We start from the raw sequence: 113,705 nt of genomic DNA, 5'->3' as shown, positions 1-113,705 counted from the left end.
GCACGTGGCCGAGACCCGGGAGCTGCTCGTCACCGTCGAGAAGCACCACGGCGGCGACGCCTTCGAGGACGAACCGTACGCGCCGTGGTCCGGCCCGCTGCGCGAGCAGACGCGGGCGGCGTACCTCAGCATGTTGCGCATGCTCGTCCAGGTCAGCGCCGCGGGCGTGGACGCGGCCGTCGGGTATCTGCTGCGGCTGCTGGAACGCGACCCGTACGACGAGGCGGCACACCGTCATCTCGTGCGTCGCCTGGTCGGGGCGGGCCGGCACGGCGAGGCGCGCCGGGCGTTCGACCGGTACGGCGAGGCCATGCGGGCCATCGGCGTACGGCCACCGGAGCGGAGCCTGCTCGCGCCCCGGGCCGTACCCGTCTCCCCCGCCACCGGCGGGACGCCCCGCGCCGTCGATGGAACGTCCCGCCCTGTCGGCGTCACCGTCAATGGAAGGTCCCGATGAGCGCCGCGTCCATGGTCACGGACCCGCCGTCACCGCCGCCGGCCCCGCGGAACCGTCCGGCCTGCCCGGCCGACGTGCCGGCCAGCGTGGCGCGCGCCCACGTCGACCCGCCGTCGGGGCCGGGCACGATCGCGTCGAGCGTGGCGGCCTCGGGACCGGTCACCGTGGCGCCGGTGGCGTACACGGAAAGGTCCGGATCGTCGTCCTGTCGCGTGACCGTCTTCGGCCAGCCGGCGGTGTCGGTCGCGGCACGCGGCCGGCGCATGTCCGCCGCCGGTGGGCGGCACAGCGCGATCGCGGTGACCGTGGCCGGGCCGCCGGCCGTGACCCGGACCCGGGTCAGGTCCGGGTCCAGTGCGATCTCCCGCACCTGACCGGCCCACGGCGCGCCCGAGATCTGGAACCCGAGGCCGAACAGCCGGGTCTCGCCCGGACATGCCGCGGTGGCGGTGCCGGTGCCGGACTCGGTGATCCGCCACGGCTGCACGGAGCCCGTGCAGATCGCGAACGCCGTGACGGACCAGGTTCCGCGGTGACCCGGGGACGCGGCGGCGGTCACGGTGACCGACTCGCCGTCGACGTCCGGGACGATTCCCGTCAGCGCTACCCCGCCGCCACCGGCCGGGCCGTAGTTGACGGCTCCGCCGCCGGCATAGCGCACCGTGCCGTCGGGGCAGGTCGCCGTGGCCGCCTTGACCGGCTGCGCGTTGACCGCGCTGGTCGCGGTCGCCCGGTCCGGTGCGCCGATCGCCCGTGCCGGACCGGCCGGGGCCAGCAGACCCGCGGCCAGGCCGGCGGCCGCCCACTTGATCAATGATGGTCGCGACATACAACGCTCCTTCTCGTGCCGTCTGCCGCCGGTCGGCGGCAGCTGCGGTCGATGCTCCGCAGCGGCGTCAGGGTGACGTCATGGTCCGGTGCCGTGAACCCGACAGTCGCGCGCTGATCCGACCCTGACGTCGCCATGACCACGCCCTGGCACGGTGTGCGGCACAGCGCCACCCCGGCGCCGGTCAGAGGAGGAACCATGCAATTCCCAACCAGACGTACGTGGTGGGTCGCGCCGCTCGCCCTGCTTGTCGGCGCCGCACTCACCGCCCCCGCGCTCGCCGCCACCTCGGCGCAGCGGCTCGCCGCAGCCGACGACCCGCAGATCCCGCACGAACGGGGCCCGGCCGGCTGCAACGGCGGTCCGCAGGAGGCCTCGCTCGCCCGGATGAACGACACGCCGGTCACGATCGGCGAGACCGGGGCCTTCGTGCCTCTCGCCACCTCCGGCGTGCCGGTCACCGTGCCCAACAACGACAACGACCAGTTCGTCGTACGTTTCACCGGTGAGGTCGTGCTCGCCGGTCAGCCGGTGCCCGTGACGGTGCCGGCGGACCTGGTCCAGCTGCAGATCGTGGTCATCGCGGGTGGCGTGGCGACGCCGATGGCACCGCTGAACGACCCGACCTTCACCACGGGTGTGGGCGGGTCGCATGCGCTGCAGTCCTGCACCCGCCTCGGGCCGGGCAACTACACGATCGCGGTTCGGTGGCGCGTGGTCGACCTGGCCGCGAACAACAACCTGACGGCCACGATGGACGACTGGCTCCTGTCCGTCGAGCAGAACGACTGAACGCCGCCGGAGCCGCACCCGGCGCCGAACCGGGGAGCCGGTAGCGGGGGCCGGGCCGCGCGACCGGCGCGGCCCGGCCCCCGCCCGTCACGGTGCGCCGCGATCGCGGTAGGCGCGGGTGCGCCGATCCGGCTCGCTGCCGGCCACGACGCGGTTGCGTCCGGCGTGTTTCGCCGCGTAGAGGTTGCGGTCCGCGGTGGACAGGGCGGAGGTCTGGCTACGCGGGTACGTTTCGCTGACTCCGGCGACGCCGATGCTGACGGTCACGGGCAGCCCGCGGGTGGTGTCGTGCCAGTCGTGCTCGCTGATGACCCGGCGGATCCGATCCAGTTGCTGGACCGCCAGCGCGATCGGGGTGGCGGGCAGCACGAGGAGGAATTCCTCACCGCCGAGCCGGGCGGTGAACCCGTCCGGGACAGCGGCGGCCAGTTCGGTGTCCAGGAGCTTCGCGACCTGGACGAGTACCTGATCGCCGGTGTCGTGGGAGAGCTGGTCGTTGATCCGTTTGAAGTGGTCGATGTCGACGATCGCCACGATCAGCTCCGGGTCGGCGGTGATGAGGGCGGACAGTTCCTCGTCGACGTAGCGCCGGTTGCGCAGCCCGGTGAGCGGGTCGCGGCGGGCCTGCTCGCGGAAGCGGTCGGCTTCCTCCCGGGCTTCGGCGGTCTCGAAGAGTGCGTGCCGGGCCAGTGCCTGTTCCTGCTCCTGCAGCGCGAGCGATTTCTCCCGCGCGGCGAAGGAGAGCTTCAGGGCCGCGAACGCCTCGGCGTGTTCCCCCCGGGCGGCGTGCAGTTCGGCCTGTTCCTGGTGCACCCGGACCAGGACCGCATGCAGGTCGGACTCGAGGCACAGCACGCGGGAGGCGGCCAGGCTCGCCTGGGCCTGGTCGATCGCGCCGAGACCGCGTTGGGCGCGGGCCAGGGTGAGCAGGTAGTCGGCCAGATCGTCGGCGACGTCGCTCTGCCCGGCCTCCCGGCGGGCGATGCACGCCAGCATCGTCTGCTCGGCCTCGGCGTACTCGCCGTTCTCGATCTGGATCACGCCGATCGTGTCCAGCTCCGTGGCGTGCAGATCGAAGCCGTGCGCCGCGGCGTGCTCCTGCATCCGGTGGGCGATCTCGCGGGCCCGCAGGAAGTCGGCGGCGTCGTACTCGGCATACGCCCAGTTGTTGAGCACCACGGTGAGCCGCTCCCACTGGTGCAGCTCCCGGGCCAGCACCTCGGCTTGGCGGTATCGCAGCCGGGCCGAATCCATCTCACCGTTGAGCGCGAGCGCATCGGCCAGCCTCGTGCGGTGCAGGATCTGCATGTACGGGGTGGCGGTCTCGTCGAGCAGTTCCACCGCGCTCAGCGCGTGCTCCAGGAACCGGGCCGCGTCACCGGACAACTGCTCGATGTTCGCCCACGCCAGGTGGACGCGGGCCTGCAGCCGGCGATCGCCGTGCCGGACGGCCCAGTCGTGGACGCCGTAGATCCGCCGCGCGGCCCCGGCGACGTCGCCGGTCCGCTGGAGCATGATGATCTGGCACAGGTGGGCACGGGCGAGCAGGTGCTCATCGCCCAGGGCGACCGCCTGGCGTTCGAACTCCAGGGCGGCGGCGTAACCACCCTCGGCGTCCCCGGCGAACTGGTCCTCCAACGCCAGCAGGGCGGCCGACAGTTCCTCGGCGCCGGTCGCGCTGCCGTCCAACGAAACCACCCCCAGCCCGGTTTCCCGTTGCCTCATCGGGGCCCGGGCGTCTCCGGATGAGCACTTCCGGGACGCACTGTGAGCCCGATTTTAGGGCACCGGGGAACCGGGGCTGGATCCGCTGCTCAGCTGGTCAAGCTGGTCGCACGCTCGGGCCTTCGCCGTTCGCCGCCGAGCGCGGTGGCGTGTAGTTCCGAAGGACGTACTGGCGCCCCGGAGCACCGTGGCTTGCCGGCTCCCCCGGCGCCGAACGCAGCGGGGCGATCTCCGTCCGGTCGAGTTCGCCGGTGACCTCGATCGTGCTGCCGGCGAGGGTGTCCCAGCGTGCCATGCGCGCGAGGTACACCGGCGTGCCTTCGCCGGCGAGTACCACCGCACCGCCGGCGGCGTCGCCCGCGACGCCGCGCACCGTCACGCGCTGGCCCACGAGGTGGTCGATGGTCATGGGTGAACTCGTCCGAACGTCACGGAGAAGACCTGACGGTCGAAGTCCAGCAACGGGCGGGAGTAATGCCTCAGGGTGCTCTGGTACACCTTCATCCCCGGCTCCGCGTGGTTTGCGTGCCACCAGTTTCCGGAGCCCTCATCCAACCACCCGTAGTCGAAGTTGACATATCCCGGCTTTGCCCGGTAGCGGTAGTCGGTCATGTCGACCTGGCCGGTCGCCGGATCCGGGCGGAACGCCTGGTCGGCCTGCTCATCCGTCCACGATGGGTCCTGCTTGGAGTAGAACCGCTTCGAGAAGATAACGGCGGTCCACTGCGAGGTCGGCCCGCCGGGCAACGAATCGGTGACGTTGTCTATCCGGCTCAGCAGCGGGTGTTGCGCCACGGCCGCGACGAACTGGGTACGGCTCGGGTTGGTGGCCAGAATGTCGTTGATCGCGTTCTGTACGTCGCGGGAAGTCGCGAACGTGCCGAAGGACATGCCGAGCGGCGGGTTGATGTTCCCGCGTTCGAGGTTGACGGTGGTGACACCGATGCAGCCGCGCGCCAGGGCGTTCCTTTCGTCCTGGGTCATCGGCCGGCCGTACTTGCGCTCGAAGAGTTCGACGAAGTCCTCTACCGACCAGGTTCTGGTGCTGACGCCAGGAGGCAGTGCCGGGGCCAGGGGTGTCAGTTCGGTGGCGGTGGCCGCGTTGGCGTTCGCCAGGGACCTTTCCGCGGGTCGCACCTCGGCGATCGGCGCCTGGGTCGCGGTCCTCGCGGGAGTCGGACTCCGCGGGTCGGACTCCGTGGCCAGCGCGGGAGCCGCCACCATCGTAGAAATACTTAATCCGGCTACAAAGATGACAAATAACCGGAGAAGCCGCTTCGGCATCGATACCTCCCTATCGAGACAGGGGGAACGTACACCGCAGGTCCGGTCACTGCACGAGGGTTCATAGCTTTGAGACGACAACGTCCCATACATGACCAACCCGACCCAGGCGAACGATTTCACGCACCACCTGAGCACGGACGAGGAGAAGCAGGTCGCTCCGCCGGCTCAACTCCGAGGTGGCGTGTCCCACTCGGCGAGCTCGTTGTCGATCTCCCGCTGACTCAAATCAGCCTCGCGCTGGTCGGCCGTCCGCTCGCGGTGGTCCGCGGCCCGCTCCCGTTCGTCGGCGGCCCGCTCCCGTTCGTCGGCGGCCCGCTCACGCCGGTCGGCGGCCCGCTCCCGTTCGCCGGCGGCATGGTCGCGCATGTCGGCGACCGAATCGCGCTGTTCCGCGTCGATGTCCCGCTGGTCGGCGTCGCGCTGCCGGATGTCGAACCCGGCCTCGCGCTGGGCCATGCGCTTCTCCCGCTGGTTCAGTTCGGCACGCCGGGCCTCGTCATCGGTCACGACCTGATCGTAGGCACGCCACCGGCCGAAACGGAACGTACCGGCCGCTCACCCGGTGAGTGTCGAGAAAGGCCGCCGTGCCTGGTCGCGGACGAGCCACAGGTGGCTCAGACGCGGAGCACGGCGCGCGCGTTCATGGTCAGCTGGTGGCCCATTGCCGGGCGCCGAGCACGATCAGGCGCAGCTGACGGCTGGCGGCGTCGATCACCCGTGCTTCCGCGTCGGCGGAGTCCGGCGCGGCGTCGAGCAGCGCCGCAGCGGTCCACACCATGTGGTTGACGATCAGGCTGGTGACCATCCGCAGGTCGGCGGCGATCCATCGGTCGAAGCGGGGGCCGCCGAGCAGCTTGTCGTCGGCGAAATCGGTGGCCAGTTCGACGGCGAACAGATCGAGCTGCTCCGCGATCGCGGCGCGAACGGCCGGCACACCGCCGTGGCGTTCCCGGGCGACGAAGCGGAAATGCTCCCGATGGTCGCGCACCTGCCGGGCCAGGACGTCCATCGACCGGTTGATCACCTCGTCGCTGGAGCTGAGTCCGTCGCGGACGGTGCGGATGGTGGCCCGCAGGGTGCCGAGGCATTCGTCGACGAGGGCCACGCCGAGGCTCCCGAGGTCGGGGAAGTGACGATAGAAGGCGGTCGGCGTGACGCCCGCCGCGCGAGTGATCTCGCGCAGACCGATGCTGCTCAGGCTCCGATGCTCCATCAGGGCCAGCGCCGCGTCGAGCAGCGCCTGCCTGGTGCGCGCCTTCTGCTCCGGTCGGCTGAGCCGGTCGGGGGGCGCCGGGTGGCGGTGGTTCATGTCACTCAGTAAACACCTGTCCACTGAGGCGCCGGAGGCCTAGGGTGTTTCAGTAAACAACTGTCAACTGAAGGGAGGCGGCGGATGGCGACACTGATGGTGACGATCGCGCTGATCGCCGTGGTCGTCGGCCCGTCCCTGCTCACCGGACAGCCCCTGCTCATCGCGGTCGGCGCAGTGCTGGCCGGCGCGATTCTCCTCGGCGCCCGGCGCGCCGCGACCCTCGCCCGGCGTCACTGATCCAGGAAGGACCGCCATGAACTTCGTCCGACGCGTCGGCAGCCTCGACGACCGCGCAGTGGGTTCCGTGGCACTGGGCGTGGCCGGCCTGTTCTTCTTCAACGTCATGTTCGGTCCGATCGCCATCGTCCTCGGCGCGATCACCGCCCGCCGGCACGGCAGTGGCACGCCCAGCCGCAACGCGGGCCTGATCGGAGTCGCGCTCGGGGTGGCCGACCTGGTCGTGCTGGCTGCCCTGATGGCCGCTCAACTCCAGCACGGCAGCCTCGTCTGGCACGTCTAGCCGGACCGCTCGCAACCGCCCCGGGATCGAAACCGGTTCCTGACCGTACGCCGCAAGCGTGACGGACCGCAGCAGGGCCGCCGCCCCGGAGCCGGCCGTGAGACCGTTCGGTGAGGCGGACCCTACGAGCGGGGAGATCCGATGATCACGGTCCCGGCGGGCAGCACGCTCCTGCTGCGGTGTCCGGGTGAGCAGCCGCTCGCGCTGATCGTGCTGGCCGAGGTCAGCGCGGCGTTCACGGCCGAGCTTCCGCCGATCCCGGTGCTCGGTCCGGACGGCCCGGGCAGCCGCCGCTTCGGCATCCTCGAACTGGTCAGCAGCGCCGGCGTCACCTGGGTGGAGGCGGAGTTCCGGGGCGGCACCGTGACCCTCACCGGCGACCCACCGACCGACGTCGTCCAGCGACGCGGTGCCCCCCGGCGCCCCGGCACGTACGCCGCGACGGGCACCGCCCAGCTCGACTCCGAACCGGGCCGTCGGCTCGTGGCGTTGTCCGGCCAGGTCGAGGACGTGTCCACCAGCGGCCTGCTGCTGCGGGCGGCGCCCGCTGACAGCATCCACCTGCCGCCCGGCATCGTGCGAACCCTGTTGCACATCAGCATGCCGTGGGGCGACATGACGGCGACGGTCACGACGGTCGACCAGCGGGCCGACCAGCTGCGCGGCACATACGAATGGATGGACCCGGCCGACGAGGCTGCCCTGCGCGCCTTTTGCGCGGCGCGCTGAGCAGGCCCGGGACCACCGTGATCGACCGCCGCCGGGGTCAGCGGGCCGGGGTGGGCACCGCCGGCTCCGTAACCTCCCGTGGTTTGCGGCTACGCGCCCAGCGCCGCATGGCGGGCCGTTCGACCAGGGCGTAGAGCAGCCATCCACCCGCGAGGGTGACGCCGAGGAACAGCACGATGACCGCGAGCGCCGCCGGTGTGCCGAAGCCGTCCTCATGCCCGAGCAGCCGCCGCACATAGAACACCGTGACGCCCTGGCAGAGGTAGAAGCCGAAGGAGACCTCGCCGAGCCACCGCATGGTGGGCCGGGCCAGCAGGCCCGAGGTGCCGCGCAGATCCGCGGCGGCGACGGCGCCGATCAGGGCGACGATCGGAACGATGGTGGCCACCGTGAAGCCGTAGAGGAACGGTACGTACAGCGCCGCCACGTAGCCGCCGACGGTGGCCAGCAGGGCCTGCGGAATGGTCACCGCGGGCCACTTTCCGGCCAGGAGGATGCGCGCCAGCAGGACTCCGATGATGAATTCGAACAGCCGCGACGGCGGGAAGATGTACCCGAACCAGAACTGCGTGGTGGAGACCGGCGTGATCGGCGAGCGCGGGGTGTCGGGGATCAGGAACTGGGTGACGAGCTCCACCGCCACCATGGCTGCGATCGCGCTGGCCACCCAGAACCACAGACTCCGGACCGGGATGCGGCGGATCGGCCGGATCAGGAACGGGAACGCCAGGTAGAACAGCAGCTCAGAGCAGAGCGTCCAGCTGGGTGGATTGACGCCGACGTAGATGTCGGCCTGCGGGAAGAACGAATGCACCAGGAAGATGTTGGGCAGCCAGGCGGACCAGGGCGTGATGGCGGCGGCGAACAGCAGCATCGAGGCGGCCCACATCACCAGGTGGTTGGGGAAGATCTTCAGCAGCCGCCGCCGCCAGAACGGCCCGACGCCCTCGCCCTCGCGCGACGACCAGGTCAGCACGAAACCGCTGAGCACGAAGAAGAACGACACACCGAGGTAGCCCGCCTTGCTGAACAACCACGCCGAGGCGTCGGCGAGAGCGGGATCCGCGAACGGGTTGATCGGCTTGTTCGGCGGGATGGGCGAGTTGGCCAGCGTGACGTGGAAGCAGAAGACGAGCAACGCCGCGAAGAAGCGCAAGCCGGTGAGCGAGGGCAGGCGCGAGCGGAGCTGCTCCGCTGGTCGGCGGTTTTCGGGCATGGGTGACTGCCTTTCCGAGTGTGGGAACCGGGCGGTGCGAGATGGCGGTCAGGCGGCGACCCTCGGCCGGGCGGCCGGGTCCGCCGCGGCGTTGCGTGCCCTTCGGCGCGCGCTGCGCCGAACGCCGACGGCGCACAGGATCAGGCCACCGGCGGCGAGTACGGCGCCGGCGAGGTTCGGGGCGGCGTAGCCGAGGCGGGCGTCGATGACCACACCGCCGAGGTAGGCGCCGACGGCGTTGCCGAGGTTGAAGGCCGCGATGTTGACGGCCGCCGCGAGGGTCGTCGTGCCGCCCGCCTCCTCGATCACCCGCATCTGCAGGCCCGGAACCGTCGCGAAGCCGGCCACGCCGACCAGGAACAGCGTGACGGCCGCGCCCGCCTGAGTGGCGACGGTGAACCGGTACGCGACCAGCACCCCGCAGAGCAGTGCGAGCAGCACGAGCAGCGACCGGGCGGGGAAACGGTCGGCGAGCCGGCCGCCGACCGCGTTGCCGATACACAGGCCCGCGCCGAACAGGACCAGCAGCCACGTCACCGTGCCCGGCGCGAAGCCCGCGACCTCGGTCATCATGGGCGCCACGTAGGTGAACGAGGCGAACAGCCCGCCGAACCCGAGCACCGTGGTGGCCAGGGCGAGCCAGACCTCGACGCGGCGCAGCGGCGCGAGCTGCGCGCGCAGGGTCTCCCGGCGCGACACCGTGTCACCCGGCACGAACAGGAGCAGGCCGACCAGGCTGACCAGCCCGATGGCGGTCACCGCCCAGAAGGTCGAGCGCCAGCCGAACCGCTGTCCGAGGGCGGTGCCGAGCGGCACGCCGAGCACGTTGGCCAGCGTCAGCCCGCTGAACATCAGGGCGATGGCGCTGGCCCGCCGGTGCGGCGCGACCAGGTCCGCCGCGAGTACCGAGCCGATGCCGAAGAACGCGCCGTGGCACAGCGCGGCCACCACCCGGCCGGTCATCAGCACCGGATAGTTCGACGCCACCGCGCACAGCAGGTTGCCGGCCACGAACAGCAGCATCAGCCCGGCCAGGGCGTGGCGCCGATTGACCCGGGCCGCCGCAAGCGCGAGCACGGGTGCCCCGGCGACCACGCCCAGCGCGTACCCGGACACCAGGCTGCCCGCCACCGGGATGCTGACGTGCAGATCGGTGGCCACCTCGGGCAGCAGCCCCATGATGACGAACTCGGTGGTACCGATGCCGAACGCGCTGATCGCCAACGCCAGCAGGGCCACGGGCATGGGTGCTTCTCCTCGGCGGGTTCTCGGCGTGCTCAGTCGGCAAGGTGGTACTCGACGGCGAGCCAGACGCAGTCGGTGTCCGCCTTGTACTGGTGCCACGGGTAGGTGAAGGTGGTGTCCGGCCCGATCCCGCAGAACGGCACGGGTGTCGCGTATCCGGGACTCATGAGCACGTCCTCGTAGAGGCTTGCGGGTTCCTGGTCGGCGAACTTCTGCATCCGCCCGTGGCCGACGACCTGTGCGTGGGTCTCGATGAAGTCGTGCCTGTTGTGGATGCCGCAGGCGGTGTCCGGCGGGCAGTACCAGAGCATGAGCCGCACGGTGAAGTCCCGGGGCCGGCTGCCGGGGTGGGTCGCGCCGAGCGCGGCGTGCGGGTCGAAGCGGACGGTGCCCACCTCGGCCCGCGCCGACCGGTACAGCGGTGTCGTGCGGGGGAAGGCGTCCGGTCCCGCGATGTCGGTGAAGTGCTGCCACCCGGGCTCGTCCGTGATGCCGGACACCGGCTGCTCGTCGAGCACCTGGAGCAGGACCACCGCTTTCGCCTGCGCGAGGGTGCTGTCGACCGCGATGGTCGACGAGAACGCCGGTATCGGCGTCCGGGGCAGGCGGGCGAGGTAGGCGGGCGTGGTGTCGAGGTTGACGACGATGACCCGGCCCGTGAGCGGGAAGTCCCGCACGTCGGTGACGACCCGTGCCTCGACGTGCCGGCCGGAGAACGGCAGGGGGGTGATCCGGTTGCGGGAGGACATGTCGATCCTTTCGCGCTGCGGTGGCGGTGCCCGCGGGCGGCCGCGGCACCGCAGTGGTTCCGGCTACCTCTGCGCCGGCTTGCCCAGCCCGTTGCGGTAGACCATGAGCTTCGCGTCGGGCGCCTCGTAGTAGTGCGGCACCTTGTAGGCGATCGTGGCGAAGTCGAGCGTTCCGTCGCCGTTGAAGTCCGCGGCGATGACCCGTGCCGCGGACTCGGTGGCGACCCGCCACTTCACGAAGACGCCGTTGCCGACGTCGATCGCCTTGTACAGGAAGACGCCTTGCCACGGTGCCGGACCGCGCAGTCCGATGAGGAACTCGTCGTCGCCGTCACCGTCGAAATCGGCACACAGCACCGAATGACCGGTGCCTTCACCGTTCTCGTTCGGTTCTCCGAAGACGTCGAGCAGGACCCGTCGCCAGCCGGGCGATGCGTCACCCCCGGCCCCGTCGCGTACGTACACCGCCACGCTGTTGCCGTGGTACGGCTCGATCGCGGCGACGTAGGCCATCGGATCGTCACCGATCCGCCCGGAGTCGACGTCACCGCTGCCCTTGAACCCGGTCCGCTCGAACACGCCGAGTTCGCCCGTACCGATCAGCTCACGCCGCCAGGCCTGCGTGGCCTGGTCGAAGTAGAGCCACGTCACGCCCTCGTCGGAGGCGAGCAGCAGCGAGTCCAGGTCGGAGTCCGGGATGAGTCCGGACTTGCGGGTCGCGCCGTGGATCATCCGGAAGTGCGTGTCGTCGACGACGGTCATCGGCCACGGCCCGGCCGACCGTGGATCCTCCGGCTGGGTGAACATCACCACGGGCAGCAGCGCGTGGACGCCCTCCATGGCGACGATGGGCAACCCGATGATCTCCCACCGGTCGGTCCGGGTGAAGTGGCCGACGCGCAGCCGGTGCATGCCGACGGTGTTGCCGATGTAGCGCCGCTGCCACGTCCTGCCCTCCCGCAGTCCGTCGGGGCCCGGATGCTCCAACCAGTCGATCTTGCCGCCTTCGGCGTTGGGGTGGTGGATCGTGCCGCCGGGTCCGTAGAGCTCGTAGCAGGCGATGATGTCGGGGGTGCCGGTGCCGGTGATGTCGGCGACGTCCAGCCCGACCGGCATGTGCACCTTGTTGACGGCGAGGTTGCGGGCCCAGTCTTCGTTGCGGTACCAGGCGATCTCGCCGAGGGTGAGACCGCATCCGATGAGGTCCGGCAGCCCGTCACCGTCGACGTCGGCGGCCTCGAGCCAGTACCCGTCGCGCAACTGGTCGGCGACGACTTCCGCGGTGAACTCCGGCTTCGGGAAGGGTCCTGCGACCGAAGCGGTCATGAGTGCGTTCTCCTGTCTGACGGTGTGCGGTGGGTCGCGGTCAGGCGACGTGGGCCAGGGAGCCGACCGGGCTCAGCGCGGTGCGGTGCAGGCCCGAGATGAAAGGGGCGGCGGCCGGCCCCATGCCGAAGAAGTGCCCCATGGCGTCCAGCACCCGCTCGGTGGCGTAGCCGTCGCCGTAGGGATTGACGGACTCCGCCATCGCGGCGTAGGCGACCGGGTCGTTGATCAGCCTGGTCACCTCGCGCACGATTCCGGCCCGGGTACGCCCCACCAGCCGGGCCGTGCCCGCCCGGACCGCCTCCGGGCGCTCGGTGACGTCCCGCAGCACGAGGGTGGGCTTGCCCAGGGCCGGCCCCTCCTCCTCCGCGCCGCTGCTGTCCGACACGATGATGTCGCTGCGTCGCATGAGACGGCAGAACTGCAGGTACGGCAACGGGTCGAGGACGGTGATGTGTGGGTGCTCGCCGATGATGGGCAGCATCACGTCGCGTACCGCCGGGTTGCGGTGCAGCGGCACCACCACCCGGACGTCCTCGAGGTCCGCCACGTCGCACAGGGCTTTGGCGATCTCGGGCAGTGGTTTGCCCCAGGATTCGCGCCGGTGCGCCGAGGCGAGCACCACCCAGCCCGGCTCACGGTCGAGGTCGAGGAGCGGCTCGTCCGCCCCCTCGGCCGGGGCGAGTTCGGCCGACCAGCGCAGGGCGTCGATGACGGTGTTGCCGGTGACCACGATCGTGGACTCGTCGATGCCCTCGCGGATCAGGTTGGCGGCGTTGCCGGGAGTCGGTGCCAGATGCAGCGCGGCGATCTGGCCGACGAGCCGCCGGTTGGCCTCCTCCGGAAAGGGCGACCGGGCGTCACCGCTGCGTAGTCCCGCCTCCACGTGGATGACGGGGATCCGGTGCTGGTGCCCGGAGATCGCCCCGGCGAGGGTGGTGGCGGTGTCCCCGTGCACCATGACGGCGTCCGGGGCGAGGTCGGGCAGCAGCCCCACCAGTCCCTGGATGACGCGGTAGGTCACCTCGGACAGCGACTGCCGCGGTGCCATGATGTCCAGGTCCACGTCCGGGGTGATTCCGAAGACCTGCAACGTCTCGTCGAGCATCTGCCGGTGCTGGCCGGTGGACACCACGACCGGACGGAACCGTGGGTCGTCGCGCATCGCGCGGATCACGGGGGCGACTTTGATGGCTTCGGGCCGCGTTCCGAAAACGACGGCGACCGTCTTCTGCATGATTTCTCCCGTACGGGCAAGCACGTGATTGGTGGACGGACGGGACGGCACTCATCAGGGCTGGATGGACAGCGCGTGGCGGAAGATGTTCCGTGGGTCCCACCGCCGCTTCGCCCGCTGCAGGCGCGGGTAGTTGCCGCGGTAGTAGAGCAGCGGCCACGGCACACCCGACGAGTTGTGCGCCGGGTCGGCGACGTCGTTGTCCGGGTAGTTGATGTAGCAGCCCTCGTAGGCGTCGCCCGGGACCGGAACCCCACCCGTGGTGGCGAAGAATTCCTGGTAGATGTCCCGTGCCCAGCCGACGTAGAAGGCGTCGTCGGCCGGATCCGGCCAGAACGTCTGGAAGCACATCTTGAAGATCGAGCCGCGCTGGGCGTTGGCGGTCGCGTGGGTGTCGACCGCGTTCACCTTCCCGCCGAACGAGAAGAGCACCAGCATCGTGTCGGGGTTGTGGAAATCGTCCCGGGTCATGTGCCGGAACAGCGTGCGGGCCTGCGCGTCGGTGAAGTTCTGCTTCATGTACGCCGACTTGTGCACGCCCCGCGAGGTCGGGTTGGTGATGGTCGGGTTGTTGGTGCCGACCAGTCGCGTGGCCTGCAGCCAGGGCAGCCGGCGCGGCTTGACGAAGTCCGGCAGCGCGGGCAGTTCGCCCATCGGCCGCACCGCCGGCTGGGGGGTCACGTCGACCCCGGCGGTGATGGCGCGCAGGTAGTCGTCCAGCAGTTCGGCGGCGCGCGGCACGGCGGCGTCGATCTGGGTGAACATCCCGAGGCTGCCGTGTGCCCGGTGACTCACGTTGAACAGGCTGCTCAGCGGCGCGTACGGCGAATCGGGAGCGCTGTTGCGGGCGTGCCACTCGCCGAAGTTGCGCACCAGGCGTACGAATTTGCTCTCGTCGAGCTGGTCCCAGGGGAACTCCACCGCGCTGACCAGCACTTCGGACGGTGCGGCCAGCAGCTGCGCCGACGGCTCGCTGCCCTTCGCGCCCGGGGAACGGAACCAGTACCGGGTGACCACGCCGAAGTTGCCGCCCCCGCCGCCGGTGTGCGCCCACCACAGGTCGCGGTTGGGGTCGTCGGCCTCGCGCGTGGCGCGGACCGCCCGGGCCCGCCCGGCACGATCGACGACGACGACCTCGACGGCGTAGAGATGGTCGACCACCAACCCGTGCGCACGCGAGAGCAGGCCGTATCCGCCGCCGGCGATGTGCCCTCCGGCGCCGACGCTGTAGCAGATGCCGCCGGGGACCGTCACTCCCCAACCCTTGTAGAGGGACTCGTAGACGTTCATCAGTCGAGCCCCGGGGTCGACGAAGAAGGCACGCAGGGCCGGGTCGTATCCCACGGCGACCAGCTCGGACAGGTCGAGGATGACCTCCACCTGATCGTTGCAGACGAAGTCGGAGAAGCAGTGGCCGCCGCTGCGGACCGAGACGCGCTTACCGCTGTCCACGGCGTCCTGCACGGCGCGCACGGCGTCCGGTGTCGACCGGATCATCTTGACGTAGTCGGGCCGGGCGACGAAGCGCTGGTTGTTGCCGGTGGTCAGGTCGGCGTAGCGGGGGTCCCGAGCGGTGATGACATCGCCCCGCGGCGCCGTCGCGCCCGCCGCGGTGGCGGGCGCCGGGGTGAGCAGTTCGCCGCCCAGCACGGTCGCACCGACCGCTGCGGTCCCGGCCAGAAACGCACGCCTATTCGATTCGATCACGATTTCTTCTCCCCCATCGATTGTGATTTCGAACCGCGTCGGCATCCGACTGCGAACGTCGAGGAATGCCGAATTCCTGCGGATGATTGACGGCCGAGCGAGCCGACAGCTGAAACCCTGACAGAGTCTGTCCACTGTGGTCAACTGATCTATCGGCGGAGATAGGTGAGGAAGGACACAAATGAAAAGATCGTATTACTATTTACACGATCGCGAGGATCGAATTCGGGCGAACGAAATCGTCACTGGCGGCTGAGGCCGCCGGTGACGAATGTTGAACCGATGTACTGGATGTCGTTACAACTGGCGCAGTGCGCCGCCGTCCACCGACCATTCCGCGCCGGTCACCTGCGCCGCCAGCGGCGACAGCAGGTAGCCGATGACCTGAGCGACCTCCCGCGCCGTGCCGAGCCTGCCGGTGGGCAGCTGGCGCACGTCGCGCACGAAGTGCTCGACGGCCTCCTCGGCAGGGAGCGCGAACCGCTCGGCGAGCTGATCGGCGAAACCGCCCGGAGCGTCCCACAGGCGGGTCCGGGTCGGTCCAGGAAGAACGACGTTCGAGCGGACCCCGAGGGGGCCGAACTCCGCCGCCAGCCCTTTGGACACCGCCAGCACGGCCGTTTTCGCCGCGGCATAGTCAAGAATCGACGGATCCGGGAAACGCGCCGCCTCGCTGGCGACGTGCACCAGGCTTCCAGCCGTCTTCAACAACGACGGCAGCGCCGCCCTGGACATCCTCACCAGGGCGTGGAAGTTCAGGTCGAATGTCGCCTGCCACTGCTTGTCGGACATGTCGAGGAAGCCGGTCGAAACATCGACACCGCCGACATTGTTGACCAGGCCGTCCAGCCGCCCATGACGCTCGACAACTGCGGAGACAATGAGATCAGGAGCCTCCGGATGGGTCACATCCATCGCGATGCTCGGCGACCCGGAAATGTGTTCCGGTATCGGCGAACGGGCAACCCCGACGGCTGTTGCTCCCTGCTGCACGAGGAATTCGACCGTCGCGGCGCCGATTCCGGCGGACGCTCCGGTGACGAGATAAACCTTGCCCTTGAACTGGAGATCCATGACACGTTCCCTGCCCGTACATGCGGATGAATAGGAGTCAGCCGACGGCGATCGCGGCGGGACTCAACTGCCGGCTGTGGCGCCCGAGCGCGCGGAGGCGGCGCCCTTCCCGGGGCGGGTGCCGCCCGGGGTGCCCGCTTGCGCCGACGCCTTCAGCAGCTCCAGCGCGGCGGCATGACTCGAACCGGGCACGGCGGTGTACGTCAGCAGCCGGTGCCCGTCATCCTCCGGCAGGTGCAGGACCTCGTAGTCCAACTCCAGATCACCGATCACCGGGTGGTGCAGGTACTTGGTGCCGGCGCCGCAGACCTGCACCGGGTGCTTCGCCCAGCAGGCGGCGAACTCCGGACTCTTGACGATGAGCTCACCGATGAGAGCGGTGAGGAAGGCGTCGTCGGAGTACCGCCCGGCGGCGACACGCAGGGACGCGACCGCCCGGCTGGCTTCCTCATCCCAGCGCCGGTAGAGCTCCCGCGTGTGCGGATCGAGGAAGAGCATGCGGGTCAGATTCGGCCGGTCCACCGCCCGGCGCGGCGCGGCGCGGTCATAGTGGCCGGCGAAGAGCAGGTGGCCGAGTTCGTTCCAGGCCAGCACCTCGCTGCGCCGTCCCAGCACGATGGCCGGTACGTCCTTCATGGCGGTGATCAGCTTCTCGATGCCCGGGCGCGCGGCCTCGGCCCGCTGCGCGCGGCGCCGCTTCGCCGGACGAGGCCGGGCCAGCTCATGGAGGTACGTGCGCTCATCCTCGGTGAGCGCGAGCGCACGGGCGATCGCCTCGATCACCGATTCCGACGCGTTGGTGCTCTGCCCCTGCTCCAGGCGCGTGTAGTAGATGGGGCTGACGCCGGCCAGCTGCGCGAGTTCCTCCCGCCGCAGCCCGGGCACCCGGCGTGCCCCGTACGAAACCAATCCGACGTCCTCTGGCCGCAACCGGGCACGACGACTTCGCAAGAAGTCTGCCAGCTCGCCCCGACCCCCGTGGTCACTGTGCATGGTCCCAGCATGCCCATCGATGTCGTCCGCTGCCTGTCCCTGCCAGTACCAGTCTGGCTCCGCGTAGTCCGCGCAGTGGCCTGGCTGTCCCGGTACGCCCAGGTCGACAGTGTTCTTCGGCGGAGGTCACCGCCACCCCCTTGACGAGTGGAGGTCATCACGTTGACACGCATGGACTCGGTCACCGAGGCCGGCGACCAGAGGCGGAACACCAGCATAAGCGGACGTGACCGCCTCATCCTGGCCGTCCTGCTGACGGCGAGCTTCACCCTGGCCGTGGACTTCTCCATTCTCAACGTCGCCCTACCCGTGATCGGCGCGGAGGTCGGCTTCTCCCTGCCGGACCTGCAGTGGATCGCCACCTCGTTCGCGCTCTGCGCGGCCGGATTCACCCTGCTGTTCGGCCGCGTCGCGGACATCTTCGGCCGGCGCAGGCTGTTCCTGGCCGGGATCGCCCTGCTCGGGATCTCCTCGCTGGTGGGCGGCCTGGCCACCGACCCGGCCGTACTGATCACCGCCCGGGTGGCGCAAGGGCTGGCCACCGCCGCGGTCACGCCGGCCGCGCTGTCGTTGCTGACCACGTCGTTCCCGGAAGGATCACTGCGGGAGCGGGCACTGGGCCTCAACGGCGCGCTGATGGCCGCCGGCTTCACCACCGGCGCCATCCTCGGTGGCGTCGTCACCGACCTGCTGAGCTGGCGCTGGGCGTTCTTCATCAACGTCGCCGTCGCCGTCGCCGTGCTGGTGGTCGCCCCGGCGGTGCTGCGCGAGAACCGCACCGAGCAGCGACCCCGCCTGGACGTGCCGGGCGCCGTGACCGTCTCCGCCGGCCTGCTGGCCGTCGTGTACGGCCTCACCAGCGCCGGCGAACACGGATGGACGGACATCCGCACCTGGGCCAGCCTCGTCGCCGGCGTCGTGCTCCTGCTGGCGTTCGTCGGCATCGAGCGCCGCGTCACCGAACCGCTGGTGCCCGTACGCATCCTGCGCAAGCGCAGCGTCGCCTGGGGCAACGGCGCCGGCGTCCTGGCATTCGCCACCGAGACGTCACTCGTCTTCCTGCTCACCCTGTACCTGCAGGAAGTCCTCGGGTTCTCGCCGCTGACCGCCGGGCTGTCGTTCGCGGTACTCGGTCTCGGCACCGTGCTCGGCGGCATCGTCGGGCCAAAGGTGATCGCCCGCCTCGGCAACCCGCCGCGCGCCCTGGCGTTCGGCATGGCCGTGCAGACCGCCGCGACGCTGGTGCTGGTCCTCCTCGGCGATTCCCGCGACTGGATGCCGCTGCTGCTGGTCGCCACGTTCGTCGGCGGCGTCGCCAACCTCGTCGCCATCGTGGGGTTCATGGTCACCGCGACCTCCGGGCTGCCCGACCACGAGCAGGGCCTCGCGGCGGGGCTGGCGACCATGAGCCAGCAGATCGGCATCACCATGGGCATCCCCGTCATGTCCGCGATCGTGGGAGCCACCCTCGCCTCGCTCGGCGCCGAGACGCCCACCCACATCCTCACCGCCATCCGGACCGCCATCGGCGTCAACGCGGCGCTGTGCGCGGCCACCGCGATCGCCGTGTCGGTCTTCCTGCGCACCCCCCGGCCCGTCACCGCGCCGGCGACCGGGAACTGAGATGAGCCTGTCCGACCACTCCGTCCGCCGGGAACCACGCGGCTCCGGCACGTGTGACGTCAGCTGGTACACGACCCAGGTGAGCGGCCCAGGGGCGGACGTACCCGTCCGCATCCTGCGGCCCACCGGCCCCCGCAACGGCTGGACGGTCTGGGCCCACGGTGGAAGCTGGCATCACGGGTCGGCGCTGACCTGGCACCATGCCTGCGCCGACCTCGCCGTCGCCGCCGCAACGACCGTGGTCAGCGTGGACTACCGGCTCGCCCCCGAGCACCCGCATCCCGCCGCACTCGAGGACTTCCTCACCGCCGTCGCCTGGGCGCAGGAGCAGGCCGCCGGCGAGGCCACCGAGGTCGCCGTCGGCGGGGACAGCGCCGGTGGCACCATCGCCGCCTGCGCCGCCCTGGTCCTGCGGGACTCCGGCGGTCACCTCGCGGCACAGGTCCTCGCGTATCCGCCGATCGATCCGCAGTGCCGGGCGGACTCCTACCACCGCGATCCCTGCGCGTTCCCCGCGGCCGGCGCGCTCACCGCCGCCTGGCGTGGCTACCGCGGGGAACACCCCGACGGCTCCGGCGGGCTGTACAGCACTCCGATGGAGGCCGCCGACCTCACCGGCGCGGCCCCCGCGATCATCGCGGTCGGCGAGCTGGATCCCGTCATCGACGACGTCCGCGACTACCAGCGCCGGCTGCACGCCGCCGGGGTGCCCGTGCGCTACCTCGAGCTTGCCCGCACGGCACACGGCGCGTTCCTGGAACCCGTCCCGGCCCGCCTGGCCCGCCCCCGCGGCCCCTCGCTGCGGTCCTGGCTGGGCCGCGCACTGGCCCACGCGTTCGCCCAGCGCACCGGTGTCACCCTCCCACCACGGCAAAGGACATTCTCATGACCGGAACACACGCGCGCACCCACCCCTACGAGGCGTTGCTGCGCCACTTCGCCGACCTGCGGGACGGCACCCACGGTACGGCCACCGACCGGGCCGGGAAGGAACGGCTGTTCGCCACGGCGGTGGAGCTGCTGGATCCCGCCGCCCGGCAGGTGCTCGACGAGGCGAACCGGTTCCTGTTGCTCGGCAGCGGCCTGGTCGAGGCGACCGGCGTCCGGAACGACGCCGACGGCCTGTCCGCACAATGGACGCTGAGCTGGCCGGAACAACGGGCCACCGGGCTGCCCGCACTGGGCCTGATCGCACACTACGGCCGCGGCTTCCACCATCCCCACCTGCGCGGCGTCACCGTACGCGACTGGCCGATGAACGTGTTCTCCGCCGCCGACGCGTCCGACCAGGTTCCCATCCTGCGCGCCATCGTCGTGGCGGACCTGCACAACCTGGTGTTCCAGCGCGACTACCGGATCGTGCCGGCCACCACCCGCGGATGACGGGGAGCAGACCGTGACCCTCACCCTTTCCGTCCTGGACCAGTCACCCGTCGCGGCCGGCGCGGACGCGGCCCGAGCCGTCCGCGACACGGTCCGGCTGGCCCGTGCCGTCGATCCGCTGGGCTACCGCCGGTACTGGGTGGCCGAGCATCACGGCAGCGCCAGCTTCGCCGGCACGTCGCCCGCGGTGCAGGCCGCCGTGCTGCTGCAGCACACCGCGCAGATGCGGATCGGTACGGGTGGTGTGTTGCTGCCACGCCACGACCCGGTCCAGGTCGCCGAGACGTTCCACCTGCTCGCCGATCTCCACCCGGGCCGGGTCGACCTCGGCCTCGGCCGCGCCGGCGGCCCCGCGTACACATTTCCGGGGAAGCTGGAACTGCTCCGCGACAGCCTCGCCCGGTTGCGCGGCGCTCGCGGGGGCGGCACCGGGCCCGGCGTCTGGCTGCTGGGCAGCGGGACCACGGCGGCCGAGCTGGCCGGGCAGCACGGCATCGGCTACTGCGCCGGGCACTTCCTCAATCCTGCGGCGAGCGGTCCGGCGCTGGCGGGTGTCCGGGCGGTGAGCAGCGCGGCGCCGCTGATCCTCGCGGTGCGCGTCTTCGTGGCGGCGACCAGCGAGCGCGCGCAGGCGCAGGCAGCGGACTACCTGCTGTGGCGCAGCCGTAAGGACCTGGGCGCGCAGGAACCGCTCCCGCGCTCGGGCCACGCCGCACAGCATCGGTGGAGCGCCGCGGAATGCGAGCGTGCCGCACAGAATCGGCGGGCGATCGTCGTCGGCGACCCCAGCGAGGTACGCACGCAACTCACGGCACTGGCCGCCCGGCATGGGGTCGAGGAGATCATGGTCAACACCCTGCTCCCGGATCTCGGCGAGCGCGTGCGGACCTATGAGCTGCTGGCTGCGGCGTTCGACCTGCGCCCCGTGGACGCGATCGCGGCGACCTGACAGCTCCTCCGTCTGATCCCGGGAAAGGAGGCGTGAGCGGACCGTGTTGTCGGCCTCTGACTACACCTCGGGGAGGGCGCCGAGGGACGCGCCCTGGTAACGGCCCCGGATGATCGAGTTGATGTTGACCATGCCTCTCACCCGCGCGTGCGCGCTTCGGCGGGCTTGCCACCGGACTGCACGAAGGCCGCCGGTTGCGGCCCGAACGCCAGAAGGTCGGTGGGCTTCGGTGCCCGCGCGCGCTGCGATGCCACCGACACCTCCCGGACGATCCGTCGCGTCCGGTCCTCGTCGGTGACGGTCTGGGCGTCGCGTTGCGCGTCGATGGTGGCGACCATGTCCAGGAGCCTGTTGACGGAGCCGGGGAACTCCCGGCACAGCTGTGCCGCCGCCTGGAGCTGCGGGGCCGGCACGTCAACGGTTCGCTGCGCCATGCCGAGGTCCCACACGTCCGGGCTGACCAGATAGCCGGCGGGCAGCGAACCCGCGCCGCCGCGGGCGGCGAACACGTCCACGCCGGGGGGCGGGGCGGCGGGTTTCGCCGTCCCGATCACGACGAGCGCGCCCGTCCCGGCGGTCACCAGGGGGATGAGCACCGCGGTCAGAACGGACCCGGTCATCTGCAGCAACCCGACACCGAGCACCAACGCCATCCCGGCCAGCGCGGCGAGTTCGCCGCCACCCTCGGCCGGCCCGGTCCGGCTGGCGGCGCCCCGGTAGTGCGCGACGAGCGCCTCCACGACGACGTTCTTCGGCTGCCAGCCGTCGGGGCGAGACGGGATCGGGTGCGGCACGGGGGTCTCCAGGACGTGTCATGGGTGGTCGGCAGCGAAGGTGCGGTGCCCCTACCATGTGTAGCGCGCCGACCTACACGCCGTAGGCGCCCCGCTATCGTGCACCCGGCGTCACTCACGCCTCGCGACGGCGAAACCGGACACAAAATTCGGACGTACGTGGACTCCGGTCCCAGGTGCGAGATGCGCCACTTTCAGAAGCCGGGGGGCGGCCGGTCCGCCGAGCAGACCAGGCGACGTCGGCGTGTACCGACCCACGGCGAGAGATCGCGGGGGTACCTTCCCCGCTGTGCGTGTCATGACCTTCAACATCCAGCACGGCCAGGGTGTCGATGGCAGGGTCGACCTCGCCCGCATCGGCGCGGCCATCCGGGGAGCGAACGTCGATGTGGTCGGGCTACAGGAGGTCGACCGGCATTTCGGTGCCCGCAGCCGGTTCCGTGACCAGGCCGGCTGGCTGGGCCGGCGGCTGGGCATGGAGGTCGCGTACGGCGGCAACCGCGAACGCTCGCCGTGCATCCCCGGCGTGGGGCGTCGCCAGTTCGGCAACGCGATCCTTTCGGCGTTTCCCATCACGGACCGCGAGAACATCCCCCTGCCCCGGTCCGGCACGCACGAACAGCGTGGGCTGTTGCGGGTTCGGATCGAGGCCGGCGGCGTCGTGTGGCGGGTGTACGCCACCCACCTGCAGCACGACGATCCGGACGAGCGGCTCGTCCAGGCCCGAGCGATCCGGCAGATCCTCGGCACGCCCCAGCACACCGTCGTGCTGGCCGACCTCAACGCCCAACCCACCACACCGGAGGTACGGGCCCTCACCGACGCCCTGGTGGACAGCTGGGCCGCGGCGGGCACCGGGCCCGGAAACACCTCGGCGAGCCCGGCACCCACTCAGCGCATCGACTACGTCCTGCACTCCGCGGACACGCGCTCGCGCACCGTAACCGTGCTCACCTCCCCACCGGCGAGCATCGCCTCCGACCACCTGCCGGTGCTGGCCGACCTGGAGGCGAACCCCGACCAATAGTGCCGGCCAGTCAGGTCAGTACTTGGTGTACTTGACCCATTCATAGCGGGCCGTCAATGGCGCTCCGGGGTGGCCGGAGGCGCCGAGCCAGCTGTCGACGCCGCCCGTTCCAGCCCATCCAGGATCAGGTCGAGCCCGTACGTGAACTCCTCGCCGTAGTCGTAACCGGGCCGCAGTACGCGCTCGCGGGTGAACTCCGCCAGGTGGGGATACCGGTCGGCCGGGAACTGCGCCAGCATGACCTGCGCCAGCTCCGCGGTCTGCTCCGGAGTGTCGAACGGGAGCCCGCGCTCCTGCAGAGCGAAGCCGTAGATGTAGCTGTCCAGCAGCGAATACGCGTGCCCGGCCAGCGAGACGGTGAAGCCGCCCGCGCGCAGGCAGCCGAGGACGGCGTCGTGGTGGCGCAGCGTGGCGGGCCCGGGGTTGGTGCGGGACTCCATCAGGCCGATCGCCCAGCGGTGGCGGGTCAGCGCCCGGCGGATGGAGATCGCCCGTTGCCGCATCGCGCCGCGCCAATCACCTCCCGCGTCCGGCAGGTCGAGTTCGCTGAACACCACGTCGATCATCCCGTCGAGCAGATCCTCCTTGCCGGCCACGTGGGTGTAGAGCGACATCGCCTCGACGCCGACGGCCTCACCCAGCTTGCGCATGGTGAGCGCCGCGAGCCCGCCGGAGTCGGCGAGGCCCACCGCGGCGCGCAGCACGGCGTCGCGGGTCAGCGGTGTCCGGGCGGCGCGGGGGCGGCTGGTCCGTTCGGCCATCGGGCGGATCCCTTCGTCGGCCTTGACACCTTACATCGTAAGGCGCATCCTTACGGTGTAAGGACACCGGGATGGAGGATCAGATGAACAGCACGACCAGGCACGACCCGTCCGAGGCCCGCGCCGCGTCCGGTGCGGCGCCGACCATGCGCGCCGTCGTCCAGGACCGCTACGGCGCCGATCCCGAGGGCCGGCTGCGGCTGGCGCAGATCGCCCGGCCCCAGATCGGCCCGGGCGAGGTGCTGGTACGCGTCCGGGCCGCCAGCGTCGATCGCGGCACCTGGCATCTGATGGCCGGGCTGCCGTATCCGGTCCGGGCCGCCGGATTCGGCATGCGCCGGCCCCGGTACGCCAACCCGGGCCGCGCGCTGGCCGGCACGGTCGCGGCGGTCGGCGCCGACGTCACGGGCCTCCAACCGGGCGACGAGGTGTTCGGCGTCGGCGCCGCCACGTTCGCCGAGTACGCCTGCGCCCGCGCCGACAAGCTCGCCGTGAAGCCCGCGACCCTGTCGTTCGAGCAGGCGGCCGCGCTCGGCATCTCCGGTCTCACGGCGCTGCAGGCCGTACGCAAGCATGGGCGGGTGGCCGCCGGTCAGAAGGTGCTCGTGCTCGGCGCGTCCGGTGGGGTCGGCGCCTTCGCGACGCAGCTCGCCAAGGCCGACGGCGCCCACGTCACGGGGGTCTGCAGCACCACCAAGGTCGACCTGGTGCGGAGCCTGGGCGCCGACCGCGCGGTCGACTACACCCGCGAGGACGCCCTCGACGGCCGGACCCGGTACGACGTCATCATCGACACCGGCGGCAACCGGCGCCTGGCCGACCTGCGCCGCGCCCTCACCGCCGCCGGGCGGCTCGTCATCGTGGGCGGTGAGACCGGCGGGCGCTGGCTCGGCGGCACCGACCGCCAGCTTCGGGCACAGCTGCTGTCCCGGTTCGTCGGCCAGCGGCTCGGCTCGTTCCTCACCTCGGAGAACGCCACCGACCTCGGCACACTCGCGCGACTCTGCGCGTCGGGCGAGCTCACCGCCGCCGTCGACCGGACCTACCCGCTGGCCGAGGCCGCCGCCGCCATCCGGCACCTGCTCGACGGCCGGGTCCGCGGCAAGGTCGTGATCACCGTGTGAGCGCGGCTCAGCGCCACCGGCACCCATCAGGAAGGACACCGAGATGTCGGGATTCGCCGCGCGCCTGCGCCGCGCCACGATGGCCGAGCACCGCGAGGCCGAGACCAGGACATTCATCACCCGGCTGATGGACGGCCGGATTCCGCTCGCCGGTTTCGTCGCGCTCACCGCCCAGTACCTGGTCATCTACCGGGCCCTGGAGGACGCGGCCGACCGGATGGGCGCCGACGGGACCGCCGCCGCCTTCGCCGACCCCGCGCTGTCACGGGTGCCGGCGCTGGAGGCCGACCTGGCCGAACTGCACGGCCCGGACTGGCCCTCGGCCGTGACCCCCATCGAGGCGACCCAGCGGTACGCCGCACGGCTGCGCGAACACTGCTTCACCTCGCCGGTCCACTTCCTCGCCCACCACTACGTGCGCTACCTCGGCGACCTGAGCGGGGGCCGGCTGGTCGGGCGTGCGGTGGCCAAGGCGTACGGGCTCGGCCCGGCCCGCCTCGCCTTCTACACCTTCGACCAGATCGACGACGTACGCGGATACAAGGCCGCGTACCGTGAACGGCTGGACGCGCTGCCCTACCCGGTGGAGGACCTCGCGGTCCTCGTCGCGGAAGCGCGGCTGGCGTTCCGGCTCAACTCGGCGGTATTCGAGCAACTCGGGGCCGCGTACCCGCAGGCCGCGTAGCGGACCTCGAGGAGGCGCACTTCGGCACGCCATCGCTCAGCGAGTCGGCGTCAGCCGGTGGATGCCGCACGGGTCAGTTCCAGCACGGGGATGAGGCGGATGCCGGCCGTCTTCTCCGCGTATTCGGCGAAGCCCGGGTATCGGCGGGCCTGTTCGTCGAAGCGGCGTTCGCGTTCGTCGCCGGTCACCTCCCGGACCTCCACCGCGTACGTCTCGGAGCCTCGTTCGATCGTGGCCCGGCCGGCTGAGGTGAGGTTGTAGTACCAGCCCGGGTTCTCCGGCGCCCCGCCCTTGGACGCGAACACGAAGATGACATCGTCGTCGGTCTCGTGCGGCAGGTACATCATCGGGCTGACGAGTTCGCGTCCGCTCTTGCGGCCACGATGGTGGACCAGCACCATCGGCGCGCCGGTGAACGGCCCGCCGACCCGGCCCTCATTCGCGCGGAACTCGTCGATGATCTTGGCGTTCCAGTCGCTCATCGGGGATTGCCTCGGCTCTCTCGTACGGCAAGGGGGGCGCGCATCCATTTTGTCGTGATGCCGGACGGCCAGGGCCTGATGGGCTGAGCAGACGACGCCGCACGGGTGACCCCGGAGTGCGTGGCCGGGCATAACGACCCGAACCACTGGACGCTTCGAGATGGGTCTGCTCGGATTGTGGGATGCGGTTCGACGTCGACACCAAGGCTTCGCCCGACCAGGCGCTCCGGGCCTTCACGGACTTCAGCGAACGCAGAACTCAAATCTGGAACCGTACGCTCGACCGGAAGAGCTACGAGTTACGGGAGCGGGGCGACAGTTGGGCGGTTGCCCGGGAGAGCAGTCCCGGATCACCGTTCTGGGTTGTCGTCCGCTACGACTGGTCCGAACCCGCCGTGATCCGCTGGACGGTTCTGGAAAGCAGCTACGGGGGCGGTGGCGAGGGTTTCGTACGGATCGCGCCCGGCGACAACGGGGGCAGCCGGCTGCACGTCGAGTGGACCAGTACGGGTGCCCGTTCGCAGAGGACGATGCTGTTCCTGCTGCACCGTGGCCCGATGGGCCGGCTGATCTCACGAATGTACGCCTCCGCACTGGACAGGTTCGCCCAGGACGACGCCGGCTAGAGGCGTCGCCGCCCGGCTGCTTCGGTGTACGACCAGGAACTCCACCGTTCCGTAGCTGGCGTACACGTTGGTCGCGTCGTTCGAGGTATGAATGCGTCGCGCGCTGGGCCGCTCGGCCACAACCCAGTGCAGCATCTGGGCCTTGAGGCCCGCAGCAGTGCCGTCCCCACACCCTGCCGCCGCCACTGCGGGTGCACCTGCATGTCGAGGACGGAGATGTGCTCGTTTTCGGCTGACGGAACTCCACGGCCCAGGAATGAGGTTGTCAGGGCCCGAACCACGGCATCGTACGTCGGAGCGGGGTCGGTCGGCCGGTCGACGGCCAGGGCGGCATGCGCGAGCTCGACGTGCCCCGCGAGATCGTCAGGGGCGGGATCGGCGGCGTCGAAGCGCGTGACCTGGAGGTTCATCGCGGCCGACGATTCTCGACGCATCATCGCCCGGCATGCTTGGCGGTGTAGCGGTTACGGTCTGCAGTGGACAGCGCCGCCGCACAGAGCATGCCGGGCCTGCGCCCGCTTCAGTCATCCGCCACCTTGAGCACAAGCTTGCCCGTGTTCTGACCGTTGAACAGCCGCAGCAGGGCCTCGGGGAAGGCCTTCACACCGCCCTCCACCACGTCCTCGCGCGACCGAAGTTTCCCGGCCGCCAGCCACCCGGACATCTCGGCGGCGGCCTCGGCGTACCGGTCGGCGTAGTCGAAGACCACCATGCCGGTCATCGACGCCCGGTTGACCAGCAAGGACATGTAGTTGGCCGGACCCTTGACCGGCTCAGTCGCGTTGTACTGCGAGATCGCCCCGCAGATGACGACGCGGGCGCCCCGGGCCAGCCGGGCCAGGACCGCGTCGAGGATGTCGCCGCCGACGTTGTCGAAGTAGACGTCCACGCCGTCGGGTGCCGCCGCACGCAGCGCAGCGCGCACGTCGGTGGACTTGTAGTCGATGCAGGCGTCGAAGCCGAACTCCTCCACGACGAGGCGGCACTTGGCCTCGCCGCCGGCGATGCCGATCACCCGGCAGCCCTTGAGTTTGGCGATCTGGCCGACCACACTGCCGACCGCGCCGGCAGCGCCGGACACCACGACGGTCTGCCCGGCCTGCGGGCGGCCGATGTCGAGCAGCCCGAAGTAGGCGGTCATGCCCGGCATGCCCAGCACGCCGAGGTACACCGGCAGGGGCGCCAGCGCCGGGTCGACCTTGGTCAGCCCGCGACCGTCGGACCGGCAGTACTCCTGCACGCCGAGGGTGCCGTACACATGGTCGCCGACGGCGAAGCCGGGGTGGTGTGAGGCGACGACGCGGCCCACGCCGCCGGCGCGCATGACCTCGCCGATCCCGACCGGACGGATGTAGGACTTGGCGTCATTCATCCAGCCGCGCATGGCCGGGTCCAGCGACAGGTAGGTCGTCTGGATCAGCAGTTCACCCTCGCCCGGCTCGGCGGCCGGTTCCTCGACGTACTCCCAGTCGGTGGGCTTCGGCAGCCCGACGGGGCGGGCGGCCAGCCGGTACTGACTGTTGATACGGCTCATCTGGAGGGCTCCTTGGTCGTCGAGATACGGGTGGCTGCGGTGTGCGGGGACATCTTGCGGGCGCGGCGGATGATGCGGCGGCAGCGCAGTTCGAGCACGACGACGGCGATCCCGAAGAACCGGAACTTCGTGTTCGTGGTCTGTCTGCTGAGGTACCGCTGATACACCTGCTGGGCGATGACCGCGACGCGGAACAGGCCGAAGACCTGGTACCAGGCCCATTCTGCGTTCGTGACGGTGGCGCCGGTCCGGGCGCAGTAGTGGGCGACGACCTGTTGCCTCGTCATCATCCCGGGCAGGTGCGTGGGCTGGCGGCGGAACAGCCGCATCAACAGCCCGTCGCCGGGCTGAACCCAGTACCCCAACGAGTTGGCCAGGTCGATCAGCGGATCGCCGACGGTGGCGAGCTCCCAGTCGAGCAGGCCGATCGGGCGGGTCGGATCGGCCGGGTCGAGCACGACGTTGTCGAAGCGGAAGTCGTTGTGAACGAGCGTGTGCGGCCGTTCCGCGGGCTGATGCTCGTCCAGCCAGCGCATCACCGCCTCGAAGCTGCCGACGTTGCGGGTCCGGGCCTTGCGGTAGCGCTCGGACCAGCCGGCGACCTGCCGGGCGACGTAACCGTCGCCCTTGCCGAGGTCGCCGAGGCCGGTGGCGGCGACGTCCACCGAGTGCAGGTCGGCCAGCAGGTCGATGACGTTGCGGCACAGGGTCGCGGTCTGTTCGCGATTCAGGCGTACGCCCGCGGGAAGCTCCTTGCGCGGGATCGGTCCGTCGATCCGGTGCATGACATAGAACGGCGTACCGATAACCGAGGCGTCCTCGCAGAGGGCCACGGTGCGGGGGACGTAGGGCAGGTGCCGGGCTAGCTGGGTCTGGATCCGGTGTTCGCGGGCCATGTCGTGCGCGCCCTTGACGTGGTTGCCTTTGGGCGGACGCCGCAGGATGAGGTCGCCACCGGGGTAGCGCAGCAGGTAGGTCAGGTTCGACACGCCGCCGGAGAACTGGCGTACCTCGGGAACCGTGGTGAGGTCGATCCCGGCGCCGGTGGCGTTCGCGGCGAGCCAGGCCGCCACGGCGCGGGTGTCGAAGGCGTCCTCCGCGCGCACCTCCCGGTCACTCATGTGAGCCTCCGGACGACCTGCAGCGGCAACACCTTCATGGCGGCGGCCAGGGGCACCCAGGGCCACTGCGGGACGTACGCCTTGACGCGCCGCTTCTCGATGGCGCGGACCATCGCGCGTACACCGGTCTCCGTGTCCACCATGAAGCGGGTCTTCTGCTCGACGTGGGCGTTCATCTCCGAGCGGATGTAGCCCGGATAGATCACCGACACGTCGAGGCCCTTGACGCGTTCCGCGCGCAGACCCTCGGCGATCGCCGCCACGCCCGCCTTCGTCGCGGCGTAGGTGGTCATCGAGCGGCGCATGCCGCGCAGCGCGGACATCGAGGAGATGAGGACGAGGTGGCCGCGTCCGCGCTGGCGAAAGATCTCCAGGGCGGCCTCGCTCTGCGCCAGGGCGCCGACGAAGTTGGTCATAGCCGTGGCGCGGTTCGCGTCGGGCCGGCCGGTGCCCAGCGGGGCGCCCTTGCCGATGCCCGCGTTGACGACCACGCGATCGAGCCGGCCGAAACTGGCGGCGAAGGTGTGGAAGACCTTGGTGACCGCCTCGGCGTCGGTGACGTCCAGCGCGGCCGTCTCCACCCGCCGTCCGGTGCCCGCGCGGATCTCGCCGGCGAGCGTGTCGAGCCGGTCCGTGCGCCGCGCGCACAGCGCCAGGTCGTAGCCGAGCGCGGCGAACTGGCGGGCCATCTCCGCACCGAGGCCCGCGCTCGCGCCGGTGATCAGGACGACGCCGCGCGTCACGACGCCTCCCGGGCGGCGTCCGCGCCGAGCTCGATCTCGCGGATCCGGGCGCCGGCGGCGATCATCCGGCGGTCGTAGAGCGGACGCGCCAGGCGCTTGGTCCAGAACGCCATCCGGGCCGGCCGGTCCGGCAGGACGAGGAAGCGTCCGGCGTCGACGCCGCGCAGGACCCGGGCGGCCATCTCGGTGGCGTCGAGCGGCGCGCGGGCGATCAGCCGGGCGGCGATCCGCTCCATGAGCGGATCGTCGCCGCCGAGGGAGGCGGCCAGATTGGTACGGAAGAACGACGGGCAGACGACGCTGACGTCGACGCCCCACGGGCGCAGCTCGTGGCGCAGGCCTTCCGACAGCGCGACGACGGCCGCCTTGCTGGCGTCGTAGGAGGTCATCGCGGCCGGATGGGTGAGTCCGGCGATCGACGCGACGTTGACGATGTGGCCGCGCTGCTGCGCCTTGAACATCGGCGCGAACATGCGGCAGCCGTTGACCGTGCCGAGGACGTTGATTTCGAGAACCCGTCGCCAGTGCGCGTCGTCGAGCCGATCGACCCGGCCGCCCGCGGCGATGCCGGCGTTGTTGACGAGCAGGTCCAGACCGTCGAGGTCACGCTCGACCCGGTCCAGGGCGGCCGCCCAGTCGTCGAAGGAGGTGATGTCCAGGCGCTGGTACATCGCACCGGCGGGCACCTCCCGGTCCGGCGCCAGGTCGGTGACGAGCACGCGCTCCCCACGGGCCGCGAGGCGCTCGGCGAGGGCCCGGCCCAGACCGGAGGCGCCGCCGGTGATCAGGACGCGACGCCCGCTCATCGGCGCGCTCCGTGCTTGCCGAGTTCCGCGCGGGCGACCACGCCCTTGTGCACCTCGTCCGGTCCGTCGGCCAGGCGTACCGCGCGGGCCGCGGTCCACGCGCCGGCCAGGGGGAAGTCGCTGGACAGACCGGCGCCGCCGTGGAGCTGCATGGCGAAGTCGATGACCTGTTGGGCCACGTTCGGCGCGGCGACCTTGATGGCGCTGACCTCGGTGGGCGCGGCCCCGTACCGGTCGAGTTTCCAGGCGGCGTGCAGGATCAGCAGCCGGGCGGAGTCGATGGCGATGCGGGCCTCCGCGATGCGTTCGCGGTTGCCGCCGAGGTCTGCCAGCGGCTTGCCGAAGGCCTGGCGCGACAGGCCGCGCTCGCATGCCAGGTGCAGCGCCCGCTCGGCCAGGCCGATCATGCGCATGGCGTGGTGTACCCGGCCCGGCCCGAGCCGGCCCTGCGCGAGCTCGAATGCCCGGCCGGGGCCGGCGATGACGTGGGTGGCGGGAACTCTGACGTCGGTGAACGACACCTCGCCGTGGCCGAACGGCTCGTCGAGGAAGCCCATGGTGTCGAGCATCCGCTCGACCTTCACGCCCGGGGTGTCGACGGGGACGAGCACCATCGAGTGCCGGGCGTGCTTGGGGGCGTCCGGGGCGCTGAGACCCATGACGATCAGGACGGCACAGTCCGGGTGGCCGATGCCGGTCGTCCACCACTTGCGGCCGTCGAGGACCACGTCGTCGCCGTCGACCACGGCGGTCAGTTGCATGTTCGTGGCGTCCGAGGACGCCACACCGGGCTCGGTCATCGCGAACGCCGAGCGGATCCGCCCGTCGAGCAGGGGGTCGAGCCAGCGGTCGCGCTGTTCCGGGGAGCCGTAGCGCAGCAGCAGTTCGGCGTTGCCGGTGTCGGGCGCGTTGCAGTTGAACACGTAGGGGGCCAGCGACGACCAGCCCGTCGCCTCGGCGACCGGCGCATAGTCGAGGTTGGTCAGCCCCGCTCCCCCACGGGTGCCGAACCGTTCCGCGTACGGGCCCTCGTGTCCCGCCGGCAGGAACAGGTTCCACAATCCCTGGGCACGTGCCTTGCGCTGCAGTTCGCGTACCTCGTCGGGCACGCGCCACAGGTCGGCTCCGCCGCCGTGCCGGCGTGCCTCACTGATCCGGGCGTCCAGGCGACGCTCGACCGGGGCGATCTCGGCCTCGACGAAAGCGCGGACGGCCTCCGTCAGTTCGGCGGCCCGGGGAGACGGACTGAAATCCATGCCCCGAGCGTAGGCGGTGGTCCGGACAATAATTGATCGTACGCGACAAGGTTTTGATCGTACGCGACAGGTCAGTCGCGGGTCCGGGCCTCCCGCCGCAGCTGCGAGGGTGTACGTCCCCACCACCGCCTCGCGCAGCGGGTCAGCACCGCCTGCTCGGCGAAACCCACCAGGTTGCTGACCTGGGCGAAGGGCATGGTCGTGGTGGTGAGGTACGAGCGCGCCCGGGCCCGGCGCACGGAGTCGAGGACGGTGCCGAAGGACGTCCCCTCCGCGGCGAGTTGCCGCTGCAGCGTCCGCGGATGCACGGCCAGCAGGCGGGCCACATCGGCCAGCTCGGTCGATCCGGTACCCAGCGACTGGTCGAGCGTCGCGCGGACCCGCGACGTCACGGCCGCCCCCGACTCGGGAGACTGCTGCGACAGGAACGCCAGCGCCAGCCCCCGGATGGTCGCGTCGACGTCGTCCAGCGTGCGCGACAGCAGGCTGGACGGCAGCCGGAGCACCGCCGCGGAACGACCGAAGCGCACCCGCGCCCCGAACGCCTCCTCGTACCGCCGCCGGGGCGCCACCGGGCCGTGCGGCAGATCGACCGACTTCAGCCCGTACTGGCGGCCGCCGGCCAGGAACATCACCGTACGGTGCAGGAACATCACCGTCATGTCCGTGGCCTGCGGCAGCGGCCGTACCCCCGGAAACGCATAGCGGACGGCGATCACACCGCGGTCCCCTTCCGGGTCGTCGACCACCGAGACACTCTGATCGCGGGCGTGCACGAACATGTAGCGCGACGTGCACTCCAGGGCGTCGGCCACCGACGGCGAATGCTGGATCGCGACCGCCAGCGGGCCCAGCAGGCTAAGGTCCTGCGCCTGACCCACCTGCAGCCCGAGATCGGGACAGCCGAGCTCGGCCGCCGCCACTTCGAGGACCGCCGCCAGCTTCGAGTCTTCGACCAGCAACTCGTCGGTGTCCAACGCCTCCACCGGCAGCCCCACCCGCCGGGCGCAGCCGACGGCGTCGCCGCCGAGCGACTCGACGACCTGCCGGAACTTCTGCAGACCGGCGGAACGGACCAGAGACACCCCTACAGGCTATGTGCCGCCCGGTGCGGGTGCCGCGTGCGCGCGGCAGCACGGTGCGTCACCACCGCTGTGCTGGTGACAGCGACCGCGGATGACCACGCCTGGCTCGCCGAGTGGACTGGTGGCTTTCTTACCTTCCTGTAGGAATTCTTCGGCGTTGGTCTTACCCGTCTCGGCCAGTCTCCTGACAGCCCCCAACGAGCGGGGTCGTGGCGGACGAACAGTCCCCGACACTCAAGGAGTATCCATGCGCAAGATGGCGATCGCGGCCGTGGTAACGGGCGGGACCCTGCTGGCCGGTGGGTTCGCGGCCAGCGCCCACGCCAGCAACTCCCCGGCGCTGCGGCCGACCACGCCGGTCCAGCAGAGCAACGTCGTCGGCGAGTGCTTCGTGCTCGGTGACGCGGGCGTGCGGGGCGCGAGCGGCACCGCGGCGGGTGCTCGCGGCACAACGCCGTCCGAGCCGAAGCGCCCGGAGGGCAGCACGGGCGTCACCTGCACCAGCTTGCCCGGCGGCACCGTCACCGGCAAGACCGGCGGCGTCGTGGTCGGCAAGACCGGCGGCGTCGTGGTCGGCGAGACCGGCTACAGCGGCACCGTCACCGGCAAGACCGGCGGCACCGTCACCGGCAAGACCGGCGGCGCCGTGGTCGGCAAGACTGGCCGCTGACGAGCGCCGGACGCCCCCGGGGCGGCCCGCTGGCCGCCCCGGGGGCGTGCGCGCCGCGCTCCGACGTCCACCGCCTCTCGGCACACTGCGGCGCGGCTGCCTATGCTTCGACTCCCCGCAACCGGTGGAGAGGTATGGCCTGATCGGTATGGCGAACCGGATCGTGTACGCCGAGGACGACCGCGCCACGCGCGAGTCGGTGACGCGCGCCCTCGAACTGGAGGGCTACGAGGTCCACGCGGTCGCGGACGGGGCGGGCGTGTTCGAGGCGGTGGCGGCACAGCATGCCGATGTGATCGTGCTCGACCTGATGATGCCGCACGTCGGCGGGTTGACCGTCTGCCGGCGGCTGCGGGCGGGTGCGAACCGGGCTCCGATCTTGATGGTGACGGCCCGCACGGAGGTGTCGGATCGCGTGGCCGGTCTGGACGCCGGCGCGGACGACTACCTGCCCAAACCCTTCGCCCTGGACGAGCTGTTCGCGCGGGTCCGCGCGCTGCTGCGGCGAGCCCGCTACGACGAGCCGGAGCGCGAGGTACGGGTGGCGGATGTGCGCGTGGACGAGGCCGCACGACGCGTCTGGCGCGGTGACCGCGAGCTGGAGCTGACCAAGACCGAATTCGATCTACTGCAGTTGCTGGTCCGCAACACCGGTGTGGTGCTCAGCCATTCGACTATCTACGGTCGGATCTGGGACTACGACTTTGGGCCGGACTCGAAGGCACTCGCGGTCTACATCGGCTACCTGCGGCGCAAGCTGGAGGCCGGCGGCTCGCCCCGCCTCATCCACACCGTGCGAGGTGTCGGCTACACGTTGCGTGCGCCGTGAACCTGCGTACCCGCCTGGCGCTTGCGCTCGGCACGCTGGCCGCGCTGTCGGTCGTGGCGGCCGGCGCGATCAACTACGCGGTCACGGAGCGGCGCCTGCACGAGGCGGTCGACACCGGCCTGAAGGGTTTCGCGGCGGCGGTCGCGTCGGGCGCCGTCAACAGCGCCAGCTACTGCCCCACCAGCGAGTCCGCGGATGCCACGGCGATCGGCGTCGCCGCTCTGCCAGCCGGCGGCGGTGTGCCGGACATCGTGCAGTGCGCCTATCCGGACGGCCAGGTCGTCTCCTTGATCGGCCCGGACGGCGTGCGGTTGCGGGAGCCGGGCCCGGCGGTAGACGTCGGTGGCGCGGTGCGGGAGCCCTGGACCGAGAGCGTGGGCGGGCGTGACTACCGCGTCATGGTCATCCGGCTCACCGAGCGCGAGCTGCGGATCGCCGAGAGCCTTGCCGAAACGCAGCGCGTGCTCGCCTCGGTGCGGGCCCGGTCCGCGACGGCGGGCCTCGCGATCATCCTGCTGGCCGCCGCGGCGGGCGTCCTCGTCGCCCGCTGGACCAGCGCACCGGTGACCCGGCTGACCGCCACAGCCGAGGCGATCGCCACCACCGGTGACCTGAGCATCGACGTGCCGACCGGCCGTCGCGACGAGGTGGGCCGGCTGGCGCGGGCCTTCGCGGCGATGCTCGCCGCCCTCACCCGCTCGCGCGAACAGCAGCAGCAGCTCGTCCAGGACGCCGGCCACGAGCTGCGCACACCGCTGACCAGCCTGCGGGCCAACGTGGACACGCTGCGACGCTACCCGCACCTCGACCCGAGCCTGCGTGACCGCGTCCTGACCGACCTCGACGGCGAACTGCGAGAGTTGTCCGCGCTCGTCGACGAGGTCGTCGCCCTCGCCGCCGACCGGTACGAGGCCGAGGAGGAGCAGCACGTCGACCTGGCCGACCTGGTGCGACGCGCGACTGAGCGGGCCCGGCGCCGCAGCGGCCGACGCATCGTGGTCGACGCCGTCCCGGCCCCCCTTGTGGCCAGGCCCGAGCACGTGCTGCGCGCCGTCGGCAACCTGCTCGACAACGCCGTCAAGTTCACCGACCCCGGCACACCGATCGAGGTGACCGTACGCCCCGGACGCATCGACGTGCGCGATCACGGACGGGGCATCGACCCGGCGGATCTTCCGCACGTCTTCGACCGTTTCTACCGCGCCGCCGACGCCCGCGCCGCGCCCGGCTCCGGCCTCGGCCTCGCCATCGTGCAACAGATCGTCCACCAGTGCGGCGGCACCGTCCGGGCCGCGAACCACGCGCAGGGCGGCGCGCTCTTCACCATTCAACTGGCGGCCCCACCTCCCACGTCTGCGGAATGAGTCGGAGAGGCGGCGCCACCACGGAACCCGCACGCCGGCGGAGTGCGACCCGTCCTCACCCCCGCAACGCGGAGGCGAAGATCCCGGGCAGGGCCGTCCAGCGGGGCCGCGCGGCGAACGCGGTCAGCCGCCGCCCCGTCGTGGCGGCGGTGCGGTTGGTGACGAACCACGGTGGCTTCGGGGTGATGCTGAACTGCCCCGTGATCACCGACCTGGGCAGCGGACGGAACGGCCCGTACACGACGGTCCGTTCGGGCCGGTGCAGCAGCAGCGAGTTGTGCACCACGCCGCGGCCGCTGCCGATGTCGTCGAGCGGGTGACCGGGGAAGGCACCCCAGGTCGCGCGGGCGGTCAGATAGCCCACGCCGGTCCACGCGTTGACGCCGACGGTGCCGTAGCGCAGGCGGGCGATGATCTCCCGCAGGTGCTCGCCCAGCATCCGCTGCGTGCGCGGGTCGATCACCAGGTTGGCGCCGAGTGTGCCGTGCAGGCGTTCGTTCGCGAGGTGCACCGCGGCGTTGAGGAACTCCAGGCCGGTGCCGGGCAGCTCCGCGACGCCGAGGACCGGGCCGAAGTACTCGGTCCCGAACGCGGACTCGGTCGCGTCGCTGAGGTCCAGCCCCCACAGCAGGGTGCGCCCGGCGGCGCCGTCGACGGCCTCGTGGTTCGGGTGGGCCTGCCGCGCGCCCGCCACCCGCAGGTCGCAGCCGGGATACCAGGCGGGGCGTTCGGGCGCCGCCGCGAACGCGGCGCGCAGCGCGCTGAGGAACTGCTGCTTCTGCGGCCAGTCCTTGCCGACGATCACGATCTGGGCGGCGATGCAGTTGAACCCGCTGTTGTGCAGGCGCTGGGTGGCGATGTGCTCGGCCTGGAACCGGATGTCGGCGTCCGACCAGCGTCCGGGGACCACGATGGTCGGGGAGACACCGCCGAGTTCGCTCGTGATCGGCTTGGTCAGGCGCGGCGTGTGCGCGGCCTTCGCCGCGACACCGGCCGCGCCGGTGCCCCAGACGATCGCGTCGTGGGTGGCCTCGCTGCCGGTGACGTGTACGGCGTGGACACCCGCATGGGTTACCAGGTGGTCGCCGACGGACGCGTCGCCGGTGGCGATGCGCAGGTAGCCACGTTCGATGAACGGGGCGAACACCGCCTCGAACACCGGCAGTAGCGCGTCGGTGACCGGGTTGAGCTTGAGCAGGACCACCCGGTTGTACGCGTACAGCTGGTAGAGCACGTCGAGGGGGGCGATCGAGGTGATGTTGCCGGCGCCCATGACCACGGCGACCCCGGCGGTCTGTTCCGGCGCGCGCAGGCCCAGCCCGGCGTGCTCGCGGGTCTCGCGCTCGGTCACGCCGGGCTCCATCCAGACCTCGGCCGTGAAGCCGCTGAGCAGCAGCCGGTCGTAGACGTGGTGCGGCAGCACGTTGACGGCCACCCGGTCGCCCGGGGCCGCGCCGACGCGGTATCCGTCCAGCAGGTCGCGGCCCTGTTCCAGGCGGACCAGCGTGTCGGCCAGCGCGGGCAGGTAGCCGAGGACGGCCCACGGGCCGCTGGTCCATTCCTCGCCACGCAGCGGCGAGGTGGCGGGCAGCTGTTTGATGTCGCCGGCGATGCGTACCCATTCCTCGGCGTGTTCGGCGACCTTCGCGTGGACCTGCATCAGCAGGGCCCGGCGTGCGGCCAGCGTTTCGCCGGCCCAGCCGCGCTCGCCGTCGGACAGTTCGGCGATCATCTGGTCGAGTCGGGTGGTGACGGTGGGGCTGACGGTCATCGGGGGGAACATCCTTGTCGGCGAGGGGTGGCTGGGGTGGGGCGGGGCGCTAGTCGAGCAGGCCCGCGGGCGTCTCGACGGCACGCTTGAGGATCTTGCCGGTCGGCGACTTGGGCAGCTCGTCGACGAGCCACACGTGCCGCGGGTACTTGTACGCCGCCGCCTGCGCCTTCACGTGCTCGCGCAGCTCGTCGGCCGTGGCGGTGGCTCCCTCCTTGAGCGCGATCGCGGCGCACACCTCCTCGCCCAGTTCGGCGTGCGGTACGCCGATGACGGCCACCTCACGCACCGCCGGGTGCTCGTACAGCAGCTCCTCGATCTCGCGCGGGTACACGTTGTACCCGCCGCGGATGATCATGTCCTTCTTCCGGTCGACGATGAAGAAGTACCCGTCCTCGTCCATGCGCGCAAGGTCGCCGGAGCGGAACCAGCCGTCCGCATCGATCACCTCCGCGGTCGCGTCCGGGCGGCCCCAGTAGCCCTTCATGACGTTGTGGCCACGGATCACGATCTCGCCGACGCCGTTCTCGACGTCGCGCAGCGCCATCTCCACCCCGGCGACGGGCGTGCCGATCGACCCGGCCTTGCGTTCGCGGTCGGCGTGGTTGAACGAGGCCACCGGCGAGGTCTCCGACAGGCCGTAGCCCTCCAGCACGATGCAGCCGAACTGGGCCTCGAACTCGCGCAGCACCTCCACCGGCAGCGCCGCACCGCCGGACGCGCACATCCGCAGGCTGCTCACGTCGAACCGGGCCCGATCGGGGTGGGCCAGCATCGCGACGTACATGGTGGGCACGCCCTCGAAGATGGTGACGCGGTAGCGGTGGATCGTGTCCAGCGCGGCCTGCGCATCGAAGCGCGGCACCAGCGCGAGGCAGGCGCCCGCGGCGACCGTCGCGCTGAGGCCGCAGACCTGCCCGAACGAGTGGAACAGCGGCAGGGCCCCCAGCACGACGTCGTCGGCGGTCAACGTGAACAGGCCGGTCACGACCTCCGTGTTGCGGATCAGGTTGGCGTGGCTCAGCTCGGCGCCCTTCGGCGTACCGGTCGTGCCCGAGGTGTAGAGGATGACCGCGGTGTCGTCCGCGGCCCGCTCGACGACCTGGGGCTGGGGCGTGGTGGCGGCCAGCAGCGCCTCGAACTCCCCCGGCGTCACCAGCAGGCACTCGGTGCCGGCGGCGGCGCCGGCCACGGCGTCCTCGGCGAACCCGTGCCAGGCGAACACCAGTTTGGCCTGCGAGTCATCCAGGTAGAACCCCACCTCACGGGCCTTGAGCAGCACGTTCATCGGCACCACCACCGCGCCGGCGCGCAGGATGCCGAAGTAGGCGGCGGCGAACTGCGGCACGTTCGGCAGCATGATGCCGACCCGGTCACCGGGCTGCACACCGCGTTCGCGCAGCAGCCCGGCCACGTGGGCGCTGGCCGCGTCGAGCTGCGCGAACGACACCTCCGCGGCACCGAGACGGATGGCGGGGGCGGCGCCGTCGCGAGCTGCCGACACGGCGAGATTCGTCGCGAGGTTGGTCATGAGCAGATGTCCCTTTCGTACGTGAATGAACGTGGGGTGTCGCCGGCGGTGTCACCGCGCCAGGCGGCGGCGGTCCCGGTCGGGGTCGACGAGCGTGCATGCGGCCAGCCCGCCGAGCAGGAGCAGGACCCCGGAGAGCACGATGGAATTGCGGTATCCGGCCAGCCCCTGGGTGTCCACCAGGCGGCCGATGAGGACGGGCCCGAGCAGGCCCGCGACGGTCACGACGGCGTTCATGAGACCCAGCGCGCCGCCCCGGCGTCCGGGCGGGGCGAACTCCGCCACCGTGGTGACCGCGATGCTCGCCATCACCCCGCAGATCCCGAACGCGAGGACCATGAACAGTACGGTGAGCGGTCCTCGCTGCCCGCCGGCCAGGGCGAGACAACCCGCCGCGGCGAGAATCAGGGTGATGCCGCCGACCCGGGCACGGGCCCAGCGGCTGCTGACCCCGCGTCGCAGCAGCCATCCGGTCAGCCCGGCCTGGCCCACCACCGCGACGGCGCTGACGGCCCACACCAGGGCCACCAGATTCGCCGCGGTCGTGGTGCGGTAGCCCAGCCCGTTGTGCAGGTACGACGGCAGCCAGACGAGCGCGAGGGCGAGGATCCAGTAGGTGCTGGCGAACCCGGCGGTGACGCCGATCCAGCTGCGGGTGGCGATGATGCGCCGGTATCCGACCGCGCTGGAACCCGGCTTCTCCGTGGTTTCGGCGGTGGCATCCTCGGCCGCGACCGCATGGCGGCCCTGCCGGCCGACGAAGGCCCACACCACTGCCCACAGCACCCCGACGATCGCCACCACGGCGAACGCGGACCGCCAGCCGTACTGCCGCACCACCCACGTCAGCCCGGGCGCGGCGATCACGACACCCAGGGTCGTGCCCGCGGTGATCAGCGCGGTGGGCAGGTTGCGCCGATGGTTCGGGAACCAGGACAGCGCCGTCTGCTGGGCGATGGGAAAGGCGGGCCCTTCGGTGGCGCCCAGCAGGATCCGCGAGGCGAACAGCATCGCGACGCCTCCGCCGAGTGCCATCGGCGACTGCGACACCGACCAGAGCAGGGCCATGCCCAGCAGCAGCCACCGGGGCGAGACCCGGTCGGCCAGGAGCCCGCCGACGGCGCCGAAGAGCGAGAACAGCAGGAAGAACGCGCTGTTCGCCAACCCGAACTGGGTCGCGGACAGGCCGAGGTCCGCCATGATCGGATCGGCGGCGAGACCCAGGACGGCCTTGTCCGCGAAGTTGACCATCATGAAGGCGACCAGCATGGCGGTGACGATCCAGGCACGGCGCCGGTTGCCGGGGCTCGTCTCGGAGAGGCTTGCGGGCGTTGCGGGTGCGACTTCGATACCGGTCACGGGGACTCCGCGGGGGCTGCGGGGAAACAGGGCCTGAACGGGTGTGGCGATCGGTCATCGAGAGGCGCTCAGCGCGTGTGACCTCCACCACCGTGCTTTCGTTACGGGGAGTATCGTTATTAGGAGCCGCCAGGACAAGGGCCTGCGGCAGAAAGATCTGAAAGTCCCGCCCGCGGCCCGGTCAGGCCGGCGCGCCCACCGCGCGGGCGATCATGTCGGTCACCTCGGCGGCGAAGGGCTCATCGGGCAACTCCTGCTCGATGACCAGGCGGAAGATCATCGGCGCCGCCACCAGCGTGGCCGCGGCTCGGACGTCGACCCCGGCGCGCACGTCGCCGCGGGCGATCCCCCGCTCCAGGACCTTCCGCGTCTCCCCCATGATCCTTGTTACGTAGCGCCGGTACGCGCCCTGCGCCTCGCCGCCCTCCTGGGAGGCGGCGATCAGCCCGGCCAGCAGTTGGACCGTCCCCGGCATCCGGTATGCCTGCAGACGCGCGTCCAGCACCGCCCGCAACTCGGCGCGGAAATCCCCCAGATCGGGCACGCTGAGCGTCCCGATCCGGGTCTCGGCAGCGGCGATCAGCAGGTCATGCTTGCCCGGCCAGCGCCGGTAGATGGCGGGCTTGCTCACCCCCGCGCGCGCCGCCACCGCGTCCATGGTGACCGCGCCGAGGCCCTGCTCCGCCACCAGGTCCAGCACCGCCGAGAGGACCGCGCCGGTGACGCGTTCCTCCCGGGGGCGTCCCGGCCGTCGTTCCACCCGTACCTCGGCCATAGCGAAAGCGTACGGGCGCAGATCAGGGCGTCACGATCGCGAAGCTCGGATCGGGCGCGTCGAGGTATCCCGCCAGCCGTAGCAGGACGCCGAAGTCGCCGTCGTGGGTGGCCCCGCCGGGGCCCTGGCCCGCGAGAAGGCCCAGCAGATCCCGCTTGGTCAGGGTGAGGCTCAGGTCGGCCCGCCCGGCACCCGGGTCGCGCTGCTGCAGGAGCACCCCGTTGCGCAGCGTCGTGCGATACGACTCGCCCAAATCGGTGAACGTCCAGTCGATGACGACCGTGTCGTGCCACGCCTTGGGCGCGTCGACCCGGATCGCCAGCGTGTCGAAGATCTGCTCGATCGACAGTACGGCGGCCATGCCGCTGCCGAGGTCCACCGGCGCCACCTTCGGGCCGTGCCGCAGTTCCTGCGCACCGGTCAGGTAGAAGTTGCGCCAGATGCCGTTCTCCGCACCGTACGCGAGCCGCTCGAACACCTGGGCCAGCAGCTCCTTCGCGTCGCCGCGATCCGGGTCGGCGAAGACGGCGTGCTGCAGCAGCTGCACGGCGAACCGCAGGTCCCCACCGTCGACGTAGCCGCCCGCCTTGGCCAGCACGGCGTCCACGCCGCCGAGGCACTCGACGTACCGTCTGGCGGTCTCCACCGGCGGGTGCTGCCACAGATTGACCGGGTTGCCGTCGAACCAGCCGAGGTACCGCTGGTACACGGCCTTGACGTTGTGCGACACCGAGCCGTAGTAGCCGCGCGCGTGCCAGGCCGCGTCCAACGCCGGCGGCAGCTGGATCATCTCGGCGATCTCGATCCCGGTGTGGCCCTGGTTGAGCAGCCGCAGCGTCTGGTCGTGCAGGAACGCGTACAGGTCGCGCTGCTCGGACAGGAACCGCATCATGTCGTCGTGGCCCCAGGTCGGCCAGTGGTGCGAGGCGAACAGGACGTCCGCCCGGCCGTCGAACACGGTGATCGCCTCGGTCAGGTACCGCGACCAGACCCGGGCGTCGCGGACCAGCGCGCCGCGCAGGGTCAGCACGTTGTGCATGGTGTGCGTGGCGTTCTCGGCCATGCAGAGCGCGCGGTGGTCGGGGAACAGGAAGTTCATCTCCGCGGGCGCCTCGGTGCCCGGCGTCAGCTGGAACACCATGCGCACGCCGTCGACGACCTCCTCCTGCCCGGTGTGCGTGATGTGGACCGTGGGCGGGAGCAACGACACGGTGCCGGTGGAGGAGGCCAGGCCCAGCCCGAAACCGATCTGCCCGGCCGCTCCGGTCGGCAGCGTGCTGCCGTACATGAAACCCGCCCGGCGGGTCATCGCCGTGCCGGCATAGACGTTCTCCGCCACGGCGTGTTCCATGAAGCCGACCGGCGCGAGGATCGGGACGCCGCCGTCGGTGACACCCGCGACACCGCCGAAATGGTCGGCGTGGGAGTGGCTGTAGACCACCGCGGTGACCGGGCGGTCGCCGCGATGTGCGCGGTACAGGCCGAGCGCCGCCGCGGCGGTCTCCACACTAAGCAGGGGGTCGATGACGACCACTCCGGTGTCGCCTTCGACGATCGTCATGTTGGAGATGTCCAGGCCGCGGACCTGGTAGATGCCCTCGGCGACCTGGTAGAGGCCCTGACGGGCGCAGAGCTGGCTCTGCCGCCACAGGTTCGGGTTCGCGGTGTCCGGGCACTCGCCCGCCAACAGCGCCGCCCATCCGTCGGCGTCCCACACGACCCGCCCGTCGGAGGCCCTGACGACCCCGGGGGTCAGCGCCGCGACGAAGCCGCGATCGGCGTTGTCGAAATCGAAATCGGGTGTAGTACTCATCGAGAGTCTCCGTAAGTGAGCGCGGTCCGGCAGGGCCGTTTGCGGGGGGCCGTCCCGGGAACGGGTTTCGTCGCGGTGCGGCCCGTGCAGGTCACGGGGTGGCGTTGTCCGCGGAAGGCCGCGCGGTGCCCGGCTGGCGAAGCGCGCCCGGCGCGCCCGCCGGGACCGCGGGCCGGACCGGCGCGACCGGCGCCAGGCGCTGGTACGGGGAACCCAGCGCCGGTCGCGGGTCGGCCTCGCCCCGGTTGGGCCAGAACGACATGGCGCGCTCGGCCTGCGCGGTGATAGTCAGCGATGGGTTCACCCCCAGATTGGCCGACACCGTCGAGCCGTCGGCGACGTGGATGCCCGGGTGCCCGTACATCCGGTGGTACGGGTCGACGACGCCGGTCCGCACGGAGTCGCCGATGGCGCAACCGCCGATGAAGTGGGCCGTCATCGGAATGTTGGCGACCTCCCCGAGGGAGCCGCCCGCCACACCATCGATCTTGGCAGAGACCCGGCGCGCCACGTCGTTAGCGGCGGGAATCCAGGTCGGATTCGGCTCGCCGTGGCCGGGACCGGAGGTCAGCTTGAACCGGCCCAGTGCGGTCCTGCGCCCGCGTACGGTGATGGAGTTGTCCAGTGCCTGCATCACCAGCAGGATGATCGTCCGCTCGGACCAGTTCCGCGGCGAGAACCAGGTCCACTGCCGCGGCTGGGTGAGCAGCGTGCGCAGCCACGTCATCCAGCGCGGGTGGCCCTGGTCGCCGTCGGTGAGCGCGGTCTGCAGGAACGCCATCGCGTTGCTGCCCTTGCCGTAGCGCACCGGCTCGATGTGCGTGTGGTCGTCGATGTGGATCGAGGACGTGATCGCGACGCCCTGGGTGTAGGCGGGATTCTTGGCTCGCGCCTTGACGCCCAGGATGGACTCGGAGTTTGTCCGGGAGAGCTGACCGAGTCTTTCGGAGACGTTCGGCAGCGAGCCGGTGTCGCGCAGCCGGTGCAGCAACCTCTGCGTGTTGTAGGTGCCGGCCGAGAAGACGACCTGCTCGGCGGTGAAGGTGCGCCGGTTGCGCCGACGGCGGGCGGACCGGCCCGTCGTCACCGTGTCCACGGCGTACCCGCCGCCGGGCAGCGGCTTGACGTCGACGACGGTCGTCATCGGGTGGATGGCGCAGCCGTTGCGTTCCGCCAGGTAAAGGTAGTTCTTGTCCAGCGTGTTCTTGGCGTTGTGACGGCAGCCGGTCATGCACGAGCCGCACTCGACGCAGGTGTGGCGTCTGGGTCCGGCACCGCCGAAGAACGGGTCGTCGACCTCGGTGCCGGGTTGCTGGCCGGCCTCGCCGAAGAGCACGCCGACCGGCGTCAGCGTGAAGCTGCGCCCGACACCCATGTCGTCGGCCACCGACTTGACGACGTTGTCGGCCTCGGTGACGGTGGGGTTCTGGGTGACTCCGAGCATGCGCCGGGCCTGGTCGTAGTGGGCCTCGAGCTCATCGCGCCAGTCGGTGATGTGCGCCCACTGCGGGTCGGTGAAGAACGGCGCGAGCGGCTGGTACAGCGTGTTGGCGTAGTTCAGGGAGCCGCCGCCGACACCCGCGCCGCCGAGGATGACTACGTCGCGCAGCAGGTGGATGCGCTGGATGCCGTACAGGCCCAGGGCCGGGGCCCACACGAACCTGCGCGCATCCCAGGAGGTCTTGGGTAGTTCCTCGCTGGTGTAGCGTCGGCCGGCTTCGAGCACACCGACGCGGTAGTTCTTCTCCGTCAGCCGCAGCGCGGACACGGAACTGCCGAAGCCGGATCCGATGACGAGCACGTCGTAGTCGTGGTTGGTCATGAGGGGGGCCTTCCGCAGAGGGGCAGATCGTGTTCGGCGCTGGTCGAGGGGGAACCGGCGCGTCGTTCCCGGCGGGTGTGCACTGTCATCCGGTGCATCGGCGGTTCGGCGACCGCTAATACATTACGGCGAGTATCGTAATTTAGCTTCGGCAGGGCAAGACCCTGGTGAAGGGAAAATCAGCCGGCTTGCGCTCCGAGGAAGCGCTGTGCCCACAGCCGGAGCATCGCGTCGTCGAAGCTCGGGTCCTCGCGCAGCACTCCGGTCAGCGCGAGGCCGCGGTACAGCACCAGCAGGGACTCGCAGATCAGCGCGAAGTCGTCCCGCTCGGTCACCTCCGGCCCGAGGATGTCGCCGATCAAAGCGCGCTGGGCCGCCCCGAAGTCGCGTTCCCCGGGCAGCAGCGCGGCCTTGAGATCGGGGTCGGTGCGGGCCGCGAGCCACAGCTCCAGCGCGGCCAGGAAGTACGGGCCGGACATCTCCGCCTTGAGCAGCGCGAGCCCCTGCCCGAGGGTCGGCGTGCCACCCGGCGCCTCGGCGCGGATCCGGGCGAGCCGGGCCTCCGCGACGTGGTGGGTGGCGGCCGCGAGCAGGTCGGCCTTGGAGGAGAAGTGGTGCAGCAGGGCGCCCCGGGAGACACCGGCCCGTTCCTGCACCCGCTGGGTGGTGGTGCGCGCGAAGCCATGCTCGACGAGGCAGTCGATGGTCGCGTCGAGAAGCCGCTGCCGGGTCTCCTCCCGGCGTTGCTGCTGGGTGCGACGGGCGTCGGGCATGGGATGAGCGTACGGGTGAGAGCCGGCCCACAAACAAACCGTCTGGACGGACGGTAAGTTCGCGTCTATGGTCCTGATCAGCCGGTACAGCGATCCCCAGGGGGCCAGCGATGAGTGACACACCCGTCCGCGCGGTCCGCGCCTGATGACCGTCGAGATAACCGGCACCGCGCAGTGGCAGGCATGGCGCTGCGGCGCACTGCCCGGGGTCGAGCGGGTGCGCGAAGGGCTCTGGTCCGTTCCGGTACCGATCCCGGACAACCCGCTGCGCTACGTCCTGGTGTACGCGTTGGAGGCGGCCGACGGCCTGGTCCTGATCGACGCCGGCTGGGACGCGGACGCCTCCTGGGCGGCGCTCAACCTCGGCCTGGCGGAGATCGGCGCGGCGGTCGGCGACGTTCGCGCGGTCCTGGTCACCCACCACCACGCCGACCACCTCGGTCTGGCCGGACGCATCCGTGAGGCGTCCGGCGCCTGGATCGCGATCCACCGCCTGGACGCGCCCCGCGAGGGTCCGGACCGGCACTCGCCCGCCAGCTGGCGTTCATCGGTGGCGGAGAACATGGTGCGGCACGGCACGCCGCGGGCGCTGGCCCGCAGTGCGGCCGCGGCGATGGACGCCGAGACGTTCCTCGACGCGGCGGCCCCGGACGTCACCTTCGAGGACGGCGAGCGGATCCGGCTGCCGGGTGTGAATCTCCAGGTGGTGTGGACGCCGGGCCACAGCCCCGGGCACAGCTGCTTCTACGAGCCGCAACGCCGGCTGCTGTTCTCCGGAGACCACGTCCTGCCCCGGATCACGCCCCAGGTGGCCGTGTACGCCGGGAGCCGCAGCGACCCGCTGGCCGACTTCCTGGACTCCCTCGGGCGCCTGGAGGAGTTCGACGTCGAGGAGGTTCTGCCCGCCCACGAGTACCGCTTCCGCGGACTGTCCCCACGGCTTGCCGACATGGCCGAGCACCACGTCCGGCGCCTGCTGGAGCTACGCGGGGCCGTAGAGGCGCATCCCGGCTCGACCGCCTGGGAGCTCGCGGGACGGCTGCTGTGGTCCCGGCCGTGGGAGACCTTCTCGGCCGAGTCCTGCTGCTTCGCGCTGGCCGAGACCCTGGCGCATCTGATCCGGCTGGAGAACCGCGGCGAGGTCCGCAGCACCGCCCTGGAGCCCGTCCGCTGGTTCCGCCGCTGACCCTCCCCTACGACGCTCCCGGTGCCATGGTCCGGCGGCGCGGTGCCGCCGGACCATGCCCGGAGTCGCGGGTGTGCGGGCTACGTGTTGTTCGCCAGAGCGACGAGCCGGTCACGGGCGCCGTTGAAGTAGTTCCGGTCCACGTCACCGGCGATACCCGGCACCCGGCCAGACGCCGTGTACTGCCAGAACGTGTACACGTTCCAGCCACTCGGCAGGGTGCCCGGCCCGCTCGCCCACCGCGCGATCCACAAGGGATGGTGCGCCGCGAACCCGCCGTAGTTGCCGGTGCAGGTGGTCCACCAGCTCGTCGTGGTGTAGATGACGGCGTACCGGCCGGTGCGGGTGCGGTAGGTGGCGAGGAAGTCGGCGATCCAATCGCGCATACCGGCCTGGCTGAGGCCGTAACACACTGCGCCGTAGGGGTTGTACTCGATGTCGAGTGCGGCGGGCAGCGTGCGGCCGTCGGCGGACCAGGCGCCGCCGTTGCTGGCCAGGAAGTTCGCCTGCGTCGCACCGGAGGACCGGTCCGGCAGCGCGAAGTGGTACGCCCCGCGGACGACGCCGGCCCTGTACGCCGCTGTGTAGTTGGTGCCGAAGCGGGGATCGAGGTAGCCGGTGCCCTCAGTGGCTTTGATGAAGGCGAACTCTGTGCCTGCGTTGCGGACTGTCGGCCAGTCGATCGCGCCCTGGTGGTTCGATACGTCGATACCTGCCGTCGTGGCCGCCTGGGCGGCGGCCGGCATGGCCGTCAACACGGCGGCAACAACGGTGACGGCCAGGGTGAGGGCGAGTGGCCGGCGGGCACGGTGGTGCCCGGGTACGGGACGGCGGTGGCCTGCACTGATCATCGGATCCCCCTCGGGTGGGGTGAGAGATGAGTCGGGATGCAGGCCATTATTGAAGGTAACTTCTTGGCAACACAATGGTAAAAGTTGAAAACTTTCAATATGCTACGAGCGGCCGTCCAACCGGGACGCGACGCGGCGGCGCAGCTCGGGCAGGCGGTCGTACAGCACGTCGCCGGGACAGGCGGTGGTGGTGACGTAGTCCCGGTGACCGACGATGGCGGTGTACGGGTCAAGGTCGTACCCGGCGCACAACCACGCACACGTCGTCACGAGCGCGGCGAACAGGGCGTCCGGCACCTCGGCGGTGACGTACGTGCCCTCGTTCTCGATGCCGACGGTGTGTTCGTTGTGGCCGGCGGTGTGCGCGCCGAGGACGTGCTGGCGCTCCCAGATCGCGCGAAGGCTGAGCCAGCGCCCCTCCATCACGTGGCCGCCCCGGCTGATCGTCAGCTGCTGCCCGGCGTCGGCCCATCCGTAGCGGTCCATGTGCAGGTCCTGGATCCACCGGGAGTGCCGGAACGCCGCCGCCAGCGAGAAGTCCGACGTGTTCTCCCCGGCCGTGTGGTGTACGACGATGTGGTCGGGCACCCGGTCGAGGTACTCGATGGCCCCGGAGGGCGGGCGCGCTTCCCACTCCGCACGGGTGTAGACGCGCGGCGCCGCCACCCCGGCGTAGGCCGGGCCGGGCGCGCGGCCGGCGCCGAGCACCACCCCACCGGCTACGGCGGCCGCGCCCGCGAGCAGGCGGCGGCGGTGGACGGGAGCGTTCGCGGAGTGGTTCATGACGTCCTCCCGGGAAGGGTGTCAGCAGGCCGAGGCGTGGTCGCCGTCCCGCAGGGCGAGCACCGCCCGGTTCACCAGCCCGTCGACGCTCTGCAGCGCCGTGCGCGCCTGTTGCGGGTGGGTCCGGGCCAGCAGGGACACGAGCGCCACCTTGGCGTCCCCGCCCGCCGCGGCCAGGGCCGTGCGGCAGGTCTCGGGATCGGCGCCGCTGGCGTGTTCCAGGATGCGCAACTGGCGGACCCGCAGCTTCTCGTTGCTGGCGACCATGTCGGTCATGAGGTTCGAGTACGTTCGCCCCAGCCGCACCATCAGGGCGGTGGACAGGGAGTTGAGTACGAGCTTCTGCGCCGTTCCCGCCTTGAGCCGGGTGGAGCCGGTGACGGCCTCGGGTCCGGTGTCGACGGCGACGTGCACGTCGGCCAGGTCGGCCAGCGGCGCCCGCGGATTGGCCGACACGAGCACGGTGCCGGCGCCGCGGGTACGGGCCGTCCGCAGTGCTCCGGCCACGTAGGGCGTGCGCCCGCTGGCCGTGACACCGACGGCCACGTCGCCGGGCTCGACCGCCGATCCGGCCGCCGCGCCACCGTCGACGTCGTCCTCGGCGCCCTCCGACGGGTTGGTGAGCGCGTGCGCGCCGCCGGCCAGGTGTGCCACCACGCGGCCCGGCGCGATGCCGAACGTCGGGCGCAGTTCGGCGGCGTCCAGCACCGCGATCCGCCCCGAAGTGCCGGCACCGAAGTAGTGCATCCGGCACCCGGCGGTGAGCGCCGCGACGGCCAGGTCGACCGCCTCCGCCAGGCGGGGCAGTGCCGCGGCCACGGCACCGGCGACCGTGGCGTCCTCGGCGTTGAACAGCCGGAGCACCTCCAGGGTGGGTAGCTGGTCGATGTGGACGGTCCGGGGGTTGCGCTCCTCCGTCGGCGGCGGGGGTGACGGATCCGGCCCGGCGGTCACCGGCGCCCCTGCGTCCGCCCGACCCGCCGGCCCCGGACCGCCTCGTAGGTGGCTTCCAGAGCCGCCCGGGTCTCGGGATAGGTCCGCTGCGCCACGCCCACGAACACGCAGTCGACGACCATGAGCTGGGCGAGCCGGCTGGCCGTGGCACCGGAGCGGAACGTCGTCTCCCGCGCCGCCGTGGTGAGCACCAGGTCGGCGGCCGCGGCGATCGGCGACTTGGGGAAGTTGGTCAGCGCCACGGTCAGGGCGCCCCGCCGGCGGGCCTGCCCGAACGCCTCCAGGGTGTCCATCGTGCTGCCGGTGTGCGAGACACCGAACGCGACGTCGCGCCGGTCGAGCAGCGCCGCGCTGGTGAGCGCGAGGTGCAGGTCGGACCAGGCGTACGCGACGCGGCCGATCCGGTGCAGCTTCTGCTGGAAGTCCTGCGCGACGAACGCGCTGGCGCCGACGCCGTAGATGTCCACCCGGCGCGCCTCGACCACGGCGTCCACGACCCGGCGCAGCACCGCGAGGTCGAGCTGCACCGCCGTGTCCTCCACCGCCCGGGCGTCGGCGAAGGCGATCTTCTTCACCACCTCGCCGAGCTCGTCGTCGGGGCTGATGTCGCCGCCGATCTCCTCGGCCGGGGCGTCGTCGGGGGAGCGGCCCGCCTCGGCCGCCAGGGTCAGGCGCATCGCGGGATAGCCCGCGAAGCCCATTGCCCGGCAGAAGCGGATCACCGTCGTCTCCGACGTGCCCGCCCGCGCGGCCAGCTCCGTGATGGTCAGCCGGGCCGCGGCGCCGGCCTGGTCGATCACCACCCGGGCCACGCGCTGCTCGGCCGGGGACAGCGACGGCAGCAGCCCCCGCGCCTTGACGGTCGCCGGGGTCCGGCCGGCCTCCCCGCGCGCCGCTGACTTCTTCGCCCTCATGTAGGAAACTTTCCTTCCGAACGTAGGTTTCGTCAACGAGGCCGCCGATAGAGCAGGTAGGGCCTGCGCCGCGCCTCGAACGCGGCCAGCTCGGCGCCCCACGCCGCCACCGCCTCATCGGCCCCGGCGCCCGCGTCGACCATCGCGCGCAGCCGGTCGGAGCCGGTGAGTTTGTCGATCCAGTACGCGCCGGCGTCGACCCGCCAGGCGAAGTGCGGATACCGGCGGGCCTCGACGAGCATGGCGACGCCCGTGCGTACCGGGTCGAACGCCCACCGGTCGCTCACCCGCACCTCGACGCCCGCGCAGAGCGTGCCGGCGAACCGGCCCGCGGTGGGCGTGAAGTAGGCCTCCCGGAACCGCACGCCGCCCAGCCCGGCCGCGTTGAGCCGGTCGCCCCAGTGGTGGTCCAGCCCCGGGCCGCCCACCAGCTCGAACGGCCGGGTCGTGCCGCGCCCCTCGGTGATCGTCGCGACGCCCTCGAACATCGCGGTGCCGGGGTAGACCAGCGCGGTGTCCAGGGTGGGCATGTTCGGGCTGGGCAGCACCCAGGGGGCGCCGAAGGCGCCGGTGCCGGGCACCCAGCCCCGGCACGCCACCACCTCCAGTGCGACCGTCCGGCCCGCGTCGGCGCCCACGAACTCGCCGTTGAACAGCCGGGCCAGCTCGCCGACGGTCATCCCGTGCTGCTGCGCGATCGGTTTGCGGCCCACCCCGGAGGCGTACGCCGGGTCCAGCACCGGCCCGTACGCCCGGCCGCCGATCGGGTTCGGGCGGTCGAGCACCACGTAGCGCAGGCCCGCGCGGGCCGCGGCGACCATCGAGTCGTACAGGGTCCAGATGTAGGTGTAGAAGCGGGCGCCGACGTCCTGGATGTCGAAGACGACGGTCCGCACCCCGGCGCGGGAGTACAGCGCGGCCCACCGGCCGGGGTCGGCGCCGTACGCGTCGTACACGGTCAGTCCGGTGCGGGCGTCGACGCCGGTGCCCTCGCTGCCGCCGGCCTGCGCCGAGCCGCGGAAGCCGTGCTCCGGCCCGAAGACCCCCGCGATGTCGACCCGGCCGTCGGCGTGCATGAGGTCGACCAGGTGCCGGTAGTGACGGTCGACCCCGGTCGGGTTGGAGATGATTCCGACGCGCGTGCCGGTGAGCATCGCCCAGCCGGTCGCCGCCAGGCGGTCGAGGCCGGTGCGCACCGGGCGCGGCGATCGCGCGGCGACGGCCGGCGCCGGGCCGACCGCGAGCGCGGCGGCGCCGCCGGAGAGCGCCAGCAGGCGACGACGGTCCATGAACACGCCCCCTACCAGCTCAGGCCGTGGCCGTACGGGTACAGCACGCCCTCCGGGTCGTCTGCGGGCGGGATCGTCACCGGCAGCCGGCCGCTCGGTGGACGCTCGCCGAGCAGGACCCGCGCGAGCGCCTCCATGGACACCGGCGCCGTGCCGTAGGTGGCGAGGTAGGTCCCGACTCCCGGCAGGTACGCGATGTCGTACGGCTCCCCCACGGCCACCACGATCACCGGGCGGCCCGTGCCGAGCAGGGCCGCGACGAGCCGGCGCTGCCGTCCGCCCGGGTCGCCGGCCGGGTCGGCCCGGCGGGTGAGCACCACGGTGAGGTCGTGCGCGCGGGCGGCGGCGGTGGCCTCGGCGATCGCCGCGTCGGACGGCAGCCCGGTGGGCAGGGCGGTGGACCGCGTGCCCCGGGCGGCGAGCCGCTCGGCCAGCACGGGCACGTTGCGGGCGGTCGCGGAGTTCCAGCCGGCGACGAGCACGGAGCGCGGCACCGGGGCGAGCGGGAGCAGGCCGGCGTCGTTGCGTACGGCGGTGACGGTGCGGTCCGTGACCGCCTGCGCGATCCGCAGGTGCGCGGTGCGGCCCACCACGCGCTCGGCGGCGCCGACGTCGACGGTCGGGTCGGCCAGCAGGCCCCGGCGCTGCTTGAGGGCGAGCACCCGCCGCACCGAGGTGTCGATGCGCGCCTCGGTGAGCTCGCCGCTCCGCACCGCGTCCAGCACCGACCGGTACGCCAGGTCCAGGTCCGGCGGCATGAGCAGCAGATCCGCGCCGGCCTTGAGCGCCAGTACCGGCACCCGGTCGTCGCCGTACTTCTCCCGGACCCCGGCCATGGACAGCGAGTCGGTCACCACCACGCCCGGGAAGCCCAGTTCCTGGCGCAGCAGGCCGGTCAGGATACGTGGGGACAGCGTCGCCGGGTCGCCGGAGGGATCGAGCGCGGGCACCACGATGTGCGCGCTCATGATGGTGTCCACACCGGCGGCGATGGCCGCGCGGAACGGGGGCGCGTCGAGCCGCTGCCACTGCTCGCGCGTGTGTTCGATGACCGGGAGCCCGGTGTGGCTGTCGGTCGCGGTGTCGCCGTGCCCGGGGAAGTGCTTGGCCGCGGCGGAGGCGTCCGCGCCCTGCTGGAAGCCGGTCACCTGGGCGGCGGTCAGGCCGGCGGCCAGCCGCGGGTCGCCGCCGAACGACCGTACCCCGATGACGGGGTTGGCGGGGTTGACGTTGACGTCGGCGACCGGCGCCCAGGGCTGGACGATGCCGACGGCGCGCAGTTCCCGCCCGGTGATCGCGGCCGCGGTGAACGCGTGGGCCGGGCTGCGTGCCGCGCCCAGGGCCATGCTGCCGGGGAACTGCGTGGCGGGGGCGGGCAGGCGGGTCACCACGCCGTGCTCCTGGTCGGTGGAGATCAGCAGCGGCATGCGCGACCCGCTGGTCGTCGCGGCGTGCTGCAGGCCGTTGGAGAGGGTCGCGATCTGCCGGGGTGCGTCGAGGTTGTGCGACCAGGCGAAGTAGATGACGCCGCCGAGGTGGTAGCGCGCGACCACCTCGGCGGGGGTGTCGACGCCGTACGCCTGGCGGTTCGCGGCGGCGTCGGCGGTGGACGGCGCGGTGGCGTCGGCGCCGTACACCTGGGTGACGAAGAGCTGGCCGACCTTCTCGGGCAGGCTCATCCGGGCGAGGAAGCGCCCGACGGGGTCTCGGGCGCCCACATCGGACGCCGTCGCCGCGACACCCGTGGCGGTCACCAGCGCCAGCGACATGATCAGTGTCAGCAGCCGGTTTCGCATGGCGCCTCCTGTGCGTCGTCGGTCCGTCGGACGCTAACCCGCCGCCGCGGCGATGGCAATAACCTTCCACCCTCTTGAAAGAATGGTAAGAAACCTTCATCCTCACATCGAGGACCTTGGAGGTGGACGATGGTCGATCGGCGTACGGTCCTGGGAGCGGCCGGGTCGGCCGTGATCGCGACCGCCGCAGGCCTGGCCGCGCCCGCGCGGCAGGCCGCCGCGCACACCGGCGCGAAGCCCGGCGTGACCCCTGCCGACATCCGGTTCCGGCCCCGGGTGCTGCGCACCGGCACGGCCCAGGAGGTCGGTCTGATCCCGGAGTACGTCGACCGGGTGCGCACCGGCGCCGAGGCGTACCTCTCCCCCACCACCGACCACCCCGCACATCCGGCGTACGCCGGTGCGGTGGTGCTCGCCGCGCGCGACGGCGTGGTGGTGCAACGCGCGGCGCTCGGCACCGCCGTGCGCTACCGCGCGGTCGGCCCACCGCCCGAGCGGGCCGGCGTCGAACTGCCCCCGGCCGAGCAGCGGCCCACCCGCCCCGACACCATCTTCGACCTGGCGTCGGTGTCCAAGCTGTTCACCGCGATCACCGTGCTGCAGCAGGCCGAGCACGGCCGGGTGGACCTGAACGCGCCGGTGGCCCGGTACGTGCCGGAATTCGGCAAGGTCGACGTCACCGTCCGGATGCTGCTGACCCACACGTCCGGGCTGCCCGCGTCCGCGCCACTGTGGAGCGCGTATCCGGACCCGCCGAGCCGGCTGGCCGCGGCGCTGGCCTGCCCGCTGCTGCCCGGCACGGTGCCGGGCGGGCAGTACCTGTACTCCGACCTCGGGTTCATCGCACTCGGCGCCCTCGTCGAACAGGTCAGCCGTCTGCGGCTCGACCGGGCGGTCCACGCCGGGATCACCGGCCCGCTGGGCATGGCCGACACTGGCTACCACCCACGGAACCGCGAGCGGGTGGCGGCGACCGAGTACCAGCCGTACGCCGGTCGCGGCATGGTGTGGGGCGAGGTCCACGACGAGAACGCCTGGAGCCTCGGCGGCGGCGCCGGGCACGCGGGCGTCTTCTCCACCGCCGACGACCTGGCGGTGCTGTGCCAGGCGCTGCTCGGCGGCGGCCGCTACGGCGGCGCCCGGATCCTGCGCGCGAGCACCGTACGGGCGATGCTGACCGCCCGGGTGCACACCCCGGACGGCGACCGGGGCCTCGGGTTCGAGCTGAACGCGCCCTGGTACATGGACGCGCTGAGCTCGCCGGTGACGTTCGGCCACACCGGCTTCACCGGCACGTCCGTGGTCGTGGATCCGCTGTCGCACTCGTTCGTGATCCTGCTGACCAACCGGGTGCACCCGGACCGGAACTGGGGCGGGAACAACGAGGCGCGCCGGGCGGTCGCGCGGGCCTTCGCCGACGCCAGCCCGGTACGCCCGCAGCGCGGCGGCGCGGCCTGGCGGGCCGCGCGGCGCGACGCCGCCACGGTGACGCTGACCGCGCCGCTGCGGGCGCCGGCGGCCGGCCCGGCGGCCGCCGCGTTCCTGCTCTGGTACGACACCGAGCCGGGCTACGACCGCGTCCGCGTGGAATCCTCCGCCGACGGCGGCGCGACCTGGCGACCGGTCGCGCTGCGGCTGCGGTCGGCCACCGGCGGGTGGGAGTCCGACGGCGTGCTCGACGGGTACGGCGGGCGCCACTGGTCGGCGGTCTCGGCCACGCTCCCGCCCGGCACCACCCACCTGCGGTGGGCCTACACCACCGACGCCACCGCCCAGGGTCGCGGGGTCTACGTGGACGGGGTGCTGGTGCTCGACCGCACCGGCGCGCTCTTCCACGGCGAGGCGGGCGACGCGCGCCGGTTCGAGGCCGACGGCTGGGCGCCGTCGGAGATGTGAGCTCGCCGGAGAAGTGAGCTCCCCGGAGAAGTGAGCTCGTCGGAGAAGTGAGCTCGTCGGAGAAGTGAGCGAGGAGACCCCGATGTCAACCAATCCAGAACCGGCCGTGCCGCGCCGCGCCCTGCTGCGCGGGGCGGCGGCCGCCGGCGTACTGGCCGCCACCGGCCCGCTGACCGGATGCGCGCTGGGCGGCGGTGGCGGCGGACGCGACAGCGCCCACGGCGAGAAGAGCGCCGCGAACCCCCTCGGCGTCGACCCCGCCGCGCCGCTGGAGGTGGTCATCTTCAACGGCGGCCTCGGCGAGGAGTACGCGCGGAACCACGAGGTGATGTTCCAGCAGCGCCATCCGCGCGCCCACATCCGGCACTCCGCCACGCAGGAGATCGCCAAGACGTTGCAGCCGCGCTTCGTCGGCGGCGACCCGCCGGACGTGGTGAACAACGCCGGCGCCAACCAGATCGACTTCAACTCCCTCGTCGCCCAGGGCGCGCTGGCCGACCTCGGTCCGCTGCTGGACGCCCCAAGCCTGGACGACCCGGCGGCGCGGGTCCGCGACACGCTGCTGCCCGGCGCCGTCGAGTCCGGCACGTTCGACGGCCGGGTGCTGGCCCTCAACTACGCGTACACCGCGTACGGCGTCTGGTACTCCGGGCGGCTCTTCGCCGACCGGGGGTGGGCGTACCCGCGGACGTGGGACGACATGATCGCGCTGTGCCGGCGGATCAAGGCGGCCGGGATCGCTCCGTGGGCGTACCAGGGCAAGCACCCGCGCTACCTGAGCTGGCCGATCCTGGCGTCGGCGGCGAAGCTGGCCGGTCCCGAGGTGCTGGTGGCCATCGACAACCTCGAACCCAACGCGTGGAAGCACGAGGCGGTCACGGCGGCGGCGGAGGCGTACCGCCAGCTGGTCGTGGACCGGTACCTGCTGCCCGGCTCGGAGGGCATGGACCACGTGCAGGCGCAGACCGAGTGGTGCCGCGGCCGGGCCGCGTTCGTGTCCTGCGGGTCGTGGCTGGAGAACGAGCAGAGGGCGGTCACGCCGGCGGACTTCCGGATGACGCTCGCGCCGACGCCGAGCCTGACCACCGGCGACCGGCTGCCGTTCCAGGCCGTCCGGGGCACCGCCGCCGAGTCGTTCATCGTCCCCGCGAAGGCACACAACGTCGCCGGCGGGCTGGAGTATCTACGCGTGATGCTCTCGAAGGCCGGCGCCGCCGACTTCACCCGGCGGACCAGCAGCCTGACCTGCGTGCGCGACGGGGCCGCGGGCGTGCCGCTGACGCCCGGGCTCGCGTCGGTGACCCGCGTGCTGGCCGCCTCCGGCGCACACACCTTCAACTTCCGGTACGGCCAGTTCTACCGCAGGCTGGAACGCGACCTCATCGACGCGGCCTGCGGGGAGTTCTTCGCCGGGCGCCTGGACACCGCCGGGTTCACCAGCCGGTGCCAGCGGGCCGCCGACGAGATCGCCCGCGACGACTCGGTCAAGAAGTACCGGCGCTGAGATGCGGCACGGCAAGCGTCTCTTCGTCGCCACGTTCCTGCTGCCCCCGCTGGCCGTGTACGGCGTGTTCGTGCTGTCGCCGTACGCCCAGGCGGTGCAGATCTCCACCACGGACTGGGGCGGGCTGTCCCCGGACTACTCGTACGTCGGGCTGGACAACTTCCTGCGGCTGGCGCGGGACCCGTACCTCTGGAACGCGCTGGGCCACAACGCGGTCCTGCTCCTCGTGCTGCCGGTCGTGACGATCGCGCTGGGCCTGTTGTTCGCCTCGATGCTGACCGTCGGCGGCCGGCGCAGGGCGGCGGGCGTGCAGCCGGTACGGGGGGCCGCCGCCTACCGGCTGGTCTACTTCTTCCCCCAGGTGCTCTCCGTGGCCGTCATCGGCGTGCTCTGGAAGGAGATGTACGCGCCGAACACCGGCCTGATCAACGGCGCACTGCGGGCAGTCGGCCTGGACGCGCTGACCCGGCCGTGGCTGGGCGACCCGGACGTCGCGTTCTGGTGTGTGCTGGCCGTGCTGGTGTGGAGCAACGTGGGCTTCTACGTCGTCCTGTTCAGCGCCGCGATGCACGCCATCCCGCGCGACATCTACGAGGCGGCGCTGCTCGACGGCGCCGGCCGCGCGAGCACCTTGCGCCGGATCACGGTGCCGCTGCTGTGGGACACCGTGCAGGTGGCCTGGGTGTACCTCGCGATCCTGGCCCTCGACGGCTTCGCGGTCGTACAGATCGTCACCGGCGGCGGGCCCGGTTTCAGCTCCGACGTGATCGGTCTGCGGCTGTACAGCACCGCTTTCGGTGAGGCCCGGTTCGGCTACGCCTCCGCCATCGGCGTGGCGATGCTCTTCCTCACCCTGTCCGTGGCCGTGCTCGCCCTGCGCCTCACCCGGCGCGAGCGAGTCGAGTTCTAGCAAGGGAACGCCGGATGACGCGCACCGATCTCGACCATTCCCCGGCCGCAACCGCTCCGGCGTCCGAACCCGCGCGGCGCCCGGCCGACCCTGACCGGCCGCCGCGCGGGGACTCCCGCGCCGCGACCGCGTTCTCCCACCTCTTCCTGCTGGGCTGGGCGGTGCTGACCACGTTCCCGCTGCTGTGGGCGCTGGGCAGCTCGTTCAAGAACGACGAGGAGATCCTCACCGATCCGTGGGGGCTGCCCGGGGCGCTGCGCTGGGAGAACTGGGCGCGGGCCTGGAGTCATGCGCGCATCGGCCGCTACTTCCTCAACAGCGTCATCGTGGTCGCCGGATCGCTGACGCTGACCATGCTGCTCGGCTCGATGGCCGCGTACGTGCTGGCCCGCTACACGTTCCGCGGCCACCGGCTCGTGTACCTGCTGTTCGCCGGCGGCATGATGTTCCCGGTGTTCCTGGCGCTGGTGCCGCTGTTCTTCGTCGTGCGCGACCTCGGCCTGCTGGGCACGTTGCCCGGGCTGATGCTGGTGTACACCGCGTACTCGCTGCCGTTCACGGTCTTCTTCCTCACCGCGTTCTTCCGGACCCTGCCCACCTCGGTCAGCGAGGCCGCGCTGGTCGACGGGTGCGGGCACTTCGGCCTGTTCTTCCGGGTCATGCTGCCGATGGCCCGCACCGGCCTGATCAGCGTGGCCATCTTCAATTTCCTGGGCCAGTGGAACCAGTACGTGCTGCCGATCGTGCTCATGCAGGGCGAGGGCGCGCAGGACAGGTGGGTGCTCGCGCAGGGCCTCACCGCGCTGGCGGTCAGCGAGGGCTACGCCGGCGACTACAGCGGGCTCTTCGCCGGGATGGCGATCGCCATGCTGCCGGTGCTGCTGGCGTACGCGGTCTTCCAGCGCCAGGTGCAGTCGGGACTCACCGCCGGCCACCTGAAATGACCGGCGCCCCGTCAGTCCAGGACCGCGGTCGACGGGGCGACCACCACCTTCGTGCCCGCCTGTTGCAGGGCACGGACGGTGTCCGGGTCGGCATCGGCGTCCGTGACGACCGCCGTGATGTCCGACAGCGGGCACACCCGGCCGACCGCCACCCGGCCGAGTTTGGACGCGTCGGCAAGCACGTAGTTCTCCCGGGACTGACGCAGGATGGCGTGCCGGACCGCCACCTCCTCCAGCCGCCCGGCGGTGACACCGGCCCGGGGGTGGATCCCGTCGGCGGCCAGGAACGCGCGGTCGGCGAAGAACTCGGCGAAGAACCGCTCGGCGCTCGGGCCGGTGCAGGCGAGGTCCGCCCGGCGCAGCCGCCCGCCCGCCAGGTGCACCTCGACCCCCTCGCGGCCGGCCAGCTCGGCGGCGGCGGCCACCGAGGTGCACAGGGCACGCCCGGCGAACGTGGCGGGCAGCGCGCGGGCCGCCTCGGCGACGGTGGTGCCGATGTCGAGGACGATGGTGTCGCCGGGCTCGACCAGTGCGGCTGCGGCGGCCGCGATCGCCCGCTTGGGGTCCAGCCGGGCGACCGCGCCGTCGGCGTCCCAGCCCCGGGCGCCGAGGGGCACGGCGCCGCCGTAGACCCGGCGCAGCAGGCCCCGGGCTTCGAGGACCTGCAGGTCACGCCGGATCGTCTCGCCGGACACGGCGTACCGGTGGGCCAGCTCGTCGACGCGTACGCGGGTCTCGCGGCGCAGTTGCGCGGCGATCTGGAGGCGCCGCTGCTCGGGCAGCACCGCGGGCAGGAGCTCGTCCTTCACCGGGGTCAGGGTAGCCGTCCATCGACACTCTTGTGGATTCCTGCCCGGTCCTGACCGGACGGAGCTGCCGGAGTGCCTGGTCGCGTTGCATGCTGCGTTTCGCGTTCGCGGCCTTCGTCACGGGCCGGGCGCCCGCGTCGGAGGAGCCGGTTCAGGCGAGCAGGCGGGCGTGCAGGTCCCCGGCGGCCGCCGGGCCGGTGACGTGGGGCAGGGCGGCCAGCCAGGCGGCGCCCGCCGCCCCGTCGCGGGCCACGCTCACGCCGGACCGGGGCCACCGGGCGGTGACCCGGGCGAACACCTCCCGCTGGACCGGGGTGGACGCGGTCAGAATCGCCCCAGCCAGGACGATCGGCGCGTCGGAATCGGCCGGGCGGGCGCGCGACAGCGTGGCGACCAGCAGGTCGGCCGCGCGGCGCACGATGCCCTCGGCGGCGGGGTCGCCGTTCGCGCACGCCCGCATCACCAGCGGCGCGAGGCTCGCCAGCGCGACGCTGGGCCGACGGGTCACCTCCTGAACCAGCGAGGTCGCGAGCCGCCGCTGCGCCGAGCCCAGGCCCGCGCCGCCCCCGCCCAGATCGGCCCGGTCGGCGCCGCCGAGGTCGGCCCGGTCGGCGCCGCCCAGATCGGCCCGGCCGGCGCCGCCGAGGTCGGCCCGGTGAGCGGCGCCAGGATCGGTGCGGCCGGCCGAGCCGAGACCGGCCGCGCCATCGAAGTACCGGGCGAGAACGAGGTCGGCCAGCTCCGTTCTCGCGGCGCGGCCGTCGATCGCCGCCAGCGTCGCGCGGACGGCCTCGCGACCGATCCAGAAGCCCGATCCGTCGTCGCCCAGCAGCCAGCCGTAGCCGTCGTGCAGCCGCACCGGCTCGCGGTCGCGGACCTCGGCGGCGATCGCGCCGGTGCCCGCCACCAGGGTCGATCCCGAGGCCCGGGCCGTGCCTGCGGCGTAGGCCACCGCGACGTCGCTGACCACCCGCACCGGGCAGGTCAGCCCGAGCCGCCGCCAGGTGTGCGCGAACACCTCTGCGGTCGCCGGGTCCGCGGCGTACCGGCTGACCCCGGCGAGGCCCACCACACAGCCGCGTACGGTCGCGGCGTCCACGCCGGCCAGCGCGGCCCCGACCGCCTCGGCGATCCGCCCGGCCGCGACCCGCGCCCCGTGCGCCGAGGGGTTGCCACCGGCCGCGGTACCCGATCCGATCCGCTCGCCGCGCGTCGTGGCCAGCAGCGCCCGTGTCGAGCTGCCGCCCACATCGAGGCCGAGTACGGCGACGCCGTCCACTCAGGCCCCGCCGGTCAGCCGGGCGTGCGCGTCGGGCCCCAGGTGCGGGGCGAGCGACCGGGCGGCCAGCCAGGCCGCGCCGCCGGCACCGCTGCCGGCGCGCAGGGGTGGGCCGCCGTCGTGCCCGGCCAGGCGGCGGGCGACCTCCCGGCCGATCGGCCCGCCGCGCCCGAGCAGCGAACCGGCCAGCACGAGCGGCCCGGCCGGATCCTCGCCGACCAGGGCGGCCGCGGTGTCCACCAGCAGCGTGACGGCGCGGTCCACGATGCGCTGGGCGACCCGGTCGCCGGCCTCGGCGGCGGCGGGCACCAGTGGGGCGAGCGCGGCCAGCGCTATCGGCGGTCCGTCGTACACGGCGGCGCGCAGGGTCTCCGCCTGCTCGGCCGGGTCCGCCGGGACGTCCTCGTCGCCGGTCAGCGCGGCGAGGACGGCGTCGCGCAGCAGCGTCGGCTCGCCCCGGCGGTCGAGGTCCGCGAACACCGCCCGTACCGCCTGGCGCCCGATCCAGAAGCCGGAGCCGTCGTCACCGACCAGCCACCCGTTGCCGTCGATGCGCGCGGTGACGGCCTCGCGGTCGACGTGCGCGGCGATCGCTCCAGCGCCGGCGATCAGCACTGAGCCGGACCGCGCGCAGGTACCCGCGGCGAACGCGGTGACCGCGTCGGGCACCACCCGCACCGGGCAGCTCAGCCCCGCCGCCGCCCAGACCTGGGCCAGGGCGGTCGCCGAGGTGCCCCGCGAGAACCACAGCACCCCGGCCGCGCCGACCACCACGCGGCCGACCTCGTCCGGGTCGACGTCGGCCAGCGCCTGGGCCACGGCGGTGGCGAGCTGTCCGGCGACCTGCGCGACGGGCAGCGCGGTGGGGTTGGCCGAGCCGGACCGGCCGGCGCCCATCGGCATGCCGTCCACTGTGGCCACGAGGACCTCCACCATCGCGCTGCCGGCCTCGACCCCGATGACGAGTGAGCCGGGCCGCCGCGCCGCAGACGCGCGGGTCGGGTCGGGCATGGGCCCTCCGTTCGCGTCGCGGTCCACCCACGAGAGTGATCGCCGATATTAGAGGACCCTCGCGGAAGTGAGAAGGATTCGACCGTCATGGATACAGATTCCACAAAACTCCACGCCGGTTCTTGCGGTACTACCCGATCGGCGGGATCGTGACGCCATGCGAGGTGACCGACCCAACGGCGCGCACGTGGCCGTCGCCGACGTCTCGACCAGCATCGCCGGTGCGGCGCGCGCCGCAGCCGCGCGGCCCAAGGCGAGCACCGCCGCCCGCGTCGAATTCCACGCCTGGACGACCGCCGGTGACTTCGCCGCCGGTACCGGCGACGGCGTGGCGCCCGGACAGCCCCTGGGCATCGTGGTCGCGCGACCCGCCGGCGTCACCCGGTACCACGACCCGTACCTGGACACCGACCAGGACTATGAGTACGGCACCTGGACCTCTCCCCTGCGACGCCTCGGCTTCGGAGCGACCCAGGTGCTGCCCTCCTGGAACGCCCGGACCCCGGCGGGCACCTGGCTGACGGTGGAGCTGCAGGCCACGATGGAGGACGGCGCGCGCACCGGCTGGCTGGCCCTGGGGCCGTGGGCGTCCGGCGACGGCGACATCCGCCGCCACTCGGTCAGCCCGTCGGCGGCGCCGTACGGGTGCGTGGACACCGACACGTTCACCGCCACCACCGGCCATCACGTGCATGCGTACCGGCTGCGCGCCACCCTTTACCGGGCGAGCGGCACGCCGACTTCACCACGGCTGTGGCAGCTCGCCGCGGCCGTCTCGGCGGTGCCGGACCGCGCCGAGGTGCCGGCCAGCACTCCCGGGCCGGCGTCCCGCTCAGGTACGGAACTACCGGTGCCCGCCTACTCCCAGATGGTCCATGCCGGCGAGTATCCGCAGTGGAACGGCGGCGGCCGGGCCTGGTGCAGCCCCGCCTCGACCGAGATGGTGATGGAGTTCTGGGGCGCCCACCCCGGCCCCGATCAGCTCGCCCGGGTCCACCCCGCGTACGCCGACCCGAGCGTCGCCGTAGCCGCCGGCGGCACCTACGACCATGCGTACGGCGGCACCGGGAACTGGCCGTTCAACACCGCGTACGCGTCGGCGCACGGCCTGAACGCCCGGGTCGTGCGGCTGCGCTCACTCGACGACCTGGAGCGGCTCGTCGCGGACGGCATCCCGGTTGCACGTCGCAGGCGTTCGACGCGGGCGAGATCCCCGGCGCCGACTACCGCGTCAGGGGCCATCTGTGGGTCGTCGTCGGGTTCACCCGTACCGGCGACGTGGTCGTCAACGACCCGGCGGCGACGTCCAACGCCGCGGTGCGGCACGTCTTCGCCCGCCGCGCGTTCGAGAACGTGTGGCTGCGCACCCGCTGGACCCGCGCCGACGGCTCGACCGGGCGCGGCTCGGGCGGCGTCGCGTACCTCCTCACGCCGCCCGGCCGGCGGCTGCCGCAGGTCGCCGACCCGGCCAACCCCACCTGGTAGGCCCGGGTGCGAAGCCACCTCCCGGCGAACCCGGAGAGCACCACTGGCACGGACCGCGAACGATGAATGATCCGCTGGTCGAGGCCGAGGTGGTCCGGTTCTGCGCCGAGCTGATCCGCATCGACACCACCAACCGTGGCGGCGGCGACGGGGCCGAACGCCCGGCCGCCGAGTACGTCGCCGCCCGGCTCGCCGAGGCCGGTCTGGAGCCGGTGATCCTGGAGTCGGCGCCGGGGCGGGCCAACGTCGTCGCCCGCATCGCGGGCACCGAGCCCCACCGCCCCGCGCTGCTGGTGCACGGCCACCTCGACGTGGTGCCCGCCGATCCGGCGGACTGGCGGGTGCCGCCGACGTCCGGGGAGGTCGTGGACGGGGTGCTCTGGGGCCGTGGCGCGGTGGACATGAAGAACACCGACGCGATGATCCTCGCGCTGGTGCGCTCCTGGGCGAGGCAGGGGCGCCGGCCACGGCGCGACGTGGTCCTCGCGTTCACGGCCGACGAGGAGGACACCGCCGCCTACGGCGCGCAGTTCCTGGTCGACCGGCACGCCGGGCTCTTCGAGGGTTGCACGGAGGCGATCGGCGAGTCCGGGGGCTACGCCGTCCACACCGGACGGTCCCGGGTCTACCCGGTCGGGGCCGCTGAGCGCGGCACCGCGTGGCTGCGCCTCACCGCCCGGGGCAGGGCGGGTCACGGCTCGCGGGCCAACCCGGACAACGCGGTGGCCAAGCTCGCGGCCGCGGTGACGCGGATCGCCGGCCACGAGTGGCCGGTGCGGCTCATTCCCACCGTACGGGCATGCCTTGCCGGGCTGACCGGACGCCGGGCCGATGAGCTGGCTGAGGCCGACGCCGCCGGGCTTTCCGCGGCGCTCGGCGCAGCCGGCGTGCTGGTCGCCTCGACGCTGCGCAACAGCGCCAACCCCACCATGCTGGAGGCCGGCGACAAGGTCAACGTGGTCCCCGGCATCGCGATCGGGTACGTCGACGGCCGGGTCCTGCCGGGCCACCTCGCCGAGTTCGAGGCCACCCTGGACACGCTGACCGGGCCAGACGTCACCTGGGAGTACGTGCACTCCGAGGTCCCCCTCGAAGCGCCGCTGGCGAGCCCGACGGTGGCGGACATGGCCGCCGCGCTGCGCGCCGAGGACCCGGCCGCACGCGTGGTGCCGTACTGCATGGCCGGGGGCACCGACGCCAAGCAGTTCGCCCGGCTCGGCATCGCCGGCTACGGCTTCGCCCCGCTCGGCCTGCCGGCGGGCTACGACTACCACGCGATGTTCCACGGCGTCGACGAGCGGGTGCCGGTGGAGGCGCTCAGCTTCGGCGTCCGGGTCCTCGACCGGTTCCTGACGGGCCGGTTCGCGACCTGACGTGACGCTCCTGACGTCCGAGCGGGCCTGAGCTACCGGCGCCGCTTGCCGCGAGCGGCCGGGCTACTCGTCTTCGTCCAGCCCGGCCGCCGTCACCGCCGTGTCGAGCAGATCCAGATAGCCGTTGACCTCTTCCACCGCGTCGATGAGGAACTTCGCGTCGGCCTTGTCCAACCCGGTCGCCCTGCTGATGAGCCAGGGCGCGAGCTTCTCCATCAGCTCCTTCTTGGCCATGGCCTCGGCCGGACCGGTGACCTTGTCCCAGAAGGCGTTGGTCACGTCGTCGATGGCGGCCTGGTTCGCGGCCTTGGCCAGTTCCGCGACGTTGGGCTGATCCAGGTTCTCGATCACGTGGGCGTAGCGCCGCATCTGGGCGCTGATGGCCTTGCCGTAGGCCACGAACGCGCCGACGGCGAACCCGCCCAGGCCGAGCGCCGACATCACCAGCGAGATGATGGCGCTGTCGCGAGCGATGTCGCGTTCGGGATCCGAGCTCGCCCCGCCGCCGCTGCCGTCGGCGAGCACACCGAGCATCGAACCGGTGTCGGGCTCGACCGCCCAGAACGCCACCGGGGTGCCGTCCGCCGGCATCAGGCGGTCGTAGTCGTCCCAGTTGTCGAGCAGCCTGCGCCACTGCACCCGCGACGCCTCGGGCAGGGCGGCCAGTTGGTCGCTGCTGACAGATCCCTTCGGTACGAGGGTCAGGCGTTTGCCCTTGAGCGCGCTCCAGGTGCTGGTCCGGAATCCGACCCCTTCGGCGAGCGCGAGCGCGGCGGACTGCTCCAGCGTACGGTCGAACGCCCGCACCCGGTCCCCGCCGAGAGTCGCCCACCGGGTGCATGGCAGCACGTCGGCGCGCCGGACCCGAGTGCTGGTTCCGAACTGGGGTCGGTGGACGTGCAGAACGGCGCGCAGACCGGTCTCGAAGGTCAGGTCCCCTTCGCCGGACACCGGCGGGTGCAGGGCCGGCACCATCGACGGCAGGCGCGGCAGCCCTGCCTCGAGCGCACTCACCAGGCGCTTTTCGTCCTTCGCGGCGGCCGCCTCGACGAACGCCTTCGTGCCGAGGCGCGCGGTGAGCAGGTCATCGAGCCAGGTGCCGACGGACGGGGCGGCGCCCTCAAAGGACACCAGCGTGGTGCCGAACATCAGGCCCTGCACCTCGTCGACCGCCGTCGCGGGCAGCGGGCCGTCCCCGGCGGAGTCCGGGTCCACGCCCGCCAGCACGCGAATCACCTCGGATTCGTAGCCGACCCGCACGCCGAGGTAGATCCCGGCGAAGCCCGAAGCGGCGGTCCGCTTGTCCGGCGCCGGCACCCGGTACGTGGCGGTGGCCCGGATCCCCTTGCCGGCGGTGAGCGTCACGGTCCGCTCGGCCGGACCGTCGGCCGGCGCCCGGTACCGCAACTGGTACGGCCGGACCTCCTGCCGCCGCAGGAACTCGTCGGTGGCGGCGACCGTACGCTCGACGTCGCTGCCCTCGGTGGCCACCCCACCGGTCAGCTCGACGATCTTCTCCTGCGTGGCCCTGTTCACGTCCCCGATGCCGATGGCCACGATGGGGGCGCCGGAGCCGACGCGGGACTGCATCGCCGCCACCCGCGCGGCGTCCGTCTCGTCGTCCTCGAAGTCGCTGGCGATGACGATGACCGTGGGCCGCTCCTCGTTGGCCTGCTTCAGCGACTCCCAGATCCCCGACCGGACGCTGCTCTGCCTGCCCACGGCGTCGCCCACGGCCTCCGGGGTACGCAGCGGGAAGCCGTCGAGCCGCGAGCCCCCGCTGACCGCCATGACCCCGACCCGCGCGGAAGGGTTGCGGGCGAACAACCGGCGCGCCAGCTCGGTGGCGAACGCCTTCGGCTCCGGCCCGGTCTTGATCGAGCCGGAGAGGTCGAACACCAGCATCACGCGCGGAGGTTGCTGCTTGTTGGCGGTCAGCCGCAGGGCCAGTTTCGTCTGGTCCTCGGCGAGCTGGAACGCGGACGCGGGCAGACCGGTCACCGGCTTGCCCGCCGCGTCGAACGCGCTGACCCGCAGCGAGACGTCCGGGAAGCCGCCACCGGCGGCGTCGACCTGGAGCTTGGCCACCCGTTCGCCCGCGCGGGGGTCGGCTTGCGCGGGGGCCTCCAGTGGTTCGCCGTCGACCAGCACCTCATCGTCCTTGACCTCGATCACCTGGCCGGTGAGCGAGATCGCCGATCCGCTGAAGGCGAGCTTCGCCGCGGCGTCCGCGGCCAGTCCCGGCCCGGCCACGGCCAGCGTCGGGGTGAACGTGTTGAGGTCCTGCGGCCGCAGGTGGATCAGCTCTGCCATCTCGGCGGTGGGCCGGAACGCCACGTGCAGCTGCCGCCCGATCAGATCCTCGGCGTGGTACTCGGCCTTGACCAGGGTCGTGGGGAGTGTGGGTTCCGCGGTCGTCGCGGCCAGCAGCCGCACCTCCACCGACAGACCCGACCCCGCACCGAGGTAGCCGCGCGACGGCTCGCCGGTGGTGTGCGTCGCCCCGAGCTTGGCCCCGGCGACGAGCGGGTTCGCGTACGTCTCCTTGCCGTTCACGACGACCTTCACCAACGGTACGCGGCGGTCGCGCGACGCCGCCGGTTCCGCCGCGCGCCGCGACGGCAGCGCGTCGGCGAGCTGCCGGGCCAGGTCGGTACGCGCCTTGGCCTCGTCACGGACCGCGGCGAGACGGTCGCTCGCGGTGGTGGCCGGCTTCCCGATGGCCCTGTGCCAGCGCGCGATCGTGTCCTCGTCCGCCTTCGGCTCGAACGAGCGGCGCACCGGCCGGAAGACGCTGTTCAGGTCGACGTCGTCGGCCAGCTCCCCGACCAGCACCTCCGCCTTGAAGCCCGCCCGCCGGTACAGGTCGGCCAGCGTCTCGACCTTGTCCCGCGCGGACCCGGCGCCGCCGCGCAGCGTGCCGCGCACGCCCCACCTGGTGTCGCCGACCAGATCGAGCGAACGGCCCACGGACGGGTACACGACGATCTGATCGCGCACGAAAGCGAGGATGGCCTCCGGATCCTTGCCGGCCACCACCCGCTCGGCCGCCGCGGCGACGTGGTCCGGGCTGGCCCGGACCGAGGTCCGCAGCTGCTCCCACAGGCCGAACGCACCATCGGCGTCCGGACCGGGCTCGTCGTCGTCGAACAGGCCGCAGCCGGTCAACGCCGCGGCGGACACCGCCGTCACGAACGCGAGCAGGGAGCGCCGGCTCACCCCGCCGGAAGCCGCGGGCGGGATCGATTCGAAGCCATCGGGCTGGCGCATCGCGGTGCCACTCCTCAGATCGGGCGCGTGAGGCGGCACGCCCCAGGACACGGACGCGCCATTCTGCCTGCCGTCGCGATCGTTTGTCTCGCCCGATCGGGCGCAGTTGGCGCGGTCAGGGCCGCAGCGAGATTTCGGACATGGTCCCCCTGGTTTTCGATGACGCCGCAGGCACACGTACCGTCAGGACTTGATGTCGCAAATGAGCGTTCCGGCGGTGACGGCGGCGCCGACCTCGGCGGCAAGTCCGGTGACCGTGCCCGAGCGGTGCGCGGTCAGCGGCTGCTCCATCTTCATCGCCTCCACGACGACGATCAGGTCGCCTTCCTTGACCTCGTCGCCTTCTTCGACGGCGACCTTGACGACGGTGCCCTGCATCGGTGCCGTCAGGGCGTCACCGGAGGTGGGCGGCGTGGACTTCGCCGCCGCCCGGTGCGTGGGCCGGGCGCCGGGCACGCGCGGGCCGCGGGCTCGCGACGTACCCAGATCCGAGGGGAGGCGGACCTCCAACCGCTTGCCACCGACCTCGACCACGATGGTTTCCCGGGGGTGGTCCTCCCCCGCTTGCCCGGCGGCGGCCGCACCGAATGGCGGGATGTCGTTGACGAATTCGGTTTCGATCCATCGGGTGTGGACGGTGAACGGTCCTGCGCGGCCGGACAGCTCGGGGGCGAAGGCTGGGTCGGTGACCACGGCACGGTGAAACGGGACCGCCGTGGCCATGCCCTCGATGGCCAGCTCCGCCAACGCCCGCGCGGAGCGTTGGAGGGCCTGCTCGCGGGTGGCGCCGGTGACGATGAGCTTGGCCAGCAGCGAGTCCCAGGCCGGACCGATCACGCTGCCGGCCTCGACGCCGGTGTCGAGACGGACGCCGGGTCCGGTCGGCGGCTCGAAACGGGTGATCGCGCCGGGAGCCGGGAGGAAGTTGCGTCCCGGGTCCTCCCCGTTGATCCGGAATTCGAACGAGTGACCCCGCAGCGGCGGGTCGGTGTAGCCGAGTTCCTCGCCGTCGGCGATCCGGAACATCTCGCGCACCAGGTCGATTCCGGAGACCTCCTCGGTGACCGGATGCTCCACCTGCAGCCGGGTGTTGACCTCCAGGAACGAGATCGTGCCGTCGCTGCCGACCAGGAACTCGACGGTGCCGGCGCCGACATAGCCGGCCTCCTTGAGGATGGCCTTGGACGCGGCATACAGCTCGGCGACCTGCGCGTCGGACAGGAACGGCGCGGGCGCTTCCTCGACGAGCTTCTGGTGGCGCCGTTGCAGGGAGCAGTCACGGGTGGAGATCACGGCGACGTTGCCGTGGCGGTCGGCGAGGCACTGGGTCTCGACGTGCCGGGGCCGGTCGAGGTAGCGCTCGACGAAACACTCGCCCCGGCCGAAGGCGGCGACGGCTTCGCGGACGGCCGACTCGTACAGTTCGGGAATCTCTTCCCGGGTGCGGGCGACCTTGAGGCCCCGCCCGCCGCCACCGAATGCGGCCTTGATGGCGACCGGCAGGCCGTGCACGTCGGCGAACGCGACGACCTCGGCGCTGCCCGCCACCGGGTCCGGGGTGCCGGCGACCAGCGGGGCGCCCGCCCGCTGGGCGATGTGCCGGGCGGCGACCTTGTCGCCCAGGTCGCGGATGGCCTGCGGGGGTGGGCCGATCCAGATCAGACCCGCGTCGAGGACGGCCTGGGCGAAGTCGGCGTTCTCGGAGAGGAAGCCGTAGCCGGGGTGCACGGCGTCGGCGCCCGACGCGCGGGCCGCACCGAGGATCTTGTCGACGTCGAGGTAGCTGCTGGCCGGGGTGTCCCCGCCCAGGGCGAACGCCTCGTCCGCGGCGCGGACGTGCAGGGCGTCCCGGTCCGGGTCGGCGTAGACGGCCACGCTCGCGATCCCCGCGTCCCGGCAGGCCCGGGCCACCCGGACCGCGATCTCACCGCGGTTGGCGATGAGCACCTTGCTCAGCATGGCACCTCCACCAGGTCGGTCTCGCGCAGCCGGCCGACCGCCGCGAGGATGTGGCGGATCTCCGCGCCGGGGGTGAACGTGGCATCCACGCCCATGGCTTCGAGGGTGGGGATGTCCGCGTCCGGGATGATGCCGCCGACCAGGATGCGGACATCGTCCGCGCCGGCCTGCCTCAGCAGGTGGGTGACCCGCTCGACGATGGTCAGATGGGCTCCCGAGAGGATGGACAGGCCCAGTACGGCAGCGTCCTCGGCGAGGACGGTGGCGACGATCTGCTCGGGGGTCTGGTGCAGGCCCGTGTAGATGACCTCGTGGCCCGCATCGCGCAGGGCGCGCGCGACCACCTTCGCGCCCCGGTCGTGGCCGTCCAGGCCCGGCTTCGCGATCACTATCCGTACGTGGCGTGGCGTGCTGTTCACGGACTCTCCGTTCGGGTTCATCGGGGGAAGGACGAGGCGCGCCAGCCGACGCGGCCGTAGGCGTGCGCGGTGCGCAGCACGCGGTGGGGTGCGGCCCAGGCGCTGGTCTGCGGGCGGTCCCGGGCCGGGTCCGCGGTGACGGTGGCGGACAGAAGCACAGTCACCACGGCGGCCAGTTCCTCGGCGCTCGGGTCACCGCGCACCACGTTGATCGTCATGTCGATTCCCCGCTCTACAGAGGGATGTTGCCGTGCTTCTTCGGGGGCAGGCTTTCCCGTTTGGTGCGCAACTGCCGCAGTCCCCGCACGATGTGGCGCCGCGTGTCCGCAGGCAGGATCACCGCGTCGAGATAGCCGCGTTCGGCCGCCACGTACGGGTTGAGCAGCGTGTCCTCGTACTCCTGGATCAGCCGGGCGCGCTGCGACTCGTCCTCGGCGAGGGTGCGCCGATGCAGGACACTGACCGCGCCCTGCGCACCCATGACGGCGATCTGCGCGGTCGGCCACGCCAGGTTGAGGTCGGCGCCCAGATGCTTGGAACCCATCACGTCGTAGGCGCCGCCGAACGCCTTGCGGGTGATCACCGTGATCAGTGGCACGGTCGCCTCGGCGTACGCATAGATCAGTTTCGCGCCGCGCCGGATGATGCCGTCGTGCTCCTGGCCGACGCCCGGCAGGAATCCGGGGACGTCCACGAACGTCAGCACCGGCAGGTTGAACGCGTCGCAGGTGCGCACGAACCGGGCGGCCTTCTCACTGGCGTCGATGTCGAGGCAGCCGGCGAAGCGCATCGGCTGGTTGGCGACGATGCCGACCGGCCGGCCCTCCACCCGGCCGAAGCCGGTCACGATGTTCGGCGCGAACAGCGGCTGGGTCTCGAGAAACTCCGCGTCGTCCAGCACGTGCTCGATGACGGTACGCATGTCGTAGGGCTGGTTCGCGCTGTCCGGGATCAGGGTGTCCAGCTCGCGGTCGGTGTCGGTGAGCGAGAGGTCCGCGTCGGCGTCGAAGGCGGGCGGATCGCTGAGATTGTTCGACGGCAGGTAGGACAGCAGTTGCCGGACGTAGTCGATGGCGTCCTTCTCGTCGCCCGCGAGGTAGTGGGCCACCCCGGACACCGTGTTGTGGGTGCGCGCGCCGCCGAGCTCCTCGAAGCCGACGTCCTCCCCCGTGACGGTCCTGATGACGTCCGGGCCGGTGATGAACATGTGCGAGGTCTGCTCGACCATGACGGTGAAGTCGGTGATGGCCGGGGAGTAGACGGCGCCGCCCGCGCAGGGGCCGACGATCAGCGAGATCTGCGGAATGACACCGCTCGCGTGCGTATTGCGGCGGAAGATCTCACCGTACGCGCCGAGCGCGGCCACGCCCTCCTGGATGCGGGCGCCGCCGGAGTCGTTGATCCCGATCACCGGGCAGCCCGTCCTGAGCGCGAAATCCATCACCTTGGCGATCTTCTGCCCGTGGACCTCGCCCAGCGCGCCGCCGAACACGGTGAAGTCCTGCGCGAAGACCGCCACCGGCCGCCCGTCGACGCTGCCGTAGCCGGTGACGACGCCATCGCCGTACGGCCGGGTGGCGGCGAGGCCGAACTGGCTCGTGCGATGCCGGGCGAACTCGTCGAGCTGCACGAACGAGCCCTCGTCCAGCAGCAGATCGATACGTTCGCGCGCCGTCAGTTTGCCCGCCGCGTGGTGCTTTGCCACCGCCCGCTCCGAGCCGGGCTGCGCCGCCTGCTCGACGCGACTCCGCAGATCCGCGAGCTTGCCGGCGGTGGTGGTGATGATGATGTCGATGTCGGCCATGCTGTCCACCCGGATCTCTCGGTGCTCAGAAGGCGTCGTGGGGGACGTACACGCCCCACACGTCGCGCAGGGCATGGGAAACCTCGCCGACGGTGGCGCGTGACCGCAGGGCCTCGCGCATCGGGGGCAGGACGTTCTCGGACGTGCTGCGGGCGGCGGTGCGCAGCGCCTCCAACGCCCGCTCGACGGCGCCGTTGTCGCGTTCGGCGCGCAGGGCGGCGAGGCGTTCCCGCTGGTCGGTCTCGATCGCCGGGTCGACGCGCAGCGGCTCGTAGACCTCTTCCTCGTCCAGTGCGTACTTGTTGACGCCGACCACGGTCCGTTCGCCGTTGTCGATCTGCAGCGCGATGCGGTAGGCGGAGTTCTCGATCTCCGACTTCTGGAAGCCCTGCTCGATCGCGGCGACCGCGCCGCCGCGGTCCTCGACGGCCCGGATGAGCTCGCACGCCGCGGCCTCCAGGTCGTCGGTCATCGACTCCATGACGTACGACCCCGCGAACGGGTCCACGATCTTGGTCAGGTCCGTCTCGTGGGCGATGACCTGCTGGGTGCGCAGGGCGAGGCGGGCCGCCTTCTGGGTGGGCAGCGCGATCGCCTCGTCGTACGAGTTGGTGTGCAGGGACTGGGTGCCGCCCAGCACCGCGCCCAGGCCCTGCAACGCCACGCGGACGAGGTTGACCTCGGGCTGCTGCGCGGTCAGTTGCACGCCTGCGGTCTGGGTGTGGAAGCGCAGCATCTGCGACTTGGGGTTCCGGGCGCCGAACTCGTCGCGCATGATGCGGGCCCAGATCCGGCGCGCGGCGCGGAACTTGGCGACCTCTTCCAGCACGGTGGTGCGGGCGACGAAGAAGAAGGACAGCCGTGGCGCGAAGGCGTCGACGTCCAGGCCGGCGGCGATCGCGGCCCGTACGTACTCCTTGGCGTTGGCGAGGGTGAACGCGACCTCCTGCGCGGGCGTGGCTCCCGCCTCGGCCATGTGGTAGCCGGAGATTGAGATGGTGTTCCAGCGCGGCAGTTCCCGGTGGCAGTAGGCGAAGATGTCGCTGATCAGCCGCAACGACTGCTTGGGCGGGAAAATGTAGGTCCCGCGGGCGATGTACTCCTTGAGGACGTCGTTCTGGATCGTGCCGGTCAGCCGGGAGCCCGGCACGCCCTGCTCGGCCGCGACCAGCTCGTACAGCAGGAGCAGCGGGGCGGCGGGCGCGTTGATCGTCATCGAGGTCGACACCTGGTCCAGCGGCAGTCCGTGGAACAGCGTGCGCATGTCGTCGATCGAGTCGATCGCCACGCCGACCTTGCCGACCTCACCACGGGCGATCGGGTCGTCGGAGTCGTAGCCCATCTGCGTCGGCAGGTCGAAGGCCACGCTGAGGCCGCCCGTTCCGGCACCGACGAGCTGGTGGTAACGCTCGTTGGACTCTTTCGCGGTACCGAACCCCGCGTACTGCCGCATCGTCCAGGGCCGGCCGGCGTACATCGACGGATAGACGCCCCGGGTGAACGGGAAGCTGCCCGGTGCGCCCAGCTTGGCGTCGGCGTCGAAGTCCGCCAGGGCCCGGCTGTCGCAGACCGGCGGGATCGGCAGACCGGACTCGGTCGTCGCTAGGAAATCCATCCCCAACCTCCCGGTACTGAGTATCGTGATGACGGTACTCGGTACCACTGCGCAGGACAAGAGGTCGACCACCGGGAAGAATGGGCGCCCATGAGCAAGCCATCCACGCGCGTCCGGCTCGGCGAGGCCGCCTTCGCACTCTTCGACGAACGCGGGTACGAGCAGACCACCATCGATGACATCGCCGAGCGGGCCGGGGTGGGACGTACGACGTTCTTCCGGAACTACCGGTCGAAGGAAGAGGTCATCTTCCCGGACCACGACCGGCTTCTCGCGCTGATCCGGGACCGGCTGGCGACCTCGAACCACAGCACGGCCCTGATCGCCGTCTCGGACGCGGTCCGGCTGGTCCTGCTGCACTACATCGATGAAGGCGACATCGCGCGCCGCCGGTACGCCCTGACCAGCAAGGTGCCCGCCCTGCGCGACCGCGAGATCGCGAGCGTGGCCCGCTACCAGCGCCTGTTCCGCGAGTTCATCGCCGACTGGATGGGCGACCCGACCGAGTCTGCGTCACTGCGGGCCGAGCTCATGGCGGCGTCCGTCGCCGCGGCACACAACCATGTGCTGCGCCGGTGGTTGCGCGGCGAGTCCGCGGATCCGGTGACCGAGGTCGACGACGCGATGCGCGAGGTCCTGCGACTCTTCCCGGCCCCCACGGAGCAGCGCGACGGTCACGACCAGGGCACCACCATCGTCGCGTTCACCACCTCCACCGACCTCGATACCCTGCTGCCGTCGCTGAGGCGGCTCGTCGAGGACGGGTCCATCCACTGAGCCGGCGCTTCGGCCCGAAACTATCCGGCAACACTATTTTCACATCCTTCGATCTGCGCTACCGTCGATGGGAGCGCTCCCACTCCCTTCATCCCCGGGGAGCCCCCAACGCTAGGAGTGTCATGAGACGCCTCCTCCGCGCCGCCCTCGCCGCCAGCCTGCTCGCCACCGGTTCGCTGACCGCGATCGTCCTCGCCCCGCCGGCACAGGCCGACACCCGGATCTGCGAGCAGTTCGGCTCCACGACCATCGGCGGCCGCTACGTCGTGATGAACAACCGCTGGGGCACCTCAGCCGAGCAGTGCATCACCGTCACCGCGACCGGCTTCGCCATCGCCAGCCAGCAGGGGGTCGGCAACACCAGCGGCGCCCCGGTGTCGTACCCGGCGGTCTACTACGGCTGCCACTACACCACCTGCTCACCCGGCACGAACCTGCCACTGCGGGTCGACCAGATCACCAGCGCGACCAGCAGCATCGAGTACGGCTTCGTCGGCGGCGCCACCTACAACGCCGCGTACGACATCTGGCTCGATCCGGCGCCGAAGACCGACGGCGTGAACCAGCAGGAGATCATGATCTGGTTCAACCGCCAGGGGGCCATCCAGCCGATCGGATCCGTCGTCGGCACCGCCACGATCGGCGGCCGCACGTGGGAGGTCTGGCGCGGCAGCAACGGCCAGAACGAGGTCGTCAGCTACGTCGCCCCGGCCCCGATCACCACCCTGGGATTCAGCGTGCTGGACTTCATCACCGACGTACGCAATCGTGGCGCCATCACCGGCGCCTGGTATCTGACCAGCATCCAGGCCGGATTCGAACCGTGGATCGGCGGCACCGGGCTCGCGGTGAAGTCCTTCTCGGCCACCGTGAACGGTGGCGGCAGCACACCACCCACCACACGAACGGACTGCACCGTCGCCTACCGGACGAACGTCTGACCGGGCGGGTCCTACAACGGCGGCATCCCCGCCCGGGGCAGCCAGTCCTTCGGATTACAGGGCACCTACGCCGGTACCTTCGCCACCCCGGCGGCGTTCACCCTCAACGGCGCCGCCTGCGCCAAAGGCTGAGGACGGCGCGCCCGGTTCGGTAGGCAGGGAGGAGGTCTCGACGCCGGGCGGCCGCCGGCAGTATCGAGCGCCGGGTACGGAGTAGTCACAGCGGCTGCATGTCCTCCGGGTCCGGCCAGGTGATGAACTCGTTGCCGAGGCCGGACTCGCGGACGTGATGCCACAGGTCGTTGAGGACGTAGTGGCGGGACCAGTCCAGGTCGCTGCCGTGAGCCTGGTAGTACGCGATGGCCAGCATCGCGCGGTTGTGCACGGCCGGGTCGCTGGCCTTCTGCCGGCCCTCGGCCACTCCCGAGTAGAAGGCTTCCTTCAATTCGTCCGCGGTGTTGGGCGCCCAGTCGATGAAACCCTTCGCCTGATCGGGCAGGCCGCAGACCTGCCACATCACGCCGTAGCAGAAGCCCTGCTGCTCCTGCAGGCGCTCGCCGGTGCCGAAGGCGTTCACCACCTCCCAGCCCATGATGATCGTCGAAGCGATCATGCCGACCGGCCCGAGCGCTTCACCCAGCAGCACCACGGCCGCCTCCTCGCTGGCCCCGGCGGCCAGTGACAGGTTGCCGAGCACCTCGGCGGTGTCGCCGATGATGTGGGCACCTTCCAGGCACAGGTGCACGAATTCCAGGAACTGACTCTGGTCCATGTGCACGTCGACGTCGGGCGCCGCACCGCCCGCCGCGACCGCCTGACCGCTGCCGTCGGTGTGGGCGCCGGTGTCGCCGGCGGCGGTGTTCTCGTTGGTCTGCGGCGGCGTGCTCCAGTCGTACCTGGAGGTGCCGGTGACGATGGCGTCGCGCAGGTCGGTCCAGTACTCGACGAGCTGGGCCTGATCCGGGTCGTTGGGGTCCAGTTGCCGCGGGGCGTGCGGGAAGAAGCGGAAGAAGTGGCTGTCCACCGTGGCGCTGAGGAACTCGTGGTACATCGCGTTCCACTGCTGAACCAGCTCGGCCTGGGCCGGGTCGTTGGGGTCGAGATGCTCGGGAGCTTCCGGATGTTGCAGATGGAACTCGCGGTCGACCTCGGCGATCACAAACTCGTGCGATGGAAGTGCCATGACTGCATGATCGCCTCCGTGCGGACGTATGTCGCGCGCGAATGGGCCACCCGAAGGGGCGGAAACGGGGCCACCTTGGAGCGCGGCCGGGCCCAGAATCCTGGGAGATCGCAGCGGCCGGGAGGGCGCTCGGCTGCAACACGGACTTCCCACAAATGCATTCATCGTGTTCGATGCATAGGTCGATGACATCCGCTCTGGAGGTACGCAATGCCAATCGGACGCCTGGGCCTCATCCTGGCCCTGCTGGCCGGAGCAGCGCTGACCGCGCCCGCCGCACCGGCAGCGGCCGCCACGCCGGCGAAGAAGCTGCTCGTCGTAGGCATGGACGGGCTCAACTGGGACAGCGTCCTCGCGGCGAACGCGCCGACTCTGCACGCGCTCGCCGACCAGGGTCTGCTCGGTCGCAGCCTCGTGCAGTGCCCATCGACGGCCGAATCGGCCAGCGGCCCCGGCTGGTCCACCATCGCCACGGGCGTGTGGCCGGATCGGCACGGCGTACGCAGCAACACCTTCATCGGCAAGCGGTACGGCACGTACCCGGACTTCCTGACCCGGCTGGAGCAGGCGGACCCCTCGTACGCCACCTACTCTGTCGTCGACTGGCCTCCCCTGCACAACCAGGGGACCTTCTCGTCCGCGGTCGACACCCGGGTCACCTTCAACGGCGACACGGGCGGCTATCCGGCGCAGGACGAGAATGTCACCGCGGACGCGATCGGCCGGCTCAGCAGCGGTGGCCCGGACGCGTCCTTCGTCTACCTCGGCAACACCGACGTGGTGGCCCACGCCTCCGGCACCGGCGCCGCGTACCAGGCCGCGATCGAGCAGCAGGATCAACAGCTCGGCCGGATCCTGACCGCGGTGCGGTCACGGCCCACGTACGGTCAGGAGGACTGGCTGATCATGGTGACCACCGACCACGGGCACCGGGTACCGCAGGGCGGGCACGGCTTCTGCGGCATCGACGAGCGCGGCACGTTCCTGCTCGCGAGCGGCGCCGGGATCAGCGCCGGGCTCCGCCCCATCGACGTACGCCAGGCCGACGTCGCCGCCTCAGCGCTGGCGCACTTCGGCGTCGAGGCCGCCCTGGACGGCAAGAGCGTCCGGGTACGCTCCACCGACCCGTTCGACGGCCTCGCCCTGCGCACGCGGGTGGACGAGACCGGAATTCCCGCCACCCTGGCGGGCTGGACCCCGGACGCTCCGGCCGGCTGGTCGGTCCTGCGCAGCGCCATGCCAACCGGCGGGGTCACCGAGTGGCGCGGCTGGTCGTTCACCACCGACGAGTTCTGGAGCCGCGCCCAGGCGGGCCAGGAACGGGAGAACGCCCTGCGCACACGTGGCGTCTTCGCCGTCGCCGACAGCGACGAGTTCGCCGACAAGACCGGCGGCAGCAGCTACGACTCCACGCTCGTCTCGCCGGACTACCCTGTGACCGCGGGAAGCACGGCGTACCTGAACTACGTGACGCACTACCGCCAGCATGGCAGCCAGAAGGGCGATGTCCTGGTCTCGTTCAACGACGGCCCGGACCAACTGGTGAAGCGGTACTCCGCGGATGCCCGGGCCACTGTCGAGTCATTGCCGGTTGCGGTTCCGTCCGGTGCGACCAGGATGGCGGTGAAGTTCCGCTACCACGACGCCGGCAACAACTGGTACTGGGTCATCGACGATCTGCGGATCAGCTGACCGAGCGGCGGGCCGGCCACCCTGCCGGATGGTGGGTGGCCGGCCCGCCCCATGCAGTTGACCTTGACAGGTGTCATGGACGCGTTGACCCGGTTGCTGGATCGTGCCAGCGAGGATGCGTCGGCGACATGCCTGTGAACGGCACCGCCCCAAACTGTCCGATCTGCGGTACACCCCAGCCCAGCGCGGCACTCCACCGTTCCAAACCCGCACGATCCACCCGGCGCCGGAGCTCCGGTCGATCCTCCACGTCTTTCCAGTAACACCGAAGCGGTGCAGCGAGTTGACCAGCTCAAGTCGACCATGAGACCTCCAGGTCAGGACGGTTGACCGCGGGTACCGCGTTCGTCGATGCTTGCGAGGCTTGGCCGTTCGTGCGGGCGAGGAAAGTAGTGTTTGAGCGGCGGTCGACGGCAGGGCCTTGACGATGATCCTGGGGATCGGATTGTCTTGGGCCGACACGTCGACGACAGCCTCCCAAGGCACGATGTGCTCAAATGCCACCGTCCGGTGGTAGACGCCGGTGGCTGTCACGACAACCCTGCCCGGCGCCGAGCGCAGCATCGCTACGAGGAAGCATGGTCCGTCGCCGCATGCCCGCGATGATAGGCCGTGCTTCGCCGCGATCGGCTCGCCGGTCAGCGTTGCTCGCCGTCCCGTTCGTCGATGATGCGCCGGAGCTCGGCGACGTCCTTGATCCGCTCGGCGCGGGTGGCTGCCAGCGGCGCCACCAACATCGTCGTGACTCCGGCGGAGGCGAACTCGGCCAGTCGCCGCCGGATCGCGTTCGGCGGACCCACCAGGGCGGTGGCATGCACCAGGTCGTCGGGGACCATCGCGGCCGCCTCGGCCCGCCGGCCGTCCAGAAAGAGTTCCTGGATGCGTGCGGCCTCGTGCGGGTAGCCGTAGCGGCGGATCAGGTCATTGGAGAAGTTCCGGCCGCGGGCACCCATCCCGCCGATGTAGAGGGCGAGTTGCGCGCGGTGGCGGCCCAGGAGCTCCGGCGTGGATTCGGCGATGGCGAAGGGGACCGGCACCATCACGTCCAGCGGACCCAGCTCAGGGTCACGCCGGGCCAGGCCCGCGGCGAGCGGCTCGGCGAAGACCCGGGACGCGGCCCGCGGATCCAGGAACAGGGCCTGCCAGCCCTCGGCGATCTCGGCGGCGAGCGCGACGTTGCGCGGGCCCATCGCGGCCAGCAGGATCGGGATACGCGCCCGCACCGGACGGTTGATGAGCTTGAGCGGTCTGCCCAGCCCTGTCCCCGAGTCCGGCGGCAACGGGATGCGGTACTTCGATCCGTCGAAGGTCAGCGTCTCGCGGCGCCAGACGCGGCGGCAGATGTCCACCACCTCGCGGGTGCGGGCCAGCGGCGCGTCGTAGGCGACCCCGTGGAAGCCCTCGATCACCTGTGGACCGGATGCCCCCAGGCCGAGCGAGAAACGACCGCCGGATACGTAGTCGAGTCCGGCCGCGGTCATCGCCGTGAGCGTCGGGGTCCGGGTGTAGAGCTGCATGACCCCGGAGGCGAGCTCCAGGCGGGTGGTCCGGGCCGCCAGGTAGCCGAGTTGACTGACCGCGTCGAAGCTGTACGCCTCGGGCACCACGACCAGTTCGGCGCCCGCCGCCTCGTACTCGACCACCTCCTCGGCGGCGTGTGCGAAGCCCTCGCCCTCGTATCCGAGCTGAACACCGAGGCGCATGGCGGCTCAGGCACCGGTGTCGTGCACGATGACCTGCCGGATCACGTCGCCGCGGCCAAGCGCGGCCAGTGCGTCGTCGAGCTGGTCGAGTCGCAGCCGGTGGCTCACCATGCCCTCGAGGTCGAGCCGGCCGGCCCGCCACAGCGCGAGCAGGCGGCCGAAGTCGCGCGGAGGGTCGGCCGAGCCGTACAGCGACGGGATGATCCGTTTGCCCTCGAACAGCAGCTCGAACGGGCTGAACTCGACGTGGTGCTCGGCGCGCCCGGCGCCGACCACGACCACGGTGCCGCCCCGGCGGACCGCGGTCCACGCCGTACGCAGGGTGGCGGGCACGGCCACGACGTCGAACGCGTAGTCGACGCCCTCGCCGTCGGTGAGCTCGGCGGACAGGTCGCTGAGCCCGTCCGGGGTGACCGCGTGGGTCGCGCCGAAACGGCGCGCCAGGTCGTGTTTGGCCGCCACGGTGTCCACCGCCACGATCACCGCCGCGCCGGCGAGCCGGGCGCCCTGGATCGCGGCGATGCCCACGCCGCCGCAGCCGATGACCGCCACGGTGTCCCCCGGCCGTACGGCCGCCGTGTTGACGACCGCGCCGACCCCGGTCGTGACCCCGCAACCGAGCAGTGCGGCCACCTCGTACGGCACATCCGGGGCGATCTTCACCAGGCCCGCGCGGTGGACGACCATCTCCTCGGCGAACGCGCCGCAGCCGACCATGCCGAAGGCGGGGGTGTCGCCGACCATGAAGCGAGGCATGGCGTAGCCCGCCATCACGTGCGCCATGCACAGGTACGGCTCGCCGCGCCGGCAGGCCGCGCAGGCACCGCATGCCGGCAGCCAGTTCACGGTCACCCGATCGCCGGGGGCGAGGTCCTCGGCTCCTTCGCCGACTTCGAGCACATCACCGGCCGCCTCGTGCCCGAGGACGGCCGGCACCGGCTGGGGCAGGCCACCGTCGCGGGCGGACAGGTCCGAGTGGCAGATGCCGGCAGCGCGGACCCTGATCCGGACCTCGCCCGGGCCCGGCCCGAGCACTGTCACATCGTCGCGGATGTCGAACTTCTCGTCGCCGATCGCGTGGAGAACAGCCGCCCGCATTCTGACCACCTCTCGGAAATAGAACGTGTTCTACGCTAACCGGCCACGCCGTACCGAGCAAGCGGTTGGTCAAGGCCAACCGATGGCCGCCATAATGTGCCTGGTGACGACCGCAAAGAAGGCCTCCCGGGCCAGCACAGCCGCGCCAGCCTCGGAGCGCCGCGCGCATCTGGTCCGGCTGGCCGGCGACCTCTTCGCCGAAAAGGGCTTCCGGGCCACCACCGTCCGCGAGATCGCCGACGCGGCGGGCATCCTCTCCGGCAGCCTCTACCACCACTTCGACTCCAAGGAGTCGATCGGCGACGAGATCCTCAGCGCCTTCCTGGACGACGTGCTCGCCGGCTACCGCGCCGCGGTGCGCGACTGCGACGATCCGCGTGCCGCGATCGAACAGATCGTCCGATCCAGCACCGCCGCGCTGAGCCAGCACCGGGCCGCGCTCACCATGCTGCAGCACGACTGGACGTACTTCAGCGGGCAGCCTCGGTTCGCGTACCTGCGCACGGCGATGAAGGAGATTGAACGGACCTGGGTGCAACAGCTCGAGCAGGGCAAGCGGTCCGGACAGTTCCGCGACGACCTCGACGCCCGCCTGACCTACCGGTTGCTGCGCGACATCCTGTGGATCCCCACCTCCTGGCGGCAACGCCCAGCCAAGGCCTGGCGCACCGATCAGATCGTCGATGGACTCCTGCGGCTGATCTTCGATGGGATCACCACCCCCGCCACACCGGCGCCGCAGCGGCGCAACGCGCGCAGCAGGTAGGTGGGGCGGGGCTCGCAGATCGGGGGTCACATGCGTCCGGGCATCCTGCTAGTCTCCTCCCAAGCAAGCGCTTGGTGAATTCCGTGGAGCCTGCCGCGGGGCTGGCATGTGCGTATCCCGGGAGGACGCGATGAGGCGGCTGGACGGCAGACGCGCACACGACGGCCCGCCCTGCAGGGGGCGCTGACATGGGTGGGAAGCTGCTCGCCGGACGGGTCGCCGCGGTCACCGGCGCGGGAAACGGTCTCGGCGCGGCCGAAGCCGTCGCTCTCGCCGCCGCGGGCGCGCGGCTGGTGCTCAACGACCTGCCCGGCGCGGCGTTGGAAACGGTGGGCGAGACGATCCGCTCAGCCGGTGGTGAGGCGGTGCTCTGCCCCGGCGACGTCGCCGACTTCCCGACCGGCGAGGCGCTGGTGCGCCGGGCGGTCGAGGCGTTCGGCGGGCTCGACATCCTGGTCAACAACGCCGGCGTGCTGCGCGACCGGATGGTCTTCGCGATGTCCGAGCAGGAATGGGACGCGGTGATCCGGGTGCACCTGCGCGGACACTTCGTCACCACCCGGTTCGCCACGGCGTACTGGCGGGAGCGGAGCAAGGCGACCGGCGCACCGGTGTACGCCCGGATCGTGAACACCTCGTCGGAGGCGTTCCTGCTCGGCTCCGCCGGTCAACCGAACTACGCCGCCGCCAAGGGCGGCATCGTCGCGCTGACCCTGACCACCGCGCGCGGCTGCGCCCGCTACGGGGTGCGCGCCAACGCCATCTGCCCGCGCGCCCGCACCGCGATGACCGGGGATCTGATGGGCCCACCGCCGGACGGGCCGGATCCCCTCGCGCCGGAGCGGGTCGCCCCACTGGTGACCTACCTGGCCGGTCCGGCCGGAGCGCGGATCACCGGCGAGGTCTTCGTGGTGCACAGTGACGTGGTGGCGGTGCTGGGGCCGCCGACGGTCCGAGCGAGCTTCCGCGCTCCGGCCGGGCAGTGGTCGGCGACCGAGCTGGACACCGCTCTGGCGCCGCTGTTCACGGGCGACCCGCCGCAGCCGGGCTTCGTCTGCGAGGACACGCTGCCGCTGGCCGCGGCCACGTTCGGCGAGGATCGGTGAACCAGCGGGCCGCCGTGTCGATGGCGGCCGACGAGACCGCCGCGATGCTGGCCGCCGCGCGCAAGATGCAGCTCGCGACCATCAACCCGGACGGCACGCCGCATCTCGTGACGATGTTCTACGGGCTGCGCGACGGCCACCTCGCGTTCTGGACGTACCGCGCCTCACGCAAGGCCCGCAATCTGGCCCGCGACCCCCGGGTGACCTGCCTGATCGAGGACGGCGAGGACTACTTCGAGTTGCGCGGCGTCCAGGTGACCGGGACGGCACGGCGCATCGACGACCCGGACGCAGTGGCCGAGGTCGGCCGGCTGGTCGCGGCCCGCCTGCCGGGCGCACCGGGCAGCGGCGCGCTGCCCGAGGTGCTCGACGAGTACGTGGCGCGTGCCGCGGCGAAGCGTGTCGCGTTTCTCGTCGAGCCACGCCAGGTGGTCACCTGGGACCACCGCCGCCTGGTCACATGAGCTCGTCGGTGGTCGGCACCAGGACCGTCTTCACCTCCGTGTACGCCTCGATCGAGCCGCGCCCGCCCTCGCGCCCGAGCCCGGAGCGGCCGAACCCGCCGAACGCCACGTGCGGCTCCAACTGGTAGCCGTTCACGCCGATGGTGCCGGCGCGCACCGCGCGGGCCATCCGCATCGCGCGTTTGACGTCCGTGGTCCACACCATCCCGGCCAGCCCGTACGAGGTGTCGTTGGCCAGCCGGACGGCCTCGTCCTCGTCGGTGAACGGCACCACGGCCAGGACCGGCCCGAAGATCTCCTCCTGGGCGATGGCAGCGTCGTTGCGCACGTCGGCGAAGACCGTGGGGGCCACGAAGTTTCCGGCCGCCAGTTCGCCGTCGGCCCGGGTACCGCCGCAGACCAGCCGGGCGCCGTCCTGTTGCCCGCGTGCGATGAAGTCCAGCACGCGGGTGAGCTGCCGTTCGTTGATCAGGGCGGCGGCGGTGGTCTCGGGGTGGAACGGATCCCCGTAGTTGACCAGGCCGGCTGTGCCTTCGGCCAGCGCGACGAACTGGTCGTACACGTCGCGGTGGACCAGTGCCCGGGTGTGCGCGACGCACGCCTGGCCGGACAGTCCCAGCGTCACCGTGCCCATGGTGGTGGTCGCGGCGGCGAACACGTCGGCGTCGGGAAACACGACCGACGGGCTCTTGCCGCCGAGTTCGAGGCTGACCCGCTTCACGCCGTCGGCCGCGGCGGCCAGCACACGCCGGCCCACCGCGCGGCTGCCGGTGAAGGACACCTTGTCGACCAGCGGGTGGTTGATCAGCGCGTCGCCGGTCGGCTCGCCGGGCCCGGTGACCACGTTGAGCATACCCGGAGGGAGTCCCGCCTCCTCGATCAGCCGGGCCAGGCGCAGCACGGCGAACGTCGCGTACTCGGACGGCTTGAGCACCACGGTGCAGCCGGCGGCCAGTGCGGGTGCGAGTTTCTGCGCGGCCAGCAGCAGCGGCGCGTTCCAGGCGATCACCGCGGCCACCACGCCGAGCGGCTCGCGCAGGGTCAGCACGAGGTGTTCGCCGCCCTGGTAGCCCGGCAGGGTCTCGCCACCCAGCTTGTCCACCCAGCCGGCGTGGTGGTCGAAGACGTCGGCGACACACTCCATCGACATCGCGTACGCCTCGCCGAAGCTGATCGGCACGCCGTTGTCCAGCGCCTGCAGGGTCAGCAGCTCGGTGCCGTGGGCGCGCACCAGCTCGGCGATCCGGCGCAGCACCCGGATCCGTTCCTTGGCCCGGGAGCGGGGCCACGGTCCCTCGTCGAACGCGCGGCGGGCGCTGCGCACGGCCGCATCCACATCGTCGGCCCCGGCCACGGCGAACTCACCGACCTCCTCCGCCGTGGCTGGGTGCCGGTGTGTCCACGTGTGATCCTGCGCGGCGGGCCGCCACCCGCCGTCGATGAGCAGCTCGCCGGTGGTCAGTCCGGCCGCGTCCCGCCTGGGCTTGATCGAGAGAACCATGCGACACCTCCGGCGAAGGACTTTCTGGAACAGGTTCTATTTCTGCGCAGGGTACGCCGTAGCCCACAGGTCCGCCAGATACCCCGGCCATTCGCCGCCGCCGTGCACGGCCAGTGCCGCCCCGCTGACGTAGCCGGCCAGTGGGGAGGCCAGCAGCAGACAGGCGGCGGCGACCTCGGCGGGCGTCGCGGCCCGGCCCAGCGGGACGGTGCGCGCCACCGCGGCGGCGTCCACATTCGAGTCCGGGGCTGCGGTCGCCACGGGGCCGGCGACCAGACTGTTCACCCGGACCTTCGGCGCCCATTCCATGGCCAGGCTGGTCGCCAGGTGGTGCAACCCCGCCTTGGCCGCGCCGTACGCGGCGGTGCCGGGCGAGGGACGCACCCCGCTGACGCTGCCCACCATGAGGATCACCCCGCCGCCGGGTTGATCCCGCATGACCGCGTTGGCCGCCTGTGACACGTGCAGCGGGGCGATCAGGTTGAGTTCGATGACCTTCGCGTGGAACCGGGGGGAGGCGGTGTCGGCCGCGGCGAAGGGCGCTCCCCCGGCGTTGTTCACCAGCACGTCGAGGCGCCCGAACCGGCTGGCAGCCGCGGCCACCAGCGCGCGTGCCTGTTCGGGCTCGCGAACGTCGGCTTGGAAGAACTCGGGCATCGCGTCGCTTACCGGCGACTCCGGCCACGCGCCGTTTGACGATGCCCAGGCTGGTGTGTGCCGTCCGCAGACCATCACGCGGGCCCCGGCGGCGAGGAAGGCGTGCGCGATCGCGGCGCCGATCCCCCGTGTCCCGCCGGTGACCACGACACCGCTGCCGGAGAAGCCGATGGGGTCCATCGACCAACGGTAGCCTCCCAAGCAAGCGCTAGGTTAGCCTCACGCGGTGGGCGTACACCTGCATCTCGCCGCTGTCACCGAGGTGGTCATCGACTTTCCGCCGGTCAACGCGGTGCCGGCGGCGGGCTGGCGGGAGCTGGCCGAGGCGCTGATCGCGGCGGGGTCCGATCCGGACACGCGCGTGGTGGTGCTGGCCGCCGACGGCCGCGGCTTCTGCGCCGGCGTGGACATCAAGGAGATGCAGCGCACCCCCGGCCATGAGGCGCTGCTGGCCGCCAACCGTGGCTGCGCCGAGGCGTTCGCGGCGGTCTACGACTGCCCGGTTCCGGTGGTCGCCGCGGTGCACGGTTTCTGCCTGGGCGGCGGCGTCGGCCTGACCGGCAACGCCGACCTGGTCGTCGCGGCCGAGGACGCCACGTTCGGTCTGCCCGAAGTGGATCGTGGCGCCCTCGGCGCGGCCACCCACCTGGCCCGCCTGGTGCCGCCGCAACTGATGCGCACGATGGTCTACACCTGCCGGACGGTCAGCGCACAACAGCTGCACCGTTTCGGCACGGTGCTCGAGGTGGTCCCCGGCGCCCGGCTGCGGGCGGCGGCGCGCGCGGTGGCCGAGCAGATCGCGGCGAAGGATCCGAAAGTGATCCGGCGGGCCAAGGAGTCGCTCAACGGGATCGACCCGGTCGATGTCAAACGGTCGTACCGGTTCGAGCAGGGCTTCACGTTCGAGCTGAACCTCGACGGGGCGGGCGACCTCGCCCGGCAGCGATTCGTGGAGGGACAGTGACCTCGGACCGGGTGATGACGGTCGCCGAGGTGGTCGGCGAGCTGCGCAGCGGCATGACGATCGGGATCGGCGGGTGGGGGTCGCGGCGCAAACCGATGGCGCTGGTCCGCGCGATCGCCCGCGCCGGTTTGACCCGCCTGACCGTGGTCACCTTCGGTGGTCCCGACGTCGGGCTGCTGGTCGCGGCGGGTTGCGTACGGCGACTGGTCACCGGTTTCGTCTCGCTGGACAGCATCGCGCTGGAGCCACACTTCCGGCGGGCCCGGCACGAGGCGGCTCTGGAGCTGACCGAGCTGGACGAGGGGATGCTCTACTGGGGGCTGCTGGCGGCGGCGCACCGGCTGCCGTTCCTGCCGACCCGGGCCGGGCTGGGTTCCGACGTGCTGCGGGTCAATCCCGGCCTGCGTACGGTCCGTTCGCCGTACTCCGACGGCGAGGAGCTGGTCGCCGTGCCGGCGTGGCCGCTCGACGCCGCGCTGGTCCACCTGAACCGGGCAGACGGCCGGGGAAACGGGCGGTACCTGGGCCCCGATCCGTACTTCGACGACCTGTTCTGTCTCGCCGCGCGGCGCCGTTTCGTGTCCTGTGAGCGGCTGGTCGGCACCGACGAGCTGGTGGCCGCCGGCCCGCCGCAGGGCCTGCTGGTCAACCGCATGATGGTCGACGGCGTCGTGGTCACCCCGCACGGTGCGCACTTCACGAGCTGCGTCCCCGACTACGGGCGCGACGAGGCGTTCCAGCGCGCGTACGCGGACGCCGCGGCCAGCCCGCCGGACTGGGACCGGTTCCGCGCCACCTACCTGGACGGGGACGAGGACGACTACCAGGAGGCGGTGCGGCGGCGATTGGGCACCAGCACGATCGGCGCGCGATGAGCGACGCGAGCCGGGCCGAGGTGTGTGTGGTGGCGTGCGCCGAGGCGTGGCGCGGCGACGGCGCGATCCTGGCCGGTCCGATGGCGCTCATCCCCCGCCTGGGCGCCCGGCTGGCACAGCTGACGTTCGCGCCCGAGCTGGTGCTCAGCGACGGGGAAGCCACGCTCGTGAACAGCGGCGGGGAGAGCGAGGGCTGGTTGCCGTACCGTGCGGTCTTTCAGGTGGTGGCGGCGGGGCGGCGGCACGTGATGATGGGGGCGAGCCAGCTCGACCGGTACGGCAACCAGAACATCTCCTGCATCGGCGACTGGGCCCGGCCCGACTCCCAGCTGCTCGGCGTGCGCGGCGCGCCGGGCAACACCATCAACCACGTCACCAGCTACTGGGTGCCGCGGCACTCGCCACGGACGTTCGTCGAGCGGGTCGACATGGTGTGTGGCATCGGGTACGACCGCGCGGCGGCGCTCGGGGCACCGGCCAACCGGTTCCACGAGATCCGGGTGGTGGTCACCGACCTCGCGGTGCTGGACTTCGCGACCCCGGACCGGTCCCTGCGGCTGCGCTCGCTCCACCCCGGTGTGACCGTGCCCGAGGTGGTGCGGGCCACCGGTTTCCCGCTGGCCGTTGCGGACGAGGTGCCGCCGACTCGGTGGCCCACCACGGACGAGCTGGCCCTGATCCGGGACCGCCTGGACCCGCAGGGCCTGCGTGAACGGGAGATCCGGTGCGGACCCGGCTGACCGAGCTGCTCGGCTGCCGCTACCCGGTCGTGCAGACCGGCATGGGTTACGTGGCCGGGGCCGCGCTGGTCGCGGCCACCTCAGAGGCGGGCGGGTTCGGCATCGTCGCGTCGGCCACGATGAGTCTCGACCGGCTGGCCGCCACGATCCGGGAGGTCCGGGAGCGCACGGACGCGCCGTTCGGGGTGAACCTGCGCGCGGACGCCCCGGACGCCGCAGAGCGCGTCGACCTGCTGGTCCGCGAACGCGTGCGGCTGGCCTCGTTCGCGCTGGCGCCCAGCCGCGACCTGGTCCGCCGGTGCGCCGACGGCGGGGTGCTCACGATGCCCTCGATCGGTGCGGTGCGGCACGCCGTGAAGGTGGCCGGCTGGGGCGTGGACGCGGTGCTCGTGCAGGGCGGCGAGGGCGGCGGCCACACCGGGGCGGTGCCGACGTCGCTGCTGTTGCCGCAGGTGGTCGACGCGGTCGGCGTTCCGGTCGTGGCGGCCGGCGGGTTCTTCGACGGCCGCGGGCTGGTGGCCGCGCTGGCGTACGGCGCGGCCGGCGTCGCGATGGGCACCCGGTTCCTGCTCACCTCGGACAGCCCGGTCGGTGCGGAGGTCAAACGCCGGTACCTGGCCGCCTCGGTGACGGACACGGTGGTCACCACGCGGGTCGACGGGGTGCCGCACCGGATGCTGCGTACCCCGCTGGTCGAGGGCCTCGAACGCTCCGGGCGGCTCACCGCGCTGGTGCGGTCGGTGCGGCACGCCGCCGCGTACCGTCGGGAGGCCGGCCTGTCGTGGCCGGCCATGCTGCGGGCGGGCCGCGCCGCGCGGCACGGTCGTGAGCTGTCGTGGGCGCAGACGCTGATGGCGGCCAACACCCCGGCCCTGCTGCGCGTCTCGATGGTGGAGGGTCGCCCCGACTCCGGGGTGATGCCGGCCGGTCAGGTGGCCGGGCTGATCGACGACCTGCCGTCCTGCGCCGCGCTGATCGAGCGGATCATGCGGGAGGCGGACGACCGTATCGCCGAGCTCAGCACGGTTCGATCACGGTGACGTTGGCCTGACCGCCGCCCTCGCACATGGTCAGCAGGCCGCGCCGGCCGCCGGTGCGCTCCAGTTCGTGCAGCAGCGTGGTGAGCAGCCGGGCCCCGGTGGCGCCGAGCGGGTGGCCGAGCGCGATGGCGCCGCCGTTGACGTTGACCCGCTCCGGGTCGGCGCCGGTGTCGCGCAGCCAGGCCAGCACGACACTGGCGAACGCCTCGTTGACCTCGAACCGGTCGATGTCGGCGACGTCCAGCCCGGCGCGGGCGAGCGCGTGGGCGGTGGCCGCGATCGGAGCGGTGAGCATCAGTACGGGGTCGTCGCCGCGCGCGGACAGGTGCCGGATCCGGGCGCGGGGCCGCAGCCCGTACGTGAGCAGTGCCCGGCCGGACGCGACGAGCAGCGCGGCTGCGCCGTCGGCGAGCTGACTGGACGTGGCCGCGGTGGTGGCGCCGCCGGGGCGCAGCGGGTCGAGGGCGGCCATGCGCTCGGCGCGGGTGTCGCGGCGCGGGCACTCGTCGGTGTCGCATCCGGCCAGGGGCGCGATCTCGGCCCGGAACCGGCCCGCGTCGATCGCGTGGACCGCCCGTCGGTGGCTGGCCAGCGCGTACTCCTCCAGGTCGGCGCGGGTCAGGCCCCACTTGGTGGCGATCTCGTCCGCGCTGCGGAACTGGGAGATCTCCCGCTCGCCGTAGCGGGCGTGCCATCCGGACGAGCCCGCGTACGGCCCGTGCGGGGCCATGGCGCTGCCGATCGGTACGTGGCTCATGCTCTGCACCCCGCCGGCCACCACGAGGTCGGCCGTGCCGCTCATCACGGCCTGCGCCGCGAAGTGCACCGCCTGCTGGGCGGAGCCGCACTGCCGGTCGACGGTCACGCCCGGCACGTGCTCGGGCAGACCGGCGGCGAGCCAGCAGGTACGCGCGATGTCGCCCGACTGCGGGCCCAGCGTGTCCACGCAGCCGAGAAACACGTCGTCGACCGCGGCCGGGTCGGCGCCGGTGCGCTCCAGCAGTGCGGTGATCGCGTGCGCGCCGAGGTCCGCCGGATGCACGGTGGACAGTGCGCCCCCGCGGCGCCCGACCGGCGTACGGACCGCACCCACCAGATACGCCTCCACGGTTGACGCCTCCCACCCGGTGCCGTCTACTAGAACTTGTTCTAATTTACCTGTGGCGGGGTGACACATGCACGTGGGATACACACCGGAACAGGAACAGTTGCGCCACGAACTGCGGGCGTACTTCGGTGACCTGATGACGCCCGCGCTGCGCGCCTCGCTCACCGGCAACGAAGGTGAGTACGGCGACGGCAGCGCGTACCGTGCCGTGGTCCGGCGGCTGGGCCGCGACGGCTGGCTCGCGCTGGGCTGGCCCACCGAGTACGGCGGCGCCGGACGCTCCCCCATGGACCAGCTCATCTTCGCCGACGAGGCCGCGATGGCCGGGGTGCCGGTGCCGTTCCTGACACTCTCCACGGTGGGCCCGGCCATCATGCGGCACGGCACGCCGCAGCAGCGCGCCGAGTTGCTGCCCCGGATCGCCGCCGGGGAGCTGCACTTCTCGATCGGCTACTCCGAGCCGGACGCCGGCACCGACCTCGCGGCACTGCGCACGCGTGCGGTCCGCGACGGCGACGAGTACGTCATCACCGGCCAGAAGATGTGGACCAGCCTCATCCAGTACGCCGACTACGTCTGGCTGGCCTGCCGCACTGGGGACGCGCCCCGGCACAAGGGCCTGTCCATCATCCTCGTGCCCACCGGCGCGCCCGGCTTCTCCTGGACGCCGGTCCGCACCGTGGCCGGGGTGACGACCAGCGCGACCTACTACGCCGACGTGCGGGTGCCGACGTCCGCCCTGGTCGGCGCGGAGAACCAGGGCTGGGCGCTGATCACCGACCAGCTCAACCACGAGCGGGTGGCGCTGACCCCGGCCGCCCCGCTGCGCCGGGCGCTGCGCGAGGTCGCCGACTGGGCCGCGGAAACGCCGCTGCCCGACGGCCGGCGGGTGATCGACCAGGAGTGGGTCCAGCTGCACCTGGCCCGGGTGCACGCCCGGACCGAGGCGTTGAAACTGTTCAACTGGCGGGTGGCGGCCGGCGCCGACGATTCACCCGCCGCGGTGCGGGCCTCGGCCGGAAAGGTGTACGGCACCGAACTGGCGGTCGAGGCGTACCGGCTGCTCATGGAGGTGCTCGGGCCCGCCGCCACGGTGCGGGACTGCTCGCCCGGCGCGCTGCTGCACGGCCGGATCGAGCGGCTGCACCGGGCCTCGCTGATCCTCACGTTCGGCGGCGGCACCAACGAGGTGCAGCGCGACATCATCGCGGCCGGCGCGCTCGGCCTGCCGGTCCACCGATAGGAGTGCGGACGTGGACTTCTCGTTGAGCGCCGAGGCGCACGACCTGACCAATCTGACCCGGGACCTGGCCAACTCCGGCCGTCCGCTGTGGCGGGCTCTGGCCGAGGCCGGCGTGCTCGGCGCCGCGCTGCCCAAGCGGGCCGGCGGCGACGGGTACGGCCTGGCCGAGCAGTGCGCGATCCTGGCCGAGCTGGGCCGGGCCGCGGCCGCCGTGCCGTACCTGCCGTCCATCGTGGTGGCCGCGGGTGCGCTGGCGCGCTTCGGCACCGAGCAGCAGGTGAGCGAGTGGGCCGTGCCCGCGAGCCGGGGCGAGGTGGTGCTCACCGCCGCTGGCGCAGCGGCCCGCGCGCGGCAGGATCCCGGTGGCGGGTGGCGGCTGGACGGCACGATCCCGGCCGTTCCGGCGGCACCCGACGCCGCCGGAATCCTCGTACCGGCCGACGGGGCCGGAGTGTTCCTCGTCGAGCCCGGCGACCCGGGTGTGCACGTCGAGTCGCAGCACGTGGCGGGCGGGCCCGGCGCGGGCCTGGTGCGGCTCGCCGATGTCGCCGTGCCCGACAACCGGCGGCTCGGCGACCCTGCGGCGGGGGCCTGGCTGACCGCGTACACGACCGTCGGGGCCGCCGCGGCGCAGCTCGGCGTGGTCGAGCGCGCGCTGGAGATGACCGCGCGGTACGCCCGCTCCCGGGTCCAGTTCGGCCGGCCGATCGGCGCGTTCCAGGCCGTCGCCCAGCGGCTGGCCGACGCGCACATCGAGGTCGAGGCACTGCGGCTCACCGTGTGGCAGGCGGCCTGGCTGCTGGGCGAGGACCCGCCGCCCGGGGATCCGCTCGCCACCGCGGCGGCCGCCACGGCCGGTTTCTGGGCCGCCGAGGCTGGCCACCGCGTGCTGCACACCGCGGTCCACGTGCACGGTGGCGTCGGCATCGACCTGGAGTACCCGCTGCACCGCTACTTCCTGGCCGCCAAGTACCACGAGTTCCTGCTGGGGGGCGCCACGGCGCAGCTCCGAGCCCTGGCCGCCTGCCGTCAGCGGGCCGCAGACGTGGCATGACCGATCCAGCGCGGCGCGCTCACCGCGAGCCGTCGGCCCCCGGCCGGGTCAAGGCGCCCAGGCGGCCCAGCGTGTCGTCCGCCTCGGCGACGAGGTCGGCCAGCACGTCGGCGACCGGCCGGACCTCGTTCATCCGGCCCACGATCTGCCCGACCGGCATCGGCACCACGCTCGGATCGCCGGACTCCATCAGCCGCGTGTGCGCCTGCGCCACCAGCAGATTCTGCAACGGCATCGGCAGCGGCGCCGGCGCGCCCGGCTCGCTCCAGGCGTCGGTCCAGCGGTTGCGCAGCAGGCGGGCCGGCTTGCCGGTGTAGATGCGGCTGCGCACCGTGTCCCCGGAGCCGGCCCGCAGCAGCGCCTCCCGCAGCGCGGGCGCGCTGCGGTACTCCTCGGTGCCGAGCCAGATCGAGCCCAGCCACACGCCGCGCGCACCGAGCGCCAGCGCCGCCGCGATCTGCCGGCCGCTGCCGATCCCGCCGGCGGCGAGCACCGGCACCCGCGCGCCGACCGCGTCGACGATCTCCGGGATCAGCACCATGCTGCCGATCTCGCCGGTGTGGCCACCGGCCTCGTAGCCCTGCGCCACGACCAGATCGACGCCGCCGGACACGTGGCTGCGGGCGTGGTCCGCCCGCCCCGCCAGGGCGGCCACCGGCACCCCGTGCGCGTGCGCCCGGTCGGTCACGTCGGGCGGTGGCGGGCCGAGCGCGTTGGCGATCAACCGGATCGGGTGCGTGAGCGCCACCTCCACGTGCGAGCGGGCCACCGAGTGCAGCCAGCCCAGCACACCGGCCCGCGACTCGCCGTCGAGGGCCGGGGGCACGCCCAGGCGCAGCAGGGTGCGCTCGACGAAGTCGCGGTGCCCGGCCGGGATCAGGGCATCCAGGTCGGCCGGGGCGCCGTCGGCCGGGGCGTGACTGGGCATCACGACGTCCACCCCGTACGGGCGGCCGCCGGTCGCCTCGTCCAGCCACGACAGCACGGCGTCGAGCTCGTCGGGGTCGTTGAAGCGTACGCAGCCCAGCACGCCGAGGCCGCCCGCCCGGCTGATCGCGGCCACCACGTGCTCCGACGGGCTGAAGCCGACCACGGGATGTGCGATGCCGAGCCGGTCGCACAGGTCAGTCCGCACGCGACACCGCCTCGGCCGGGTGTTCCCGCGCGTACGCGTGGGCCCAGCCGTAGTCCGCCTTGCCGCTCAGCGTGCGGGTGATCCGGTCCACCACCCACACCGTGCGCGGCACCTTGTAGCCCGCGATCCGCCCGCGCAGGTGCCCATCCAGGTCCGCCGGATCGAGCGGGGCACCGGGCCGGGGCTGGATCAGCGCCGCCACCCGCTGCCCGAGCCGTTCGTCGGGAACGCCGATGACCAGCGCGTCGAAGACGCCGGGGTGGGCCTTGAGCGCCGCCTCGACCTCCTCGGGGAAGACCTTCTCGCCGCCGGTGTTGACGCACGTGTTGCCACGGCCGAGCAGGGTGATCGTGCCGTCCGGTTCGAGGCGGGCCAGGTCGCCGGGCACGGCGTAGAGCACGCCGTCCACCTCGGCCAGCAGCGCGGCGGTCCGCTGCGGGTCCTTGTAGTAGCCGACCGGCACGTGGCCGCCGCGGGCCAGGCGGCCGATCACGCCGGGCGGCGCCGGGCGGCCGTGCTCGTCGAGCACGATCGTGTGCGGGCCGGGCATGACCCGGGGCCCGTCGACAGCGCCGCCCTCGGTGACCACGCCGAGGCCCGCGAAGCCAGTCTCCGACGAGCCGATGGCGTCCGTGACCAGGACGTTCGGCAGCGCTTCGAGGAACTGTCGCTTGACCACGGGCGAGAACAGGGCGGCGCTGGAGGAGATGGCGATCAGCGACGACCCGTCGTGGCCGCCCGCCAGGTACGCCTCGATGATCGGGCGGGCCATCGCGTCGCCGATGAGCACGACCACGTTCACCCGGTGCCGGTCGATCGCCCGCCACACCTCGTCGGCGTCGAAGCGCGGCAGGACCACCACGGTGTCCCCGGCGAACAGGGCGGCCAGCGCCGCCCACTGGGCGTTGCCGTGGATCAGCGGGGCCAGGCATAGGCGCACCATCCCGCCCGTCTCGGCGCCGCGCCGGCACTGCGCCCACTCGTCGTCGAGGGGGATCCCGGACATGAAGTCGATGCCGCCGCCGAGCACCCGCCACACGTCCTCGTGACGCCAGATGACGCCCTTCGGGTAGCCGGTGGTGCCGCCGGTGTACAGCAGGTAGCGGTCGTCGCCGGAGCGCGGCGCGAAGTCCCGCCGGGGATCGCCCGCGGCCTGGGCGGCGGCGTAGGTGACACCGCCGTAGGCGCCGATGTCGGCGTCGGTGCCGTCGGGCAGGGCCACGACGGTGTGCAGATCCGGCACGGACGGCAGCACGGCGGCGACGCGTGGGGCGTACCCGCGGTCGTGGATCAGCGCGGTCAGGTCGGCGTCCGCGAAGAGGAACTGCAACTCGTTCTCGACGTACCGGTAGTTGACGTTCACGACCGCGGCGCGCAGCTTGTACACCGCGAGCATGGCCGCCACGGCCTCGATCGAGTTGCCCGCGTAGAGACCGACGTGGTCGCCCGCCCCGACACCACGGCCCTGCAGGAAGTGGGCGAGACGGTTCGCGTGCTCCTCCAGCTCGGCGTAGCGGGTCGCGTGCTCGCCGCAGGCCACGGCGACGCGTTCACCGAAGGCGTCAACCGCATGCTCGAACAGGTCCGCAATATTGGCCGCCATCTACCGAAAGTAGAACGTGTTACCGTACGCGAGCAAGCCCCAACAGGCGCCGGGAGGTGGCCGCGTGGAAGCCCAGGAGCCGCACGCCCTCGTCGAGCAGCGTGGACCGGTTCTCATCGTGACGATGAACCGGCCGCACGTCCGCAACGCGCTGTCCCCCGAGATGCTCGCCATCATGCGTGGCGCCTGGGACCGGGTCGACGGTGATCCGGAGATCCGGGTGTGTGTGCTCACCGGGGCCGGTGGCGCGTTCTGCGCGGGCGCCGATCTGAAGGCGATGACCCGGGATCATCCCGGCGACGGCTTCCGCACCGGCGGCACCGACCTGTCGCGGATCGACGCGCTGCTCAAGGGACGGCGCCTGACCAAGCCGCTGGTGGCCGCGGTGGAGGGCCCGGCGGTGGCGGGCGGCACCGAGATCCTCCAGGCCACCGACGTACGGGTGGCAGGTAGCAGCGCCCGGTTCGGTGTCTCCGAGGCCCGCTGGGGGCTGTTCCCGCTGGGCGGGTCGGCGGTCCGGTTGCCGCGGCAGATCCCGTACACCGTCGCGGCCGATCTGCTGCTCACCGGCCGGCATCTGTCTGCCGCCGAGGCCCGCGAGATCGGCCTGATCGGGCATGTCGTTCCGGACGGTCAGGCCCTCGCCAAGGCGCTGGAACTGGCCGGCGCGATCGCCGCGAACGGCCCGCTCGCGGTGCAGGCGATTCTGCGCACCATGCGGGAGACCGAGGCGATGGCCGAGAACGACGCGTTCGCCGTGGAGGCCCGTCTCGGGATGGCGGTCTTCACCAGCGCGGACGCGCAGGAGGGGCCGCGCGCGTTCGCCGAGAAGCGGACCCCGACCTTCCGCGGACGCTGACGGTCGATGTCGTGCGGGGCAGGCCGACGGCGGGGCCTCAGATCCGCCGCTCGCGCCCGGCCCAGCTGGGATCGCGCAGGAGTCGCTTGTAGAGCTTGCCGTTCGGGTCGCGCGGGAGTTCGTCGGCGTACTCGATGATGCGCGGCAGCTTGAACCGGGCGACCCGGCCGGTCAGGAACTCCAGCAACTGCGCGGTCAGCTCGGGCCCGCCGCGCACGCCCGGCTCCAGCTGCACCACCGCCTTGACCTGTTCGCCCCAGTCGTCGTGCGGGACGCCGAAGACCGCGACGTCGGCGACGCCGGGATGACCGGCCAGCTCGCCCTCGATCTCGGCGGGGTACACGTTCACCCCACCCGAGATGATCACGTCGCTGGCCCGGTCGCACAGGAACAGGTAGCCGTCGTCGTCGAGATAGCCGATGTCGCCGACCGTGAACATCCGGCCGCGCCGGGCGTTGCGGGTCTTCTCCGCGTCGCCGAGGTATTCGAAGCTCGCCTCCCCCATCTGGAGGTAGACCTGCCCGAGCCCGCCGGCCGGCGCGTCGTTACCGTCGGAGTCCAGCACCCGCACCCGGCTACCCGGCCAGGCGCGCCCCACCGAGCCGGGCCGCCGCAGCCACTCCTCCGCGGTGATCAGGGTGCCGCCGCCCTCGGACGCCGCGTAGTACTCCACCACCACGGGGCCCCACCAGTCGAGCATCCTTTGTTTGACGTGCCGCGGGCACGGCGCGGCGCCGTGGATCATCACGCGCATCGAGGACAGGTCGTATCCGGTACGGACCGGCTCGGGCAGGGCGAGCAGGCGGCGGAACTGGGTCGGCACCATGTGGCTGTGGGTGACCCGGTGACGCTCGATGAGGCGGAGCATGTCGTGCGGATCCCACCGGTCCATCATCACCACGGCGTGCCCGAGCTGGATCGAGATGGTGGCGAAGTTCAGCACGGCAGTGTGGTAGAGCGGGGAACAGCACAGGTGCACGTGACCGTCGAACGGCTCGAGCCCGAACAGGCCGAAGAACCACGTCGAGGCCGACGGTACGTCGTCGGGATCGGTGCCCGTGAGTGGCCGGTGCACGCCCTTGGGCCGCCCCGAGGTGCCCGAGGTGTAGGCCATCAGCGCGCCGAGCGTACGGGAGACGGGCCGCCCCGAGCCGCCCGTGCCGAGCGTGTCGAGCGCGGCGAACCCGGGCACTTCGCCGACCGCGAAGCGGCCCGGCGTTCCCGCCTCCCGCGCCGCCGCCGACGCCGCGGGAGCGAAACGCTCATGGGCCACGAACGCCCGCGCGTCACAGTCGTGGAGGATGTACGCGATCTCGGCGGCGGTCAGGTGCCAGTTGAGCGGCACGACGTGCAGCCCGGTCTGCAGGGCGGCGAAGTGGACGGCGAGCAGGTCCGCGCCGTTGGGCAGCAGCAGCGCGATCCGGTCGCCGGTGGACAACCCGAGGCTCTGCAGCCCCCGCCCGATCCGGTCGGCCCCGGCGGCCAGCTCTCCGTACGTGACGGTGCGACCGCCGGGGTCCACCACTGCGGCACTGTGCGGCGAATGGGCCGCGATGGCCCACAGCCCGATGGCGTCCATGCCGCCACTCTATAACGTGTTCTATTAGCGAAACAGTCGTCAGGAGAAGCTCTTGCCCGCGCGAACGAGGACGTGTTTCACTCGGGAACGTGGACATCGCTTCGGCGCCACCGCTCTCCGCGCCGATGGTCATCGGCTTCGACTACACCCGCTCGCTCGGTCCGGTCCTGGGATCGTTCATGACCGGCCTGCGCGAGCGCCGCGTGCTCGGCAGCCGGACCTCGGACGGGCGGATCCACGTCCCCCCGCTGGAGTACGACCCGGTCACCCATGCTCCGGTGACGGACCTGGTGGAGGTGCTCACGACCGGCACCGTGATCAGCTGGACCTGGACGCACCGGCCGCTGGAGGGGCAGCCGCTGGCGCACCCGTTCGGGTGGGCACTGATCCGGCTCGACGGGGCGGACACCACCCTGCTGCACGCCGTGGACGCGGGTGAGCCCGGCCGGATGCGGACCGGGATGCGGGTGCGGGCGCGCTGGGCCGCGAACCCGGTCGGCCACATCCGCGACATCGAATGCTTCGAGCCGGCCGAAACGTCACCGTCCCAGGCCTCGGCCCGCGTGGCCGCACCTGCCCCGGACGCGCCCGTGACCACCATCGTCACCCCGATCCTGCTGCGCTACCGGCACACCGCCTCGGACCAGGAGAGCCGGTACCTGCGGGCCCTGGCCGAGGGCCGGTTGCTCGGCGGGCGTTGTCCCGCCTGCCGCAAGGTCTACCTCCCGCCGCGGGTCTGCCCCGCCGACGGGGTGCCGACCGACGAGGAGGTGGTCGTGACCGACCGGGGCACGGTCACCACGTTCTGCGTGGTCAACGTCCCGTTCGCGGGGCAACGGCTCGACCCGCCGTACGTCGTCGCGCAGGTGCTGCTGGACGGCGCGGACATCCCCCTGTCCCATCTGATCCTCGGCTGCCCGGCCGGGCAGGTGCGGATGGGCATGCGGGTGGCCGCGGTCTGGCGCGAGCGCGCACAGTGGTCGCACACGCCGGAGAACATCGCGCACTTCGCGCCCACCGGTGAGCCGGACGCACCCTGCGAGTCCTACGCGGACCAGCTGTGAGCCGGCAGCGCGCGGTCGCGGTCGTCGGGTTCGCCCAGTCCCCGTGCCGGCCCGAGGCCGGCACGACCAGCGGGGTCGAGACGCTGGTGCCGGTCTTCCAGCGGGCACTGGCCGAGGCCGGGCTGGCGCGGCGCGAGGTGGACTTCTGGTGCTCCGGCTCCTGCGACTACCTGGCCGGGCGGGCGTTCTCGTTCGTCAACGCGGTCGACGCGATCGGCGCCTATCCGCCGATCTGCGAGTCCCACGTGGAGATGGACGCGGCCTGGGCGTGCTACGAGGCGTACGTGAAGATCCTGGCCGGCGAGGCGGACACCGCGCTGGTGTACGGGTTCGGCAAGTCCTCGGCCGGTGAGCTGCCGCGGGTGCTGGCGCTGCAGCTCGACCCGTACGTGACGGCGCCGCTGTGGCCGGACTCGGTGAGCATCGCCGCACTGCAGGCCCGGCTCGCGTGCGAGCGCGGCATCCTCACCGAGCGGGACATGGCCGAGGTGGCGGTACGCAGCCGGGTGGACGCCGCCGCGAACCCTTGCGCGCAGGTGGCCGGGGCGACCACGGCCGAGACGCTGCTGGCCGCGCCGTACGTTGCCGACCCGCTGCGGGCGCACGACTGCGCGCCGGTGTCCGACGGTGCCGCCGCGCTGGTCCTGGCCGCCAGTGACCGTGCCCGCGAGCTGCGTGACCGGCCCGCCTGGATCGCCGGCATGGCCCACCGCATCGACCCGCAGGGCCTCGGTGAGCGGGACCTGGCCGCGGTGCCGTCGGCGAGGGCCGCCGCCGAGGCCGCCGGTGTGGCCGGTGACCTCGACGTGGCCGAGCTGCACGCACCGTTCACCCATCAGGAGCTGTTGCTGCGCGCCGCGCTGGGGCTCGGTGACTCGGTGCGGATCAATCCGTCCGGCGGCGCGCTCTGCGGCAACCCGATGTTCTCGGCGGGCCTGGCGCGGATCGGGGCCGCGGCCGAGCAGGTCATGTCCGGGCGCGCGGGGCGGGCGGTCGGGCATGCCACCAGCGGCCCGGCGCTGCAACAGAACCTGGTCTGCGTGCTGGAGGCGGAACAGTGAGACGGGCGGCTGTGCTCGGTACCGGGCAGACACACCACCGGACCCGGCGTACCGATGTGTCGATGGCGGGGTTGTGCCGCGAGGCTATCGACCGGGCGCTGGCCGACGCCGGCACGGACTGGTCGCAGATCGACGCGGTCGTGCTGGGCAAGGCGCCGGACCTGTTCGAGGGCGTGATGATGCCCGAGCTGTTCCTGGCGGACGCGATCGGCGCGGCCGGCCGGCCGCTGCTGCGGGTGCATACCGCCGGCTCGGTCGGTGGGGCCACCGCCAACGTGGCGACCAGCCTGGTGCGTGCCGGGGTGCACCGGCGGGTGCTGGCGGTCGCGTTCGAGAAGCAGTCGGAGTCGAACGCGATGTGGGCGCTGTCGATCCAGCCGCCGTTCACCGCTCCTATCGGTTCGGGGGCCGGCGGCTACTTCGCGCCGCACATCCGGGCGTACATCCGGCGGTTCGGCGCGCCGGAGCACATCGGGGCGGTGGTGGCGGCCAAGGACCGTCGCAACGGCGCCCGCAATCCGTACGCCCACCTGCGGCAGCCGGACATCACGGTGGAGTCCGTGCGGGCGTCGCGGATGTTGTGGGATCCGATCCGGTACGACGAGACCTGCCCCTCCTCCGACGGGGCGTGCGCGATCGTCATCGGCGATCAGGCCGCGGCCGAGGCAAGCGACCGGCAGGTGGCGTGGATCCGCGCCACCGCCATGCGCACCGAGCCCACGTTCTTCGCCGGCAAGGACCACGTGAGCCCACGCGCCGGTGCCGAGGCCGCCCAGGCGCTGTGGCATTCGGCGGGCATCACCGAGCCGCTGGAGCAGGTCGACGTCGCCGAGCTGTACGTGCCGTTCTCCTGGTTCGAGCCGATGTGGCTGGAGAACCTCGGCTTCGCCGCACCGGGGCACGGCTGGAAGCTGACCGAGTCCGGCGAGACGCGGATCGGCGGCCGGCTGCCGGTCAATCCATCCGGCGGGGTGCTGTGTTCCAACCCGATCGGCGCCTCCGGCCTGTTGCGTTTCGCGGAGGCGGCGATGCAGGTGATGGGCCGGGCCGGGCAGCATCAGGTGGCGGGAGCGCGAACGGCACTGGGGCATGCGTACGGCGGGGGGTCGCAGTTCTTCTCCCTGTGGCTGGTCGCCACGGAGCCGGAGGGCCGGTAGCCCGGCGTCAGGGCCGCTGGTACCGGACGGGCAGGTGCTTGACGCTGTTGAGCCAGCCGGAGCGCAGCCGCTGCACCGGGCCGGCCAGCTCGATGTCGGGCATGTGGTCGGCGATCGCGTTGAAGATGAGGTCGATCTCCAGCCGGGCGAGATTGGCGCCGAGGCAGAAGTGCGCGCCGCTGCCACCGAAGCCGAGATGCGGGTTCGGGCTGCGGGTGATGTCGAAGCGCTGGGGGTCGTCGAAGACCTCGTCGTCGAAGTTGGCGGAGCCGTAGAACAGCGCCACCCGCTGTCCGGCCGCGATGTGCTGGCCGCCGAGGACGGTGTCGCGCAGCGCGGTGCGCTGGAAGACGTTCACCGGGGTGCCCCAGCGGACGATCTCGTCCACCGCGGTGCGCGGGCGCTGCGCCTTGAACAGCTTCCACTGGTCGGGGTGTTCCAGCAGGGCCAGCATGCCGTGTGAGATCGCGTTGCGGGTCGTCTCGTTGCCGGCGACCGCGAGCATCAGTACGAAGAACCCGAACTCGTCGGTGGACAGGTGTTCCCCGCCGATCTGCGCCTGGACCAGGGTGGTGACGATGTCGTCGCGGGGGCAGGCCTGCCGCTGTTCGGCCATCGTCATGGCGTAGGCCAGCAGCTCCATGGCGGGCTCCAGCGGGTCGGCGCCGCCACCGTACTCCGGGTCGTCGTAGCCGATCATCGCGTTCGACCAGTCGAAGACGTTGCGCCGGTCGTCCTGCGGGACGCCGAGCAGCTCGGCGATCGCCTGCAGGGGCAGCTCGCAGGCCACCTCGGTGACGAAGTCGCCGGAGTCCGCCGTGGCCGCCGTACGGGCGATCTGCTCGGCGCGGGCGGCCAGCGCGGCACGCAGGCTGTTGATCGCTCGCGGGGTGAAGCCGCGCGACACGATGGATCGCTGCTTGGTGTGCTGCGGCGGGTCCATGTTGATCAGTGCGCACCGCTGCATCTCGATGCGCTCGCGCGGCAGGTCCGCCTGGAACCGGACGATCGCGGTGTTCTCCCAGCTGGAGAACGTGTCGGTGTCGCGGGACACGGTCATCACGTCGGCGTGCCGGGTGACCGCCCAGTACCCCTCGTCATCGAAACCGGCGCTGCCCCGGGCCTGCGGGATCCACCACACCGGGGCGGTGCGCCGCATCTCGGCGAACTCGGCGTGCGGAATGCCGCGCAGGTAGATCTCCGGGTCGGTGAAGTCGAAACCCTCGGGGATGCAAGGTCCGGACACGGCTCCTCCTTTGGCAACCGGTTCTATCAATTCAAGCATGTAAACGTGCCCGCGGGTACCGGTTCCGTGCTTCTATAGCAGAACACGTTCTACTTTTCGTACAGGAGGCGCTGGTGGGTGTTCCGACGATCGTCGACGCGGTCCGCACACCGATCGGCCGGCGCCGCGGCCGGCTGTCCGGGCTGCACGCCGCCGAGCTGCTGGGCTCGGCCCAACGCGCGCTGCTCACGCGGGCCAGCCTCGACCCGGCACTGGTCGAGCAGGCCGTCGGCGGCTGCGTCACGCAGGGCGGCGAGCAGTCCAACAACATCACCCGTACGGCGTGGCTGCATGCCGGCCTGCCGTACCAGACCGGCTGCCTGACCATCGACGCGCAGTGCGGTTCGGCGCAGCATGCCGTCCATCTGCTGGCCGGGCTCATCGCGGCGGACGCCGTCGAGGTCGGCGTCGCCTGCGGCGTGGAGTCGATGAGCCGCGTCCCGCTGCGCGCCAACCTGGGCACGGACGCCGGGACGCCGCGGCCCGAGTCGTGGAGCATCGACCTGCCGAACCAGTTCGTCGCCGCCGAACGCATCGCGACCAGGCGCGGCATCACCCGCGCCGACCTGGACCGGTTCGGCGCCCGGTCGCAGGCGAACGCGGCGCGGGCCTGGGCGCAGGACCGCTTCGCCCGCGAGGTGGTGCCGGTCGACGCGCCGGAACTGGACGAGACGGGCCAGCCCACGGGCAAGCTCTGCCGGGTCGACCGCGACGACGGCCTGCGGGACACCACCGTGGAGGGTCTGGCCCGGCTGCGCCCGGTCCTCGACGGCGGCCTGCACACCGCGGGCACCTCGTCGCAGATCTCCGACGGGGCCGCGGCCGTGCTGCTGATGGACGCCCAGCGGGCGCGGGCGCTGGGCCTGCGCCCGCGCGCGCGGATCCTCGCCCAGTGCCTGGTCGGCGCCGAACCGTACTACCACCTGGACGGGCCGATCGCGGCCACCGACCGGGTGCTGTCCCGGGCGGAGATGACGATCGACGACGTCGACCTGTTCGAGGTGAACGAGGCGTTCGCCAGTGTGGTGCTGTCCTGGCTGGGCGCGCACCGCGCGGATCCCGACCGGGTCAACGTGAACGGCGGAGCGATCGCGCTCGGGCACCCGGTCGGCAGCACCGGCTCCCGGCTCATCACCACCGCCCTGCACGAACTGGAGCGCAGTGACCGCAGCACCGCCCTGATCACGATGTGCGCGGGCGGCGCGATGTCCACGGCCACCATCATCGAGCGGCTGTGACTCCTCAGGGATGCTGGCTGCTCACCGAGATCACCTCGCCGGTGAGGTACGAGGCGTAGTCGCTGGCCAGGAACGCCACGACGGTCGCCACCTCCCACGGCTGCGCGGCCCGGCCGAACGCCTCCCGCAGCGCGAGCCCGGCCAGCTCCCGTTCGTCGATCACCTTGGCCAGGAACGGGTGGCTCGCCAGGCTCGGCGCCACCGCGTTGACCCGGATGCCGTGTGCGGCCACGTCCAGCGCGGCGCACCGGGTGAACGCCATCACGCCCGCCTTCGCCGCCGCGTAGTGCGCCTGCCCGGCCTGGGCGCGCCAGCCCAGCACCGAGGCGTTGTTGACGACCGCGCCGCCGCCGCCCTGCGCGATCATCTGCCGCAACGCCGCCCGGGTGCCGCGGAACGTCCCCGTCAGCGTGACGTCCAGGACCCGCCGCCACTCGTCGTCGGTCAGCTCGACCACCGGCCGGGTGCCGCCCAGGCCAGCGTTGTTCACCATCACGTCGATCCGCCCGCAGTGGGCGACCGCACCGGCGACCAGCGCCTGGACGTCGGCCTCGTCGGTGACGTCGCACGGCACGGACCACACCCGGCCCGGGTACGTCACGGCCAGTCGCTCCCAGGCCTCGGCGAGCCGACGCCGGTGGTGGTCGCTGAGCACGACCTCGGCTCCCTCGGCCAGGCACCGCGTGGCGATCGCGGAGCCGATCCCGGTGCCGGCCGCCGCGGTGACGACCACGACCCTGCCCGCCAGCAGTCCGTGCCCGGGCGGCGGCAGCCGGTCCACCGAGGTCTCCGCGGTGCCGACCTCCGGTGTCGGCGTATCGGCAGCCCCGCTCACCGGCGGTCCTGCCGGGGCAGCCCGAGCACCCGCTCGGCCACGATGGTGCGCTGGATCTCGTCGGAGCCGCCGTAGATGGTGTCGGCCCGGCTGAACAGGAACAGCCGCCGCCACCGCTGGACCTCCTCGTCGCCGGGATCCGCCGCGGCCCCGGCGGAACCGAGCACCGCCATGGCGAGCTCGCCGAGGCCCTGCCGCCAGCGCGACCAGAGCAGCTTGATCTCCGACGCGGTGCCCGCCGAAGGTGGCCCGGCGAGGGCGCGCAGGGTGTGCGCGCGCAGCACGGACAACTCGACCCAGGCGCGCACGATCCGCTCGCGCAGCACCGGGTCCGCGATAGCTCCGGTACGCCGGGCCAGCGCCACCAGGTCGTCCAGGTCCCGCTGGAAACCGATCTGCTGGCCCACCGTGGCCGCGCCGCGCTCGAAGCCGAGCGTGGCCATCGCCACTCGCCAGCCCTGCCCCGGTTCGCCGACCACGAGGTCGCGTTCGGTGCGGGCGTCGTCGAAGAAGACCTCGTTGAACTCGCTGTCGCCGGTGAGCTGCCGGATCGGGCGCACGGTGATCCCGGGCTGGCGCATCGGCACCAGCAGATACGACAGTCCGGCGTGGCGCGGGCCACCGTCCGGTACGGGCTCCGTGCGGGCCAGCACGAAACACCAGTCGGCCACGTGCGCCAGCGACGTCCACACCTTCTGACCGGTGATCACCCACTGGTCACCGTCGAGCCGCGCGCGGGTGGTGACACCGGCCAGGTCGGACCCGGCGCCCGGCTCGGAGTAGCCCTGGCACCACAGCTCGTCCACCGCGGCGATACGGGGCAGGAACCGGCGGCGCTGACGCTCGGTGCCGAGTGCGATCAGGGTCGGGCCGACCATGGTGGTGCCGATGTGGTCCACCCGGGCGGGCGCGCCGGACCGGGCGTACTCCTCGTGGAAGATGACCTGCCGCGCGAGCGACGCACCGCGCCCGCCGTGCGCGACGGGCCAGGCCAGGCAGGTCCATCCCGCGGCCGCCAGGCGGCGGGTGAACGCGAGACGCTGCGGATACGCCTCGTTCTCGCGGCCCGGGCCGCCGACGCCGCGCAGCTGGTCCGTCACGTTCGCGGCGAGCCAGTCCCGGACTTCACGCCGGAACTGTTCGTCATCGTCCACTGGCGCCACCTCCTGCACCACGGGTATCGTCACCCTACCAAGCACTTGCTTGGTCTGCACTTGCTTGGTCTGCTCAGCCCGCCGGACCCGCCCGACTGGGAGGTCACCGTGGAATCCACCCTCCCGGCGGCCGTGGCCGACGCGGCCCGCAGATTCGGGGCGGCTCCGGCTCTGGTGGAGCCCGGCGGGCCACAGTGGAGCTTCGCGGACCTGTTGGAGCAGGTGCGCGTGGTCGCCCGCGCGACGATCGCCGCCGGGCTGCGACCCGGTGACCGGCTCGCCGTCTGGGCGCCGAACACGTCGCACTGGGTGCTGGCCGCGCTCGGCGCGAGCTACGCCGGTGCCACGCTGGTGCCGGTGAACACCCGGTTCACCGGCGCCGAGGCCCTCGATGTGATCCATCGCAGCGGCGCGCGCGGCCTCATCGTCGCCGGCCCGTTCCTGGGCGTGGACCGGCTCGCCACGCTGCGCGCCGCCGCAGCCCGGAGCGGCGTCCCGCTGCCCGGTCTCGTCGTGCAGGTGCCCGCCGGTCCGTCCTCGCCGCAATCCGGAGCGCTCGACTGGGACGCCTTCCTGCGCCACGCCGCCGACGTGCCGGTGTCCGAGGCGGACACCCGCGCCCGGGCCGTCACTCCGGACGACGTGAGCGACATCCTGTTCACCTCGGGCACCACCGGGCGCAGCAAGGGCGCGATGAGCGCACACCGGCAGTCACTCGGCGTGGCCGCCGCCTGGGCCGAGATCGGCGAGCTGGGCCCGCGCGACCGGTATCTGGTGGTCAACCCGTTCTTCCACAGCTTCGGGCTCAAAGCCGGCCTGCTGGCATGCCTGCTCAGCGGCGCCACGGTGGTACCGATGCCGGTCTTCGACCCGGCCCGGGCGCTTGCGCTGATCGCCGCCCAGCGCATCACCGTCCTGCCCGGACCACCCACGCTCTACCTCAGCCTGCTCGACCACCCCGAGCGACCCCGGCACGACCTGTCCACGCTGCGCCTCGCGGTGACCGGCGCGGCCACCGTCGCTCCCGCACTCGTCGAGCGGATACAGGCGGATCTGGGCGTACGCACCGTACTCACCGCGTACGGGCTGACCGAGGCGGTGGTGGCCACCATGTGCCGGCCCGGCGACGACCCGCAGACCGTCGCACACACCTGCGGGCGGCCCGCCGCGGGCTTCGAGGTCCGGATCGGCCCGCCCACCGGCGAAGTGCTCCTGCGCGGCCCGCACGTGATGCTCGGCTACCTCGACGACCCGGCCGCCACCGCCGCCGCCATCGACGCCGACGGCTGGCTGCACACCGGTGACATCGGCCGCCTGGACGAACGGGGATACCTGCAGATCACCGACCGGCTCAAGGACATGTACATCTGCGGCGGCTTCAACGTGTATCCAGCCGAGGTCGAACGGACGCTGGCCGGGCTGCCCGGGGTGGCCGAGTCGGCCGTGGTCGGGGTGAGTGATCCGCGCCTGGGCGAGGTGGGCAAGGCCTATGTCGTCGCGCGGCCGGGGCACACGCTGTCCGGCGCGGACGTGATCGCGTACTGCCGGGAACGGCTGGCCGGCTACAAGGTGCCCCGTACGGTCGAGTGGCGCACCGAGTTGCCCCACAACGCCTCCGGCAAGGTCCTCAAGTACCTGCTCCGGAAGGAAGGCACCCCGTGACCGACCCGGTCCGCTACGAACGGCGCGGCCGCCTCGCCCTGGTGACCATGAACCGTCCCCGGTACCGCAACGCGCAGAACTCGGCGATGACCTACGCCCTGGACGCGGCGTTCACCCGCGCCGTGGACGACGACGAGGTCGCCGTGATCGTGCTGGCCGGAGCCGGCGACCACTTCTCGGCCGGACACGACATCGGCACCCCGGAGCGGGACGCGGACACCCCGTTCCCCCGGCGCGCGGTCCTGTGGTGGGACCACACCGGGCGGGCCGGCGCGGACCGGCGCTACTCCCGGGAGGCGGAGGTCTACCTGGGGATGTGCCGGCGATGGCGGGACATCCCCAAACCGGCGGTCGCGATGGTGCAGGGCGCGTGCATCGCGGGCGGCCTCATGCTGGCCTGGACGTGCGACCTGATCGTCGCCGCCGACGACGCGTTCTTCGCCGATCCGGTGCTGCGGATGGGTGTCCCCGGCGTCGAGTACTTCGCCCACCCGTGGATGCTCGGCCCCCGCTTCGCCCGCGAGGTGCTGTTCACCGGTGACCGGTTCGACGCACACCGCGCGTACCAGGTCGGCATGGTGAACCGGGTGGTGCCCCGCGCCGAGCTGGAAACCGCGACCGTCGCGCTGGCCGAGCGGATCGCCGCGATGCCGGGGTTCGGCCTGAGCCTGGCCAAGCGCGCGCTGAACCAGTGTGAGGACCTGATGGGCATGCGCGCCGGGATGGACGCCGTCTTCGGCCTGCACCACCTGGCCCACGCGCACAACGCCGAGGTCACCGGGAACCCGCTCGGCGGCCTGGACGCGGCCGCCATGAAACGGTCCGCGTCGTGAATCTCGACCTCGACCCGTCCGCGCGCTCGTTCCGGGACGAGGTCCGCGCCTGGCTCGCGGACAACGTCCCGGCCACTCCCCTGCCGAGCGTGCACACCCCGGCGGGCGCCACCGCGCACCGGGCCTGGGAACGCCGTCTCGCCGACGCCCGCCTCGCCGTCGTGTCCTGGCCGGAGAGGTACGGCGGGCGGACCGCCCCGCCGCTGCACACGCTGCTGTTCGAGGAGGAGTACCACGCCGCCGCCGCGCCCGCCCGGATCGGCCAGAACGGCCTGTTCCTGCTCGCCCCCACGCTGTTCACGCACGGGACGCCGGAGCAGCGCGACCGGATCCTGCCCCGGATGGCCCGGGCGGACGACGTGTGGGCGCAGGCCTGGTCCGAGCCGGACGCGGGCAGCGACCTGGCCGCGATCCGCTCGGTTGCCCGGCGCACCGACGGCGGGTGGCTGCTGTCCGGCCAGAAGACGTGGAGCTCCCGGGCCGCCGTGGCGGACCGGGCGTTCGGGTTGTTCCGTACGGATCCGCAGGCGCGGCGGCACCGCGGCCTCACCTGTGTGATGTTCGACCTGCGGGCGCCCGGGGTGAGCGTACGCGGAATCCAGCAGCTCGACGGCGAACCGGGCTTCGCGGAGATCTTCCTGGACGACGTGTTCGTCCCGGACGCGGATGTCATCGGCGCGCCCGGCGACGGCTGGCGGGTGGCGATGAACACGGCCGGCCACGAGCGGGGGCTGACGCTGCGCAGCCCGGGCCGGTTCGTGGCGGCCGCCGCGCGGCTGGTTGCGCTCTGGCGGGAGGCGGGCGACCCCGGCGACACCGGGCTGCGCGACCGCGTGGTGGACGCGTGGATCGGCGCACAGGCGTACCGGATGCACGCGTTCGCCGCGTTGGACGCACCGCCCGGGCCGTTCGCGGCGAGCGTCACCAAGCTGTTCTGGTCCGAGCTGGACATCGCCCTGCACTCCACGGCGCTCGACGTGCTCGGCGCCCATGCCGAGACCGACGCTGGCTGGACCGGCGGATACCTGTTCGCGCTGGCCGGTCCGATCTACGCCGGCACCAACGAGATCCAGCGGAGCATCGTCGCCGAGCGAGTGCTCGGCCTGCCCCGCGAGCCGAACCCCGGAGCACCACGATGAGACTGGTGCCCTCGCCGGAGCAGGACGGGTTCGCGGCCGTCCTGCACAGGCTCCTCAGCGATGTGGACGTTGGCGCGACAGCGGACCGCTGGGCGCTGGGCGACGCCGCCCCCGGCCGGGCTGTCTGGTCGCGGCTGGCCGAGGCCGGAGTCTGCGGGCTCGCCGTGCCGGCATGCTGGGGCGGCCTGGGTGGCGCGCCGAGCGACCTGGTGCTCGCGGCCGAGGAGCTGGGCCATCACGCGCTGCCCGGGCCGGTGGCCGAGTCCGTGGCCGCGGTACCCACACTGCTCACCGCGGTCGGCGACGACCGGCTGCGCAGCACCTGGCTGCCCGAGCTGGCCGCCGGGCGGACGGTCGCGACGCTGGCCGCGCCGCCCTGGCTTCCGTACGCCACCGACGCGCACGCCGCCGACCTCGTGCTCTTCGCCGGGCGCGACGCCGTCAGGCTGGCCCGCGTCGGCCCGGCGCACACCTCGATGGACCCGGCCCGGCGGCTGTTCGAGGTGTTCCCGGGCGACACGCTCGCCGCCGGTGCGGACACGGCCGCCGTGGTGGCCCGCGCCCTGGACATGGGTGTGCTGGTCTGCGCCGCCCAGCTCCTCGGCGCCGGCCGCGCACTGTTGGAGACGGCGGTGGCCTACGCGCAAACCCGACACCAGTTCGGCCGCGCGATCGGGCAGTTCCAGGCGGTCCAGCACCGGCTCGCCGACGTGGCGGTGGCCCTGGAGTTCGCCCGGCCACTGCTGTACGCGGCCGCGGTCGCCCTCACCCGCGACCCGCACGACGCGAACACGGTCGCCTCCACCGGCAACGACCCGCACGAAGCGAACGTGGTCGCCTCCACCGGCGACGACCGGCAGGACGCGGCGCGGGACGTCTCGGCGGCGAAGGTGGCCTGCGCGGACGCCGCCAACCGGGCCGCCCGCGCCGCGCTGCAGGTGCACGGCGCCATCGGCTACACCCGGGAGCACGGGCTGGGCCGGTGGCTCACCAGGGTCCGGGTGCTGACCCTGGCGTGGGGCACCCCGACCGAGCACCGGGCCCGGGTGGCGGCGGCCCTGGGAAGGCGCTGAGGAGGCCGCGATGACAACCGAGGAGCTGACCGGGGAACGTCAGGCGCTGCGCGACGCCGTGCGCGGTCTGCTGTCCGGATACTCCACCCGGGCCGCGATCGACGCGCCGGACGGCTTCGACCCGGCCCTGTGGACCCGGCTGTGCTCCGAGATCGGCGTCGCCGGCCTGGCCGTGCCGGAACCGTACGGCGGATCCGGCGCCACCCTGCGGGAGACCTGCGTGGTGCTGGAGGAGTTGGGACGCACGCTGACCCCCGGCCCGATGCTCGGCTGTGCCGTCCTCGCCACGCACGCGCTGCTGCGCTCGGGCGACTCCGAAGCCTGCGCGCGACTGCTGCCGGACCTGTGCACCGGGGCACGGACCGCCACGCTGGCCTTCGCGGGAGATCCGGCGGAGGTGCCCTGCACCGCCTCGGCCGGAGGGCGGCTCAGCGGCGAGGTCCCCCACGTCCTGGACCTCGCCTGCGCCGACACCCTGCTGGTCCCCGCGCGCACCGGCGACACGACCATCCTGTACGAGGTGGCGGCCGAAGCGCCCGGGGTGGCCCGCCACGAGACCAGCCCGCTGGACCCGACGCGGCGGCTCGGTGTGCTGCGCCTGACCGACGCACCCGCGCGCCGGATCGGCGGCGACACCGACCTCGGCGGTCTGCGCGACCTGGCCTGCGTGGCGCTCAGCGCCGACCAGATCGGCGCGGCCGCTTACGCGCTCGCGGCCACTATCCGGTACGTGCGGATCCGGGTCCAGTTCGGGCGCCCGATCGGCAGCTTCCAAGCCTTGCAGCACCGGCTGGCGGGGGCACACGTACGGATGGAGGCCGCCCGCTCGGCGTCGTACGCCGCGGCCGACGCCCTGATGGCCGGCGCCCCCGAAGCGCCGGCGCTGGCCGCGGTGGCCAAGGTCTACTGCTCCGAGGCGCTGCAGGCGATCGCCGCCGAGATGGTCCAGATGCACGGCGGCATCGCGATCACCTGGGAGCACGACGCCCACCTCTACCTGCGCCGCGCGTACGCCTCGGCGCAGCTCTTCGGCTCCCCCGCCCACCACCTCGAGCGCCTGGCGCGGTCGCTGTGCTCAGATCCAGTCGGTGTGGCGGGGCCAGGCCAGCAGGGTGTCGACCACCTCGGGTGACTCGTGCGGCGAGGCCGGGGCCGCCGTGGTGTAGCGGCCCCGGTAGAACAGCAGCGGTCCGTCGGCCCGGCATTCGCCGAGCGTCGTCACCCGGCCGACCACGATGGCGTGGTCGCCGCCCGGGTGCACCGCCTCCACCCGGCACTCGGCCCAGGTGAGCGCGCCCGTCAGGATCGGCGCCCCGGCCGGTGACGGGGACCAGCCGGCGTCGGTGAACCGGTCCGCGCCCCGGGTGCCGAAGCGCCGGGACACCTCCCGTTGCGCTCCGGCGAGGACGTTGACGCAGAACGTGCCGCAGTCGCGGATGCGCCGCCAGGTGTCCGAGCCGGCCTGCGGGCAGAACAGCACCAGCGGCGGGTCCAGTGACAGCGGGGCGAACGCCTGGCACGCGAATCCGGCGGGGCCGTCCGCGTCGCGGGTGGTGATGACCGTGACGCCGGTGCAGAAGTGGCCGAACACCCGGCGGAACTGCCGGGTGTCCGAGTCCGTACGGGCCGCCGCCACCGCAGCCTCAGTGGCCGGCGCGCTCGAAGCGGTGGCCCCACACGCTGTGCGCGGTGGTCTGCCGGGCCACCCAGGTACGGTCGTCGACGGTGCAGCCGCCGGTGCCGTACTCGATGTCGAAGCCGCTCGGGGTCCGCACGTAGAAGGAGATCATCTGGTCGTTGGCGTGCCGTCCCAGCGTTGAGATCGTCGGCACGTCGTGGCGGGCGCAGCGGTCCATGGCCCGGCCCACGTCGTCGATCGATTCGGTCTCGACCATGAGGTGGATGAGGCCGCTGGGCGCCGGTATCGGTGCCAGCGCGACGCTGTGGTGGCGCGGGCCGCAGCCGAGGAACCGCATCCACAGCGGGCGGTCGCCGGGCGGCAGGCCGACCGTTTCGGGGATGAACCGCATCGTGTCGCGCAGCCGGAAGCCGAGCACGTCGGTGTAGAAGTGCAGTGCCGCGGCGTCGTCGCCGGCGGGCAGCACCACGTGTCCCATGCCCTGCTCGCCGGTGACGAACCTGGTCCCGTAGCGGCCCTGGGCGGGGCGGGTGTCCAGCGCCGCGCCGCAGAAGAACTCGAGGCGGTTGCCGAACGGGTCGTCCAGGCTGATCATCTGCGCCACGCGTCGCTCGGCGAGTTCGTCGCCACCGGCGGCCTTGATCGCGACGCCGGCCTGTTCGAGGGCGCGGGTGAGCCGGGCGAGCGCGGCCGGGTCGGCGACCTCCCAGCCGGTGGCGGCCAGCCGGTCCCGTTCGCCCGCCACCACGACGATCCGCGCGGGCAGCTCGTCCATGCGCAGGTAGACCGCCTCGGGATCGGGCCCGCGCCCCGGCGCCATGTCGAGCACGGTGACGCCGAACTCGCGCCACGCCGCGACGTCGGTGGACTCGACACGCAGGTAGCCGAGGGATCGGATGAGGCTCACGGACGGTCCCCTTCCAGGAAGTCGAACGCCAGGCGGTTGAACTCGTCGAACTTCTCCAGGTGTGCCCAGTGTCCGCAGCCGCCGAAGACGTGCAGCCGGGCGCGGCGGATCAGCTTGAGTGCGACCAGGGCGCCGTCGAGCGGGTTGACCCGGTCCTCCCGGCCCCACACGAGCAGCACCTCGTGGCGCAGCCGGTGCGCGTCGCGCCAGAGCAGGCCCTGCTCGTAGTGTTCCGGGTCGGTGAACGAGGCACCCATCTCGCGCATCGCGCGCTGCGCCGCCGGGTCGGCGGCCGCCCGGAACCGCTCGTCGATCAGCTCCTCGGTGATCAGCGACTGGTCGAACACGAGCGTACGCAGGAAGGCGGCGACCTTGTCCCGGCTCGGTCCGGGCGGCGCGCCGACCGCGGCCAGCCGTTTGATCCCTTCGGTCGGATCGGCGGCGAAGAGGTTGAGGCTCAGCCCGCCGGGGCCCATGAGCAGCAGCCGTCCCGCGCGCTGCGGGTGCAGCAGCGCGAACCGGACCGCGGTGCCGCCGCCCAGCGAGTTGCCGACCAGGTCGGCCCGCTCGATGCCGAGTTCGTCGAGCAGCCGGAGCAGCGCGTCGGCGGAATGG

The 113,705-nt window shown here is 72.2% G+C and carries 104 protein-coding genes and 1 pseudogene (2 of these 105 only partly in view); 45 read left to right on the top strand and 60 right to left on the bottom strand.

Features of this window, described 5'->3' with window-relative positions; all coding sequences use genetic code 11:
* A protein-coding gene (locus tag EV385_RS35825; RefSeq protein ID WP_130512243.1) for a BTAD domain-containing putative transcriptional regulator crosses the window boundary here: on the top strand, positions 1–457 show its 3' portion. It extends 2,849 nt beyond the left edge of the window; the window shows 457 of its 3,306 coding nt (coding positions 2,850–3,306); its start codon lies off the left edge, out of view; it ends in the stop codon at positions 455–457.
* On the opposite strand, the gene EV385_RS28460 is transcribed toward EV385_RS35825, so the two are convergent.
* Positions 438–1,286, bottom strand: a complete 849-nt coding sequence (locus EV385_RS28460; protein WP_130512242.1) for a hypothetical protein — start codon at positions 1,284–1,286, stop codon at positions 438–440. The genes EV385_RS35825 and EV385_RS28460 overlap by 20 nt on opposite strands.
* Before the next feature lie 198 nt (positions 1,287–1,484).
* Between EV385_RS28460 and EV385_RS28455 the strand changes: the two genes are divergently transcribed.
* Entirely contained in the window at positions 1,485–2,078 is a 594-nt protein-coding gene (locus EV385_RS28455; protein ID WP_130512241.1) for a hypothetical protein, read from the top strand.
* Between the two features lie 87 nt (positions 2,079–2,165).
* Here the strand turns inward: EV385_RS28455 and EV385_RS28450 are convergent, their stop codons facing one another.
* The 5 genes from EV385_RS28450 to EV385_RS28430 form a co-directional block, all read right to left on the bottom strand.
* Positions 2,166–3,767: a GGDEF domain-containing protein gene (locus tag EV385_RS28450; RefSeq protein WP_242625118.1), complete on the bottom strand. Its 1,602-nt coding sequence runs from the start codon at positions 3,765–3,767 to the stop codon at positions 2,166–2,168.
* A 133-nt stretch (positions 3,768–3,900) separates the two neighbouring features.
* Positions 3,901–4,212: a hypothetical protein gene (locus EV385_RS28445; protein WP_130512239.1), complete on the bottom strand. Its 312-nt coding sequence runs from the start codon at positions 4,210–4,212 to the stop codon at positions 3,901–3,903.
* Positions 4,209–5,087, bottom strand: coding sequence for a hypothetical protein (locus EV385_RS28440; protein ID WP_165449639.1), 879 nt, complete (start codon positions 5,085–5,087; stop codon positions 4,209–4,211). The genes EV385_RS28445 and EV385_RS28440 overlap by 4 nt, the downstream gene beginning before the upstream one ends.
* 168 nt (positions 5,088–5,255) lie before the next feature.
* Complete coding sequence (locus tag EV385_RS28435) at positions 5,256–5,597, bottom strand: hypothetical protein (protein WP_130512237.1); 342 nt, start codon at positions 5,595–5,597, stop codon at positions 5,256–5,258.
* 139 nt (positions 5,598–5,736) lie between these two features.
* Entirely contained in the window at positions 5,737–6,399 is a 663-nt protein-coding gene (locus tag EV385_RS28430; protein ID WP_130512236.1) for a TetR family transcriptional regulator, read from the bottom strand.
* An 84-nt stretch (positions 6,400–6,483) separates the two neighbouring features.
* Here EV385_RS28430 and EV385_RS34080 point away from each other — a divergent pair, with 84 nt between their 5' ends.
* The 3 genes from EV385_RS34080 to EV385_RS28420 all read left to right on the top strand — a co-directional run bounded on the left by EV385_RS34080 (position 6,484) and on the right by EV385_RS28420 (position 7,651).
* On the top strand, positions 6,484–6,639 hold the full coding sequence (locus EV385_RS34080) for a hypothetical protein (protein WP_165449638.1): 156 nt from the start codon (positions 6,484–6,486) through the stop codon (positions 6,637–6,639).
* 16 nt (positions 6,640–6,655) lie between these two features.
* The gene (locus EV385_RS28425; protein ID WP_130512235.1) at positions 6,656–6,922 is read left to right on the top strand and encodes a DUF4190 domain-containing protein; all 267 of its coding nucleotides are present in this window, start codon (positions 6,656–6,658) and stop codon (positions 6,920–6,922) included.
* 141 nt (positions 6,923–7,063) lie between these two features.
* Positions 7,064–7,651, top strand: a complete 588-nt coding sequence (locus tag EV385_RS28420) for a PilZ domain-containing protein (protein WP_130512234.1) — start codon at positions 7,064–7,066, stop codon at positions 7,649–7,651.
* Between the two features lie 37 nt (positions 7,652–7,688).
* Here EV385_RS28420 and EV385_RS28415 read toward each other — a convergent pair whose 3' ends face one another.
* From EV385_RS28415 to EV385_RS28380, 8 genes are all read right to left on the bottom strand, one after another.
* On the bottom strand, positions 7,689–8,867 hold the full coding sequence (locus tag EV385_RS28415; RefSeq protein WP_130512233.1) for an acyltransferase family protein: 1,179 nt from the start codon (positions 8,865–8,867) through the stop codon (positions 7,689–7,691).
* A 48-nt stretch (positions 8,868–8,915) separates the two neighbouring features.
* Complete coding sequence (locus tag EV385_RS28410; protein ID WP_130512232.1) at positions 8,916–10,112, bottom strand: MFS transporter; 1,197 nt, start codon at positions 10,110–10,112, stop codon at positions 8,916–8,918.
* Between the two features lie 32 nt (positions 10,113–10,144).
* The gene (locus tag EV385_RS28405) at positions 10,145–10,861 is read right to left on the bottom strand and encodes a hypothetical protein (protein WP_130512231.1); all 717 of its coding nucleotides are present in this window, start codon (positions 10,859–10,861) and stop codon (positions 10,145–10,147) included.
* A gap of 63 nt (positions 10,862–10,924) precedes the next feature.
* Positions 10,925–12,187, bottom strand: a complete 1,263-nt coding sequence (locus EV385_RS28400) for an FG-GAP repeat domain-containing protein (RefSeq protein WP_130512230.1) — start codon at positions 12,185–12,187, stop codon at positions 10,925–10,927.
* Positions 12,188–12,227: 40 nt separating this feature from the next.
* Positions 12,228–13,424 (bottom strand): non-hydrolyzing UDP-N-acetylglucosamine 2-epimerase, encoded by a 1,197-nt coding sequence (gene wecB / locus EV385_RS28395; RefSeq protein ID WP_130512229.1) that lies wholly within the window; start codon positions 13,422–13,424, stop codon positions 12,228–12,230.
* A 54-nt stretch (positions 13,425–13,478) separates the two neighbouring features.
* Positions 13,479–15,131 carry an FAD-binding oxidoreductase gene (locus EV385_RS28390; RefSeq protein ID WP_242625117.1) on the bottom strand — a complete coding sequence of 551 codons (1,653 nt, stop codon included), beginning with the start codon at positions 15,129–15,131 and terminating at the stop codon, positions 13,479–13,481.
* 297 nt (positions 15,132–15,428) lie between these two features.
* Positions 15,429–16,205: an SDR family NAD(P)-dependent oxidoreductase gene (locus EV385_RS28385; protein ID WP_130512227.1), complete on the bottom strand. Its 777-nt coding sequence runs from the start codon at positions 16,203–16,205 to the stop codon at positions 15,429–15,431.
* 63 nt (positions 16,206–16,268) lie between these two features.
* Entirely contained in the window at positions 16,269–17,198 is a 930-nt protein-coding gene (locus tag EV385_RS28380; protein WP_130512226.1) for a helix-turn-helix transcriptional regulator, read from the bottom strand.
* Between the two features lie 171 nt (positions 17,199–17,369).
* Here EV385_RS28380 and EV385_RS28375 point away from each other — a divergent pair, with 171 nt between their 5' ends.
* Genes EV385_RS28375 through EV385_RS28360 form a run of 4 tightly spaced genes read left to right on the top strand, consistent with a single transcriptional unit; the run spans position 17,370 to position 21,153 of the window.
* Positions 17,370–18,821, top strand: a complete 1,452-nt coding sequence (locus tag EV385_RS28375; protein WP_130512225.1) for an MFS transporter — start codon at positions 17,370–17,372, stop codon at positions 18,819–18,821.
* 1 nt (position 18,822) lies between these two features.
* Positions 18,823–19,710 carry an alpha/beta hydrolase fold domain-containing protein gene (locus tag EV385_RS28370; protein ID WP_130512224.1) on the top strand — a complete coding sequence of 296 codons (888 nt, stop codon included), beginning with the start codon at positions 18,823–18,825 and terminating at the stop codon, positions 19,708–19,710.
* Positions 19,707–20,204: a hypothetical protein gene (locus EV385_RS28365; protein ID WP_130512223.1), complete on the top strand. Its 498-nt coding sequence runs from the start codon at positions 19,707–19,709 to the stop codon at positions 20,202–20,204. Before EV385_RS28370 ends, EV385_RS28365 begins: the two co-directional genes overlap by 4 nt.
* A gap of 13 nt (positions 20,205–20,217) precedes the next feature.
* Complete coding sequence (locus EV385_RS28360) at positions 20,218–21,153, top strand: LLM class flavin-dependent oxidoreductase (protein ID WP_130512222.1); 936 nt, start codon at positions 20,218–20,220, stop codon at positions 21,151–21,153.
* A gap of 137 nt (positions 21,154–21,290) precedes the next feature.
* Here the strand turns inward: EV385_RS28360 and EV385_RS28355 are convergent, their stop codons facing one another.
* Positions 21,291–21,947 (bottom strand): hypothetical protein, encoded by a 657-nt coding sequence (locus tag EV385_RS28355; RefSeq protein WP_130512221.1) that lies wholly within the window; start codon positions 21,945–21,947, stop codon positions 21,291–21,293.
* 298 nt (positions 21,948–22,245) lie between these two features.
* Between EV385_RS28355 and EV385_RS28350 the strand changes: the two genes are divergently transcribed.
* Entirely contained in the window at positions 22,246–22,974 is a 729-nt protein-coding gene (locus EV385_RS28350; RefSeq protein ID WP_242625367.1) for an endonuclease/exonuclease/phosphatase family protein, read from the top strand.
* A 53-nt stretch (positions 22,975–23,027) separates the two neighbouring features.
* Here the strand turns inward: EV385_RS28350 and EV385_RS28345 are convergent, their stop codons facing one another.
* Positions 23,028–23,735: a TetR/AcrR family transcriptional regulator gene (locus EV385_RS28345; protein WP_130512219.1), complete on the bottom strand. Its 708-nt coding sequence runs from the start codon at positions 23,733–23,735 to the stop codon at positions 23,028–23,030.
* 146 nt (positions 23,736–23,881) lie between these two features.
* On the opposite strand from EV385_RS28345, the gene EV385_RS28340 reads away from it, so the two are divergent.
* Both EV385_RS28340 and EV385_RS28335 read left to right on the top strand, forming a co-directional pair.
* Positions 23,882–24,859 (top strand): NAD(P)-dependent alcohol dehydrogenase, encoded by a 978-nt coding sequence (locus EV385_RS28340; protein WP_130513619.1) that lies wholly within the window; start codon positions 23,882–23,884, stop codon positions 24,857–24,859.
* A gap of 43 nt (positions 24,860–24,902) precedes the next feature.
* Positions 24,903–25,544 (top strand): biliverdin-producing heme oxygenase, encoded by a 642-nt coding sequence (locus tag EV385_RS28335; RefSeq protein WP_130512218.1) that lies wholly within the window; start codon positions 24,903–24,905, stop codon positions 25,542–25,544.
* A gap of 50 nt (positions 25,545–25,594) precedes the next feature.
* Here EV385_RS28335 and EV385_RS28330 read toward each other — a convergent pair whose 3' ends face one another.
* The gene (locus EV385_RS28330; RefSeq protein WP_130512217.1) at positions 25,595–26,026 is read right to left on the bottom strand and encodes a nitroreductase family deazaflavin-dependent oxidoreductase; all 432 of its coding nucleotides are present in this window, start codon (positions 26,024–26,026) and stop codon (positions 25,595–25,597) included.
* A 182-nt stretch (positions 26,027–26,208) separates the two neighbouring features.
* Here EV385_RS28330 and EV385_RS28325 point away from each other — a divergent pair, with 182 nt between their 5' ends.
* On the top strand, positions 26,209–26,652 hold the full coding sequence (locus EV385_RS28325) for an SRPBCC family protein (protein WP_130512216.1): 444 nt from the start codon (positions 26,209–26,211) through the stop codon (positions 26,650–26,652).
* 520 nt (positions 26,653–27,172) lie between these two features.
* On the opposite strand, the gene EV385_RS28320 is transcribed toward EV385_RS28325, so the two are convergent.
* The 6 genes from EV385_RS28320 to EV385_RS28295 form a co-directional block, all read right to left on the bottom strand.
* Positions 27,173–28,186 carry an NADP-dependent oxidoreductase gene (locus EV385_RS28320; RefSeq protein WP_130512215.1) on the bottom strand — a complete coding sequence of 338 codons (1,014 nt, stop codon included), beginning with the start codon at positions 28,184–28,186 and terminating at the stop codon, positions 27,173–27,175.
* Positions 28,183–29,307: a phosphotransferase family protein gene (locus EV385_RS28315; RefSeq protein ID WP_130512214.1), complete on the bottom strand. Its 1,125-nt coding sequence runs from the start codon at positions 29,305–29,307 to the stop codon at positions 28,183–28,185. The genes EV385_RS28320 and EV385_RS28315 overlap by 4 nt, the downstream gene beginning before the upstream one ends.
* Positions 29,304–30,050, bottom strand: a complete 747-nt coding sequence (locus EV385_RS28310; protein ID WP_130512213.1) for an SDR family oxidoreductase — start codon at positions 30,048–30,050, stop codon at positions 29,304–29,306. The genes EV385_RS28315 and EV385_RS28310 overlap by 4 nt, the downstream gene beginning before the upstream one ends.
* Positions 30,047–30,856 carry an SDR family NAD(P)-dependent oxidoreductase gene (locus tag EV385_RS28305; RefSeq protein ID WP_130512212.1) on the bottom strand — a complete coding sequence of 270 codons (810 nt, stop codon included), beginning with the start codon at positions 30,854–30,856 and terminating at the stop codon, positions 30,047–30,049. The genes EV385_RS28310 and EV385_RS28305 overlap by 4 nt, the downstream gene beginning before the upstream one ends.
* Positions 30,853–32,112 carry an acyl-CoA dehydrogenase family protein gene (locus EV385_RS28300; RefSeq protein ID WP_130512211.1) on the bottom strand — a complete coding sequence of 420 codons (1,260 nt, stop codon included), beginning with the start codon at positions 32,110–32,112 and terminating at the stop codon, positions 30,853–30,855. The genes EV385_RS28305 and EV385_RS28300 overlap by 4 nt, the downstream gene beginning before the upstream one ends.
* Before the next feature lie 71 nt (positions 32,113–32,183).
* Positions 32,184–33,197 carry an AraC family transcriptional regulator gene (locus EV385_RS28295; RefSeq protein WP_130512210.1) on the bottom strand — a complete coding sequence of 338 codons (1,014 nt, stop codon included), beginning with the start codon at positions 33,195–33,197 and terminating at the stop codon, positions 32,184–32,186.
* Positions 33,198–33,444: 247 nt separating this feature from the next.
* Between EV385_RS28295 and EV385_RS28290 the strand changes: the two genes are divergently transcribed.
* From EV385_RS28290 to EV385_RS28280, 3 genes are all read left to right on the top strand, one after another.
* The gene (locus tag EV385_RS28290) at positions 33,445–33,867 is read left to right on the top strand and encodes a hypothetical protein (RefSeq protein WP_130512209.1); all 423 of its coding nucleotides are present in this window, start codon (positions 33,445–33,447) and stop codon (positions 33,865–33,867) included.
* A gap of 148 nt (positions 33,868–34,015) precedes the next feature.
* Positions 34,016–34,696: a response regulator transcription factor gene (locus EV385_RS28285; protein ID WP_130512208.1), complete on the top strand. Its 681-nt coding sequence runs from the start codon at positions 34,016–34,018 to the stop codon at positions 34,694–34,696.
* The gene (locus EV385_RS28280; protein WP_130512207.1) at positions 34,693–36,060 is read left to right on the top strand and encodes a sensor histidine kinase; all 1,368 of its coding nucleotides are present in this window, start codon (positions 34,693–34,695) and stop codon (positions 36,058–36,060) included. The genes EV385_RS28285 and EV385_RS28280 overlap by 4 nt, the downstream gene beginning before the upstream one ends.
* A gap of 55 nt (positions 36,061–36,115) precedes the next feature.
* Here the strand turns inward: EV385_RS28280 and EV385_RS28275 are convergent, their stop codons facing one another.
* The 7 genes from EV385_RS28275 to EV385_RS28245 form a co-directional block, all read right to left on the bottom strand.
* Positions 36,116–37,831 carry an aldehyde dehydrogenase family protein gene (locus EV385_RS28275; RefSeq protein ID WP_130512206.1) on the bottom strand — a complete coding sequence of 572 codons (1,716 nt, stop codon included), beginning with the start codon at positions 37,829–37,831 and terminating at the stop codon, positions 36,116–36,118.
* Between the two features lie 49 nt (positions 37,832–37,880).
* Positions 37,881–39,362 (bottom strand): long-chain-fatty-acid--CoA ligase, encoded by a 1,482-nt coding sequence (locus tag EV385_RS28270; RefSeq protein WP_130512205.1) that lies wholly within the window; start codon positions 39,360–39,362, stop codon positions 37,881–37,883.
* Between the two features lie 51 nt (positions 39,363–39,413).
* Positions 39,414–40,721 carry an MFS transporter gene (locus EV385_RS28265; protein ID WP_207229987.1) on the bottom strand — a complete coding sequence of 436 codons (1,308 nt, stop codon included), beginning with the start codon at positions 40,719–40,721 and terminating at the stop codon, positions 39,414–39,416.
* Between the two features lie 181 nt (positions 40,722–40,902).
* Entirely contained in the window at positions 40,903–41,496 is a 594-nt protein-coding gene (locus EV385_RS28260; protein ID WP_130512204.1) for a TetR/AcrR family transcriptional regulator, read from the bottom strand.
* Between the two features lie 22 nt (positions 41,497–41,518).
* Positions 41,519–43,309, bottom strand: a complete 1,791-nt coding sequence (locus EV385_RS28255; protein ID WP_130512203.1) for an alkyl/aryl-sulfatase — start codon at positions 43,307–43,309, stop codon at positions 41,519–41,521.
* Between the two features lie 91 nt (positions 43,310–43,400).
* The gene (locus EV385_RS28250) at positions 43,401–45,131 is read right to left on the bottom strand and encodes a GMC family oxidoreductase (RefSeq protein ID WP_130512202.1); all 1,731 of its coding nucleotides are present in this window, start codon (positions 45,129–45,131) and stop codon (positions 43,401–43,403) included.
* Positions 45,132–45,310: 179 nt separating this feature from the next.
* Entirely contained in the window at positions 45,311–45,904 is a 594-nt protein-coding gene (locus EV385_RS28245; protein ID WP_130512201.1) for a TetR/AcrR family transcriptional regulator, read from the bottom strand.
* Positions 45,905–46,049: 145 nt separating this feature from the next.
* Here EV385_RS28245 and EV385_RS28240 point away from each other — a divergent pair, with 145 nt between their 5' ends.
* Complete coding sequence (locus EV385_RS28240; protein ID WP_130512200.1) at positions 46,050–47,090, top strand: MBL fold metallo-hydrolase; 1,041 nt, start codon at positions 46,050–46,052, stop codon at positions 47,088–47,090.
* 80 nt (positions 47,091–47,170) lie between these two features.
* Here EV385_RS28240 and EV385_RS28235 read toward each other — a convergent pair whose 3' ends face one another.
* From EV385_RS28235 to EV385_RS28210, 6 genes are all read right to left on the bottom strand, one after another.
* Positions 47,171–47,941 (bottom strand): GH25 family lysozyme, encoded by a 771-nt coding sequence (locus EV385_RS28235; protein ID WP_130512199.1) that lies wholly within the window; start codon positions 47,939–47,941, stop codon positions 47,171–47,173.
* Between the two features lie 102 nt (positions 47,942–48,043).
* On the bottom strand, positions 48,044–48,724 hold the full coding sequence (locus tag EV385_RS28230; RefSeq protein WP_130512198.1) for a peptidoglycan recognition protein family protein: 681 nt from the start codon (positions 48,722–48,724) through the stop codon (positions 48,044–48,046).
* Positions 48,725–48,745: 21 nt separating this feature from the next.
* Positions 48,746–49,678, bottom strand: a complete 933-nt coding sequence (murQ, locus tag EV385_RS28225) for an N-acetylmuramic acid 6-phosphate etherase (RefSeq protein WP_130512197.1) — start codon at positions 49,676–49,678, stop codon at positions 48,746–48,748.
* Positions 49,675–50,592 carry a MurR/RpiR family transcriptional regulator gene (locus EV385_RS28220; RefSeq protein WP_130512196.1) on the bottom strand — a complete coding sequence of 306 codons (918 nt, stop codon included), beginning with the start codon at positions 50,590–50,592 and terminating at the stop codon, positions 49,675–49,677. Before EV385_RS28220 ends, murQ begins: the two co-directional genes overlap by 4 nt.
* 32 nt (positions 50,593–50,624) lie before the next feature.
* A complete protein-coding gene (locus EV385_RS28215) occupies positions 50,625–51,881 on the bottom strand; it encodes an exo-beta-N-acetylmuramidase NamZ family protein (RefSeq protein WP_207229986.1) in 1,257 nt (418 codons plus the stop codon).
* An 11-nt stretch (positions 51,882–51,892) separates the two neighbouring features.
* Entirely contained in the window at positions 51,893–53,677 is a 1,785-nt protein-coding gene (locus EV385_RS28210; RefSeq protein WP_207229985.1) for a glycoside hydrolase family 3 protein, read from the bottom strand.
* Between the two features lie 129 nt (positions 53,678–53,806).
* Between EV385_RS28210 and EV385_RS28205 the strand changes: the two genes are divergently transcribed.
* From EV385_RS28205 to EV385_RS28190, 4 genes are all read left to right on the top strand, one after another.
* Positions 53,807–55,573 (top strand): serine hydrolase domain-containing protein, encoded by a 1,767-nt coding sequence (locus EV385_RS28205; RefSeq protein WP_130512194.1) that lies wholly within the window; start codon positions 53,807–53,809, stop codon positions 55,571–55,573.
* Between the two features lie 82 nt (positions 55,574–55,655).
* Positions 55,656–57,077, top strand: coding sequence for an N-acetylglucosamine/diacetylchitobiose ABC transporter substrate-binding protein (gene ngcE / locus EV385_RS28200; RefSeq protein ID WP_207229984.1), 1,422 nt, complete (start codon positions 55,656–55,658; stop codon positions 57,075–57,077).
* A gap of 1 nt (position 57,078) precedes the next feature.
* The gene (locus EV385_RS28195; protein ID WP_130512193.1) at positions 57,079–57,987 is read left to right on the top strand and encodes a carbohydrate ABC transporter permease; all 909 of its coding nucleotides are present in this window, start codon (positions 57,079–57,081) and stop codon (positions 57,985–57,987) included.
* A gap of 14 nt (positions 57,988–58,001) precedes the next feature.
* On the top strand, positions 58,002–58,931 hold the full coding sequence (locus EV385_RS28190; protein WP_130512192.1) for a carbohydrate ABC transporter permease: 930 nt from the start codon (positions 58,002–58,004) through the stop codon (positions 58,929–58,931).
* Between the two features lie 11 nt (positions 58,932–58,942).
* Here EV385_RS28190 and EV385_RS28185 read toward each other — a convergent pair whose 3' ends face one another.
* The 3 genes from EV385_RS28185 to EV385_RS28175 form a co-directional block, all read right to left on the bottom strand.
* On the bottom strand, positions 58,943–59,740 hold the full coding sequence (locus tag EV385_RS28185; RefSeq protein ID WP_130512191.1) for a DeoR/GlpR family DNA-binding transcription regulator: 798 nt from the start codon (positions 59,738–59,740) through the stop codon (positions 58,943–58,945).
* Positions 59,741–59,891: 151 nt separating this feature from the next.
* Complete coding sequence (locus tag EV385_RS28180) at positions 59,892–61,019, bottom strand: N-acetylglucosamine kinase (RefSeq protein ID WP_130512190.1); 1,128 nt, start codon at positions 61,017–61,019, stop codon at positions 59,892–59,894.
* Positions 61,020–62,030, bottom strand: coding sequence for an N-acetylglucosamine kinase (locus EV385_RS28175; RefSeq protein ID WP_130512189.1), 1,011 nt, complete (start codon positions 62,028–62,030; stop codon positions 61,020–61,022).
* A 157-nt stretch (positions 62,031–62,187) separates the two neighbouring features.
* Here EV385_RS28175 and EV385_RS28170 point away from each other — a divergent pair, with 157 nt between their 5' ends.
* Both EV385_RS28170 and EV385_RS28165 read left to right on the top strand, forming a co-directional pair.
* The gene (locus EV385_RS28170) at positions 62,188–63,585 is read left to right on the top strand and encodes a C39 family peptidase (RefSeq protein ID WP_242625115.1); all 1,398 of its coding nucleotides are present in this window, start codon (positions 62,188–62,190) and stop codon (positions 63,583–63,585) included.
* Positions 63,578–64,888: a M20/M25/M40 family metallo-hydrolase gene (locus EV385_RS28165; RefSeq protein ID WP_130512188.1), complete on the top strand. Its 1,311-nt coding sequence runs from the start codon at positions 63,578–63,580 to the stop codon at positions 64,886–64,888. Before EV385_RS28170 ends, EV385_RS28165 begins: the two co-directional genes overlap by 8 nt.
* Before the next feature lie 63 nt (positions 64,889–64,951).
* Here EV385_RS28165 and EV385_RS28160 read toward each other — a convergent pair whose 3' ends face one another.
* The 6 genes from EV385_RS28160 to EV385_RS28135 all read right to left on the bottom strand — a co-directional run bounded on the left by EV385_RS28160 (position 64,952) and on the right by EV385_RS28135 (position 73,955).
* Positions 64,952–68,158, bottom strand: a complete 3,207-nt coding sequence (locus EV385_RS28160; protein ID WP_130512187.1) for a vWA domain-containing protein — start codon at positions 68,156–68,158, stop codon at positions 64,952–64,954.
* Between the two features lie 183 nt (positions 68,159–68,341).
* The gene (locus tag EV385_RS28155; protein WP_130513615.1) at positions 68,342–70,114 is read right to left on the bottom strand and encodes an acetyl/propionyl/methylcrotonyl-CoA carboxylase subunit alpha; all 1,773 of its coding nucleotides are present in this window, start codon (positions 70,112–70,114) and stop codon (positions 68,342–68,344) included.
* Positions 70,111–70,536, bottom strand: a complete 426-nt coding sequence (locus EV385_RS28150; RefSeq protein WP_242625114.1) for a cobalamin B12-binding domain-containing protein — start codon at positions 70,534–70,536, stop codon at positions 70,111–70,113. The genes EV385_RS28155 and EV385_RS28150 overlap by 4 nt, the downstream gene beginning before the upstream one ends.
* A 17-nt stretch (positions 70,537–70,553) precedes the next feature.
* Entirely contained in the window at positions 70,554–70,754 is a 201-nt protein-coding gene (locus EV385_RS28145; protein WP_130512185.1) for an acyl-CoA carboxylase subunit epsilon, read from the bottom strand.
* A gap of 14 nt (positions 70,755–70,768) precedes the next feature.
* On the bottom strand, positions 70,769–72,340 hold the full coding sequence (locus EV385_RS28140) for an acyl-CoA carboxylase subunit beta (RefSeq protein ID WP_130512184.1): 1,572 nt from the start codon (positions 72,338–72,340) through the stop codon (positions 70,769–70,771).
* Positions 72,341–72,365: 25 nt separating this feature from the next.
* Complete coding sequence (locus tag EV385_RS28135; RefSeq protein ID WP_130512183.1) at positions 72,366–73,955, bottom strand: acyl-CoA mutase large subunit family protein; 1,590 nt, start codon at positions 73,953–73,955, stop codon at positions 72,366–72,368.
* 90 nt (positions 73,956–74,045) lie between these two features.
* Between EV385_RS28135 and EV385_RS28130 the strand changes: the two genes are divergently transcribed.
* Both EV385_RS28130 and EV385_RS28125 read left to right on the top strand, forming a co-directional pair.
* Positions 74,046–74,732, top strand: coding sequence for a TetR/AcrR family transcriptional regulator (locus EV385_RS28130; RefSeq protein WP_130512182.1), 687 nt, complete (start codon positions 74,046–74,048; stop codon positions 74,730–74,732).
* 122 nt (positions 74,733–74,854) lie between these two features.
* A pseudogene (locus EV385_RS28125) lies at positions 74,855–75,805 on the top strand (GH12 family glycosyl hydrolase domain-containing protein).
* A gap of 85 nt (positions 75,806–75,890) precedes the next feature.
* Here the strand turns inward: EV385_RS28125 and EV385_RS28120 are convergent.
* On the bottom strand, positions 75,891–76,856 hold the full coding sequence (locus EV385_RS28120; RefSeq protein WP_130512181.1) for a hypothetical protein: 966 nt from the start codon (positions 76,854–76,856) through the stop codon (positions 75,891–75,893).
* A gap of 210 nt (positions 76,857–77,066) precedes the next feature.
* On the opposite strand from EV385_RS28120, the gene EV385_RS28115 reads away from it, so the two are divergent.
* Positions 77,067–78,548, top strand: a complete 1,482-nt coding sequence (locus EV385_RS28115) for an alkaline phosphatase family protein (RefSeq protein ID WP_130512180.1) — start codon at positions 77,067–77,069, stop codon at positions 78,546–78,548.
* A gap of 638 nt (positions 78,549–79,186) precedes the next feature.
* Here the strand turns inward: EV385_RS28115 and EV385_RS28110 are convergent.
* Complete coding sequence (locus tag EV385_RS28110; RefSeq protein WP_130512179.1) at positions 79,187–80,251, bottom strand: LLM class F420-dependent oxidoreductase; 1,065 nt, start codon at positions 80,249–80,251, stop codon at positions 79,187–79,189.
* Between the two features lie 6 nt (positions 80,252–80,257).
* A complete protein-coding gene (locus EV385_RS28105; RefSeq protein WP_130512178.1) occupies positions 80,258–81,349 on the bottom strand; it encodes a Zn-dependent alcohol dehydrogenase in 1,092 nt (363 codons plus the stop codon).
* Positions 81,350–81,452: 103 nt separating this feature from the next.
* Here EV385_RS28105 and EV385_RS28100 point away from each other — a divergent pair, with 103 nt between their 5' ends.
* From EV385_RS28100 to EV385_RS28090, 3 genes are all read left to right on the top strand, one after another.
* A complete protein-coding gene (locus EV385_RS28100; protein ID WP_242625113.1) occupies positions 81,453–82,115 on the top strand; it encodes a TetR/AcrR family transcriptional regulator in 663 nt (220 codons plus the stop codon).
* A gap of 188 nt (positions 82,116–82,303) precedes the next feature.
* Positions 82,304–83,221, top strand: a complete 918-nt coding sequence (locus EV385_RS28095) for an SDR family NAD(P)-dependent oxidoreductase (RefSeq protein ID WP_130512177.1) — start codon at positions 82,304–82,306, stop codon at positions 83,219–83,221.
* Positions 83,218–83,685 (top strand): pyridoxamine 5'-phosphate oxidase family protein, encoded by a 468-nt coding sequence (locus EV385_RS28090; RefSeq protein ID WP_130512176.1) that lies wholly within the window; start codon positions 83,218–83,220, stop codon positions 83,683–83,685. The genes EV385_RS28095 and EV385_RS28090 overlap by 4 nt, the downstream gene beginning before the upstream one ends.
* Here the strand turns inward: EV385_RS28090 and EV385_RS28085 are convergent.
* Together EV385_RS28085 and EV385_RS28080 are read right to left on the bottom strand one after the other, a co-directional pair.
* Positions 83,678–85,186, bottom strand: coding sequence for an aldehyde dehydrogenase family protein (locus tag EV385_RS28085; protein ID WP_130512175.1), 1,509 nt, complete (start codon positions 85,184–85,186; stop codon positions 83,678–83,680). The two genes, EV385_RS28090 and EV385_RS28085, sit on opposite strands and share 8 nt — an antisense overlap.
* Positions 85,187–85,222: 36 nt before the next feature.
* Positions 85,223–86,023, bottom strand: a complete 801-nt coding sequence (locus EV385_RS28080) for an SDR family oxidoreductase (RefSeq protein ID WP_130512174.1) — start codon at positions 86,021–86,023, stop codon at positions 85,223–85,225.
* A 46-nt stretch (positions 86,024–86,069) separates the two neighbouring features.
* On the opposite strand from EV385_RS28080, the gene EV385_RS28075 reads away from it, so the two are divergent.
* Genes EV385_RS28075 through EV385_RS28060 form a run of 4 tightly spaced genes read left to right on the top strand, consistent with a single transcriptional unit; the run spans position 86,070 to position 89,462 of the window.
* Positions 86,070–86,807 carry an enoyl-CoA hydratase family protein gene (locus EV385_RS28075; RefSeq protein ID WP_130512173.1) on the top strand — a complete coding sequence of 246 codons (738 nt, stop codon included), beginning with the start codon at positions 86,070–86,072 and terminating at the stop codon, positions 86,805–86,807.
* Positions 86,808–86,821: 14 nt separating this feature from the next.
* Entirely contained in the window at positions 86,822–87,682 is an 861-nt protein-coding gene (locus tag EV385_RS28070; protein ID WP_130513613.1) for a CoA transferase subunit A, read from the top strand.
* Positions 87,679–88,422, top strand: coding sequence for a CoA-transferase subunit beta (locus tag EV385_RS28065; RefSeq protein WP_130512172.1), 744 nt, complete (start codon positions 87,679–87,681; stop codon positions 88,420–88,422). Before EV385_RS28070 ends, EV385_RS28065 begins: the two co-directional genes overlap by 4 nt.
* A 41-nt stretch (positions 88,423–88,463) precedes the next feature.
* Positions 88,464–89,462 carry an NAD(P)H-dependent flavin oxidoreductase gene (locus EV385_RS28060; RefSeq protein ID WP_242625365.1) on the top strand — a complete coding sequence of 333 codons (999 nt, stop codon included), beginning with the start codon at positions 88,464–88,466 and terminating at the stop codon, positions 89,460–89,462.
* Here EV385_RS28060 and EV385_RS28055 read toward each other — a convergent pair.
* Complete coding sequence (locus EV385_RS28055) at positions 89,440–90,570, bottom strand: acetyl-CoA C-acetyltransferase (RefSeq protein WP_242625112.1); 1,131 nt, start codon at positions 90,568–90,570, stop codon at positions 89,440–89,442. The genes EV385_RS28060 and EV385_RS28055 overlap by 23 nt on opposite strands.
* Positions 90,571–90,637: 67 nt before the next feature.
* Between EV385_RS28055 and EV385_RS28050 the strand changes: the two genes are divergently transcribed.
* Positions 90,638–91,813 carry an acyl-CoA dehydrogenase family protein gene (locus tag EV385_RS28050; RefSeq protein ID WP_130512169.1) on the top strand — a complete coding sequence of 392 codons (1,176 nt, stop codon included), beginning with the start codon at positions 90,638–90,640 and terminating at the stop codon, positions 91,811–91,813.
* A gap of 10 nt (positions 91,814–91,823) precedes the next feature.
* Positions 91,824–92,867, top strand: a complete 1,044-nt coding sequence (locus EV385_RS28045; protein ID WP_130512168.1) for an acyl-CoA dehydrogenase family protein — start codon at positions 91,824–91,826, stop codon at positions 92,865–92,867.
* Between the two features lie 19 nt (positions 92,868–92,886).
* Here the strand turns inward: EV385_RS28045 and EV385_RS28040 are convergent, their stop codons facing one another.
* On the bottom strand, positions 92,887–94,002 hold the full coding sequence (locus tag EV385_RS28040; protein ID WP_130512167.1) for an NAD(P)H-dependent flavin oxidoreductase: 1,116 nt from the start codon (positions 94,000–94,002) through the stop codon (positions 92,887–92,889).
* Complete coding sequence (locus EV385_RS28035; protein ID WP_130512166.1) at positions 93,992–95,605, bottom strand: acyl-CoA synthetase; 1,614 nt, start codon at positions 95,603–95,605, stop codon at positions 93,992–93,994. The genes EV385_RS28040 and EV385_RS28035 overlap by 11 nt, the downstream gene beginning before the upstream one ends.
* A 64-nt stretch (positions 95,606–95,669) precedes the next feature.
* Here EV385_RS28035 and EV385_RS28030 point away from each other — a divergent pair, with 64 nt between their 5' ends.
* The gene (locus tag EV385_RS28030) at positions 95,670–96,464 is read left to right on the top strand and encodes a crotonase/enoyl-CoA hydratase family protein (RefSeq protein ID WP_130512165.1); all 795 of its coding nucleotides are present in this window, start codon (positions 95,670–95,672) and stop codon (positions 96,462–96,464) included.
* 37 nt (positions 96,465–96,501) lie between these two features.
* Here the strand turns inward: EV385_RS28030 and EV385_RS28025 are convergent, their stop codons facing one another.
* Positions 96,502–98,043 (bottom strand): acyl-CoA synthetase, encoded by a 1,542-nt coding sequence (locus EV385_RS28025; RefSeq protein ID WP_130512164.1) that lies wholly within the window; start codon positions 98,041–98,043, stop codon positions 96,502–96,504.
* Positions 98,044–98,132: 89 nt separating this feature from the next.
* Between EV385_RS28025 and EV385_RS28020 the strand changes: the two genes are divergently transcribed.
* The 3 genes from EV385_RS28020 to EV385_RS28010 are packed head-to-tail and all read left to right on the top strand — an operon-like array spanning position 98,133 to position 101,325.
* Positions 98,133–99,107, top strand: a complete 975-nt coding sequence (locus EV385_RS28020) for a Zn-ribbon domain-containing OB-fold protein (protein WP_130512163.1) — start codon at positions 98,133–98,135, stop codon at positions 99,105–99,107.
* Positions 99,104–100,168, top strand: a complete 1,065-nt coding sequence (locus EV385_RS28015; RefSeq protein WP_130512162.1) for a thiolase domain-containing protein — start codon at positions 99,104–99,106, stop codon at positions 100,166–100,168. Before EV385_RS28020 ends, EV385_RS28015 begins: the two co-directional genes overlap by 4 nt.
* Positions 100,165–101,325 carry a thiolase domain-containing protein gene (locus EV385_RS28010; protein WP_130512161.1) on the top strand — a complete coding sequence of 387 codons (1,161 nt, stop codon included), beginning with the start codon at positions 100,165–100,167 and terminating at the stop codon, positions 101,323–101,325. Before EV385_RS28015 ends, EV385_RS28010 begins: the two co-directional genes overlap by 4 nt.
* 7 nt (positions 101,326–101,332) lie before the next feature.
* Here the strand turns inward: EV385_RS28010 and EV385_RS28005 are convergent, their stop codons facing one another.
* The gene (locus EV385_RS28005) at positions 101,333–102,571 is read right to left on the bottom strand and encodes a cytochrome P450 (RefSeq protein ID WP_130512160.1); all 1,239 of its coding nucleotides are present in this window, start codon (positions 102,569–102,571) and stop codon (positions 101,333–101,335) included.
* A gap of 113 nt (positions 102,572–102,684) precedes the next feature.
* On the opposite strand from EV385_RS28005, the gene EV385_RS28000 reads away from it, so the two are divergent.
* Positions 102,685–103,848: a steroid 3-ketoacyl-CoA thiolase gene (locus EV385_RS28000; protein ID WP_130512159.1), complete on the top strand. Its 1,164-nt coding sequence runs from the start codon at positions 102,685–102,687 to the stop codon at positions 103,846–103,848.
* A 4-nt stretch (positions 103,849–103,852) separates the two neighbouring features.
* Here EV385_RS28000 and EV385_RS27995 read toward each other — a convergent pair whose 3' ends face one another.
* On the bottom strand, positions 103,853–104,629 hold the full coding sequence (locus EV385_RS27995; protein ID WP_130513612.1) for an SDR family oxidoreductase: 777 nt from the start codon (positions 104,627–104,629) through the stop codon (positions 103,853–103,855).
* Between the two features lie 50 nt (positions 104,630–104,679).
* On the bottom strand, positions 104,680–105,870 hold the full coding sequence (locus EV385_RS27990) for an acyl-CoA dehydrogenase family protein (protein WP_130513611.1): 1,191 nt from the start codon (positions 105,868–105,870) through the stop codon (positions 104,680–104,682).
* A 75-nt stretch (positions 105,871–105,945) separates the two neighbouring features.
* Here EV385_RS27990 and EV385_RS27985 point away from each other — a divergent pair, with 75 nt between their 5' ends.
* Genes EV385_RS27985 through EV385_RS27965 form a run of 5 tightly spaced genes read left to right on the top strand, consistent with a single transcriptional unit; the run spans position 105,946 to position 111,676 of the window.
* Positions 105,946–107,499 (top strand): FadD3 family acyl-CoA ligase, encoded by a 1,554-nt coding sequence (locus tag EV385_RS27985; protein WP_130512158.1) that lies wholly within the window; start codon positions 105,946–105,948, stop codon positions 107,497–107,499.
* A complete protein-coding gene (locus EV385_RS27980) occupies positions 107,496–108,332 on the top strand; it encodes an enoyl-CoA hydratase (RefSeq protein ID WP_130512157.1) in 837 nt (278 codons plus the stop codon). Before EV385_RS27985 ends, EV385_RS27980 begins: the two co-directional genes overlap by 4 nt.
* A complete protein-coding gene (locus EV385_RS27975) occupies positions 108,329–109,471 on the top strand; it encodes an acyl-CoA dehydrogenase family protein (RefSeq protein ID WP_130512156.1) in 1,143 nt (380 codons plus the stop codon). Before EV385_RS27980 ends, EV385_RS27975 begins: the two co-directional genes overlap by 4 nt.
* Positions 109,468–110,544, top strand: coding sequence for an acyl-CoA dehydrogenase family protein (locus EV385_RS27970; protein WP_130512155.1), 1,077 nt, complete (start codon positions 109,468–109,470; stop codon positions 110,542–110,544). The genes EV385_RS27975 and EV385_RS27970 overlap by 4 nt, the downstream gene beginning before the upstream one ends.
* A 25-nt stretch (positions 110,545–110,569) precedes the next feature.
* Complete coding sequence (locus EV385_RS27965) at positions 110,570–111,676, top strand: acyl-CoA dehydrogenase family protein (protein ID WP_130513609.1); 1,107 nt, start codon at positions 110,570–110,572, stop codon at positions 111,674–111,676.
* On the opposite strand, the gene hsaB is transcribed toward EV385_RS27965, so the two are convergent.
* The 3 genes in view from hsaB to hsaD are tightly spaced (at most 7 nt apart) and all read right to left on the bottom strand, a layout consistent with a single transcriptional unit that may run on beyond the window.
* On the bottom strand, positions 111,620–112,180 hold the full coding sequence (gene hsaB / locus EV385_RS27960; protein ID WP_207229983.1) for a 3-hydroxy-9,10-secoandrosta-1,3,5(10)-triene-9,17-dione monooxygenase reductase subunit: 561 nt from the start codon (positions 112,178–112,180) through the stop codon (positions 111,620–111,622). The genes EV385_RS27965 and hsaB overlap by 57 nt on opposite strands.
* Positions 112,181–112,187: 7 nt before the next feature.
* The gene (hsaC, locus tag EV385_RS27955; RefSeq protein ID WP_130512154.1) at positions 112,188–113,090 is read right to left on the bottom strand and encodes an iron-dependent extradiol dioxygenase HsaC; all 903 of its coding nucleotides are present in this window, start codon (positions 113,088–113,090) and stop codon (positions 112,188–112,190) included.
* A protein-coding gene (gene hsaD, locus EV385_RS27950) for a 4,5:9,10-diseco-3-hydroxy-5,9,17-trioxoandrosta-1(10),2-diene-4-oate hydrolase (protein WP_130512153.1) crosses the window boundary here: on the bottom strand, positions 113,087–113,705 show its 3' portion. The gene runs 239 nt beyond the window's last position; 619 of the gene's 858 nt are visible here — the last part of the coding sequence; its start codon lies beyond the right edge, outside the window; its stop codon occupies positions 113,087–113,089. The genes hsaC and hsaD overlap by 4 nt, the downstream gene beginning before the upstream one ends.

The organism is Krasilnikovia cinnamomea, from assembly GCF_004217545.1.
In the GTDB taxonomy this organism is placed as follows: domain Bacteria; phylum Actinomycetota; class Actinomycetes; order Mycobacteriales; family Micromonosporaceae; genus Actinoplanes; species Actinoplanes cinnamomeus.
This window is presented reverse-complemented; position numbering and strand designations above follow the sequence as displayed.

What these genes read in the sequence shown, in the direction of transcription:
- EV385_RS28460 (WP_130512242.1), bottom strand. Translation starts at nt 1,286, where the DNA reads ATGTCGCGACCATCATTGATCAAGTGGGCGGCCGCCGGCCTGGCCGCG.
- EV385_RS28455 (WP_130512241.1), top strand. Translation starts at nt 1,485, where the DNA reads ATGCAATTCCCAACCAGACGTACGTGGTGGGTCGCGCCGCTCGCCCTG.
- EV385_RS28445 (WP_130512239.1), bottom strand. Translation starts at nt 4,212, where the DNA reads ATGACCATCGACCACCTCGTGGGCCAGCGCGTGACGGTGCGCGGCGTC.
- EV385_RS28440 (WP_165449639.1), bottom strand. Translation starts at nt 5,087, where the DNA reads ATGCCGAAGCGGCTTCTCCGGTTATTTGTCATCTTTGTAGCCGGATTA.
- EV385_RS28430 (WP_130512236.1), bottom strand. Translation starts at nt 6,399, where the DNA reads ATGAACCACCGCCACCCGGCGCCCCCCGACCGGCTCAGCCGACCGGAG.
- EV385_RS34080 (WP_165449638.1), top strand. Translation starts at nt 6,484, where the DNA reads ATGGCGACACTGATGGTGACGATCGCGCTGATCGCCGTGGTCGTCGGC.
- EV385_RS28425 (WP_130512235.1), top strand. Translation starts at nt 6,656, where the DNA reads ATGAACTTCGTCCGACGCGTCGGCAGCCTCGACGACCGCGCAGTGGGT.
- EV385_RS28420 (WP_130512234.1), top strand. Translation starts at nt 7,064, where the DNA reads ATGATCACGGTCCCGGCGGGCAGCACGCTCCTGCTGCGGTGTCCGGGT.
- EV385_RS28415 (WP_130512233.1), bottom strand. Translation starts at nt 8,867, where the DNA reads ATGCCCGAAAACCGCCGACCAGCGGAGCAGCTCCGCTCGCGCCTGCCC.
- EV385_RS28410 (WP_130512232.1), bottom strand. Translation starts at nt 10,112, where the DNA reads ATGCCCGTGGCCCTGCTGGCGTTGGCGATCAGCGCGTTCGGCATCGGT.
- EV385_RS28405 (WP_130512231.1), bottom strand. Translation starts at nt 10,861, where the DNA reads ATGTCCTCCCGCAACCGGATCACCCCCCTGCCGTTCTCCGGCCGGCAC.
- EV385_RS28400 (WP_130512230.1), bottom strand. Translation starts at nt 12,187, where the DNA reads ATGACCGCTTCGGTCGCAGGACCCTTCCCGAAGCCGGAGTTCACCGCG.
- wecB (WP_130512229.1), bottom strand. Translation starts at nt 13,424, where the DNA reads ATGCAGAAGACGGTCGCCGTCGTTTTCGGAACGCGGCCCGAAGCCATC.
- EV385_RS28385 (WP_130512227.1), bottom strand. Translation starts at nt 16,205, where the DNA reads ATGGATCTCCAGTTCAAGGGCAAGGTTTATCTCGTCACCGGAGCGTCC.
- EV385_RS28380 (WP_130512226.1), bottom strand. Translation starts at nt 17,198, where the DNA reads ATGCACAGTGACCACGGGGGTCGGGGCGAGCTGGCAGACTTCTTGCGA.
- EV385_RS28375 (WP_130512225.1), top strand. Translation starts at nt 17,370, where the DNA reads ATGGACTCGGTCACCGAGGCCGGCGACCAGAGGCGGAACACCAGCATA.
- EV385_RS28370 (WP_130512224.1), top strand. Translation starts at nt 18,823, where the DNA reads ATGAGCCTGTCCGACCACTCCGTCCGCCGGGAACCACGCGGCTCCGGC.
- EV385_RS28365 (WP_130512223.1), top strand. Translation starts at nt 19,707, where the DNA reads ATGACCGGAACACACGCGCGCACCCACCCCTACGAGGCGTTGCTGCGC.
- EV385_RS28350 (WP_242625367.1), top strand. Translation starts at nt 22,246, where the DNA reads ATGACCTTCAACATCCAGCACGGCCAGGGTGTCGATGGCAGGGTCGAC.
- EV385_RS28345 (WP_130512219.1), bottom strand. Translation starts at nt 23,735, where the DNA reads ATGGCCGAACGGACCAGCCGCCCCCGCGCCGCCCGGACACCGCTGACC.
- EV385_RS28340 (WP_130513619.1), top strand. Translation starts at nt 23,882, where the DNA reads ATGCGCGCCGTCGTCCAGGACCGCTACGGCGCCGATCCCGAGGGCCGG.
- EV385_RS28335 (WP_130512218.1), top strand. Translation starts at nt 24,903, where the DNA reads ATGTCGGGATTCGCCGCGCGCCTGCGCCGCGCCACGATGGCCGAGCAC.
- EV385_RS28330 (WP_130512217.1), bottom strand. Translation starts at nt 26,026, where the DNA reads ATGAGCGACTGGAACGCCAAGATCATCGACGAGTTCCGCGCGAATGAG.
- EV385_RS28325 (WP_130512216.1), top strand. Translation starts at nt 26,209, where the DNA reads ATGCGGTTCGACGTCGACACCAAGGCTTCGCCCGACCAGGCGCTCCGG.
- EV385_RS28320 (WP_130512215.1), bottom strand. Translation starts at nt 28,186, where the DNA reads ATGAGCCGTATCAACAGTCAGTACCGGCTGGCCGCCCGCCCCGTCGGG.
- EV385_RS28315 (WP_130512214.1), bottom strand. Translation starts at nt 29,307, where the DNA reads ATGAGTGACCGGGAGGTGCGCGCGGAGGACGCCTTCGACACCCGCGCC.
- EV385_RS28305 (WP_130512212.1), bottom strand. Translation starts at nt 30,856, where the DNA reads ATGAGCGGGCGTCGCGTCCTGATCACCGGCGGCGCCTCCGGTCTGGGC.
- EV385_RS28300 (WP_130512211.1), bottom strand. Translation starts at nt 32,112, where the DNA reads ATGGATTTCAGTCCGTCTCCCCGGGCCGCCGAACTGACGGAGGCCGTC.
- EV385_RS28290 (WP_130512209.1), top strand. Translation starts at nt 33,445, where the DNA reads ATGCGCAAGATGGCGATCGCGGCCGTGGTAACGGGCGGGACCCTGCTG.
- EV385_RS28285 (WP_130512208.1), top strand. Translation starts at nt 34,016, where the DNA reads ATGGCGAACCGGATCGTGTACGCCGAGGACGACCGCGCCACGCGCGAG.
- EV385_RS28275 (WP_130512206.1), bottom strand. Translation starts at nt 37,831, where the DNA reads ATGACCGTCAGCCCCACCGTCACCACCCGACTCGACCAGATGATCGCC.
- EV385_RS28270 (WP_130512205.1), bottom strand. Translation starts at nt 39,362, where the DNA reads ATGACCAACCTCGCGACGAATCTCGCCGTGTCGGCAGCTCGCGACGGC.
- EV385_RS28260 (WP_130512204.1), bottom strand. Translation starts at nt 41,496, where the DNA reads ATGGCCGAGGTACGGGTGGAACGACGGCCGGGACGCCCCCGGGAGGAA.
- EV385_RS28255 (WP_130512203.1), bottom strand. Translation starts at nt 43,309, where the DNA reads ATGAGTACTACACCCGATTTCGATTTCGACAACGCCGATCGCGGCTTC.
- EV385_RS28250 (WP_130512202.1), bottom strand. Translation starts at nt 45,131, where the DNA reads ATGACCAACCACGACTACGACGTGCTCGTCATCGGATCCGGCTTCGGC.
- EV385_RS28245 (WP_130512201.1), bottom strand. Translation starts at nt 45,904, where the DNA reads ATGCCCGACGCCCGTCGCACCCAGCAGCAACGCCGGGAGGAGACCCGG.
- EV385_RS28240 (WP_130512200.1), top strand. Translation starts at nt 46,050, where the DNA reads ATGACCGTCGAGATAACCGGCACCGCGCAGTGGCAGGCATGGCGCTGC.
- EV385_RS28235 (WP_130512199.1), bottom strand. Translation starts at nt 47,941, where the DNA reads ATGATCAGTGCAGGCCACCGCCGTCCCGTACCCGGGCACCACCGTGCC.
- EV385_RS28230 (WP_130512198.1), bottom strand. Translation starts at nt 48,724, where the DNA reads ATGAACCACTCCGCGAACGCTCCCGTCCACCGCCGCCGCCTGCTCGCG.
- EV385_RS28220 (WP_130512196.1), bottom strand. Translation starts at nt 50,592, where the DNA reads ATGAGGGCGAAGAAGTCAGCGGCGCGCGGGGAGGCCGGCCGGACCCCG.
- EV385_RS28215 (WP_207229986.1), bottom strand. Translation starts at nt 51,881, where the DNA reads ATGGACCGTCGTCGCCTGCTGGCGCTCTCCGGCGGCGCCGCCGCGCTC.
- EV385_RS28210 (WP_207229985.1), bottom strand. Translation starts at nt 53,677, where the DNA reads ATGCGAAACCGGCTGCTGACACTGATCATGTCGCTGGCGCTGGTGACC.
- EV385_RS28205 (WP_130512194.1), top strand. Translation starts at nt 53,807, where the DNA reads ATGGTCGATCGGCGTACGGTCCTGGGAGCGGCCGGGTCGGCCGTGATC.
- ngcE (WP_207229984.1), top strand. Translation starts at nt 55,656, where the DNA reads ATGTCAACCAATCCAGAACCGGCCGTGCCGCGCCGCGCCCTGCTGCGC.
- EV385_RS28195 (WP_130512193.1), top strand. Translation starts at nt 57,079, where the DNA reads ATGCGGCACGGCAAGCGTCTCTTCGTCGCCACGTTCCTGCTGCCCCCG.
- EV385_RS28190 (WP_130512192.1), top strand. Translation starts at nt 58,002, where the DNA reads ATGACGCGCACCGATCTCGACCATTCCCCGGCCGCAACCGCTCCGGCG.
- EV385_RS28175 (WP_130512189.1), bottom strand. Translation starts at nt 62,030, where the DNA reads ATGCCCGACCCGACCCGCGCGTCTGCGGCGCGGCGGCCCGGCTCACTC.
- EV385_RS28170 (WP_242625115.1), top strand. Translation starts at nt 62,188, where the DNA reads ATGCGAGGTGACCGACCCAACGGCGCGCACGTGGCCGTCGCCGACGTC.
- EV385_RS28165 (WP_130512188.1), top strand. Translation starts at nt 63,578, where the DNA reads ATGAATGATCCGCTGGTCGAGGCCGAGGTGGTCCGGTTCTGCGCCGAG.
- EV385_RS28160 (WP_130512187.1), bottom strand. Translation starts at nt 68,158, where the DNA reads ATGCGCCAGCCCGATGGCTTCGAATCGATCCCGCCCGCGGCTTCCGGC.
- EV385_RS28145 (WP_130512185.1), bottom strand. Translation starts at nt 70,754, where the DNA reads ATGACGATCAACGTGGTGCGCGGTGACCCGAGCGCCGAGGAACTGGCC.
- EV385_RS28140 (WP_130512184.1), bottom strand. Translation starts at nt 72,340, where the DNA reads ATGGCCGACATCGACATCATCATCACCACCACCGCCGGCAAGCTCGCG.
- EV385_RS28135 (WP_130512183.1), bottom strand. Translation starts at nt 73,955, where the DNA reads ATGGATTTCCTAGCGACGACCGAGTCCGGTCTGCCGATCCCGCCGGTC.
- EV385_RS28130 (WP_130512182.1), top strand. Translation starts at nt 74,046, where the DNA reads ATGAGCAAGCCATCCACGCGCGTCCGGCTCGGCGAGGCCGCCTTCGCA.
- EV385_RS28120 (WP_130512181.1), bottom strand. Translation starts at nt 76,856, where the DNA reads ATGGCACTTCCATCGCACGAGTTTGTGATCGCCGAGGTCGACCGCGAG.
- EV385_RS28115 (WP_130512180.1), top strand. Translation starts at nt 77,067, where the DNA reads ATGCCAATCGGACGCCTGGGCCTCATCCTGGCCCTGCTGGCCGGAGCA.
- EV385_RS28110 (WP_130512179.1), bottom strand. Translation starts at nt 80,251, where the DNA reads ATGCGCCTCGGTGTTCAGCTCGGATACGAGGGCGAGGGCTTCGCACAC.
- EV385_RS28105 (WP_130512178.1), bottom strand. Translation starts at nt 81,349, where the DNA reads ATGCGGGCGGCTGTTCTCCACGCGATCGGCGACGAGAAGTTCGACATC.
- EV385_RS28095 (WP_130512177.1), top strand. Translation starts at nt 82,304, where the DNA reads ATGGGTGGGAAGCTGCTCGCCGGACGGGTCGCCGCGGTCACCGGCGCG.
- EV385_RS28085 (WP_130512175.1), bottom strand. Translation starts at nt 85,186, where the DNA reads ATGGTTCTCTCGATCAAGCCCAGGCGGGACGCGGCCGGACTGACCACC.
- EV385_RS28080 (WP_130512174.1), bottom strand. Translation starts at nt 86,023, where the DNA reads ATGGACCCCATCGGCTTCTCCGGCAGCGGTGTCGTGGTCACCGGCGGG.
- EV385_RS28070 (WP_130513613.1), top strand. Translation starts at nt 86,822, where the DNA reads ATGACGGTCGCCGAGGTGGTCGGCGAGCTGCGCAGCGGCATGACGATC.
- EV385_RS28065 (WP_130512172.1), top strand. Translation starts at nt 87,679, where the DNA reads ATGAGCGACGCGAGCCGGGCCGAGGTGTGTGTGGTGGCGTGCGCCGAG.
- EV385_RS28060 (WP_242625365.1), top strand. Translation starts at nt 88,464, where the DNA reads ATGGGTTACGTGGCCGGGGCCGCGCTGGTCGCGGCCACCTCAGAGGCG.
- EV385_RS28050 (WP_130512169.1), top strand. Translation starts at nt 90,638, where the DNA reads ATGCACGTGGGATACACACCGGAACAGGAACAGTTGCGCCACGAACTG.
- EV385_RS28035 (WP_130512166.1), bottom strand. Translation starts at nt 95,605, where the DNA reads ATGGCGGCCAATATTGCGGACCTGTTCGAGCATGCGGTTGACGCCTTC.
- EV385_RS28025 (WP_130512164.1), bottom strand. Translation starts at nt 98,043, where the DNA reads ATGGACGCCATCGGGCTGTGGGCCATCGCGGCCCATTCGCCGCACAGT.
- EV385_RS27970 (WP_130512155.1), top strand. Translation starts at nt 109,468, where the DNA reads ATGAGACTGGTGCCCTCGCCGGAGCAGGACGGGTTCGCGGCCGTCCTG.